General features: G+C 59.0%; 90 protein-coding genes and 11 pseudogenes (2 of these 101 cut by a window edge). 41 read left to right on the forward strand and 60 right to left on the reverse strand.

Annotated features, from left to right (window positions below; genetic code table 11):
- A protein-coding gene (locus AAFG13_RS37680; RefSeq protein ID WP_342710053.1) for a glycoside hydrolase family 18 protein crosses the window boundary here: on the forward strand, window positions 1-1,060 show its 3' portion. The gene continues 128 nt to the left of window position 1, outside the view; only the last 1,060 of its 1,188 coding nucleotides appear in the window; its start codon lies beyond the left edge, outside the window; the stop codon is at window positions 1,058-1,060.
- Between the two features lie 422 nt (window positions 1,061-1,482).
- On the opposite strand, the gene AAFG13_RS37685 is transcribed toward AAFG13_RS37680, so the two are convergent.
- From AAFG13_RS37685 to AAFG13_RS37710, 6 genes are all read right to left on the reverse strand, one after another.
- Window positions 1,483-1,647, reverse strand: coding sequence for a hypothetical protein (locus AAFG13_RS37685; protein ID WP_342710054.1), 165 nt, complete (start codon window positions 1,645-1,647; stop codon window positions 1,483-1,485).
- Window positions 1,647-2,600 carry a methyltransferase domain-containing protein gene (locus AAFG13_RS37690; protein WP_342710055.1) on the reverse strand — a complete coding sequence of 318 codons (954 nt, stop codon included), beginning with the start codon at window positions 2,598-2,600 and terminating at the stop codon, window positions 1,647-1,649. The genes AAFG13_RS37685 and AAFG13_RS37690 overlap by 1 nt, the downstream gene beginning before the upstream one ends.
- A gap of 8 nt (window positions 2,601-2,608) precedes the next feature.
- The gene (locus AAFG13_RS37695) at window positions 2,609-2,833 is read right to left on the reverse strand and encodes a hypothetical protein (RefSeq protein ID WP_342710056.1); all 225 of its coding nucleotides are present in this window, start codon (window positions 2,831-2,833) and stop codon (window positions 2,609-2,611) included.
- Window positions 2,834-2,877: 44 nt separating this feature from the next.
- Window positions 2,878-3,951, reverse strand: coding sequence for a radical SAM protein (locus AAFG13_RS37700; RefSeq protein WP_342710057.1), 1,074 nt, complete (start codon window positions 3,949-3,951; stop codon window positions 2,878-2,880).
- A 797-nt stretch (window positions 3,952-4,748) separates the two neighbouring features.
- Window positions 4,749-4,958 (reverse strand): hypothetical protein, encoded by a 210-nt coding sequence (locus AAFG13_RS37705; RefSeq protein ID WP_342710058.1) that lies wholly within the window; start codon window positions 4,956-4,958, stop codon window positions 4,749-4,751.
- A 422-nt stretch (window positions 4,959-5,380) separates the two neighbouring features.
- Window positions 5,381-5,515 carry a hypothetical protein gene (locus AAFG13_RS37710; protein ID WP_342710059.1) on the reverse strand — a complete coding sequence of 45 codons (135 nt, stop codon included), beginning with the start codon at window positions 5,513-5,515 and terminating at the stop codon, window positions 5,381-5,383.
- A 72-nt stretch (window positions 5,516-5,587) separates the two neighbouring features.
- On the opposite strand from AAFG13_RS37710, the gene AAFG13_RS37715 reads away from it, so the two are divergent.
- Window positions 5,588-6,397 (forward strand): restriction endonuclease, encoded by an 810-nt coding sequence (locus AAFG13_RS37715; protein WP_342710060.1) that lies wholly within the window; start codon window positions 5,588-5,590, stop codon window positions 6,395-6,397.
- 784 nt (window positions 6,398-7,181) lie between these two features.
- Here AAFG13_RS37715 and AAFG13_RS37720 read toward each other — a convergent pair.
- From AAFG13_RS37720 to AAFG13_RS37730, 3 genes and pseudogenes are all read right to left on the reverse strand, one after another.
- Window positions 7,182-7,599, reverse strand: a pseudogene (locus AAFG13_RS37720) (PIN domain-containing protein).
- Window positions 7,596-7,850, reverse strand: coding sequence for a plasmid stabilization protein (locus AAFG13_RS37725; protein ID WP_342710061.1), 255 nt, complete (start codon window positions 7,848-7,850; stop codon window positions 7,596-7,598). Before AAFG13_RS37725 ends, AAFG13_RS37720 begins: the two are co-directional and overlap by 4 nt.
- A gap of 252 nt (window positions 7,851-8,102) precedes the next feature.
- Window positions 8,103-8,636 (reverse strand): hypothetical protein, encoded by a 534-nt coding sequence (locus AAFG13_RS37730; RefSeq protein ID WP_342710062.1) that lies wholly within the window; start codon window positions 8,634-8,636, stop codon window positions 8,103-8,105.
- A 343-nt stretch (window positions 8,637-8,979) separates the two neighbouring features.
- Between AAFG13_RS37730 and AAFG13_RS37735 the strand changes: the two genes are divergently transcribed.
- The 5 genes from AAFG13_RS37735 to AAFG13_RS37755 all read left to right on the forward strand — a co-directional run bounded on the left by AAFG13_RS37735 (window position 8,980) and on the right by AAFG13_RS37755 (window position 14,204).
- Window positions 8,980-10,638: an acyltransferase family protein gene (locus AAFG13_RS37735; protein ID WP_342710063.1), complete on the forward strand. Its 1,659-nt coding sequence runs from the start codon at window positions 8,980-8,982 to the stop codon at window positions 10,636-10,638.
- A 192-nt stretch (window positions 10,639-10,830) separates the two neighbouring features.
- Window positions 10,831-11,037 carry a cold-shock protein gene (locus tag AAFG13_RS37740; protein ID WP_342710064.1) on the forward strand — a complete coding sequence of 69 codons (207 nt, stop codon included), beginning with the start codon at window positions 10,831-10,833 and terminating at the stop codon, window positions 11,035-11,037.
- 645 nt (window positions 11,038-11,682) lie between these two features.
- On the forward strand, window positions 11,683-12,099 hold the full coding sequence (locus tag AAFG13_RS37745; RefSeq protein ID WP_342710065.1) for a hypothetical protein: 417 nt from the start codon (window positions 11,683-11,685) through the stop codon (window positions 12,097-12,099).
- A 490-nt stretch (window positions 12,100-12,589) separates the two neighbouring features.
- Window positions 12,590-12,778 carry a hypothetical protein gene (locus AAFG13_RS37750; RefSeq protein ID WP_342710066.1) on the forward strand — a complete coding sequence of 63 codons (189 nt, stop codon included), beginning with the start codon at window positions 12,590-12,592 and terminating at the stop codon, window positions 12,776-12,778.
- Window positions 12,779-13,325: 547 nt separating this feature from the next.
- Window positions 13,326-14,204, forward strand: coding sequence for a LysR substrate-binding domain-containing protein (locus tag AAFG13_RS37755; RefSeq protein ID WP_342710067.1), 879 nt, complete (start codon window positions 13,326-13,328; stop codon window positions 14,202-14,204).
- A gap of 369 nt (window positions 14,205-14,573) precedes the next feature.
- Here the strand turns inward: AAFG13_RS37755 and AAFG13_RS37760 are convergent, their stop codons facing one another.
- From AAFG13_RS37760 to AAFG13_RS37780, 5 genes are all read right to left on the reverse strand, one after another.
- Window positions 14,574-14,969 carry a DUF3088 domain-containing protein gene (locus AAFG13_RS37760; protein ID WP_342710068.1) on the reverse strand — a complete coding sequence of 132 codons (396 nt, stop codon included), beginning with the start codon at window positions 14,967-14,969 and terminating at the stop codon, window positions 14,574-14,576.
- Window positions 14,938-16,116: an MFS transporter gene (locus tag AAFG13_RS37765; protein ID WP_342710069.1), complete on the reverse strand. Its 1,179-nt coding sequence runs from the start codon at window positions 16,114-16,116 to the stop codon at window positions 14,938-14,940. The genes AAFG13_RS37760 and AAFG13_RS37765 overlap by 32 nt, the downstream gene beginning before the upstream one ends.
- Entirely contained in the window at window positions 16,113-16,733 is a 621-nt protein-coding gene (locus AAFG13_RS37770; RefSeq protein ID WP_342710070.1) for a hypothetical protein, read from the reverse strand. Before AAFG13_RS37770 ends, AAFG13_RS37765 begins: the two co-directional genes overlap by 4 nt.
- A gap of 72 nt (window positions 16,734-16,805) precedes the next feature.
- Window positions 16,806-19,043, reverse strand: coding sequence for a tetratricopeptide repeat protein (locus tag AAFG13_RS37775; protein ID WP_342710071.1), 2,238 nt, complete (start codon window positions 19,041-19,043; stop codon window positions 16,806-16,808).
- Window positions 19,044-20,527: 1,484 nt separating this feature from the next.
- On the reverse strand, window positions 20,528-22,252 hold the full coding sequence (locus AAFG13_RS37780) for an outer membrane beta-barrel protein (RefSeq protein ID WP_342710072.1): 1,725 nt from the start codon (window positions 22,250-22,252) through the stop codon (window positions 20,528-20,530).
- Window positions 22,253-22,778: 526 nt separating this feature from the next.
- On the opposite strand from AAFG13_RS37780, the pseudogene AAFG13_RS37785 reads away from it, so the two are divergent.
- Window positions 22,779-23,837: pseudogene (locus AAFG13_RS37785) on the forward strand (IS3 family transposase); the annotation flags it as partial.
- Window positions 23,838-24,240: 403 nt separating this feature from the next.
- Complete coding sequence (locus AAFG13_RS37790) at window positions 24,241-25,434, forward strand: hypothetical protein (protein ID WP_342710073.1); 1,194 nt, start codon at window positions 24,241-24,243, stop codon at window positions 25,432-25,434.
- Here the strand turns inward: AAFG13_RS37790 and AAFG13_RS37795 are convergent.
- Window positions 25,412-25,653: pseudogene (locus AAFG13_RS37795) on the reverse strand (transposase); the annotation flags it as partial. The gene AAFG13_RS37790 and the pseudogene AAFG13_RS37795 overlap by 23 nt on opposite strands.
- Between AAFG13_RS37795 and AAFG13_RS37800 the strand changes: the two are divergent.
- On the forward strand, window positions 25,555-25,755 hold the full coding sequence (locus AAFG13_RS37800; RefSeq protein WP_342713582.1) for a hypothetical protein: 201 nt from the start codon (window positions 25,555-25,557) through the stop codon (window positions 25,753-25,755). The pseudogene AAFG13_RS37795 and the gene AAFG13_RS37800 overlap by 99 nt on opposite strands.
- A gap of 214 nt (window positions 25,756-25,969) precedes the next feature.
- Window positions 25,970-27,019, forward strand: a pseudogene (locus AAFG13_RS37805) (IS5 family transposase); the annotation flags it as partial.
- A gap of 312 nt (window positions 27,020-27,331) precedes the next feature.
- On the opposite strand, the gene AAFG13_RS37810 reads toward AAFG13_RS37805, so the two are convergent.
- Entirely contained in the window at window positions 27,332-27,583 is a 252-nt protein-coding gene (locus AAFG13_RS37810) for a hypothetical protein (protein WP_342710074.1), read from the reverse strand.
- A gap of 537 nt (window positions 27,584-28,120) precedes the next feature.
- On the opposite strand from AAFG13_RS37810, the gene AAFG13_RS37815 reads away from it, so the two are divergent.
- Both AAFG13_RS37815 and AAFG13_RS37820 read left to right on the forward strand, forming a co-directional pair.
- Window positions 28,121-28,396, forward strand: a complete 276-nt coding sequence (locus AAFG13_RS37815) for a helix-turn-helix transcriptional regulator (protein ID WP_342710075.1) — start codon at window positions 28,121-28,123, stop codon at window positions 28,394-28,396.
- Window positions 28,396-29,757 carry a type II toxin-antitoxin system HipA family toxin gene (locus AAFG13_RS37820; protein ID WP_342710076.1) on the forward strand — a complete coding sequence of 454 codons (1,362 nt, stop codon included), beginning with the start codon at window positions 28,396-28,398 and terminating at the stop codon, window positions 29,755-29,757. The genes AAFG13_RS37815 and AAFG13_RS37820 overlap by 1 nt, the downstream gene beginning before the upstream one ends.
- A gap of 219 nt (window positions 29,758-29,976) precedes the next feature.
- Here AAFG13_RS37820 and sbmA read toward each other — a convergent pair whose 3' ends face one another.
- The 3 genes and pseudogenes from sbmA to AAFG13_RS37835 all read right to left on the reverse strand — a co-directional run bounded on the left by sbmA (window position 29,977) and on the right by AAFG13_RS37835 (window position 32,391).
- Window positions 29,977-31,203, reverse strand: a complete 1,227-nt coding sequence (gene sbmA, locus AAFG13_RS37825) for a peptide antibiotic transporter SbmA (protein ID WP_342713489.1) — start codon at window positions 31,201-31,203, stop codon at window positions 29,977-29,979.
- A 66-nt stretch (window positions 31,204-31,269) separates the two neighbouring features.
- Window positions 31,270-31,568 (reverse strand): annotated as a pseudogene (locus AAFG13_RS37830) (DDE-type integrase/transposase/recombinase); the annotation flags it as partial.
- A 328-nt stretch (window positions 31,569-31,896) separates the two neighbouring features.
- On the reverse strand, window positions 31,897-32,391 hold the full coding sequence (locus AAFG13_RS37835) for a GNAT family N-acetyltransferase (RefSeq protein WP_342713490.1): 495 nt from the start codon (window positions 32,389-32,391) through the stop codon (window positions 31,897-31,899).
- Window positions 32,392-34,104: 1,713 nt separating this feature from the next.
- Here AAFG13_RS37835 and AAFG13_RS37840 point away from each other — a divergent pair.
- Window positions 34,105-37,095, forward strand: coding sequence for a Ulp1 family isopeptidase (locus AAFG13_RS37840; protein WP_342710077.1), 2,991 nt, complete (start codon window positions 34,105-34,107; stop codon window positions 37,093-37,095).
- Between the two features lie 161 nt (window positions 37,096-37,256).
- On the opposite strand, the gene AAFG13_RS37845 is transcribed toward AAFG13_RS37840, so the two are convergent.
- The 11 genes and pseudogenes from AAFG13_RS37845 to AAFG13_RS37895 all read right to left on the reverse strand — a co-directional run bounded on the left by AAFG13_RS37845 (window position 37,257) and on the right by AAFG13_RS37895 (window position 42,502).
- Window positions 37,257-37,496: a hypothetical protein gene (locus tag AAFG13_RS37845; protein ID WP_342710078.1), complete on the reverse strand. Its 240-nt coding sequence runs from the start codon at window positions 37,494-37,496 to the stop codon at window positions 37,257-37,259.
- Window positions 37,493-37,612, reverse strand: a pseudogene (locus tag AAFG13_RS37850) (transposase domain-containing protein); the annotation flags it as partial. The pseudogene AAFG13_RS37850 and the gene AAFG13_RS37845, both read right to left, overlap by 4 nt.
- 86 nt (window positions 37,613-37,698) lie before the next feature.
- Window positions 37,699-37,872 carry a transposase domain-containing protein gene (locus AAFG13_RS37855; RefSeq protein ID WP_342713491.1) on the reverse strand — a complete coding sequence of 58 codons (174 nt, stop codon included), beginning with the start codon at window positions 37,870-37,872 and terminating at the stop codon, window positions 37,699-37,701.
- Between the two features lie 72 nt (window positions 37,873-37,944).
- A pseudogene (locus AAFG13_RS37860) lies at window positions 37,945-38,112 on the reverse strand (transposase); the annotation flags it as partial.
- Window positions 38,043-38,384, reverse strand: a complete 342-nt coding sequence (locus AAFG13_RS37865; protein WP_342713492.1) for a transposase — start codon at window positions 38,382-38,384, stop codon at window positions 38,043-38,045. The pseudogene AAFG13_RS37860 and the gene AAFG13_RS37865, both read right to left, overlap by 70 nt.
- Window positions 38,266-38,721, reverse strand: a complete 456-nt coding sequence (locus AAFG13_RS37870) for a transposase (RefSeq protein ID WP_342710079.1) — start codon at window positions 38,719-38,721, stop codon at window positions 38,266-38,268. The genes AAFG13_RS37865 and AAFG13_RS37870 overlap by 119 nt, the downstream gene beginning before the upstream one ends.
- Window positions 38,684-39,355, reverse strand: coding sequence for a hypothetical protein (locus AAFG13_RS37875; protein WP_342710080.1), 672 nt, complete (start codon window positions 39,353-39,355; stop codon window positions 38,684-38,686). Before AAFG13_RS37875 ends, AAFG13_RS37870 begins: the two co-directional genes overlap by 38 nt.
- A gap of 45 nt (window positions 39,356-39,400) precedes the next feature.
- The gene (gene tnpB, locus AAFG13_RS37880; RefSeq protein WP_342710081.1) at window positions 39,401-39,748 is read right to left on the reverse strand and encodes an IS66 family insertion sequence element accessory protein TnpB; all 348 of its coding nucleotides are present in this window, start codon (window positions 39,746-39,748) and stop codon (window positions 39,401-39,403) included.
- The gene (locus AAFG13_RS37885; protein WP_342710082.1) at window positions 39,745-40,146 is read right to left on the reverse strand and encodes a transposase; all 402 of its coding nucleotides are present in this window, start codon (window positions 40,144-40,146) and stop codon (window positions 39,745-39,747) included. The genes tnpB and AAFG13_RS37885 overlap by 4 nt, the downstream gene beginning before the upstream one ends.
- A gap of 245 nt (window positions 40,147-40,391) precedes the next feature.
- A complete protein-coding gene (locus AAFG13_RS37890) occupies window positions 40,392-40,733 on the reverse strand; it encodes a hypothetical protein (protein ID WP_342710083.1) in 342 nt (113 codons plus the stop codon).
- Between the two features lie 899 nt (window positions 40,734-41,632).
- Window positions 41,633-42,502 carry a LysR family transcriptional regulator gene (locus tag AAFG13_RS37895; protein WP_342710084.1) on the reverse strand — a complete coding sequence of 290 codons (870 nt, stop codon included), beginning with the start codon at window positions 42,500-42,502 and terminating at the stop codon, window positions 41,633-41,635.
- A gap of 387 nt (window positions 42,503-42,889) precedes the next feature.
- On the opposite strand from AAFG13_RS37895, the gene AAFG13_RS37900 reads away from it, so the two are divergent.
- Both AAFG13_RS37900 and AAFG13_RS37905 read left to right on the forward strand, forming a co-directional pair.
- Window positions 42,890-43,189, forward strand: coding sequence for a hypothetical protein (locus AAFG13_RS37900; protein WP_342710085.1), 300 nt, complete (start codon window positions 42,890-42,892; stop codon window positions 43,187-43,189).
- Window positions 43,186-43,392, forward strand: coding sequence for a DUF2971 domain-containing protein (locus AAFG13_RS37905; protein WP_342710086.1), 207 nt, complete (start codon window positions 43,186-43,188; stop codon window positions 43,390-43,392). Before AAFG13_RS37900 ends, AAFG13_RS37905 begins: the two co-directional genes overlap by 4 nt.
- Here the strand turns inward: AAFG13_RS37905 and AAFG13_RS37910 are convergent.
- Window positions 43,382-43,723, reverse strand: a complete 342-nt coding sequence (locus AAFG13_RS37910) for an Lrp/AsnC family transcriptional regulator (RefSeq protein ID WP_342710087.1) — start codon at window positions 43,721-43,723, stop codon at window positions 43,382-43,384. The genes AAFG13_RS37905 and AAFG13_RS37910 overlap by 11 nt on opposite strands.
- Window positions 43,724-43,930: 207 nt before the next feature.
- Here AAFG13_RS37910 and AAFG13_RS37915 point away from each other — a divergent pair, with 207 nt between their 5' ends.
- The 4 genes from AAFG13_RS37915 to AAFG13_RS37930 all read left to right on the forward strand — a co-directional run bounded on the left by AAFG13_RS37915 (window position 43,931) and on the right by AAFG13_RS37930 (window position 49,713).
- Window positions 43,931-44,653, forward strand: coding sequence for an aspartate/glutamate racemase family protein (locus AAFG13_RS37915; protein WP_342710088.1), 723 nt, complete (start codon window positions 43,931-43,933; stop codon window positions 44,651-44,653).
- 144 nt (window positions 44,654-44,797) lie between these two features.
- A complete protein-coding gene (locus AAFG13_RS37920) occupies window positions 44,798-45,154 on the forward strand; it encodes a hypothetical protein (protein WP_342710089.1) in 357 nt (118 codons plus the stop codon).
- Between the two features lie 2,003 nt (window positions 45,155-47,157).
- Window positions 47,158-48,450: a glycosyl hydrolase family 28 protein gene (locus AAFG13_RS37925; protein ID WP_342710090.1), complete on the forward strand. Its 1,293-nt coding sequence runs from the start codon at window positions 47,158-47,160 to the stop codon at window positions 48,448-48,450.
- Window positions 48,451-48,726: 276 nt separating this feature from the next.
- Window positions 48,727-49,713 carry a pectinesterase family protein gene (locus AAFG13_RS37930; RefSeq protein WP_342710091.1) on the forward strand — a complete coding sequence of 329 codons (987 nt, stop codon included), beginning with the start codon at window positions 48,727-48,729 and terminating at the stop codon, window positions 49,711-49,713.
- A 187-nt stretch (window positions 49,714-49,900) separates the two neighbouring features.
- On the opposite strand, the gene AAFG13_RS37935 is transcribed toward AAFG13_RS37930, so the two are convergent.
- Both AAFG13_RS37935 and AAFG13_RS37940 read right to left on the reverse strand, forming a co-directional pair.
- The gene (locus AAFG13_RS37935; protein ID WP_342710092.1) at window positions 49,901-51,997 is read right to left on the reverse strand and encodes a prolyl oligopeptidase family serine peptidase; all 2,097 of its coding nucleotides are present in this window, start codon (window positions 51,995-51,997) and stop codon (window positions 49,901-49,903) included.
- Window positions 51,998-52,387: 390 nt separating this feature from the next.
- Window positions 52,388-53,842, reverse strand: coding sequence for a carbohydrate porin (locus AAFG13_RS37940; RefSeq protein ID WP_342710093.1), 1,455 nt, complete (start codon window positions 53,840-53,842; stop codon window positions 52,388-52,390).
- A gap of 1,278 nt (window positions 53,843-55,120) precedes the next feature.
- On the opposite strand from AAFG13_RS37940, the gene AAFG13_RS37945 reads away from it, so the two are divergent.
- The gene (locus tag AAFG13_RS37945) at window positions 55,121-55,639 is read left to right on the forward strand and encodes a hypothetical protein (RefSeq protein ID WP_342710094.1); all 519 of its coding nucleotides are present in this window, start codon (window positions 55,121-55,123) and stop codon (window positions 55,637-55,639) included.
- Window positions 55,640-55,897: 258 nt separating this feature from the next.
- On the opposite strand, the gene hemN is transcribed toward AAFG13_RS37945, so the two are convergent.
- Window positions 55,898-57,232: an oxygen-independent coproporphyrinogen III oxidase gene (gene hemN, locus AAFG13_RS37950; RefSeq protein ID WP_342710095.1), complete on the reverse strand. Its 1,335-nt coding sequence runs from the start codon at window positions 57,230-57,232 to the stop codon at window positions 55,898-55,900.
- A 2,031-nt stretch (window positions 57,233-59,263) separates the two neighbouring features.
- Between hemN and AAFG13_RS37955 the strand changes: the two genes are divergently transcribed.
- Entirely contained in the window at window positions 59,264-59,989 is a 726-nt protein-coding gene (locus AAFG13_RS37955; RefSeq protein ID WP_342713494.1) for a LuxR family transcriptional regulator, read from the forward strand.
- A 372-nt stretch (window positions 59,990-60,361) separates the two neighbouring features.
- Here the strand turns inward: AAFG13_RS37955 and AAFG13_RS37960 are convergent, their stop codons facing one another.
- The 4 genes and pseudogenes from AAFG13_RS37960 to AAFG13_RS37975 all read right to left on the reverse strand — a co-directional run bounded on the left by AAFG13_RS37960 (window position 60,362) and on the right by AAFG13_RS37975 (window position 65,951).
- Window positions 60,362-61,087, reverse strand: a complete 726-nt coding sequence (locus AAFG13_RS37960) for an outer membrane beta-barrel protein (protein WP_342710096.1) — start codon at window positions 61,085-61,087, stop codon at window positions 60,362-60,364.
- A 784-nt stretch (window positions 61,088-61,871) separates the two neighbouring features.
- Complete coding sequence (locus tag AAFG13_RS37965; protein ID WP_342710097.1) at window positions 61,872-62,117, reverse strand: hypothetical protein; 246 nt, start codon at window positions 62,115-62,117, stop codon at window positions 61,872-61,874.
- A gap of 922 nt (window positions 62,118-63,039) precedes the next feature.
- Window positions 63,040-63,174 (reverse strand): annotated as a pseudogene (locus AAFG13_RS37970) (transposase); the annotation flags it as partial.
- Window positions 63,175-63,221: 47 nt separating this feature from the next.
- Window positions 63,222-65,951, reverse strand: coding sequence for a DUF5695 domain-containing protein (locus AAFG13_RS37975; protein WP_342710098.1), 2,730 nt, complete (start codon window positions 65,949-65,951; stop codon window positions 63,222-63,224).
- Window positions 65,952-66,077: 126 nt separating this feature from the next.
- Here AAFG13_RS37975 and AAFG13_RS37980 point away from each other — a divergent pair, with 126 nt between their 5' ends.
- Both AAFG13_RS37980 and AAFG13_RS37985 read left to right on the forward strand, forming a co-directional pair.
- Window positions 66,078-66,203, forward strand: a complete 126-nt coding sequence (locus tag AAFG13_RS37980; RefSeq protein WP_342713496.1) for a hypothetical protein — start codon at window positions 66,078-66,080, stop codon at window positions 66,201-66,203.
- A gap of 11 nt (window positions 66,204-66,214) precedes the next feature.
- Window positions 66,215-66,586 carry a hypothetical protein gene (locus AAFG13_RS37985; protein ID WP_342710099.1) on the forward strand — a complete coding sequence of 124 codons (372 nt, stop codon included), beginning with the start codon at window positions 66,215-66,217 and terminating at the stop codon, window positions 66,584-66,586.
- Between the two features lie 51 nt (window positions 66,587-66,637).
- Here the strand turns inward: AAFG13_RS37985 and AAFG13_RS37990 are convergent.
- From AAFG13_RS37990 to nodD1, 9 genes and pseudogenes are all read right to left on the reverse strand, one after another.
- A pseudogene (locus AAFG13_RS37990) lies at window positions 66,638-66,691 on the reverse strand (hypothetical protein); the annotation flags it as partial.
- A gap of 567 nt (window positions 66,692-67,258) precedes the next feature.
- The gene (locus AAFG13_RS37995; protein ID WP_342710100.1) at window positions 67,259-67,633 is read right to left on the reverse strand and encodes a NolY; all 375 of its coding nucleotides are present in this window, start codon (window positions 67,631-67,633) and stop codon (window positions 67,259-67,261) included.
- A gap of 722 nt (window positions 67,634-68,355) precedes the next feature.
- Window positions 68,356-68,592, reverse strand: a complete 237-nt coding sequence (locus AAFG13_RS38000) for a hypothetical protein (RefSeq protein WP_342710101.1) — start codon at window positions 68,590-68,592, stop codon at window positions 68,356-68,358.
- A gap of 157 nt (window positions 68,593-68,749) precedes the next feature.
- Window positions 68,750-69,778, reverse strand: coding sequence for an LLM class flavin-dependent oxidoreductase (locus tag AAFG13_RS38005; RefSeq protein WP_342710102.1), 1,029 nt, complete (start codon window positions 69,776-69,778; stop codon window positions 68,750-68,752).
- A 167-nt stretch (window positions 69,779-69,945) separates the two neighbouring features.
- Window positions 69,946-70,203: pseudogene (locus AAFG13_RS38010) on the reverse strand (transposase); the annotation flags it as partial.
- A gap of 1,071 nt (window positions 70,204-71,274) precedes the next feature.
- Window positions 71,275-71,667, reverse strand: coding sequence for an ABC transporter substrate-binding protein (locus tag AAFG13_RS38015; RefSeq protein ID WP_342710103.1), 393 nt, complete (start codon window positions 71,665-71,667; stop codon window positions 71,275-71,277).
- A gap of 355 nt (window positions 71,668-72,022) precedes the next feature.
- Window positions 72,023-72,736 (reverse strand): MerR family transcriptional regulator, encoded by a 714-nt coding sequence (locus AAFG13_RS38020; RefSeq protein ID WP_342713497.1) that lies wholly within the window; start codon window positions 72,734-72,736, stop codon window positions 72,023-72,025.
- A 973-nt stretch (window positions 72,737-73,709) separates the two neighbouring features.
- Window positions 73,710-74,693: a transcriptional regulator NodD2 gene (gene nodD2, locus AAFG13_RS38025; protein ID WP_342710104.1), complete on the reverse strand. Its 984-nt coding sequence runs from the start codon at window positions 74,691-74,693 to the stop codon at window positions 73,710-73,712.
- A 648-nt stretch (window positions 74,694-75,341) separates the two neighbouring features.
- Window positions 75,342-76,286, reverse strand: coding sequence for a transcriptional regulator NodD1 (gene nodD1, locus AAFG13_RS38030; protein ID WP_342710105.1), 945 nt, complete (start codon window positions 76,284-76,286; stop codon window positions 75,342-75,344).
- An 849-nt stretch (window positions 76,287-77,135) separates the two neighbouring features.
- Here nodD1 and AAFG13_RS38035 point away from each other — a divergent pair.
- The 14 genes from AAFG13_RS38035 to AAFG13_RS38100 all read left to right on the forward strand — a co-directional run bounded on the left by AAFG13_RS38035 (window position 77,136) and on the right by AAFG13_RS38100 (window position 94,958).
- The gene (locus AAFG13_RS38035; RefSeq protein WP_342710106.1) at window positions 77,136-77,768 is read left to right on the forward strand and encodes a NodA family N-acyltransferase; all 633 of its coding nucleotides are present in this window, start codon (window positions 77,136-77,138) and stop codon (window positions 77,766-77,768) included.
- Complete coding sequence (gene nodB / locus AAFG13_RS38040) at window positions 77,765-78,424, forward strand: chitooligosaccharide deacetylase NodB (RefSeq protein WP_342710107.1); 660 nt, start codon at window positions 77,765-77,767, stop codon at window positions 78,422-78,424. Before AAFG13_RS38035 ends, nodB begins: the two co-directional genes overlap by 4 nt.
- Before the next feature lie 16 nt (window positions 78,425-78,440).
- Window positions 78,441-79,817 carry a chitooligosaccharide synthase NodC gene (nodC, locus tag AAFG13_RS38045; protein WP_342710108.1) on the forward strand — a complete coding sequence of 459 codons (1,377 nt, stop codon included), beginning with the start codon at window positions 78,441-78,443 and terminating at the stop codon, window positions 79,815-79,817.
- A gap of 12 nt (window positions 79,818-79,829) precedes the next feature.
- The gene (gene nodS / locus AAFG13_RS38050) at window positions 79,830-80,459 is read left to right on the forward strand and encodes a nodulation methyltransferase NodS (protein ID WP_342710109.1); all 630 of its coding nucleotides are present in this window, start codon (window positions 79,830-79,832) and stop codon (window positions 80,457-80,459) included.
- 14 nt (window positions 80,460-80,473) lie between these two features.
- On the forward strand, window positions 80,474-82,183 hold the full coding sequence (gene nodU, locus AAFG13_RS38055; protein WP_342710110.1) for a nodulation protein NodU: 1,710 nt from the start codon (window positions 80,474-80,476) through the stop codon (window positions 82,181-82,183).
- 1 nt (window position 82,184) lies between these two features.
- Window positions 82,185-83,105, forward strand: a complete 921-nt coding sequence (nodI, locus tag AAFG13_RS38060; RefSeq protein ID WP_342710111.1) for a nodulation factor ABC transporter ATP-binding protein NodI — start codon at window positions 82,185-82,187, stop codon at window positions 83,103-83,105.
- 3 nt (window positions 83,106-83,108) lie between these two features.
- The gene (locus AAFG13_RS38065) at window positions 83,109-83,897 is read left to right on the forward strand and encodes an ABC transporter permease (RefSeq protein ID WP_342710112.1); all 789 of its coding nucleotides are present in this window, start codon (window positions 83,109-83,111) and stop codon (window positions 83,895-83,897) included.
- Between the two features lie 313 nt (window positions 83,898-84,210).
- Window positions 84,211-86,226 (forward strand): carbamoyltransferase, encoded by a 2,016-nt coding sequence (locus AAFG13_RS38070; protein ID WP_342713498.1) that lies wholly within the window; start codon window positions 84,211-84,213, stop codon window positions 86,224-86,226.
- 181 nt (window positions 86,227-86,407) lie between these two features.
- Entirely contained in the window at window positions 86,408-87,520 is a 1,113-nt protein-coding gene (locus AAFG13_RS38075; RefSeq protein WP_342710114.1) for a nodulation protein NodZ, read from the forward strand.
- Between the two features lie 844 nt (window positions 87,521-88,364).
- On the forward strand, window positions 88,365-89,201 hold the full coding sequence (locus AAFG13_RS38080) for an SDR family oxidoreductase (protein WP_342710116.1): 837 nt from the start codon (window positions 88,365-88,367) through the stop codon (window positions 89,199-89,201).
- Between the two features lie 183 nt (window positions 89,202-89,384).
- The gene (gene nifA / locus AAFG13_RS38085; RefSeq protein WP_342710117.1) at window positions 89,385-91,208 is read left to right on the forward strand and encodes a nif-specific transcriptional activator NifA; all 1,824 of its coding nucleotides are present in this window, start codon (window positions 89,385-89,387) and stop codon (window positions 91,206-91,208) included.
- A gap of 867 nt (window positions 91,209-92,075) precedes the next feature.
- Complete coding sequence (locus AAFG13_RS38090) at window positions 92,076-92,918, forward strand: electron transfer flavoprotein subunit beta/FixA family protein (protein ID WP_342710118.1); 843 nt, start codon at window positions 92,076-92,078, stop codon at window positions 92,916-92,918.
- A 147-nt stretch (window positions 92,919-93,065) separates the two neighbouring features.
- A complete protein-coding gene (locus AAFG13_RS38095) occupies window positions 93,066-94,274 on the forward strand; it encodes a GFA family protein (protein WP_342710119.1) in 1,209 nt (402 codons plus the stop codon).
- Window positions 94,275-94,280: 6 nt separating this feature from the next.
- Window positions 94,281-94,958, forward strand: coding sequence for a 2OG-Fe(II) oxygenase (locus AAFG13_RS38100; protein ID WP_342710120.1), 678 nt, complete (start codon window positions 94,281-94,283; stop codon window positions 94,956-94,958).
- Window positions 94,959-95,516: 558 nt separating this feature from the next.
- On the opposite strand, the gene AAFG13_RS38105 is transcribed toward AAFG13_RS38100, so the two are convergent.
- From AAFG13_RS38105 to AAFG13_RS38160, 12 genes and pseudogenes are all read right to left on the reverse strand, one after another.
- Window positions 95,517-96,815: a peptide ligase PGM1-related protein gene (locus tag AAFG13_RS38105; RefSeq protein WP_342710121.1), complete on the reverse strand. Its 1,299-nt coding sequence runs from the start codon at window positions 96,813-96,815 to the stop codon at window positions 95,517-95,519.
- A 184-nt stretch (window positions 96,816-96,999) separates the two neighbouring features.
- Entirely contained in the window at window positions 97,000-98,535 is a 1,536-nt protein-coding gene (locus tag AAFG13_RS38110; protein ID WP_342710122.1) for a long-chain fatty acid--CoA ligase, read from the reverse strand.
- Between the two features lie 162 nt (window positions 98,536-98,697).
- Complete coding sequence (locus tag AAFG13_RS38115; protein ID WP_342710123.1) at window positions 98,698-98,961, reverse strand: hypothetical protein; 264 nt, start codon at window positions 98,959-98,961, stop codon at window positions 98,698-98,700.
- Between the two features lie 1,002 nt (window positions 98,962-99,963).
- Window positions 99,964-101,088 (reverse strand): M20 family metallopeptidase, encoded by a 1,125-nt coding sequence (locus AAFG13_RS38120; RefSeq protein WP_342710124.1) that lies wholly within the window; start codon window positions 101,086-101,088, stop codon window positions 99,964-99,966.
- A 477-nt stretch (window positions 101,089-101,565) separates the two neighbouring features.
- Entirely contained in the window at window positions 101,566-102,093 is a 528-nt protein-coding gene (locus tag AAFG13_RS38125) for a flavin reductase family protein (protein WP_342710125.1), read from the reverse strand.
- Between the two features lie 381 nt (window positions 102,094-102,474).
- Complete coding sequence (locus AAFG13_RS38130; RefSeq protein ID WP_342710126.1) at window positions 102,475-102,687, reverse strand: hypothetical protein; 213 nt, start codon at window positions 102,685-102,687, stop codon at window positions 102,475-102,477.
- 254 nt (window positions 102,688-102,941) lie between these two features.
- Window positions 102,942-103,955 (reverse strand): anthranilate phosphoribosyltransferase, encoded by a 1,014-nt coding sequence (gene trpD, locus AAFG13_RS38135; protein ID WP_342710127.1) that lies wholly within the window; start codon window positions 103,953-103,955, stop codon window positions 102,942-102,944.
- Between the two features lie 755 nt (window positions 103,956-104,710).
- Window positions 104,711-106,318, reverse strand: a complete 1,608-nt coding sequence (locus AAFG13_RS38140) for a carboxyl transferase domain-containing protein (RefSeq protein ID WP_342710128.1) — start codon at window positions 106,316-106,318, stop codon at window positions 104,711-104,713.
- 1 nt (window position 106,319) lies between these two features.
- Window positions 106,320-106,823 (reverse strand): acetyl-CoA carboxylase biotin carboxyl carrier protein subunit, encoded by a 504-nt coding sequence (locus AAFG13_RS38145; protein WP_342710129.1) that lies wholly within the window; start codon window positions 106,821-106,823, stop codon window positions 106,320-106,322.
- 1 nt (window position 106,824) lies between these two features.
- The gene (locus tag AAFG13_RS38150; RefSeq protein ID WP_342710130.1) at window positions 106,825-108,294 is read right to left on the reverse strand and encodes a biotin carboxylase N-terminal domain-containing protein; all 1,470 of its coding nucleotides are present in this window, start codon (window positions 108,292-108,294) and stop codon (window positions 106,825-106,827) included.
- A gap of 2,403 nt (window positions 108,295-110,697) precedes the next feature.
- Window positions 110,698-111,480 (reverse strand): YopT-type cysteine protease domain-containing protein, encoded by a 783-nt coding sequence (locus tag AAFG13_RS38155; protein WP_342710131.1) that lies wholly within the window; start codon window positions 111,478-111,480, stop codon window positions 110,698-110,700.
- 219 nt (window positions 111,481-111,699) lie between these two features.
- Window positions 111,700-111,982 (reverse strand): annotated as a pseudogene (locus AAFG13_RS38160) (IS5/IS1182 family transposase); the annotation flags it as partial.
- A 1,144-nt stretch (window positions 111,983-113,126) separates the two neighbouring features.
- Between AAFG13_RS38160 and AAFG13_RS38165 the strand changes: the two are divergent.
- The 3 genes from AAFG13_RS38165 (at window position 113,127) to AAFG13_RS38175 (ending at window position 115,318) form a co-directional block, all read left to right on the forward strand.
- The gene (locus AAFG13_RS38165; protein WP_342710132.1) at window positions 113,127-113,261 is read left to right on the forward strand and encodes a hypothetical protein; all 135 of its coding nucleotides are present in this window, start codon (window positions 113,127-113,129) and stop codon (window positions 113,259-113,261) included.
- Between the two features lie 178 nt (window positions 113,262-113,439).
- Window positions 113,440-113,610: a hypothetical protein gene (locus AAFG13_RS38170; RefSeq protein ID WP_342710133.1), complete on the forward strand. Its 171-nt coding sequence runs from the start codon at window positions 113,440-113,442 to the stop codon at window positions 113,608-113,610.
- 1,297 nt (window positions 113,611-114,907) lie between these two features.
- Window positions 114,908-115,318, forward strand: coding sequence for a hypothetical protein (locus AAFG13_RS38175; RefSeq protein ID WP_342710134.1), 411 nt, complete (start codon window positions 114,908-114,910; stop codon window positions 115,316-115,318).
- Here the strand turns inward: AAFG13_RS38175 and AAFG13_RS38180 are convergent.
- On the reverse strand, window positions 115,287-115,343 hold the 3' portion of the coding sequence (locus AAFG13_RS38180; protein WP_342710135.1) for a hypothetical protein. It continues 285 nt past the right edge of the window; only the last 57 of its 342 coding nucleotides appear in the window; its start codon lies off the right edge, out of view; it ends in the stop codon at window positions 115,287-115,289. The two genes, AAFG13_RS38175 and AAFG13_RS38180, sit on opposite strands and share 32 nt — an antisense overlap.

Consider the following 115,343-nt stretch of genomic DNA (forward strand, 5'->3'; position numbering starts at 1 on the left):
ACTGACCCACTTGATGTACGCCTTCGGCACGGTTTCGGCGGAAGGGCTGGCTGAACTTGCGGATCGTTGCCTCGACGCAGGAGCCTGTGACGGAACCTCGCCGTCGGGCCCGTTCGGCGGTAATTTCGCCCAACTCGCCGAACTGAAGCGGAACAATCCGGAGCTTCGCATCCTGGTTTCGTTGGGCGGCTGGAGCGGATCGAAATATTTCTCGGTAGCCGCTGCCACGCCGATTTCGCGCGCGCGGCTCGCCCAATCCGTCATCGAGACGTTCCTTCGGCCGTATTTCGGTCTGTTCGATGGTGTGGATGTCGATTGGGAATATCCCGTCTCGGGAGGACGTGACGGTAATCTCGAGCGCCCTGAGGACCGGCATAATTTCACGCTCATGATCGCGGAACTCCGCCGACAGCTCGACAGGTTTTCCGCATCGGAGCGCAGGAAGCTGGAGCTCACCATTGCCGTGTCGGCCGCCCCCGACAAGATCGTCAATCTGGAGGCGGCCGATCTGGCCCGGCTGGTCGACCGGATCCATCTGATGGCCTACGACTATCACGCGGGCTCGGCCTTTGCCGGTTTCAATGCTCCGCTGTTCGCCTGTGCCGGCGATCCAAGTCCCGATCTCAATGTCGATGCGAGCGTGAATGCCTTGGTGCGGGCCGGGGTGCCGCCCGCCAAATTGACGCTGGGGGTCGCCTTCTATGGCCGAGCCGTTGCGGACGTTCCGCCGCAGAACAATGGGCTCTTCCAAATGGGGACGACGGCCAGCGCGGAGTGGGGAGGCAGCGATGGCATCGACTATCGAGATCTCGTGGCCCGGCGACCGGAAGAGCAGGGCTTTCGCCGGTATTGGAGCGACGAGGCCCAAGTGCCGTGGCTCTACGACGCTGAACGGCGAATATGGATCAGCTACGACGATCCGTTCTCGATCGCACGCAAGGCGATGTACGCGCGCGCCCATGCACTCGCCGGGATCATGATTTGGGACCTGTTTGCTGACGACGGCTCGCTGCTCGCAGCACTCCGCACCGGCACCCTTCCATCGCAAAAATCCGAATAGGTGTGCGGTCAGCGCGCCGCGTTAAAGCACGTCATCGGCGCGCCTCGAGCCGGCCGCGATTCTGAGCGGTGCTATGAAATCAGAGCCACGTCAGATTGAAAACGGCTCTGTCGAAAAACCGGCAACAGGCAGCATCGTTCCAAAGGCATGCCGGCAGCAATGCGTGCTTTCTTCGGTGACGCGCACCTAATTTGAGGGACTGGCACGCCAATTTGAGGGACTTGAGGTTAGACTACATTGCCAAAGCCCCTTCTATATTGCGGCTTCTCCAGCGGGGAAGGTGGTCTTGGCTACCAAGCAGACCAAACCCCGTCGATGAAGCCTGACAGGCTGGCGTGTTTGGTGCTCGTCTCCCTCAAAACGAAGGCGGTTGACGAACCTATGAGCCAGGACGCAGAATCTCGGGGCCGGTAGGCGCGGCCTCAGTTCACCGTGTTTTGCCAACTGACACGTTGTCCAAACGCCTGGATCACCGCCAGGCACCGGCCAGCATGGGCACGTTCCCTTGCGATCTTGGTGATGGTGGTGACGTGATCCGCAACGAATTTCGGGCGGTCATGGCGGTCGATGAGAAAACGTTCGAGCATTACTCATCTCGAATGCTCAAGCGCACCGGGGGCGTGAAGTATCGATATTTGCCGGTAAGCGTTTCATTGACGAATTGAAGGCCGTGATCACCATAGATCATATCCTCACGTACGTAGCCGTCCGCTATGGCCTCTCGATTATTGCCGCCAACTGTTTTTCGGTCAGTCGTCACCAGATGGCTGGCTGGCGGCGAGCCGAGTATTTCAATTATGGCAGCGCGTGGTGTGCCAAGTTTCAATGAATTGAACTGTTTGGAAGGAATTATTCCGGCTTCCTTGATGAGCTCAGTTCTCATTCGCGGAAGATCTTCAGATCCAATCGGTCTACGAACCACAACTTTCTCGATGCAGTGTGAATGGATTGGAATGCCAGGGTGCGAGTCCCATTTGATGTAATGATCGGAACGCAAGATCTCCCAGCCCGCTTCTGTATAGATGGCCTCCAGCTCGCCGCGCTGGAACGATTTCTTGTGACCAGATGCCAAAGACTCCTTCGTAATAGGATGGTCTGGTTGATCGAGCGTGTTCGTGAAGCAATGAAATCCCCCAGGGCGCGTTCGATCCATTAAGGTCGTGACGAGCGGCTTCCAGACTCCCCGTTCGGTGAAATGCAATACGCAATGCGCTATAAAGACGTCCAGGTGAGCAGGCGGCTGGAAGCCTTCAACACGAGCGACCCCACTCGTTATGTTCACGCCAAGATCACCTGCGAGCCGGTTCAGTTTGGAGATAGCGGCTTCGGAGATGTCGGTCGCGATCACCTGATGACCAAAATGAGCCAAATAGAGGGCATTGCGGCCTTCCCCGCAACCCAGCTCCACAACCACGCTCTTCGTGCGGAGAGCTGGTGCTATCTCGAAGATTTCGGGGCTGGGACCACCCATACACGATACGTTGGGTTCGGCGTAGCCCTGGTCCCACCAGAATGGTGAATGCTTCGCGACCTCTTGCATACTGCACCTCACGCTGCCTGATATTGCTCTTCGAGAGCCACGATCGTGTCTGAGTAAAACATTCTCGCCACGATGCTAGAATATTTGAATCCTGCGTGAGTCAGTTGATAAGTATCACCGTCGGCCAGGTCGACGAGTTGCAGACATTCGATCGCCTTGAGCTCTTCGCCGAAATCGGCCGTCAGTTCGCGACCGAATACTGAAGCGTAGTTCTTTCTGCTCAGGGCTGACAACGTGAGGCCAAGCAGGACGTAGCGACGCGCGAGGTCGTCCGGCGTCAGTGCGATGCGATCGCCTCAGGATCGAAGGAGCGAGCCGAGAAAGCGCTGATGATCGACGAAGCCGCATTCGAATCGACGGCATAGTCCGAACCATAGTGATATTGCCCGAAATAGCTTCTGGCGCCAGCTCCTAATCCTAGCAGGGGCGTTCCCTCGAAATCCGAGTTCTCCTGCCGGTAGGCTCGGTCGCCGGCGATCTTGGTGAAACGCGTAAAGGATTCCCGGCGGTAACCTTTGGACGCCATCAGAGCAACATTCTGGTCGTAGACCTCATACTTTTCCGCATCAGAGAAGAATAATTCGGGGGTGTGCGCCTTCGAGGTCATGATGTTTGTCATCGGACGAACAACGACGGGGTAAAGGGAGAGTGTCTGTGGCTCGTAGTCGAGCGCGCGGCCAAGCGAAAAGTTCCAGGAGTCGCGGGTTTGACCACGCAGGCCGTAGATCAGATCAAGATTGACGTGGGAAAAACATTTCGTCAGTGCTTTGATTCCTGCTTCTGCAGTCTCGATCGAATATGGTCTACCAGTGTGCGCAAGCTCGCCGGCTAACATGCTTTGGATACCCATGCTCATTCGGTTGACGCCATGCCCCTTCAGGCATTCCAGAAGGTTGTTGTCGAAACTGCCTGGCGCGCTCTCGACCGTAATCTCACATTTCCGGCTTCGTTTTGGAAATGCAGCGTCGAGCGCGGCAAAAAGATCGCTGAATTGATGTTGAGTCAGCAGGGTTGGCGTGCCGCCGCCGAAGTAGATGCTTACAACCTCTCGATCTCCGAAGTATTCGCCATATCGCGCGATGTGCTCTGCCAGCCGAACCACATAAGACTCCCTCGTCGCCGGTGTTTGGCGCGTTGTAAGAAAGAGGGTGCAGTAGGTGCAGCGATAGCGGCAGAACGGGATATGGATATAGATGTTGATTTGCTTAGAACGCCTAGCCTGCCCGATGACGTCAGTTATGCGCAGTGGCTGCGGAAAAGCCCGATAAGCGCGCTTGGAAGGATAACCATAGACGTAGGTCGGCAACTCCTTTTTCGCTATGTTTGCCCGAAGAAAATCCACACAATCCATGACCTAACTCGTTGATTGCCAAAGCCGGCGAATGCCTGAACGTCGTCTTTTGCCGAACGCCACTAGTTCATGCCTTGTGATCAACAGTTTCCATGGAAGCTGCCAATCCGCACTCGGTCGCGGCGTTTTCATACTTGTGCTCTTCAGGCCTAGCTGTGCGGCTTATGCGTAAAAAGCCGGATGCTCGCGGAGATAGCTAGCTACATCGGCTGCCACGCTGCGAAGTCCGCCAACGGCCCCTGTGAACAGCCAAGGCCTGCTTTCCCGAAGTGCAGATGCATCTTCAGCGATTCCTTCACACAGTACGCCGACATATCAGTCTTCATTGTTGTCTTCCCCACAGTGATCGGATCAATCATCGATGCCGGTCGGCAGCTGCTGCCGCCGGGACCCGACGGCACTCAAGAGTCGTGCCAAGTACGTGGGAGAAGGCCCGAAAAGCCGTCCTGCATTTTATTCAACAACTTAACTGCGAGGGCTCGGGCCTTTCAGTCGAACATCATGTGTCGCGGACGTGACGAACCGGGGAATTGGAGCAACGAAGTTATGTCGGAACGGCTGCAACCGGAAATGAGTGCTGGTCTTGTCACGGGGCGAGTAATGTTGTTTTGCAGATATTGTTAGCGCGCCGCACGGTTTCCGGAGTGGGGCGCTCTGCCCCACGCGTTTGATTAACTCTCGAAGGACTTGCTCCTCATGGCCCAGACGCGACTTGCCGGGCTTCTTCGATGCTCAATCCGTGGCATTTCGGAAATGTGCCAATTGCATCGTGGATGGGTATTGCGAGTCCCAATGCCTCACGTTCGATGAAGCGGGCTTGATAGTTTCCGCATGCGCCAATCTTCTGCGTCGTACTTTTCCACCGGCAACTGCAATCTTTTGGCCCGTTCGTCGCGGTCCCTCTTTCGAAACTCCCGCTCGCTGCGCTCGAACTTGGCTAGTTCGTCATTCACGGCTCGCGTGAACTCAGCGTGCGAGGCGCTGGCGCTTCGGATGCGGTCGGACATATTCATCTCCTGACAATTTGGTCAGAAACGTAAACCGAAATACCGCGAATGACTCCAATCTTACACCATCTTGAAAACGCGGCGAAATAGCAACAAATTGGGTGAAATCACTGCGAACGAGGCTCTTTCCCATTTTCGCAGCGTTGGGCCACGATTGCTACCGTTACGGTGCCACGGCTGCGAACGAACCGGACACCGCGGGCCGCTTACCCTCACTTCTCAGGCCAGCGGCAATTTGGACACCAGGTGAGCCAGCGTGGCTTGCCGGGGACTCCTGCGAGGGAGCCCAAATCCGCAACGTACTATACACGGTCTTGCTTGTTTGAGGTACGACGAGACAATGGCTATGGCGGAGCGAAGATTCCGAGCTTCTTGAAGTTTCTTAGTTCTATTCTAGCGAGCGGTTTAAACTGGACGCTTGGTCATTTGCAGGCGATTTCCGGGTCATCCAGATCGCGCGGCTCTTCTCTATTGCCTTCCTTCGAGTTTACGAACTTCATGCTGACGCGCGGTGGAACTGCGAAGTCAATATCAAGAAATGCCGTGCCCAATTTCATGTTGCTCTGAATACGCTTGGCGGTCGCCGCACTGGATGGCTTAGCGAATCTCGCGCTGTCATCGGGAGTGATTTGAGCTCGACAGCAAAATTCAAGGAATTGAATTCACTCGTTAATTCGCGAGCGACAATCGTTGCGATTGCAAAGAACGTTTCGGAGGCTGTGTCAAACTACCGGAACTCTGATCTGCCGTTGTCGATGAAGATCGCTCTTCCCGCGACGTTGGCCGCCATCCCGTTGGTCGGAGGACACGCCGCCGGAGTTGCAGCGTTTGGCGGCGCTGTCGGTGTACCGGTGCTGTTGCTGATTTTTCTCGGTACAGCAGGCATTACGTCCATCATCGAAGCCGTCGTTACAAACCCGGACGCGCGGCCCCACATTGCCGAAATCATTGACGCCATAGTCCAAGATGAGCGCTTGCGTCGAGCTAGCGCTCAAATGAAGGCTGCGATGAGAGAGCAGCCCATGGATCCCACCCGGTTCGCAGTTCCTCCCGAAGAGTCGGCTCTTCGTGCTTATCTGCTCAGCATGGACCCTTTTCACTTCGAGCGTCACACGATGAGCTTTTTCGACGCGGCGGGCTTCGAGGCCTGGGCGACGCGGAACTCAAATGACTTCGGCGTCGATGGCTTCGCCGTTCACCCTGATGGTTTGATTATCGTTCAATGCAAGCGGAACTCCTCCGCAAACCGGGTGGGGCGGCCGACTATCCAACAGTTCAAGGGCGTGATTGAAGAGCAGGGCGCACTTCGGGGCTACGTTGTCTCCACGTCTACGTTTACCGAGGAGGCGAAAGAATCTGCTGTGCTGTCGGAAAAAATCGTTTTGGTAGATATCGACGGTCTCGTGCGATGGCACGCCGAAGCCCCGACGTTTTTGTAAACAAGAGTCTGACGGACCCCGCTTGGCCACTCAATAAGTCGTTGAGAAGAAGTCTTCTTCCCGGGTTTTGGCGTATTTGCACCCCCGCTACCAAGCGGTCTCCCAGCCAGGGAACCTCGCAAGAACGGTGCGCCTAACAGTTCCTGCAATCGGCCTTTGATCTCGACATCGAATGCACCTTTTGCGCCGAGCTCATCATGCACCACGAACGCCGGCGTAGAGGGGCAATCAGCTCGGGACGCTTGGATGGCCTTTCATCGTCGAGTGCCGATCCGAGAGCCTCAACGTCTGCCAGATAGTTCCGGATCGCGGCGGGATGGAGGGCAATTGTTCTGCCCTGATCGTCGGCAGCAGCAAGCTGTTCTTCTGCTCTTCGACCGATTGCCCTTCAGTGTCCAAGGCGTTCAGGCGAGGTCTGAGGGAGCTGGTCTGCGCGCCTTGCTTGGCCGATTTAGCCGATACTGGCTTGGAGCCGGACAAGATGTAAGACCGTCGTTCTCAGGCCACGGCCTTGAGGGACTGAGTGCTGTAGCCCCATGGCAGTAGCGATACCGTGTCTTTCCTCACACCACATAGGGGATCTCTCGGCGGAGCCCGCATGTTCGTTAGGCAAAATGGTTCGCGGCATAATGCCGGCCAATCGCTTTAAGCGGCTTTAATATACCGCGATCAAGCCTCAATCAGAGGGCGATTGCATGCCTTACTACGCGCGAGGCGCCGGCGGAAGGGGGTGGTTTTTATCCAGATCCGGTTTTGCCGTCACGGTACGCGCACGCTCAACACCCTATCGGTTGGCCGCGGTCCAGGGATCGATCATCGTCAGAGCGGCGGCATTGAACGCACTTGTGTCGCGCGATGCCACGGCAAATCCGTGCGCGGCGGCGATTGCGGCGATATAGCCAGCGGCGTGGGGAAGTCCTTTCCGGCCGCGCGCGCTTCGAGTTCGGCATAGCGCGCGCCGCGGTGGTATCGAAGGGCAGGATGCGGGCCATGAACCGGTCCGGCACGCAGTCGAGCGCAGCTCCCAGCCTGTCGTTGCGCTTGCCGCGCGGCAGCGCGCCGATGCCGAACAATAGTTCGGCGATGGTGACGCTGGAGAGAAACAGCGTCTCGGCCGCCTGGGCGTCGAGCCAGTCACGGACCGATGGATGCGGTTCGGGCTTCATCGCCTCGGAGACCACACTGGTATCGAGTAGGATCATTCGAAGCGCATCGGCTCAGCGGCACGCGCGTCGCGGCCATGTTCAAGTGCATCGACATCGGCATTGGTGAGGCCGATCTTCCGGCTCATCTCCGAAAGGGCGGTGCCGAGCTGTAGCCGGCCATCGGGACGCACGGCGGCCTCCAGAATGGCGCGCATTTCCGCTTCCGCGCTGCGATTGTGCTGCGCCGCGCGGACTTTCAGGGCGCGATGCGCCTCCTCGGAAAGGTTGCGGATGGTGACAGCGGCCATGATGGCGTCCTCCGGAGACTGACTACGGTGCTATCAAAGTCGAATTTCTGATAGCATTTTTCAAGAGGAGGCGCTCACGGGGCGGCGGTAGGTCCGTGGGGCGAAGTTATTTCCGAAGCCAGCCGCCATCTTTCCCTGAAGACACCGCATAGAGGAGCCACGTGGTATTGTTCGCCCACTGCCGCGCGAACGAGAAAAGGCGCTTTGCCCTCCTTCCGTAACATCGGGTGACTGAGGGCCTATGCGCGGAATTCAGAAACCTCTTGCGACGTATAGCAGTGATGCGAGCGGCGACGTTCTTAGCCGCTGCTCTCGTTTATCTTGCGCGCAGTGAGCGACGGTTGCGGATTGCCGCTGGGGCGCCGGACCGTTGCAGAACAGTTCGCGGCAAGGCTTGGCGCTCACCCACGGCCAGCCCGCATGGCCGCCGCGGGCCGTATCGGCGCAAAATCTCGTCCCTTCGATGTCGTTCGCGAAATGCGCCTTCCATGAAGGATACGCACGCTCGTCGTCGGTTCCGACCTGGGAATCGGGACGATCGAGGGAAGCTGCGCGATCGAGAACGACGACGAGCCGCTTGAAGCGGTCCATGCAATCAGGGGCGAACGCTGCGCATCGCTGTTCTCGTAACGATTTTTCAGTTTCGAGCTTGGCCGGCCGGCTTCCCACAACGTCCGAATGAACTGGCGCGGCGCAATCGCCCATCCGTTGCCTGGCCTCCGGTTTCGCATGGAGGGAAATTACGTGGCTAACGACCGACCATTCAGGAATATTTCTAAGACGCAATGCATGGCTCCCCGAATATGTCGCTCATCGATTAGAGGGCCCGCGCCTTGCGTTAGAGGTGATCGAGCACGGACCTGACCGACGATACCGCGTCACCTACCAGAAGGCAGAGGTTCAGTTTCAACCGACCGTTCGTTAAGCTGCGCAGGCGCATCGAGCGCGTTTAACAACCGAAGGAGTTAAGCGGAGCGCCGCCGGATGTGACGCGCCATGCGATTTCTGCGCTCTTTGCTTCTCCTCTGCTCTCCTTCTTGAAACGACAGTTTTAGGCTGTGGTTGGACTGCTCTTATTCCCATCGACCGCCAAATTGATACCCACTGCCGCGACTGACGAGCGATATCGATGGTGAAGCAGATACCCGCGTTGACCGGCATCCGGTTTATCGCAGCAGCGGCGGTAGCAGTGTCTCACGGCGGTAGCTTGTTCTTGGAGGGAACGAGCCTGACACTCGATATCAGTATCGGGACACTAGGCCTCTTCGGAATGTCCGTCTTCTTCACGCTGAGCGGGTTTGTTATTCAATACAACTATGGCACCTCGATTGCCGACAGCCCGCGGAAGGCGATCCCGCAATTTCTCGTGGCGCGCATAGCGCGAATCTATCCGCTCTTTGTTGTTCTGTTCCTTGTTGAACTCTTGACCGGTCCGATGGTCTGGCCGTGGCTTCTTGGAACGCCGAGGGCGGCGGAGGGATTTTCCTCGCACATTGTCCCTTTTCAGCTTGGAATGATTCAGACCTGGTTCTTCGCGAACGTAGCTGGTGTCGCGCCCGTCTGGCAGTATGAGCCGATCGGCATCGTCAGTTGGTCAGTGAGTACCGAATGGTTCTTCTATCTCGCTTTTCCGTTTCTTTGTCCGCTACTTGCGCGGATCCGAACTGTGCCCGCTGCGATCCTGTGCGCGATTGGAGCCATCACAATCGAGTTGGGTCTCGACGCTGCGGTGTTAATGCTTCAGAGTCGGATCAACCTGTTTGCGCTTCATGCCTATGGGACGGAGGCGGCGCTGCCGAACTGGAAAAACAGTCTCATCCTTTGGATCGTCTACTTCGCGCCGTTTTGCAGGGTATGGGAATTTGTCCTCGGCTGTTGTTTGGCGAAACTCCATGAACTGTGGCTGGCTCAGGATTTTAGACCACCTCGCGCTCTGCTTGATACCGCCGTAGTGATCGGTGTCGTCGCGATGGCCTGGGTTTTCTGGTTTACCGCCCATAAACCGCCGTTTGGGGCCTCAATGAGCTTGTTCGATATTGCCCGCAACAATATCGCGCTGGCGGCGCCGGTCGCGCTCATTCTTATCGCGGCAGCTCAGCCCGTCAGCAGTGCAGGACGGTTGTTGTCGGCAAGGTGGCTTGTCTTCCTGGGAGAAGCAAGCTTTGCCCTTTATCTCGTGCATCTCATCATCTATCAGCGCTTTCCGGTGGTGCGTTGGGAAACCGGTAGCGAACTGTTCGGCCATCTCGCTGCGCTCGCACTGGCTTTCACGCTAGCGACTTGCATCGCTATCCTGCTGCATTTCGGTTTCGAGGTGCCCGCAAGAAAGCTCATTCGTGGATGCTTTCAAGCGGCCTCGCCAAAACAGCGCGGGCAGCTGGTTCGATGGGGTGGTGTGGGCTTTGTCACCCTGATCGTCGCGGCCGCCACGTATGCGCTGCGAGCTGAAACCCGTGATGCCGTAACGCAGCCAGGTATTTCAGTGGTTGCCGGCACGTATGGCGGCAACTGCCGTTGGGTCTCAGCCCGCGGCAATGCCACGCGTGCGCTTGCCGCAGCCTGTGGTGGTCAGGACGAATGTACATTCAAAGTAAGTGCGGACCAGCTTGGTGATCCTGCTCCGGGCTGCGCGAAGGAGTTCATGGCCGCGTGGTTCTGCAGGGGTGACCAAGCGATCCGCTCCAGCACGGTTCTCGATGAGCGCGGCATTGTCTCTACTCTGCAACTTTCCTGCAACCGGTTAAGTACGCCGAATGACACCAGGCCAAAACACCGTCCAGGCCCTTAACGCCTCAAAGCGAAGTATCCTCGAAGCTAAGGCCTCGCGGCCCGCACCCAGCGGCGCTCGCGTCAGCCTCGCGGCAAAAGAAGTCGTGGACGTCAGATATCCGCAGCCAGGCCGTGGGTCCTCTTGCCGCCGACCTTGATGGCTGCGAGACTTTTCGTTAGATCACAGTCGTTCGTTTATGGAGACGGTGCCGTGGCAATGGGTATTGTAAAATGGTTCAATTCGAACAAAGGGTATGGCTTCATTAGGCCGGAGGATGGAAGTCCTGACGTCTTCGTGCACATTAGCGCCGTCGAAAAGGCCGGCTACACCACTCTCGAAGAGGGAGCCCGGGTGAGCTACGAGCTGAAGACTGGTCGCTCAGGCAAGATGTCAGCCGAAGATCTTCGGGTTGGCTAATCCGATCCGGCCATCTGCATATCCTGGTCCGCGGTTGCACGTGCATTCGGTTTTGCCTGTCGCGGGTGCACGGCGCTTTTGCGCACCACTCTCTCCTTTTGAGCGTTGGGATGTGTGACGGGATGTACTAACAGCCTGGTACAGTCTCGTAAAACCGTCGTTCTACCCGCGCCCCGTAGGAAACCGAGGCTTTTCAGGCGAGGTATGTTGTGGGCATGGCGAGATACTCCTTGTCAGTGGGTTAAGAACGGTCCGAACCGGACACTCATTCTACCCCGTAGGTCAAGGTGCACGCCGCGCAAAGATCGGCGCATGCCGTCGGCCGGTGCTCCCGATCGAATAGTGATGCTGTAGCTGATCAAGGGCGCGCCGAGCTTGGGGCCGCCAGTTAGAGACCATACTGGCCCGGCGGCGCCGCGGCCGGAGCGCAATATCCGCTACCCTGATGCCCGAGGCCTTTCACGCCTCGAGGCAAACGAGCAGGTGCGTTGACCTTGATGCCGCGCGGCGAGGTAAGTCTGGAACGTCAGCGCTCGCGGTTAGCCAATATAGTTGAGGTTAACCGCGCTATGTTATTGACGTTGCGCCCCTATGCTTGATCCATTGCACCGGAAACTGCACACCCGGCCCACCGGAGAGGTGGAAGTGTCCTTCCAGCTGACCGTCCTGAAAGTGCTGGCCGGCCAACCTGCCGGGCGGGCTTCCGTTGCCGACATAAGGCACGCCGTCGAAATCCTGATGAACAGCGGCCGTGACTGGACCGATCGCATGAAGCGGCTGGCCGAACACGCGCCCGACCTGAATATCTTCTCGGCCAGGTTCGTGTTTCGGGATGCTCTTGGCTGGGAAATCACGGAAGAGGGGCGGCAATTCCTCTCTGCGCTCGAAACGGCTGCGGCCATTCGAAGAGAGCCACCTCGATCAACCATCGATCCGCTATCCAGCGAACCCACGGCGCAAGCGGTAACGGATGCGACAAAATCACTTGATGCTCCCCGAAGTCGCCGTCAGAGACCACGCCGTCGCCGCGGGAAGGGCCGATCCAATCAGCGCACAGCATGAAGCAGCGTCGCCGATTCTCATTCGAAGGTGTGCGCGGCACTTCGACCGCGAGTTGAAAAGCAATTATTCCCGCGCAGCATCGAACAAATTTGCATGAATTATTGCTGGGCTCGGACATGACTGTCCTTTCCGGCAGGCAAAAGCTCGCGCGCAATCCCTCGCTGGATAGTGCCGTGATCAGGTCTGGTCACCTGTCACTGTGCTGTGTCGTGCAAGCGTTGCGGTGGATGGCGCAGCATTGAAGGCAGGCTTGCCAATCCTCCGGTCCTGACCGCTTCACCTTTGTCGTTCGGCCGAAAAGACCTCCTCGTGCAATGTTGTCCGGCGAAACGGCGCATGGGCGGGGGGCGCGTTTGTCACTGAGTGAGACGGGCGCTTGCTTCCAAAGTGCCAGGGAATTGCCGGGAAAATACTACGCAATGTAACCTACGTCACACGCCACCCAACCGCATAGCTGGCACTATCCCGCTGCGATCTCAGCAGGAATGCCATGGACGACGAGTTTTGTAGAGAGAGGGCGCAGACGGTGCGGGCACTTGCAGAGCAAGCTGACCCGTTCATCAAGAAGCGCCTGTTAAAGCTGGCCGCTCACTACGAGCGACGCGTCGGAGCGCCGGAAAAGGCCGATCAAGATCGCGCTGATCTGCCGGCACTGGGAGCGCCGATCCGGCCGTCATGATTTCAGAGATCGGGCCTATCCGCACGGCCTGATCTTGGGAGCGTCCCTTTGCGTGGCCTGGCGGCGCAGCGATCCAGTTGCGCTGACGGTCTTTGGTCGGCTGTTCATTCCCTTTCGGGCTCAGCTTGCGGACGCGGCCTTCGGAGTTGCTCACTTCAAAGCGGCCGGGCGTTGAGAATTCCCTACGACCTGGCCACGTGCTCGAATTCGAGATGAGCAATGGCCGCCACCCAATCAAGTGCAGCGAAGTCCCTGCAACGTCAGTCGATGGCCTGGTCTTGCAGACGCTAGGGTTGGCCCAACACTTGCTATTCTCACCTCAAACTCCGTTCAAAGCTCTCGCGCGGTCGCATGCACAATGTCATCTCTGCGAGCCTCCATTTGCAGAGCACAGACATTCGCGGCGGCTGTACATCTCCACGTCGATACGCTCGAGACTAAAGGGGGCAGATCGTCAGTGAAGAATGGCAGGACCGAGAGAGCCGAGCGACCAGCATGCAAGATACCCGTTGAATGGGTCTGGTAAGCAGGGGAACAAGTAAGCGAGATGCGCAAGTTGCCGATTCTAAAAAGCCTTCACCTCTTCGAGGCGGTGAGCGAGTTCCCAAGTTTCTCAAAGGCCGCTGATGGCCTAAACATGACCACGGGTGCGATAAGCTACCAGATGCGTACTCTCGAGGATTGGTTCGGAAAGAGATTGTTCGTCCGTCACAGCGCGGGAGTGCGGCTTACGTCCGATGGCGAACAGCTGAAGCGCCGGTGTGAGAGCGCATTCTCGATGCTTGAGAAGGGGTGTTACGAACTGCGGAGATCTGATGCAGGAAGATCTGTTGTGGTGGGCTGCTCCGCGACATTCCTGTCGCACAGTCTCTTGCCCCGGATTGGTGGATTCCGGCAAGCGAATTCCGATATCGAGTTTGTTTTCAAAACAGACGCAGATCTAAATTCGGTGGCTGTTGGGGCCCTGGACGTATTGTTTGTTTGCGGCGTCTTGAAGCAGCCGATGCCCGTCGATGAGGTGCACGTATCGAACGAGGTGATTGGACCCGTATGCGCGCCGGCTGCACTCGATGCGATGAAAGGCCCAGCAGACATTTTGTCAATTCCTCTACTACATGAATCGCTCAAGTTGGACGCCTGGAACGAATGGGCAAAGGCTACAGCGATATGCTTGCGTGGATCGCGCGATATTGTATTTGATTCGTTTTCGTTGGCTATTGAGGCGGCGAAAGGCGGACTTGGAGCGGCCATATCGCCGGAGGTGCTGGTCAGAAGCAACCTCGAGAAAGGAGAACTTGTGGCTCCGTTCGGCTTCACCCCTGTCAATCGCTCAATCTACATGTTGGTCAGCGAGCATGCACAAACGATCGGCGCAGTTAAGGAGTTCCGGCGCTGGGCAATGGCAGAAATACTTAGCCGAGCATAGCCTGGCACTGCCTCTGACGAAGCGCGACTCGAGAGATTAAAAGGCGCATTCTATTGAGAGTGTGGCTGCTGCTGCATTCGGTGCGATGCCGTCCGCGCATGCTTCCGTATGACAGTGTGCAACTCGCTCACCATTGCCGACTGGCGGCTCACGTTTTTGGTACGGAAAGGACCATCCGAAGTCGTTTCTGCATGTGATGCAAATGTCACGAGATATCGAGCTTGAGTCACGGTGCGGGCACAATGGATTTCCTCGAGCGGCGGACCTGGCGTTTCGGGGCATAGCCGTTTTGTCGTAATCAGCTCTTCTGGTTACGGAATGGTGTGCCTGCACATGTTGACTCCGTAGCAGCTTTCACCAATTAGACCCTTACGGGTGGGGGGCTGGAAATCCGTGGAGCGAAACCAGAAGCTGAAGGATCGCGAACGCATCGTCGACATAGGCGCGCCCCTTCAAGAACCTTGCGACTTGCGGCGCAGAGCTTGCCATTCCGAGAATGAGAACGGGCAGCGACTGATGATCGGCGTCGAGCCTCTCGACAAGCTCGGTTCTTGGCCGCGCCCAAGCCAGCCGGCGCACGTCAAGGTTGGCGCCCCGGCTTGGGAACGCAGATAGCACCCCCTCGATCAGGGCACAGTGCCAGCAGTAGAACTCTTGACCGGGGAAAGCCGGGTCTTCGAAGGGATGTTGTAACAGAAATAGCTGATCCCGTGGCATGGATTGCTTTTGCGATTTATCGATCGATCGTAGGTGACACTTTGACATGTGTGGATCGCACTATGGCGAAGATGGCGACACCGGAGGCGAGAAATGCACTGCCCGCACACATCAGCACGATCAGCCCGAAAGAAAGCTCATCACCCAGAATCGAGAAAAGCAGGCCATTGCCTCCAACGCCGCTGTAGGTGCAACATTGAAACAGGCCCGAAAGGCGGCCGGCCCGATCCGGCGCAACTGACGAAACCATGTGCGTGTGAGCGGCAGCCGCAAATATCTGACCCAACCCCAGCATTGCACTGCTGGACGCGATCACCAGAGGCAGGCTGGCGTCGAGTGACATGGCTACCAAGCATGCCGCAAGCAGCGCTGCCGCGCCGGCTATTGTTGGCAAGGCGCCCAGCCGATCGAAGATGGGCTTAACCGACAGTGCCCCCAGGAGAGCGAAAGCGCCATTGCTCAGGACGATGATCAAAAGAACGCCTCTATCAAGCTCCCCATCTGCCGTGGCACGGATTGCAGGATAGACGTTGATGATGCCCGCACCCAGATTAAGCAGAAAGACCGCAAAGAAGGCGGGATAGAGCGGCGTCAGATCGAAGATAGTTCCGGAGGAAGACGGTCCGGGTGTAGATCGCAGCTTCGCTGAATGTTGATTGATGGCAAAGAGCACCATCAGTGAAAGCAATACCGCCGATATATTGAGCGCGAGAACTCCGGACAGGCGCAGTTGACCGACCAGCATGGTACCCGCGAACATGCCCAATAAATATGTGAGCCAGTCGATATTGGCAAGGTTGCGTAACGCCGCGATCATACTGTCTTCCGATAAAATACGGCGGAAGAAGGAGACTTCGGCCGACAAGTAGACAGGCTGAACCAAACTCAACACGGCGATGGAGGCGTAGGACGAAACAGAGTCAATCTCCGTCGTCGAAGCCATGGCAAGGAGCGCGCAAATTCGAATGCCATTGACGATCATCATGGCGTTCAGCGGGTCGCTTCTGTCGACCAGGGGGGACAGGAAGAGGCTGCCCAGCATGATAGGGACAAAAATGACTGCAACGCCAACTCCCGCAGCGCTCATACTGGATTGAAGGAGGCCAATCAGGATGCCAATTCTGAACGCCCAACCACCGATCTGAATGATGAGATGCGACAGATACACGAGCCGCCGTGTGGTCGGGATGCTCATTGCCAGCCTATCCCGACGGAAGCGCCATTGAATTGAAACATTTCGACTGCGGTCGGGGGCGCAAGCGAGACAATGCCGTCGTGCCGTGTTCTGCGATATCGGTTCGATGAGGCCATGGGCGTCGCGGTCTCTCCAGGCCGCCGACGAGATTGAGATGCTCTGGCTGGCCGCCGTTCGGAAAAAAGGGGATCAGCGCGGAAGTAGCTCGCCAATTCGATCGCGGGAATCTTTGCGTAGCGACCTGGTAGAACGGCACCAGCTCCGGCCAGCCTGCCAACCGATGCGCCGTCTACGACTGTTGGCCCGCTCAATTGCCGCCAGACTGTGCCGTCGATGACGTCATCGCAACAACGATCATTCGGGATACGCAGATCGATCGGTATTGAGGCAATTGCCGCGCTGTTCGAGCCGTGATCGATGTCGTCGCTGGCAAACGACTGTTCGAGACTCCCGTTATCAACCTCTGCGTGGAGGGCGGCCGATCCGAAGAAATCGCAGCACGGGCGGGGGCGAACCCCAATGTCGTCAACCCAATCGCAAACGGAATTGCAGGACTTCAGCGCCGCAGACGGCGTCTGCCAGACATCTTCAATGAAATTCGACGTTGCGGCTCTCATTCGCAGGCACACCGTGTTGCATGATCGCTGACCGGGAGTGACGAGCCACCACCGTTCGGCTCGCAGCTTGCATCATGGGTGTAGGGCACACGTAGGCGTTCTCGCTCTGCGATAATCAAGATCGGCTTGCATCCTCGTCTGGACATGTTCGCGGGTAGAGACATAGTCCGGGTCCCCGCCGATCTCGGCGGCAACCGTGGCGTGGTTAAGCGACAGATCCAGCCAGCCCTCATTGAAATACTCGATCGCCAGATTGTTGTGCGCGAGCGCGTGCCGCGGATTGATTCCAAGGGCGCCAAGATAGTGCGTAATGGCCTCGCTACCCTTGCCAAGTTCGGAATAGGCGAGGCCGAGATTGCTTCGCAAATCGGCGTTGCTGAAATTGATCTCGGAGGCCAGGAGGTAGGATTGTAGAGCGGCTTGCGCCTTGTTTTGCCTCATCAGGATGTTGCCCCGCTCGAAGTAGGAGCGCCATTCGTTCGGCTTGATTGTAAGGGCCCTGTCGAGATCACTCAGCGCGCCAGCCGCGTCCCCCGTTCTGGCGCGCAGTGTTGCCCTGTTGAGATGGGCTTCGTAATAGGGCGGGCATAGCTCTATTGCGCGGGCATATGCCCTTAGAGCCTCGGCTTCACGGCCGGGCACCTTTGAAAGCAAATTTCCCAGGTCGTTTTGATATTCACCATAATAGGGATCGCAAGCGATGGCCTCCCTCAATTGCCTTTCGGCGCGACCCAGATCATGGACGAGTTCATAGACCTGGCTGGTATTATAGATGAGGATCGATTGGTGAAGCCTGAAACGCTTCTCGCCATAGATCTCCAGCATCTTCCCATGTCCTTCTGCGCAAAGGGTGAGGGCTTCGTCATACTTCTCCTGTTTGGCCTTGATGTAAGCATAAGCGTTCTCTGCAAAGACCTTGATGTAATGATACTTCTCGTGATCCTTGAAATCGCGTTCAATGGTCTGGAGGTTACGTACGGCATACTCTTCGGCCACGGTCAGGTTGACCGGCTGCTGATAGCGCCCGTAAGTCATCGATTGGGCATAAAGAACGGTCGGTGTGTATTGGCTCTTGGGGAATGTCTTGTAGAATTGATCGAGATAGGGAACCGACACCCGGCCACATCCGAGGGAATACAGCACAAATGCCGCGCTGATGAATGCCGCGTTCACCGGAGCATCTCCCGACCCATAGGCGCGGAGAGCAGGATCAGCAAAAATCTCGCCGAAATAGCTAAACCATAGATCATACAGCCCTATGCTCTGCAGAATCTCACTCGGTTCTGCGAGCAATTCCAGCCGTTTGCATTTGTCCCGCACAGAGAGCGCATGAAGCATGACGAGCGGCGCCTCGCCGGCGAGATAGCGATCCGTGCAGCTGCGATGGTGCTGCTCGTGCAGATGATCCGCAGTCGCGTGCTCGAAAATTGCATAGTTGCGCTGCGCGATCAGATCAGGGATCGTGCAGTTGGACTCGATGTATGATTCAAGGAGGCCACGCCGCTCACCGCCGGTGAGGCTCGCCAAATAGAGGTCCACAATCGCTAACGGGTCGAGATAGCCAATGACGGGCAATCCCGCCGCCTCACATTTATTCAAAGCCTCCGCGACCAGCGGATTGCCGCCACTCGCCTCATAGATCTGTCGCCGCTTCTCCGGAGCGAGATCCCGACTGAGGATCGGCGCTATCTCCTCCTGACTATATCTGCCGAAATGCAATTCGCTCGCATCGGGAAAATAGAGGCGCTGTTCATAATCGATGAGGATAAATCGAAACAGGCTCGTGCGGCCTTGCAGCCTGACGAAAAGCTTGATCAGATTCTTGGTCGAATTGGACAGGGCGGCGGCCCGATCGATGACGATGATCCGGCTTTCATTGCGTTCTCGGGCACATTGGATCAGAAATTCCGCTAGTCCGACCAACAGTTTGTTTTGGTATTCGTGATGATAAAACCGCGTGCGCTCCTCCTTGCTCGAAGTGTTGGTCAGATCCTTCGGGATGGTAAAGCCGTCGCTGTGCAGAAGAGGAAACAGCCGCTTTAAGGATTGCTGTGCCGCTTCGACCAATTGTGGCCTGTGGTCAGTGGCCCAGCTCAACTCGGCGTCGATGACATCTTGTAAACCCGCGAGATAGCCGCCGGTCCGCCAGTCGCCATCTGCGGTTGATATGAGTGGAGCGGGCCTCTTCAGTGCCGATTTGATCGTCGGCACCGGCGCCATGCCGGGTTCCGTCTTCAAGATCGTGATCGGGCTGACGTCGACAGAGGTCGAGATGGCCGGCGCAATGCGCAGCTGGATCAGATCAACCATGGACCCTCCTGGAGCCATCACAAATGAGGGTGGTCGAAGGACCACTCTCCGATGCTCATCGCTGTGCCTGTCTCAAGGCAGGTTTATTCAAGGCGTGCCGCCGAGGGGCCTAGACCGTACCTTTGTACGGAGTGGTCGTGCGGATGGTCGTCCTGATCTCAGCAATCTTCTTTTTCATCGCGGTCTCCTTCCTTTGGGCACGAGTAACCGGCGAACGCGCGGTCAGTCATGCGGCGCTGAGGATAGAGAATTGCCGCCATGATCCGGAGCGAAAATTCTTCACCGTAGCGGCTAAAAAAATTCGCTGCGCCTTTGGTGATGCGCCACTCTCACCGGGGTCGCGCTGCATGCCATCTACAACGCGGCGATCTTGCAATGCCGGTGGGTGCAGCCGATTGGATGCGCCCCTCGCTGAGTTGAGGGTCGCAAGCCCTGTTCTGGGCAAGCGGATTGTCAACTGGGCCGGCGGCTTGTCGCGTCCGCTCTTGTCGTCGTGCTCGGACTTTCGACTGTCGTCGGCTCGTTCTGGTCACAGCGTGCACCGGCCGCGCCATGTTGCCATTTCGCGGACGACCTCGAACGCGGATTGAACGCCAGCTCCATCCGCTCGCTCCGACCCTCGCCGATTCCGTGCAGGTCGCGCTGCAGCCCGGACAGGTCTAGTCATCGACGTCGACCATAACCTCGGTCCCGGCTGACGTGCCGGCTGCTCCAGGGTTGGCGACGCTCGCGTGCGCGGGCCACCTGGACTTCCGAAGTCTCATCCTGGCCGGGTTCCATACAGGCTGCGACCTGTCGAATGTCAGTGAGGTGCAGCGGCATCTGCTCCCTGTGAAGCGTTTGGGCCGCCGGCCCAACCGATGCCGCCGCAGCTCCTTTACAATCTGATGCCGCCGTCAACACATGACGAGGTTCGCCACATGCAGCGGAGTTCTCTTTCTAGATCGCTGAAGCGGATATTTCTGCGAGCCACGGATGCCGTTCCCGCGTTCTCGCGGACAGCTTCGGTCCAAAACCATGATGTTCGCGCGCTTTATGAGAAAGTTGTTGAGGCTAGCTCGACCAGCAGCTCACGGCGTTTGAAGTCTTTGCGGCGGCGCCTGATCTTCATGACAGCGCTCATTCGGTCATGGCGAAAGATGCGCCCAGATTTCAAGACGGCTGATCCGCTGAGTGCGCTCATGACAGATGTGTCCAACCAGCGACAATTGCGCAACCGCAGCGGGTCAATGCTTGCTGATGTGGGTTTCGTCCTGGATCAACAGTCGACCAGCATTCTGTGCCGTCGAGATGAGCTTTGGTCCGAGCATTGGAGTTGCGCTCGCCTTGTCCATGCCGTTGATCAAGATCCGGTCTTCACTTACGCGAGCCGAGCCGCGCCATAACAACAGTGTCGGCGCCAAACGTTGGCGCCGACGTTGATTGTCACAAGCCGGCTTCAAGATGCCGTCGAAGAGGCTGGAGCCTGGCTGCGGCGAGCCCTTTCAATTGAACTTGTAGGAGGCCTGAATGAATGTTCCCCAGCGCTCCATGCTGTACTTCGCAAGTGCGGTCGGTTCACCGACGCAGCCGCTGCTGCTGCACAAAGAGTCGCTCCGCCTATTGGTCCACATCGCCCAGTAGCGGCCACCGACGCCGACGCTGAAGTTCCTGGTGATGAAGTAGGACAAGACGCCTTCAACCTGGACGCCTCGGCCTCCATTGCCCCGTTGTTCATCAAAGGTCGTCTGGTTGCGCATGAGATGATTGTCACGCCCCTTGAAATCGGTCCAGGGCAGGTAAGCGACGTCAGCGCTCAAACGCCAACGCTCGGTGAGCATGGTTTCGGAGCTTAGGCCGACACGAGGTGCATTCCACTGAGTATTCTGGCTGCCACCGACCGTGTCGTCATTCGGCGCCAGGCATGAATGATTCATCGGGTCAACTATCTCTAAACACCCCCTCGAGTCGGAGCTCTGTTCGTAGTAGGTCCAGCCGATAAATCCCCCGACCTTGTAGTTGGCGGCGTGCAGGAAATCGTAACCGGCATCGGCCGTGTAGTACGTGAACCTCCCGTTTGCCTGGCCTGACTTCGTGTTGAGATAGGGCGGGATGCCCCAATCTTCATTGTTGTGGTTTCCTTTGTCGAAGCGACCGATCCCAACGTTGCTCTTCAGGAACACTCCCCACGGGCTGTCGAGACGACCAAATAGCTCCCCGGAAAGTCCGTCAAGTCCGTCATAAGTGAGCTTCGATACAAGCTTGCTGGGGTCTTGAGGCCAGCCATAGGGCACTGCGCTGCGGTCCCATTGGAACCTTCCCCGGCTGAGCCAGAGCCGTGAGCCGCCTTCGAACGACCAACCGGCCGTGTAAGCAATCGGCGGCACGCCGGCGGGTGCTTTCGCGTACAGCGGTGTATCAGGCCATTGCACCGCCCACGGGTCGGCGCCAAAATGGTAGTTCAACCCGACCTTTGCGATGTGATAGTTGCTGGAGAGGCTGGTTGTGTTCGCCGGAAGAATTGCGAACGGCGGATCTTGCACCGTCGGAGGCGTTGCGACACTCGGCCCGCCGAAATGCAGATAGTCATACTCAGCTTTGACCGACCATGCAGGCGTAAGCGCTTGCTCGACGCCCAGCCCGATGATGCCACCGAGGCGACCATAGTCGAAATGGGTTTTCTCCTGTGGCCAGCCGCCTTCGTAATTGTTGACGACGTCGCCCCGATTGTTTTGCCAGGCCACGCCTCCCTTGAGATAAGCCAGCGTGCGGCCGAGCGCGCCAAACGCGTAACCAACGCGACCGGTCCCGGTGGCAAAGACGTTGGGACCCGCCTTGCAGTTTGCGCTCACGATAAAGCCGGAGGCGGCGAGGCAAGTGTTTGTGCCGTCGGAGACGGCGCCGCTGGCATCGAGTTCGACACCAAACACCCAGCCGTTGTTCTGCCAGTTGTAGCCAATCTGGCCACCTGCGAGGAACACTGGGGTATCGACGACACCACCATAGATTGACGGACCGTAGGGATTGCTGAAGGAGGTGCGGCCGTGCCCACCGCCGACGTGCCCGCCAATATAGCCTCCCGACCAATTCCACACAGCCGGCGGCAGTTTCACTTCTGGCTGAAGATCCGCCGCCTTGGCTGCACCGCTTGCGACGAGTGCAATTGTTGTGGCGCCCCACAAAAGAACTCTCGATCGCATCAAAAATTTGCCTGCACGTTCCCGGTCCACAACCCGGCTCCTTGAGTGATCGCCGCACGGCGGACCGTTCGGGCAAACCAGACACTAACGACAGCGCGCGCTGAGTTCGCCTCGAAGATCACCGCACTGCGATTGGTGATGATGCTTCAGCGAAGCAAGCCGCGTGCCGACGGAATTCGCGTCTTCTGCAGGCATTTCGCAAGAGAGTGTAGCGTCGACTTGCTGACAGTGGTCTCAAGTCTGACAATCGAAACGTGCGATAAGTTCGCCGTCGCGCGGTAAATGTGCGAGACACGATTTGATGCGCGGCATTCCTGTTCGTGCGGGGCCCGCGACGGATCTTTCGGCTTTGTCGATGTGATTTCAACATAGAACATCCTTGTCGCCGCGGCCGCGGCGGTCCGTGGCAATGAGCTGATCGCCCTGCAAAGCTCAGCGCGTTCGAATTATTCGGGTGAGCGCGAGCGTAGGAGCCCGCGCGGCTGAAATGGACCCGGTTTTGGGACCAGAGGCTAAGTTGGAAAAGGGCCGCTCCGTTTGATAGACGGAGGGAATGATGACGAAGAAGACACGACGGAAGATCGACGCGGCGTCGAAGGCAAAGATCGTGCTGGAAGCGGTGCCGAGCAGGCGACGGTGGCCGATCTGGCCCAGCGCTATGAGGCTCCCCCGAACCAGATCCATGCCTGGAAGAAGCAGCAGCTGGACCAGGCGGCCGGGCTTTTGACGCGGGTGTCGGGCGCGAGAGCGAGGAAACGCGCGAACGCGAGATCGAGAAGCTGCACGCCAAGATTGGACAACTGACAGTCGAGTGCGATTTTTTAGCGTGGAGGTCCGGAAGATGAGCACGCCGGACCGTCGAGGAATGCTCGATCGCGCCGACCAGGCCCTGTCGATCCGCCGGCAGTGCATGTTGCTTGGCATCGCCCGTTCCGGGGTCTACCGGCCGCCACAGCCGGCCAACGACAACGACCTTGCCCTGATGCAGCGGATCGACAAGCTGTTCCCCGCCTGGTCATTCCTCGGCTCGCGGCGAATGACCGCGATGCTGAAGGCTGAGGGGCTTCAGGTTAATCGCAAGTGCGTGCAGCGGTTGATGCGCAAGATGGGCATCGCGGCGCTGGGACCGAAGCCGAACACGACAAAGCCGGCGCCGGGGCACAAGATCTATCCCTATCTGCTGCGCAACATGACGATCGACCAGCCGAAACAGGTGTGGGCGGCCGACATCACGTATCTGCCCATCGGGCGCGGCTTTCTCTATCTCGTCGCCATCATCGACTGGGCGAGCCGTGCGGTTCTGGCGTGGCGGTTGTCGAATACGATGGACGTCTCGTTCTGCGTGGCGGCTCTGGAAGAGGCGCTGGCGACGTACGGCACGCCGGAGATTTTCAACACCGACCAGGGCAGCCAATTCACTAGCGTGGCCTTCACCGGCGCGCTGGCGGCCGCAGGGATCAAGATCTCCATGGATGGCCGCGGTCGTTGGCCCTCATGCTTGAGCGACCGCCACAGCCGCTCGATGAAGAACGGCGAGGCCAAGGCAGGGATCGCGAGCTGGATCGCCTTCTACAACGATCGTCGCCATCATCAGTCCCTCGGTTATCGCACGCCGATAGCGGTCTGGCGCGAACGGATGCAGGCCGCGAAGGCTGTCGACATGGTGGACAACGCTGACGCGTTGACCACATGCCCACAGCAACTGCAGCAGACAGAAGCTCTGGCTGCGTGATAAAAAGGGATTAGGAGCGATCGTTTCCAACTAACAAGCCGGTTCAACCGGTCCCGCTCCGCGGGTCCATTTCATCGTCCAGAACACTTCCCAGCTCAGTACACACTTTGTTTTGGGACAATTTCTAAGCCCATGATGCTACTCCACACAACAGAATCTGGTGTGGCAGTCGGGCTGGCCAATTTGGCTCGCTCGTCAGCTTGTCGACAGCTAATCCTAATAGAGCGAGAGCCAGAGCGTGACCCTATCTGCTCAGGATTACGAACCGACTCAAACCGAGAGGGACATGGACCCATTTAACAGCATCAACCCATTCGATCGGGATTTCGCCGCTTACAACGCCGCGGTGCCACAACCGCAACAGCAGCAAGCGGAGTTTGAGCCGTACTTGGACGAAGTGCCGCAGCTTGATACCACTGCCGACGCAGGCGTCGCTGTTTCTCCAGATCGCTACTACTCTCATCTGTTTGACGAAGACCGTAGACTCACCGAGGCACTGGAACTTGGGGCAACCGCGCGCGATCACCAGGCACCGGATCCCGGAGAAGCCGTTCGTCACTTCGACTGGAGCAACGGCTACCAGCCGGCTGCGAACGAACTGAGCGGGAGCACTCCCTCTTCAAGTCACGAGGTCCTCATGGGTGAGGATTACACCGGGGAGTTGAGGCCTGCGAAGAGGCAAAGAACACTAAGCCATACGGAAGGGGATGCCATTGGGCGCCAGCTGAGCGAGTCCGGCAATTCAGTCGCTCCCGTGCTGATGGAACACGCCGGCGCACCGTCGCCTTTCGCCCCGGTGGTCGGTTCGCCGTTGGTCCTTCCTGCGGAAGGCTACGATCAGGCTCTGCTGTGGGCGATGATGGAAGACGCCGGCCCATCGCCGTCTCGCGAGCCAACTGCGCGCCATAACCAAGCGCTGGATTTAGAATCGGTCGTTCGTCCCTTCAATTTCCGGCAGGGCGACCAGCACGCGTCCGCTGCGCTTGACCCTAGCAACGTCCCGCCGAGCCAGGACAGCCGATCCAACAGTTTTATCGTTCACAATGACCGCTACACGGCGCTGTTCGTGCCCGCTGCGGCGATGAGGCGAAGCACCCCACTCAATCCGCCAGGCGCTGCCATTCCTCTCCGATCTCGACCGGAAAACGTTCCGCAGCCCGGCGCGCAGCGAGCGAATCGAGCCTCACTAGCGCTGCTTGGACGGTCGATGGAGCAAGCCGCTCCGGCGTCCGCCATTGCTGAGACGACGCCCCCCGCGGCCCGCGATATTTATGCTGCAACATTCGCCGTTCCCGAGGGCTTTTCGCACGGCACCCAACCCGCCCCGTACACTATGATCTCGAAGCTCGGCCGCTGGGGCCTCTTGCCGGACGCGGCGCAGCCGATAAAGCGCTACGACATTCACGGCGAGCTCTACACCGCGCTCGCAGGGCCGGGAGGACCCAATGACATTCGGCTCATCCATCACCCCGGAGCGTAGACACCGAGGGACACTCCCCGACGCTAGGAGCGTCCAGATAGCTCTGGTACTTGGCGAGGTTGTGGGCGGTACAGATGGGCGCCCACGCGGGTTTCACTTTGCCATGAGGCGAAGCAGGAATTGCCTGAACCTGCGCGCCTGCTTGATCTGTCCGAAGATCGGCGCGACGATTTGCTTCCTGAGCCGATAGCGGCTTCGCCACCTGAGCGCCTGCATGAGGAGATCACCGCCGACTACAACGACATAATTGCCGAGGCGACTCGCGAGAAGATCGAGGCGCGGCGCAAGGCCTGCGCGCGCGATAACGCGGCGCCGGCCTAAGTCTACTCAAACCCCAAAACGAATGTCTGCCGCAGCATCAGTCGCCCGCGAAGATTTCGGAAGCGATTGATACGTCGCGATGATTTAACCTGAGCAAGTATTCGATTTTGCAAGAAAGCCGGGGGTGGGTGTCGGTTTTCTTGCGTTTTGGGATACCGGATTTTGGTGGATCGTGATTCCTTTGACGGCAAGATTCGCTGTTGGAGAACGGGCCGTGAGTCAGCCGCGCGACGATCGCCAGGACGACCTATTTCGGGCTTCTCTGGATGCGATCATCAACCTTCGTCATCCGCTGGTGCGGCTTGCGGCGGAGATTGATTGGGATTTTCTGGCGAAGCGCTTCAGCTCGGTCTGTCGCATCGGGCCGGGCCAGCCGCCGCTGCCAACGAGGTTCGTGGCCGGGCTGTTCATCCTCAAACATATGCACAATCTGTCGGACGAAGCGCTGTGCGACAGGTGGGTAGAGAATCCGTATTTCCAGTATTTCTGCGGCGAAGTGGTGTTCCGGCACGAGCTGCCGTTTGACCGCTCGTCGTTGACCCGCTGGCGCCAGCGATTGGGCGAGGAGCAGATCGCCGCGTTGTTGCAGGAGAGCCTCTCGGTGGCGCATCGGGCCGGGGCGATCGAGACCAAAGATCTCGAGCGGATCGTGGTGGACACCACCGTGCAGGAGAAGGCGATCGCGCATCCGACCGATGCGCGGCTCACCCACCGCGCGATCGAGAAGCTGGTCGACCTGGGCAAACGCGAGGGTGTCGAACTGCGTCAGAGCTATCTGCGCGTAGCCGAGCGTGCCACCATCATGGTGGGGCGCTACACCCATGCCCATCAGTTCAAGCGCGCCCGGCGCGAACTCAAATTCCTGCGAACCCGGCTCGGCCGCGTGATCCGTGATATCAGCCGCAAGATCGAGGGCAATCCCGCGCTCGATGACCGGTTCGGCCCGCTGCTCGATCTCGCGCGGCAGGTCCGCCTTCAAGAGCAGCGCCCGCGCGGGCCCAAGGTCTACTCGCGGCACGCCCCCGAGGTGGAGTGCATCGGCAAAGGCAAGGCCCGAGCGCCATATGAGTTAATGGCATCGACCACGGCCGCTCCCGGCGGCAACATAAAGTCCCCGGCAAGAGAAGGAGCGCAAGCCATGCCCCATACGATTGTCACGATCGGTATCGATCTAGGCAAGAACACATTCCATGTGGTGGGTTTCGATGCCACGGGTGCAATCATCCTACGCAAGAAGCGATCGAGAAATCAGCTTGAGCCGCTATCCTGGCGGATGAATCCGAAACCTGCGTCAGGATTGACGTGCTTGATGATGCCCTGATTCAATCGACGCTCCTGGCGGGATGGCCGCGTCCAGATCACCAAATGATTTGGCATCGCCGATGAACGTGAGTCTGCCACCAGCTTTCGTAGCGAGAGCTTTGCCCTGATATCGCTTGGCGCAATGCCGCGAGCGATCGCTCTGATCCTTGAATGTATCGCTCTTTTACCTGGTCGAACGTCACGATGGGTATGATCAGATTGCAGATGACACGTGTTTCGTCGAAGTTCTCTCTCGTAACTTCGACCTGCTTCGTCAGCCGACCATACCGACCGGACGGCCTGGATCGGTCCTCGATGCGATAGACGAGGGGGGCTCGGCCTCGACCTCTGCGATCGTCGCGACGTCGCGGGCTTCCTCGTTCCTGAGATCGGTGAGAAACGACCCGAGCCGGTCGCGGTTTGCTTCGAACTTAGAGAAAAGGGCGCCTCGGCAGGAAGCGGTCTGCCCGCTGCCGAAGGGGCGTTTGTAACCGTGCGCCGCTATCAGCCCGGTGTTGGCTTTCACGAATCTGCCACAGCACTGGCACGTCATCTCGCCGCCTCGCCTGACGGCTTGGACGACGAAGACGAAATGGCGAAAGCGAAGGAGAATTTCGTCGAAGCCGGGACGAAGTGCTTCGCCGGAGGCGCCGAGGGCGTCCCGGAGCGATTCAAGCGGCTAGGCCGCTGAAACGCGGGCCGACCGCTCGGGGCCGGCGCAGTTTTCAGAGCGCGCTCGGGACAGGTACCATCGACCGCATGCGACATCTTCGGCGCCGTCTACGGGGCGGCGCAGACGACGTCGAAGGCGCGGGCCAGCTCCTCGCATTTACCGGCTCCTGGCGAGCAGATTTTCGAGAAACGGACGCCCTTCCTCTTTATAGTTTCCCGATCGGAAAAAAATAGGCTCGCTTATCGGTCCCGATGGCAAGTGGATTTACCGCTCGGGAAATTTAACTCTTCGCGAGCTAGACTAGTTCCAAGCTCGAATATTCCCGCTCGGGAAATTTTTCTTGAAAACGCTAGTCTGTTTTATTAAATATTCCCGCTCGGGAAAATGGATATGGCTATCACGACGACATCGGAGCTCGGCGAGACCATTCGGAACCGACGCACGTCGCTTGGGCTACGGCAACAGGACCTAGCGCTTGCGGCGAACGTCGGCGTGCGGTTCATCGTCGATATCGAAAATGGCAAGGAAACCAGTCAAGTAGGCCTCGTCCTTCGGCTGCTCGGTGCGCTCGGCATAACGCTGACTGCCCAAATGCATCCGGCGCCGACGGCACGGCCGACGGCCGACGATGCCGAGCCCTTCGACCCAGAGCAATTCCATCCGTGATGAACACGAAGAAATTCGGCGCCGCTGGCGAAACCCTCCAAGTCCGCTTCGGCGACGAGCTCGTCGGACTGCTGCGCCGTCGCTCGGAAGAGATCCAAGACATCGAGTTCGTGTACGATAACGCGTGGATGGCGGATCCGCAGGCGTTCGCCGTCTCCACCCGTATGCCGTTGGCGCAACAGATCCACGATCCGGGCGTCGTGTACCGATGGTTTCTGAATCTGCTGCCGGAAGGACGAACGCTTGCCACCATAGGTACCATCCTCAAGATTGCGGAAGCGGACGTCTTCGCGCTCCTGGAAGAATTGGGAGAGGACCTTCCCGGAGCGCTCGCGGTGTACCGTCCTGCCGACCAGCGCCCGGGCCGCAGGCCGCGGTACCATCGCCTGACGGAAGCAGAGCTCGCCGCGGCGATCCGCCGTCTTCCGGAGAAGCCGCTTCTCGTCGGCGAGGAGGGCATCCACATGTCCTTGGCAGGCGCGCAGGACAAACTTCCCGTCGTCCGATATCCGGACGGTGGCATCGGCCTCGCGCTCGACGGCGCGCCTACGACGCACATCCTCAAACCGGCCAACAAGCGTCTCAACAACGCGGTCGAGAACGAAGCCTTCTGCCTTCGTCTCGCGGCAAAGGTGAAGTTGCCCGTCGCCGAGTGCACCATCGGCAAGGCCGAGGATCTCGATTACCTCCTCGTGAAGAGGTACGACCGCGAACCCCACGGGCGAAGCATCCGGAGAATCCATCAGGAGGACTTTTGCCAGGCGACCGGCCACATCCCTTCGACGAAGTACGAGTCCAATCCGGCGACCAAGTTGCGCGGTCCGACGTTGAAGGACTGCTTCGACGTCCTGAGGAACACGCAGGCCGGCGCGTTCAACGCGACCCGTTTCCTCGACTTCTTCGTATTCAACGTGCTCTGCGGAAACGTCGACGCCCACTCGAAGAACTACTCGTTGCTCCTTCAGCCCGGCGGAGCCGTCTCGATGGCACCCCTCTACGACGTCATGAACGGAGACATCTATCCGGACGTCACGCGCAACATGGCGATGAAGATCGCGGGCAAGAACCGTGGCCACTACATCCACGCGCGGCATTGGAACAGCATGGCTGAGGAGAACAAACTTTCCGCGTCGCAAGTGCGGCGCCGCGTCGGTGACCTGTCTCAAGCCGTTCTCGATGCGCTCCCGTCCGTCGTCGACGAATTGAATGCGCTGAAGGTCTCGCCCGTCTACAAGCAGCTTTCCGACTTCGTCGCGGGTTACTGCCGTGACATGCTGCACAATCTGAAGACCGACGTCGCCGACGAGCCGGCGGATGATCCGGAATCCGATAACGCTGCGCGCCCGCCGGGATTCTCTTGAACGCTGCGCGATCCGAACGCCGATAGCGCGCGCCTGCTGCTGCCGTCAGTTCTTTCCGCGTTGCCATGCTTAGCCACCCCATCTTCGCCCCCGCTCGTTCCCGATCCAAGGGAGCAATTTACGTGAGGCAACGGCTCAGCATCCGGTAACAATTAGGGCGAGGCAATGCGACCTGTTCCGGGGTCGTCACATCCAGAGCAGGGGCTTGGAATGCAGGTATCATCCCAACGACAATGGCTCCGTCTCTGTCTCCGTCTCGATCGAGTGCGGCGGCTCGCCATGGAGCTTGGCCTCAAAGCCCCGCAGCCGCCGATAAATCGAAATCAGTTCGACAATGGTGCTCCATGAGTTGATGAGATACTGAAACGAGGTTCTGACCTGCGTGAACGCATTCAAAATCTGGTTCATCGCGCCAAGCGTAATCTTGCCCGCAATGATCGTGGGTGCGAGCAAGACATAGGGGAAAATGACGTCGGTCTGCAGGTAAACGATGCGGCCCACGTTGAAGTACATGAAGTTCAGATAAAGCCGGAAATAGTTCCTGCGAATGTCGCCAAACAGCGCGCTCAATCCCGGCGGGTCGGCGCGGGCGGGGTCGTCCTCGCCGAGCACGAGTTCCTTGCGATAGGCCGCTTCCACCCGCTGGTTGAAAAACTCGATTCTCGGCAAGCGGATTCCGATCAACGCGAGAACGCCGGTGCCGAGCACCGACCAGATCACTGCTGCAAACACCAGCGGATAGGGAATGGAACCGATCAGAGGTAGTTCTGTGACATTGCTGGATAACCTCACCAGAACAGGCAGGAAAGCCAGGAGCGTGAGCACGGCACTGATGAGGTTGACGCCGAGACCTTCCGTCGTGCTCGCAAAGCGCATGGTGTCTTCCTGAACGCGCTGCGAGGCGCCTTCGATTGCGCGCAGCCGCGGCCAGCTTGCAACATAGAAATCGTTCATCGCCGTCCGCCAGCGGAAGATGTAGTGACTGACGAAGAAACGCGTCATCACACCGACCACGACCGCAACAAGAGCAATGCCGGCAAATGTCCACAACTCGCTGTAGAATTGCTGGACCGTCACTGGCGCCGATTTCGAAAGCGCGGCCTGGACAAGGTCATAGAATGGCCCATACCAGCTGTTGATGGCGACGCTGACCTGGACCTGAAAGTAGGAGGTGAACAATATCAGCGCGGAGCCAAGAATCGACCACGTCGCCCAAGGATGCGGCGCAACCAACATCCAGCTAGCCGCAAATATCGCGGCGCACGCGGCGAAATAGAAGTCGAACCAGAGAGCCGGCGCCGACGCGAACGTCGCCAACCCGACCGGCCTTTGCGGCGCTTCGAATAGATTGCTCGCGAAGCCATACCAGACCAGCATCGCCAGTGCGGTCCAAACGATCGCCGAGAGAAAGAATAGCTTGGGTCGGGGGAAGAACGAGACGAACATGGTCAGCACTGAAGTCCAAGCATCTGTGGCCTCTTGGACTACAGGAGACCGTCGGGCATCGTCAACTTAATCGATCGCCGAGCTGAAGGAGTCGCTTCTCAAAGGTTCGAGATTCGGCGATTGCGCTTGTCGTGGAGATTTCGCGCCGAGTCGCAAAGGCTCGCTCGCGCGAAGCACGACGGAAGTCAGCAGTGGCGGCTCCGGGATAGGGATATGGAAACGGTTCGCAACCTGATCGTGAACTCACAGAAACCGTTGAGCCTGATGGGACGATTTGAAACGCTTCATGATCCGCTCGCGTCGCCGCGCCGGCTGATGAGACTTCTCGGCCGATTGTTGAGAGCTTTGTGCTGGCGATGTTCAACGTGAAAGCCCGTCTTTGCCCTCGCAGCGCCGGCCGCTCCAATTTGTTAACTTGACGGCGCCCTCCTGAGTGTTCCGAAGTCGTTGACCAGATGTATCTCGATCAGCCTGAGGTCTTCCTCACTTAGGCGACCCGGCTTATCGAACAACGTCAGCGGAATGGTCGCTTTCCCGACATCATGGAGCATCGCCGCGAGCAGAAGTCGCCCTACTGGCGAACCAAGACTGCGACCGAAATCTGCGGCGAACACGTAGGCAGTGCTGAAAGGTGGCCCTCGTGACGGTGGCGAACTTTGTGGCTCCATGCGAACAGCGTCTTTTAACGTCGCTCTATTTGGCTGCTCGCAACATTGGCGTGAGCGGCGGCGAAGAACCATGTTGTATTCTAACAATGATCTTGAAGCCGTGGCGTCGATAAAACGGAATGTGCTCGGGATTTGAGCTTTCAAGATAGGCGGTAATGCCCTGCTCATCGCATCGTTGAAGAGCGGATTTCATCAGTAATGTGCCAAGTCCTTGTCCGACCCAGTTCGGATCGGCCGCGATGAGAGGCAGGTACCAGTGCGGCTCGGGCGGATGATGTTCGACCATTTCCTGCCGCAGGAGCGCCATATCTCCGGTGATCTCCGGAGTCAGGGACCGTGCCACTATTTCGTCCAACGCGGAGTCGTCTTGCTGCACGCCAGGCGGCAGCCACAGGGCTGCGGCGCGGATCCCTCCCGTGACGTACGCCGTGCCATGCTCGAATGCTCGTCCACCAGAGGCGTTAACGAACTGAGGCATGCTTCGAAGATATTGCCTTACGTCAGGCCAACTCCAGCGCATCAATGGATCGACGGCAAAGCCGAGCACAATTGTCCAGACGGTGCTTGTTCGAGTGGTTGCATTCGCGCATGTGATATCGCGACTCCGCGAGCATGATGTGGGTTCCGGGTTGTCTTTCTATCTGTCAGAGGTAAACGGCACGACAAAGGGCGCTTAACGAAACAGGATACATTCGGAGCTGCGCCGGATGCGCCGGGGCTCTGTTTCGGGCCCCTCCTAACAAGGCTGCTGCGGAAGATTGGTAGTGACCAGACAAACGAGACGCGGCCGATCGGCAGATTCGTGATATCGGCCGGCTGCAAATGCTTCTGCCCGCTTGTGATCATGTTGCGTAACAGCTCAGGATAGATCCATAGCCCGGCCCCGGCTCGCTCGTGCTCGGCTTCCGGAGCGCTTTTGTTTCCATCGGTGCAATCGCTATGCCATACCGCATATCGAGCGACGCCCCCGGCGACTTACCCATCCGATTGATCCCGTAGCCCCTGGCGAGTGCTCTCAGGCTCTCTTGACTATTTTGTATTGCGCGACGGACTGCCTCCGTCTTTGGCCGGCGGATCCTGCCAGAGCTCGCTCAGACGCCTACGCTGCTCTTTGAGTCTTTGGTTGACCTGAATGCGCAAACGCCGTCGGAGTTGCGCGACGATGCTGCTGCGCCAGCGCAGTCTGCCAGAGTCGTTAAGACATCTACGCTGAATCATTTGTTGATCCCGCCCTCGGCGTCCTCCGGCTGCTGCGATCTTTACGTCGCTCAGCAGGCGATCGGTCGTCACCGCGCTCACCTTCAGAACCGGCCCACCGCTCATCGGCAGAAAGCTTCAATCTGCCGTGCGTTCAAGTGCCGGGAGCGAGAACGGCTCGCGACTAGCCGTTTACTGCAGAGCCGGTCAGAGGCGTCCCATAGCACAATCAGTCAGCGCGAATGGAAGCCCCATAGGTCCGGCTTGGACGCCGCGGCACGGCCGATCCCGATGCCCCGTCCACCGACTGTGGTCGGATCGCGTGCGGTGCAAAGCTCGTCCAGGAGTCGTCCCTTCTCACGCCGCCCGCCCACCCGGTGACGCTCGGCCAGGGCTGATGTGATCTCGCGCTTTGCGCGCATGCTGATCGTCGCCGCCGCAGCCGCCACCGAACTGATCCGGCAGCTCCGCCCCAGGCACACTGGGAAGTTGTCCGGTAACATTTTTAGTGAGGCAATGCGCCCCTCGGCGACACGAGGATTACTCTCTTCTTGGATAGCCGATGAGAGAGCGAATGAAAGAAGAACGAATCGCGGAAGGCTCGTCGTGGATTGGCGAGAACGATCCGGATCAACTGTGGCTTGGCACCCGTGCGTCCACCTGCGGCGCCGCCGGTATGCCGTTTTGCACTAGTTGCTCGCTATCGAACGGAGCGTCTCCCTGGGGCGATAGCGTGAGACTATCGTTTGGGGCACCGCGCAGTGCCTTGTGGCTAAGGACGCGCCCGATGACTAGGCGCGTCCCACAACCCGAGCAATGACGAGTCGTCGGCTCCCATGCCGCCGCAAGACTTCAACGCCCGGGAGGAAGGCGGGTCCTGACACCCCATGAAGCTCCGCGACGATCGAAAGCCGCGGGGCCGTTTCGTTCTGCAGATGTTGCGATGCATTGCCTCACGAGCCACGATCTCGTCAGCTTCTGGAAAGCCTATCCATAATAGGATCAGCTCAATTGATTTCTTGGACGTGAGGCTAGCGTGGACCCGTACAATTCCGATCCATCCAATCCAACAGCTTGGTCCCAGGTGCAGCACGCCGTCTTGGAAGGGGACCAGGGGAGCCATGCCGAGCAAGAGGACTTTGAGCAGCACTTGGCCGAGGCGCGCCCGCCCGATCCGGGTCCTGTCTCCGGTGGCGGCCGCAGCGGCCGCAACTACCATCCCCATCTCTCTGCAGAACATCGGGACATTATCGACAAGGCGATTGCCCAATATGGCGCTCAGAAAAACCCACAACTGAAGACGGTTAAGCGCTATACGCAGGCGCTTCGCCGACTTGGAAATGATCTTGGCGCTCATCGCAAAACGATTGATCTGGGTGACCACCAGTCCCTGGTTCGTCACGTCAAGACTTACTTCCCGAACAACGAAGACATGAAGAAAGGGTTGGGTGTCCTTCGTGCGTATCATGATCCGAGCTATGTAGCTTCTGGCGGACGGCCGCGCACGATCCCTTCAGCGGAAGACGCGCCCCTCTCAGAGCGGCTTAATGCCAGTGGCATGACGTCGGGCAGTGCTGCTCGTCATGATCGTAGTCTTCGCAGATTTTCTAACTCGCTTAATCGTGCGGGCTACTCGATATCTGGGCTAGACCACGCTGCGCGCATCGAATTCGCTCAAAAGTTGTTCCCGAACGACGAACTTCTATTGTTCGCATTAAGCAAGGTTCGCGATGCCGAAAACGTTTCCGGCGCGGGTGCATCTCAGGAGCCCCGCGGTTATGCTGTCCCGCCGCCCGCGTCGCATCTTTATCCCGATGACGCCCGCATCATTGATGGCCTGGAAAAGGCAGAGCTGAGCATGCTCAAACCCGAGGAGACTAGCCGGAAAGAAGTTGTTCAAAATTTGGCCCGCAACCAACGAAGATTCGCCGCTTGGCTCCAAAGGGAGGGGCGCGGGAGCCTAGTGAGCCGACTCACCGGCACCAGTGAGCAGCAAAAGTCGTTCGACGACGATTACAAGGACTTTAAAAAATCCAATCGAAACGCGGACATGGGCTTTGATCGGCTTCGGAACTACCTATGGCCCGTCGAGGCGAATGCTGCGCTGGGCGTCTGCCCTGAACAGGCGGGTGGGGAGCCGCGGCGTGGCGAGTCGAAATCAACGTGGTCGCCGCCGGAAGCGGTGCCAGATGGGTCGTCGGCGTTCTACCGAGGTCTCGACTCCTTCGTTGATCTGCCGTACACCTCGCAGGAAGTGAGAGACGATGCTCAGTCAGCGCCGGTGGGTAGGGCTGCCGCCAGACCGCCGCTCTTCACCGGACTATCGGACGCGCCAGCTCAGTCGCCAGACATTTTCCGCGATCTTCAGTCTTTCGTTGATCTGCCGTACACGCCGCAGCAGATGCGAGACCATGCTCAGTCGGCGCCGGTGAGTGGGGCTGCCGCCAAACCGCCACGCGTGACCCGACCGTCGGACGCGCCAGCTCAGTCGTCAGACATCTACCGCGGTCTCAACTCTTTCGTTGATCTGCCGTACACGCCGCAGCAGATGCGAGACGATGCTCAGTCAGCGGCGGTGGGTGGGGCTGCCGCCAGACCGTCGGTCTTCACCGAACCATCAGAAGTGCCAGCTCAGTCGTCAGACATCTACCGCGGTCTCAACTCTTTCGTTGATCTGCCGTACACGCCGCAGCAGATGCGAGACGATGCTCAGTCAGCGGCGGTGGGTGGGGCTGCCGCCAGACCGTCGGTCTTCACCGAACCATCAGAAGTGCCAGCTCAGTCGTCAGACATCTACCGCGGTCTCAACTCTTTCGTTGATCTGCCGTACACACCGCAGCAGATGCGAGACGATGCTCAGTCAGCGCCGGTGGGTGGGGCTGCCGCCAGACCGCCGCTCTTCACCGAACCATCAGACGCGCCAGCTCAGTCGTCAGACATCTACCGCGATCTCAACTCTTTTGTTGATCTGCCGTACACACCGCAGCAGATGCGAGATGATGCTCAGTCAGCGCCGGTGGGTGGGGCTGCCGCCAGACCGCCGCTCTTCACCGAACCATCAGACGCGCCGGCTCAGCCGTCAGACATCTACGGCGGTCTTGCGTCATTGGTGCATCTGGATGCGCCCACGCCGTCCGAGTTGCGCGACGATGCTCACTTTGCGGCGTCGCCGGCTGTCAGGGCTCGCTCAGACACCTACGGCGATCTTGCGTCATTGGTGCATCTGGATGCGCCCACGCCGTCCGAGTTGCGCGACGATGCTCACTTTGCGGCGTCGCCGGCTGCCAGGGCTCGCTCAGACGCCTACCGCGGTTTTCCATTGGTCGATCTGACTGCGCCCACGCCGTCCGAATCACGTGACGATGCTGATTCTGTACGCCCGTTTCCGAGCACCTCCGCTAATGCTCAGATCGGGGCTTTAGATCCGACAGTCTCGTCTCACGGCCACGGGCTGGTGCTCGATGACACAGAATGGCTGGGCGACCAGCATATCGACAGGGATTACGGGCTCCAGGAGCAGGATTTGCAGAGGAACGATCCGGATCTCGCCGCCCGGACGCGGTTCGTGAATCCCCTCATCGCCCTAAATTATCTGCGCTCTAACGACGATGGCGTCGTGCTAACCGAGTTCCAGCGCATCGTCTATGACGATAATGGTAATGATACAGCCGACTTCCTGTTCCTGCCCGTGATTAATGGCAATCCTGAAGATCCTAATAGCCGCGGCAACCATTGGTCGCTGCTGTTCGTCGATCGCAGCGACCGGGGGCGGCCGGTCGCCTATCACTACGATTCCTACGGCGGACTCAACAACAGAGATGCAGCACATCTCGCAAGAAGGCTGAACCTCCCCCTGGAGCTAGCCGACATGGCCCAGCAGCAGAACACTTATGATTGCGGCGTCTTTGTCGTGGACGGCACGCGGGAGCTGGTTAGGCGATTGGCGCAAGGACGGGAGCCAGACCTGCGGAATCTCAGGGACGTCGGTGCCAATCGGCAGGCACTGCAGATCCGACTCAGGGGCTGATGTCGCCGTGGGCGGATAGCTCAGGCTGGAGCGGCAACGCCGACGGCCTGGGTCTCGGGCACGAAGGACCGGAATCAGGCCGCCGCCCAGCAACACAGCCCGGCGCAGCCATCCGGCGAGCGAAGTCTGGGGAAGGTATCCACTCGGCGTAGGCCGCAGGGTTACCGCCTGAGCGGTCCAGGGTTCTCTTTGTAGAACCTGATCAGCTCGATGAGGTTTTCAATTCCAAAGTCGGTGAACGCTTGGATGCCGTGTTCTCCGACGCCATAGACCCAGATGACGCCGTCCTCGATCTCCATTTCGTTGGCGATGTCCCACAGCCAATCTTCGTCTTCGCCGAGGTGTTTCGCGACGTGGGTGATGGTGGTGACGTGATGGACCTTGTTGACGTGCGTGGTCATGCCGCTCGAGCGGAGAGTGCTGATGCCGGCGTCCAATTCCAGGGCAGAAGTTCGTCCAGCCGACGAGCCGGATGGGCGGCAATGCGGGCGAGGATATCGGCGAGCCAGGCCTGCGGGGTACGCATACACGCATACGACGAAGACCGCCTGATTGACGCATGCGCGCGGGCGTGGCGATCTGCAAGATAGCGTTGGGTGAAGGTCAGGCGGCTTGCTGATCCTGGGTCTTGAGGGTTTGGCGCAGAAGCTTCCATTCCCAGGGCAGCAGTTCGTGCAGGCGCGAAGTGGGAAGATCGGCGATGCGGGCCAGGACGTCGGCGAGCCAGGCCTTGGGATCGACGTCGTTGAGACGACAGGTCGTGATCGCCGTCAGCATGATGGCAGCACGGTCGGCACCATGCTGCCTGCCGGCGAAGGTCCAGTTGCGCCTTCCCAAGGCGATGCCTCTCAATGCGCGCTCAGCACAATTGTTAGTCAGGCAGATCCTGCCGTCGTCGAGGAAGCGGGAGAAGTCGTCCCAGCGCCTGAGCATGTAGTTCATGGGCTTCAGGAGGAGCGCGAGAGGGTTTCTCGCTCTCCGAGCAGCCAGGCGTGCATGTCGTCGAGCAGCGGCTTGCTTCTCTGCTGGCGCACGGCTCGCCGCTCGTCGGCGCTGCGGCCGTTGATGGCGCGCTCGATCTCGAACAACGCGTCAAGGCGTCTGACCGCCTCCAGCGCGATCGGAGAGACCGGTTTGCCCTTGCGGCCTTCCCGGGCGGTTTTCTCGATGTCAGCCAACTCGAAGAAGCCCCGCCGCGCATGGGCGAAGCAGAATGCCGGCGTGATCGGTAGCACCTTCCTCTTCGGGTCGAACAGGGGTTCGAAGCCGCTGTAGCAGTCCGCCTGCAGGATACCTGAAGGCGGCCAGATGCTTCTGGGGATGCGCGCCGCGACGGTCGCCCGAAGCATAGTAAACCGCCGCCGGCGGCGCAGCCCCGGCGAACGGCTGGTCATCCCGCACATACGTCCAGATCCGCCCAGTCGTGCACTTGCCCTTCGCCAGGATGCGGATGGTGGTGTCATCGCCATGTAGGCGCTCGGCCGCGAGCACATGGTGCTCGATCAGCTGGAACAGCGGCATAACGGCGAAGGTTCCGTGGCCGACCTGGTCGGCCAGCGTCGACAGCGGCAGATCGATCCTCTCGGCCTTAAAGCGCACGCTCTGACGGTTGAGCGGGATATGCATGCCGAACTTGTCGAACAGGGTTGTCGCCAGCAGTTGCGGACCGATGAAGCCACGCGGTGTGGCATGGAACGGCGCGGGCGGCTGGCTGATTTTCTCGCAATCGCGGCAGGTGAACTTTTCTCGAACCGTCTCCTATCAGCTTGAACCGGCGCAGGATCTCCTCCAACGTCTCGGTCACATCCTCGCCCAGCTTAGCCAGGCGCGCCCCACCGCAGCAGGCACAGCTCGTCGGAGCCTCGATGACGACGCGCTCGCGTTCGATGTCGTCCGGCCAAGGCTTGCGCACCGGCCGCTTGCGCGTGAAGGCCCGAACGTTTTGTACCTTTGCAGCCGCGGCACGCGCGGCGAGCTCATCCTCACTCGCCATGGTGATGAGCTCTTCGAGCTCCAATTCCAATTGCTCGATCAGTCGCGCCGTGCGCTCGGACCGCGGCCCGTACAGTTCGCGTTTGAGCTTCTCGATCCGCAGCTCGAGATGTGCGATCAGCGCTTCGTTGTCCGACAGCTCCGCCCGCGCGCTGGCGGCATCCGCGACCGCGATATCGCGCTCAACTTGCAACGCCTTGCGCTCGGCCAGCAGCGCCATGTAGGCGCTCGCAAGATCCGCAGGAAGATCGTCCGGCTTCGAGGTCATGAAGCCATTGAATCAGATCGAGCAGAAGATTCAAACCCAAAACGGTTATCCGACCCGCGTCGGACGCTGGGTTTCTTGCGGGGTGCGCCAATCGATTCCGGACAACAGATAGCTCAACTGCGCCGGCGAGATCGTCACCGTTTCACCGCCAATCGATCGCCAGATGAACCTTCCTCGCTCGAGTCTTTTGGTAAAAAGGCATGCTCCCTGGCCATCGTGCCAGATCAGCTTCACAAGATCGCTGCGGCGACCGCGGAAGACAAACAAATGACCGCTGAGCGGGTCTTTCTGCAGCACCTCCTGCACTTGGGGCGCCAACGACGGAAAGCCTCGGCGCATGTCCGTGTAGCCTGTCGCGAGCCACACTCGCGCGCCAGTCGGAACCGGGATCATCGGCGGACCAAAGCGTCGAGAACGCGACGTAGCGCGTCTCCGTCCACATCGCCATCGACCCGGATGCGGTGCCCGCTACCAAGATCAATCGCGATGATGCCTTGGCTCTTCCGTCGACGCACCGCCGTCGCCGTCAACGGCGCTTCGGCCGCCTCCCGCGGTGGCGCAGACGGCCCAATCTCGACTGGAACAAACGGCGCTATGCTCGCTTCGCCGTGCCTGCAAAGCTCCTTGCGCCACCTGAACAGCTGGCTCACATGAAGCCCGGCCACGCGAGCCACCTCGGAAACATTGGTGCCGGGCTCGAGCGACGCTGTAACAAGCCGTTCCTTCTCATCCTGCGACCACCGGCGCCGCCGCTCGACCGATGTGATCACCTCCGCCCTCGAAATCGTCATAGCGCTTCTCCTAGGATTACCCCTAGGACCTGCAGCGTTCGCCTCCGTCAAACAAGGCGGCCTTCCTCGTAGGCGTACCCTCCGTCGTGGTGGCGCAGCCGTGTAAAACTTGTCCCATAACGCATCCTTCGGATCGCGCGACAAGAATGCACCATCAAAGCCTGGGACTAAACACCTAGGGGACGCCGGGACAGCGCAGTGGATAGCCACATCAAGCATCCGGCCGTATAGCCTCCCGGCTCCGATCAATAGTCCGCGACAATTTCGATAGCGCGCCAGCTTTCCGCGACGAGCATCTTCGCTTTCGCCTCATAGTGCTCGCGTGGCGCGGGCAATTGCGTCATTGCGCGGGTGATGGTGGCTTCGTCATCGGCAGCACAGAGCATTCGGCCGGTGAAGCGAGCTTCCGCGGACGGTCCTGCCATCGTGATCAAGATTTGTCTCGGGACTGGCGGTCCCCGCCACACGTGTCCCATGCAACCCATAACAGAAATGATGACAACACACGCGACCTCTACGTCGAGTGCGCGAGCAATCACCGCATGCCCAGCCTCGTGATATGTTGTAATCTCGCGCTCTTCGAACACTTCGATGTGCTGCTCGATATCCGGAGGATGGCGAAGCGCCGGGGCCTGACATTGCTGGGGCGTAGTTTTGGCGAGCGCACCCCGCGTTACGGAAAAGAGCTTCTGTTTTGGAGGCAGCCAACGTGTCAGCCTACTCGCTCAAGCTTTGCAAGCGCGGCAAGTGCGATGCTGGTTGCGATCTTCCCTCGAGACTTTCCTGAGCGCCTCTATGGCATTCTCCAAAGCCCGTTCATGGGTCATGACTTAATCTCAACGGACCACTTACGGAAAAGCGCGCGGGCGGCCGGAGGGACCACGCGCGCTAGTTTGCCACGATGGGGCTTTGCTGTCCCATGGGGGTGCGTAAAGATATGAGCAGCTGGGCCATACATGTCTCAGCAACTGGCGTGCCAAGCAATCGTACTGGATCTCCCCTCAAACAGAGGCAAAACGCTGCGCTTTTCAATCCAGCCGGCAAATAGCTACTTGCGCTCGATTGCGACTTCCCGACATGAATGTCGTCAGCCGGATTTTGCTGAACGAAATCAGACGCGCAGCGCGTAGTGACGTCGCGGCCGCGAGATGAGTAATGATCGGCTCGCCGGGCTCTATGCGGATCCTTTGCAACAGCTCCTTCTTGTCGAGCAGCTTAGCATTGCGGCCTTGGCGCCGAAGTCTTTCAGGTCAGCTTCACGGCTTCAGGAGCGTCAGGTCTTCTGCGCCAACAAGAGTAGTGAATTGCCGCATCGCTAACAGCAGAGCAAGCCACTCCCGATCATCTGGATTCCAACAGATCGTCCGTTGCGTACCGAGACTGTGCGCGGACCCCGAATTCCGACCTGATGTCGATCCCCGGGCCGGGACCCTGGCGCTTAGCGGGCACTGTCCGCAATCGACGCGTCATCGTTTATTCATGCTCTCTACCGAGCGAGCACAGCGGCTTGATGGTGTTTGTCGTCAAACATTCCCCTGACCCTTTGTACAAGCCTGGTCGCAACTTCCTTTCGCAGTCCCGGCCTCGCACAGATGAGAGCCCGGAGATCAGACAGTTGCGGTAAGTAGTACTCCGGGGATTGAATCAAATCATCAGGCACGCAAAACGAAGGCAGTGCAGTCAAACCTATGCCAAGGCGTACAGCTGACAACCTCACCGAGTGGTCAGAGGCGTGAAGAACAACCCTGTAAGCCGATCCCATCCGATTTAGTTGACCAATCATCCAATCGTCGTCCGGAAGGGTCACTATCGGAATAGGGGCGCCCGGACTGAGAACAAATTCGCGCGAGCGAACCCAGGTGGCCGAGAATGCCCGTTGCTCAACGACAGTCTTTGAAAGTTCGGAATCGACATCCGGAGCGAAAATGTAAGCTACGTCTATGTAGCCCTCAATTAAGCCCTTGCGGATCTTGCTGGAACGATCGGCGCATATAAAGAGATCCGAAAAGTCGTCCTTTCCGGCGCGCTCCAAAAGCCTTTGAGCAAAGAGGTTACTGAGGCCAACACGATGAACGGTCGCGTTGCCATGACCAGCAAACCTGAGCACTTGATCGTTGGCCTCGAGTATGATGCGTGCCTGCTGGAGGACGAGTTCGCCGAGGCCGGTGACGGTCGTGCCATTGGGGGTTTTGACGAACAGTTGCCCGCCGATTAGTCCCTGCAATCGCTTAACTTGAGCGGTGACAGCGGGTTGACTAAGCCCGAGCTTGGTTGCGGCTCTTGTTAAGCTGCCCATCTCAGCTATGGCTACAACAGTCCGAATTGACTCAATAGGAAGGTTTAGTGCTCGTAGCATTATTCCGCACAAAATGAATCATGAATTTGAATCGGTTGTATCAGTTTAGTCGCAATACCACACCGCAAGCAAAGCGCTAACCTCAATGTCAGGCAGAGCGGCTATTAGTCCAAAAGGTCTGTACGTAGCGTACGCATCTCAACGTTCTCGCATTTGGATCATCACGCCTCATTCGCCCGAAATGACCGACGACGAACTTGCATCGTCATCTTTATAGACCTCCGCCAAGCCCCGCAGTTTTGAAGAAGAGCTGCAAAGTAGTCGGGCACTGCCCTCTGTTCGGCCTTCTAATGCGCAGCTGCGGGCCGTATGGCCGCGGGCTGTCATCTTCAGTATCGGGGTTTGGTGCCTGCCTTCGCATGCTTTCAAAACCGAGGTACCTGCCAAATGCTAACGCGCCGCAGCCCACAACCGCCGGCAAGTCGCGAACTCCGCCATTCGATCACCAACCGACAGTTGGTCGAAGCTGCAACGATTACCGGCCCGCAGACGATGGAATGGAGAAAAGCACGCCGATTGCGTGGTTCGCCATCTTCTGGGTTCTCGGGCGAGGTCCAGGATGAAACATTGGCTGCTGCACGATTGAGAGGTGTCGCTGAAAAACACGCAAAAAACGCGGTCAAGGAACTCGAGGAAAAGGAAGGCGAGCATAAGGATGCCAGCCGCCCGAGATCGAGTGGAGCTTGATTGAGTCGCAAAGGATCATCGACCGCGTCACGATAGGTCTTTGCTGCTTTACGGAGTTGAACAATTCGCCGGGGATGTCGTGGCACTATGCCAATAACCATACCGGCGTGTGCCTCGAGTTTGATGCTTCACCTGACCTCATCCGCAAGGCCGTCCCGATCACCTATGCCGCGCATCCGCCGGTCTTGAACATCAATGCGTAGCAATCAACTTCTTATAAACGGCGTCATAAACGTCTACACTCGGGATTACGAGGCGGAGAAGGTAGTCAATTTCGCCCGCTAGGCGATAGGCGTCAACGATTTCCGGGATATCGGCGATAGCGCGGTGGAAATCTTCGAGCCACGCCATCGAATGGCGCGACGTCCGCACACCCGCGAACACCGTCATCGGCACGTTGGCCTTGCGCCGGTCAACCAGGGCTACGCGCCGAGAGATCAGACCGCTGTCTTCCATGTTCTTGATGCGCCGCCAGCAGGCGGACACCGAGAGATTGGCCGACTCAGCGAGCTCGGCGACAGGGAACCGATGCATCCGCTTGCAGCTTGCCTAAATCTTTCGGTCGCGATCATCCAGCAACGCTGCATTTCCTTTTCCGGTCGGGCAAGAGCAATGTTTTCTGTCGGAAAGATTTGAAGTTTAATTTGCATTAGCCAAGGATATTGCGTGGAACAACGCGGAGAGTTGCCGCAGAGGGCGCTTTAAGCTTGTGTTGCCTGGAATTGAAATGGAGATCTCAAAGTGCAGCAGACGATCGGGCTCATCGGGGGGATGAGCTGGGAGAGCACGGCCATCTACTACAAGGAAATCAATGAAATCGTGCGCCAGCGTCGCGGTGGCCTGGCCTCCGCCGACATCTTGCTACGCTCGGTAAATTTCGAGGACATTGTCGTCCTGCAGAAAGCGGAACAATGGGAGCAAGCCGCTACTTATCTGGCGAGCATCGGCCGACAGCTGGCCGACGCTGGTGCTGGCTGTATAGTCATTTGCACCAATACGATGCATCTGGTTGCCGACACAGTGGCGGCGGATATAGGTGTGCCGCTCATCCACATTATTGATGTGACCGGGGCGGCCCTCATTGCGGCAAGGGTCAAGCAGCCGCTGTTGCTGGCGACGCGCTACACGATGGAGCAGCCGTTCTATTGTGATCGCCTCCGGCAGCGGTTCGGCCTTTCACCCATCATACCAGATGAGGACGACAGAAGCCGGATCCACAATGTCATTTTTGACGAGCTTTGCTGCGGCGCCGTTTCGGACCAGTCCCGCCAGGCCTTTGTCGACATCATCGCGCGCGGGCGTGCGCGGGGCGCCGATGCAGTCATCCTCGGCTGCACGGAGATTGGTCTTCTGATCGGCCCGGAGCATACAGAAGTGCCGGTGTTTGATTCAACCAAGCTGCACGCCAGGGCGGCAGCTGATTTCGCCGAAGGCAAGCTGTCGGCTGATGCTGTGCTCGGTTAGGGCTTACAGAGACCCGCAGCCGATGATCTCCCCGCCGATCGCCACCGGGTCTAGCCCTGGGCCCCGCTACTGCCGCGCCTCCGCTCTTCCTCATGAAATCAGGCTAACCCCGGATTGCCACGGTCGAGCAAACCGAGCTTTGCCTTGCTGAAGGCGACCGCTCACCACTTTTGCGCATCATCGAGCATCAAGCCTATCGATGGGATGTTTTCACTCGAGATCGAGCTACTCGAACACGGGAAGAGCATTCCGAGCGGCAAGAGTGATATCGGAAAAATCACCGTCTTCAATGATCGCGCGATTGAGCGGCTGTGTTGCGGTGTTGGGCTGTGTCTGTTTGAAGACGTTGATTGTCGGAAGCGCGACAGTAAATGGATCTGTCCAGACAGCGCAGCGAGAGGTGCAGCGCATCTTCTGGAGAACTCGCAGGTGCCGTTGGCACGTCGGTTGCTTGCGGGTAATCCGAGTGCGAGCAGGATGGTCTCGCGGCACGCGATCTGAGGACTCAGATGAAGCTTGTCAGGCCGCCCCAAATCAGTCCCGGCTTGATCAGGCCGCCTCTCTCCAAGGGGCATGCCGCCGTGGAGAGGTTTCTCATCTTCCGAGGACTTTGAGTTGGGCACCGAGACGAGATTGTTGTATCGGCCGTATGGGACGAATGCTGGCAGTCGAAGAGATGCTGCGCACCACATTCCTGCCGCAGCCAGTTCCACATGATCGGTCTGGCAAACGTCGAGCTGGGCCAAGTGCAGCGATCTGCCGCCGGGGGATGCTGCGCGATGTTCTCAAAGTTGACCGCCAGAGACCGGCCCGAGTTCGCTCATAGAAGGCCCAAGAGCTGATGCAGGACAGTTGGGAGCTCGAAGAAGGATTGAGGCGACGAGACGAGCTCAAGGTCCAGCTCCTTGGTGCTCAATCGGATGTAGCCAAGTATAGAGCAGAGTTGGCGGAGCTCGAGCAGAGGCTGCAGCATAAGTATGGTTCAGCGGTCTTTTGTGACACACGTCAGCGCACCTCCGTAGCAAGCGCCGCAGTGCGCAACGCGCGACCACGTAAATCGCGAATTGTGGCGGATCCCATCAGTCCGCGTGCGGATGCCATGGGGGGCACCGGTCGATCACGACGCGTTTGAAGAGAGGCCGAGCGGATCAAGGGAAATGATGACCTCATTGCTGGGCAGATCGTTGACGCATAGCAACGCGTTCGGGGTCCAAGGTCCAAGCTTAAGCAGATTTTCGCTATCTGGCGCCGATGCATCGCAGGCGTAGACGGCGGCTGCCGAATTCGATGATCTCGCCCGGGATTGAACGAACCCGCGCGCGGGAGTGGGGAGCCTGCTGAACTGAGGTGTCCTGTCCGATAGGATGTTGGTCTTTGCACCCCTCTCAAGCCGGGATACCGGATGGGTACGGACGACGTCGGGACGCGCTTGTTCGGTGGGATGGATCGCTTTGTTGAAGCTCAGCTCTTCGGTGTGAAAAACATCCACACCGCCCGCACGCTTGTCTTGATGCCGCGTGCGGCCGGTTGCTGCGTCAGCTTGCGCAAGGTGAATAGCCCCGAGCGAATGCGCTTGCGCGGCCGGTGGGCATTGGCATCCGGCAGAACGCGCTTCTTGCGGCCGCCGATCTTGCCGGGCGATAAGCCCCGGGATCCCGCACCAGATTCTTCCACTTCGTCACACCGGAGGGACTGATCTGTAGCTCCTCTGCAATCGAACGAACTGTCTCGTCCGCGTCAGCCCGCGCCAAAGCTCGTTCGCGAATATCTTCCGAATAGGGGCGCGTCATCCATGCTGGCCCCATACCGCAGCGTGGAGTTTGGATCGGAAATCCTCACTTCTGGGAATCCCGCTTCCAGTCAAAAGCAACAAGCTCCAGCGGCCCATCGCGCGGCGAAGCTCCCGCCAAGGCTGCTGGCCCACCTGGTAGCCGGAGGCGCACGGCGCTTCGAGCCATACCTCGATGGCGCGAGAAGATGTGAGGGTCTGGGAGGACGCGAATGCTCCGGTTCGCCGCCAGCAGCCAGGCAGCGCCGAACAGTGCGCCTGTCGACGCGCCGAGCAAATTGGGCGATCCTGGATGTCAGGCAACCATGCTGGCGTAGGCGACAAATTTCATCTTAGCGCTCAAGTCCCGCAGCCTCTCGATCCGCCCGCAACTGTGCAAGGCCAGGCGACGGCGTGGAACCGCCGGTCTTCGTTCGTCGCGCGGACGCCATGATTTGCACGGCGACGGTGTCGTTGTGACGATGGCGGCCGACCGCGTGGCGCAGGGCCTCACTTAGACTGTTGAGCAGGTGTCAGCGGTCAGCCACCTGCACCGCGTCGGGGCCATATTCGCGCACAGGCACGCTGCTGCCGCGAGCTCACAAGGTCCACGCCTGTGCGTCTTATAAATGTCATCTTGAGCGGGCCAGTGAGACGAGCGGCGGCGATCCAGCCAACGCTCAGTTCCAGACAAGGCATGCGGCAAGGATGCGCGCGGCAAAGCACGAGGAGGTCGATGACAAAGCGTTTTCGCGAATGGGTTTTGTTGTCCATCGTTGCCTCCATGGCCGTTTGTCCCGCCGCCAAAGCGCAAGACCGCCGCGTTGTCGCCGAACCTGTGGCACCCCATACGGTCTGCGACCGCCCCGCGCCGTCTGGCACGAACGATACGGCCAGGCTGCAAGACGCCATCGACCATTGCCCCGGCGGCACTGCGGTCTATCTAGGGCGTGGTGAGTTCCGGTCGGGTCCACTGGAGATGAAGTCAGGCGTGACGTTATGGATTGGACGCGGCGCCACGCTGTTCGCCATGCCTGAACCAGCTCTTTATGACAGGGGCCGGGGACAGTGTGGTCGCATCGCCGGCAAAGGCGACGGTTGCCGGCCGTTCATCCGCTTTTCCAAAACACGCGGCGGCGGCATCTATGGCGACGGCATCATCGATGGCCGGGGTGGCGCACCCATCGCCGGCAGCACCGAGACTTGGTGGCAGCTGGCCCGCCGCGCGCAAGGTGAGGGCGGCAACCAGAACGCCCCGCGTTTGATCCAGATCGACCATGCGCAGGACATCACGTTCCATGGGGTTACGTTGCGCAATGCGCCCAATTTCCACGTGGCGATGAACCGGGTCGAGGGTGCCACGTTCTGGGGCCTCACGATCGATGCACCGGCCGACGCCCGCAACACCGACGGCATCGACCCTGGCGCCAGCCAGGATGTGACCATCACCCACAGCTTTATCCGCACCGGAGACGATAATGTGGCCATCAAAGCCGGCGACAATGGCCCAACCCGGCATATCTCCATCGTCGATAATTATTTCGGCTGGGGACACGGGATGTCGATCGGCAGCGAAGTGAACTCGGGTGCCAGCGACATCCTGGTTCGCGACCTGGCCCTGGACGGCACGACGTCTGGCCTGCGCATCAAGAGCGATGTCAGTCGAGGTGGCCTCGTGGAGCGAGTGACGTATGAGAACGTGTGTCTGCGGGGCAACCGATGGCCGATCGCCTTTGATACAAAATACGATCCACGCGCACAAGGCACGAGAATTCCAGTCTATCGCCAGATCGCTCTGCGCCATGTGCGTGGCGATAACGGCGCGCTGCTGATGCGGGGTGCAGATGAGAGGCATGCCCTTGACGTGACGCTGGAGGATGTTCGATTTTCCGATGCAGCGACTTGGCAGTTGGAAAATGCAAACGTGACCGCGAATCATTCTGACGTGTCACCGCCGCTGCCCGGGCGGGCTGGAGAACAGCTGTCAGGCGGATGGAAAGGATGTGCAAAGGCCTTCCACAATTGGTGATGAGTGACCACAAAACTCCGTGCAAACGTTAGGCGGATGAGCTCCGCCTTGATGCGATTGTGATTTACTGACGTTACGCCTGCGTAGTTTCATAGCGTGTCACGTCCTTGCAAAGCGTTCCGACAGCCTCGTCGCGCGCGGCCGCTCTGGAATTCGCGCGCCAGTTCCCGGTGGGAATGGTCATTGCGTTGACAAGTTTCGTCTGCTGTTTCAGTGCGGTAGGTCATATCGATCGCATCAAGTGTACAGCGAGTCGTATGAAGAGAGTGAGATCAAATGCGAATTATCGCGCTGTCCGCTGCGATTTTGACCGGATGTTGCTGCATCTCGGCGGCTGATGCCCAGATGCTTTTTGTCTCGCATGCTGATGAGACGGCCTACCACTCCGTGCAGGCGGCCATCGATGCATTACCGGCGCAAGGCGGGGATATCCAGATCGCCCCTGGCATCTATCGCGAGAAGGTCAAAGTCGTCAAATCCGGTGTTCATCTCAAAGCTACCGGCAAGAGGCCGGATGATACGGTCGTTGTGTACGGCGACGGCGCAATCAATGTCGGCGGGACCGCTCATTCTGCGACGATGGATGCCTCGGGTGATGACTTCCGGCTCGACAATCTAACGATCCAAAACGACTACGCTCTCAACCCCGCCAATCCAGCTTCGCAGGCCGTGGCGCTGTCCGTTACCGGAGACAGGGACGTTGTCACCCGTGTCCGCCTGCTCGGCGCCCAGGACACGCTGTTCGCCGGTAAGGGGCCGAACGGCCGCATGTCGCGACAGTACTTCTCAGATTGCTACATCGAGGGGCATGTCGATTTCATATTTGGCAATGCCAAGGCCTATTTCCGGCACTGTGAGTTGCACGGCATCGCGAACCAGGCGGTCGTCTATACCGCGCAGAGCAAAGGCACGCCGGACGAGGACAGCGCTTATGTGTTCGATCATTGCAGGCTGACTGCCGACCCTGCCGCGCGTTATGTTGCGCTTGGGCGCGCTTGGCGCTCCTATGCCGCAGTGATCTTTCTGGCAACGAAGATGGATGCGCCGGTCATCGCCGAAGGGTGGCGCGAATGGACTCCCGGCAAGACCAATACGCTGACAACGGCCTACTATGCCGAATACAAATCCTCGGGCATCGGCTCCAATTCGGCGGGTCGCGAGCCTCACTCTCATCAACTGTCTGACAGCGAAGCCGCGAAATGGTCCCTGAGAGCATTCTTCGGTCGTGCCACAGATTGGTTGTCCAGCGCGCCATCAAGATAGGGATTGGAAAAATGTTCAAGAAGAGGGTTTGACGCCATCAGGCCGCTGACAGGAAAGCGGGGATTCGAAGAGCGTCCAGCTGCTTCTGGTCGACCCAGCCGCGACCTTCATGGCTCCTCTGCGCCCTGACATCGCCGTCATCCAACAATCACCCTCGAATTTTTGCGATCACACGGGACTGCGCCCCCTAAGCCTCGCCATCTGACCAGCCGATCTTGCTCTTCAAGAATCGAAAGCCCAGGACCTCGAAGCCGGCGTGTTCTTTGCTGTCTCGGCCATAGCCATGTCCGTCCGCAGCCAGCTCGTAGAAATAGGCTTCATAACCCATCGCCTGGAGCTTCGCTGCCATCTTGCGCGCATGTCCAGGATGAACAAGATCGTCTCGCCGCGTAGTGGCGATCAGGATCGGCGGATATTTTTGTCCGCTTTTGGCGGCGTGATACGCCGAATAGGTCTTGAGCCATTCCCAATCCGCGCGCTTGTCGGGGTCGCCATATTCTTCGATCCAGCTAGCTCCTGCCAGAAGCTTACTATAGCGGCGCATGTCGATCAGCGGGATCGTACAAAACAGCGCGCCGAAGCGTTCCGGATAGCGCGTCAGCATATTGGTGATGAGGATGCCGCCGTTCGATCCGCCTTGGGCCGCGATCCGCTTCGGCTTCGTCACGCCGCGACGCACGAGATCGGCCGCGACGGCCGCGAAGTCGTCATGCGACAATTTCTTGCCGGCGAGCCGGCCGGCATCGTGCCAGCGCGTGCCGAATTCACCGCCGCCCCGTAAATTCGCCTGAACCGTGGTGCCACCCCGCTCCAGCCAAAGCTTGCCAAGCGCTGGGTCGTAGTGTGGCCTCATCGAAATCCCAAAGCCGCCATAGCCGCTCATATGGACCGGCGCATCGCCGCTCTCGCCGGCCGGACCGGTTTGGACATAGGCAATGCGCTCGCCATCGATCGAAATGGCCTCGTGTTGAGTGACCACAAGCCCATCCGGGGTAAAGGTCATTGGCGCCCGCTTGAGCACGGCCGGACTGCCGATGCCATTCTCGACCAGCATCAGCGAAGCTGGCGCGAGCGGATCCTGGCTGATGACGAGCAGGTCGCCATTGCTTTCGGACGGTTCGCTGTCGATGGGCCCGACGTCGACAACCCCGATATCGGGAAGCCCGTGCAGTTGCGTGCGGCGCCACCCATGATCAGAGGGCGTGTAGATCTCGAAGGAGGGCCGTAGCTCGTCGAGAATGCAAAGCACAAGCTTGCCGGCGGTCCAGAAGAACTCTTGCAGGCAGCGGCGCAAGCCCGGTTCAAACAAAACCTCGAACTTGCGGTCGCCTGCTAGGAAATCTGCCAACGAAATAACGATCACCTGATCCGCGGCATAGGTCCGCCCCGCCACAGACCAGGATTTGCGCGGCCCGATCGCAAGCCAGTCGCCATGGGCTTGCAGGCGGATGTCGCCTGGAAGATCGAGCTTCGTCGTGGCGCCCTTTTCATCGCCAACCCACCACAAGGAGTTGAATGTGTCCAGCTGATCGACGAACCACATCCGTGCGGGGACGACGGTGTGGTCGACACCGCAAAGGGCTATGACATGATCGGCTGGAACCTCAAAGATCACCGGAGCTCGATCGGTCCGTGTGCCGCGCCGCCACAGCCGTACCGTGCGCGCATAGCCGCAAGTGGTCGCCATGCCCTGCCCATGAGAGCTCGTCATCACCAGCGTATCCGAATCGAGCCATTCAACGTCGCTCTTCGCTTCCGGTAAGATGAAGCCATCGCGCACAAAGGTCTTCGCATCGTAATCGAACTCACGCAAGGTGGCGGCATCAGCGCCGCCGCGCGATAGGCTCAAAATCGTCCTGCTATGATTCCCGGCCAGCGAGACCGTCGCGTTCAGAAGCCAGTCTTCGCCTTCGCTGACCGCGAGCTGATCGACGTCGAGCAAAACTTCCCATGACGGGTTCGGGGTGCGAAATTCATCCAGTGTAGTTCGTCGCCACAGGCCGCGTGGATTGTCGGCGTCCTTCCAAAGATTGTAGAGATAACCGCCGCGTCGGCTGATGTAGGGGATGTTGTCCTCTCGATCGTAAATCGAGGCCAGCGCGTCCCGATCCCGCTCGAATGCCGCTCCGCCAAACACCTGCAGCGTCTTGCCATTCTGCCGCTCGACAAATTTCAGCGCCCGCGCGCCCTCTACCTGTTCCAACCACAGATAGGGATCATCATCAGGAGCGAGGATGGTCGGCTTTCCAGCCGGTGATCTTCTCGACGCGCTGGCTTTGACCACGCTTCACCCCACTTCTGGCCTTGATACGCACGCCCATCGCCGCATCAAAGCCTCGCATGTCCTCAATTTTGATGAACGACCGTCCGAGTGTACATCCTGACGCTCGGGACAATTCAAGATGATTCCTGCGAGCTGAATGTCGCGCGCACAATCGCAGTAAATCGGCGTTCGGGCTGCTAGGATGCCGCGCAGCCGTGTTCGTCCAAACGACGGAAGCTCGATAAAGAATCTGTCTCTTGTGACGGCAGGCATTATGACGTCCGTCGCGACGGTACCAACATGCGCTGCGGATATCGTTGCGCGGCCGGTCTCGCCAGTCGTCGTCGCGATCGGCAGGCAATTCATCAGAAGCGGGCGTCCCGGGCCGAATTGGTGAGCATTCCCGATGAGTCAGAAGAATATCAACGTAGACACCAGCAGATTGAGGGCATGTTCCGTTTGGGGCGTGTGTGTGACGCTTGCCGGGTTATGAATGTATGACAAACCGACGCTTGCATATATCCCAGGAGCGAGATGCGCGGTATATGTTCCCGTAATTGCTGTGGTATCGCGATGCGCAAGCTGCCCTTTGGCCAAGGCAGCATCCACTGCAAACTTGCTCCAGGCCGTGTTGGTGGCAACGAGAGCAATCAGATCACCGGGCCGACTATCAAAAGGTCCCTTCGCATAAAGACGAAGCTCGTAATACCGGCTGATCCTGTTCAGGTCAGGCGGAGCACCCATGACCGAAAATCCGCCATAGATGCCACGAGATGGCGCCCCCTCAGCGTCACTCTGCGAGAGTTGCTTGTCCGCTGCGATGTAATGAAAATTATTCCCACTCTCCCTTTGCTGATCCGGATCCGCTAAGTTCTTGTAGTGACTGGTGTTGAAGCCGACGCCCGCCCGCAGCCACGTGTCGGGCACGCCGGCAGCGGCCTTGCTCTTGTAGCCAAGTTCATCAACGAAAAGAATGCCCGCGTTGGCTGTACTCCAGTTCAAGCCGGAGGGATTCTCGGCTATCTGCGCATAGGGACCATCTGGACTGATCGAGCGCTGCACAGAGACTTTGTTGTACAAGCGATCATCAAGATTGTACTGCAGGTTGACCGCCGGCGTGGGTGCAGGGTTGGTGCTCATGCCTGCTTGGAACAAGGCAAACATGTTTGATCCTGAGATCCCTCCGAACAATGTGCCGGTGAACTCATTTTGATTCCTGAGATAACCTAGTTTGAATTCGAGTTTCCTGTCGAAGAGAGTTTGATAGTAGGCGAGCGTATTCAGTCCCACTCGATCTGGCCCCGGGGACTTCCACGTCCAGTATTGCTGCTCGGCTCCCACGACAATCTGGCCATCGGGGATGCCAAACCGGCTGAGATCGTAGGTGACGATCATGAAGTTCGCCGTAGCAAACGTCGGATTCTGGCCCATATAGAGCTGGTTGGCGATACTGCTTCTGGATGCATTCGGCAGCTGGTTGTTTGCAAAGATGTTATGTGTCCAGCCGATATAACCGATGCCGACGTCTGCCAGCGCGGATCTGATGCCGTGCCTGTCCTGATCAATCGTGTCGGCAGGGCCAGGTATGTTGAGCCACAACCCTTTTTCACGCAGATTTTCGTACCTTGCGAAGGGCTCGGTCGTCTTTTGCGTTCTTGCCTGTGCGGCCCCATTCGCATTGTCGCGCTTGTCGAGAGACACGCCGGGACCTACTGCTGGCGCCCAGGCTCGAGAGCGGATTGCCTGACCGATCATGCCGATCCGGACCTTTGTCGCTGGATCGGACGCTGTTTGAATTCTTCGTTTGCTGGCCCGATCCGTAGTACCGCTCTTGGGACCAGGTTCGTTAGCGGCTTGTGCCAGCATGGAATTGCCGACCAGACTAGCCGCTAGCGGAAGTGCGATGGCAAGCCCACGTCGTTTCCCGGCTCGTCGAAAGTTGAAAGAAAGTGCCGGTGCAGCCGAGTCGATCCGAGGCGATGTCGTCGCAAGAAAGCAGTCTTGCATAGTGTACTTCGGTCCGTGTCTGCTAGCCATGAATCGACCGCACTCCGCTCTGATTGGCCCAGAGTCGACTCCCAACTGTTTGCGTCAGAGGGCGAGGGGAACGCCCTGCAGCAGGAGATCCCTCGATCCAGCGAGAGCCGCTTAGCCTTGCCAACCCTCGTCACCGGCAGGCGCGAGCATGATCTCGTTGCATCTTGCTTTGTGCATCATGCGAGCGGCGAGCGCTGGCTCGGCGAGATGTTGGCAGCGACCATGCGGAGCCTCGGCGTTCCTCGCCACCACGACGTTGCGAACGACGACCTTGCTTCACTGTGGGGTGGAGGAATCTCGCGGTGCCGCGCACCTTGATCGAAGGCGTCTTTCTCGGCGAAATGGGCAGCTACCAGAAAGCAAGCTTCACCGACCACGAGACGTGGCTTCATGAAGCCTCCTTGGTGTCGTTGTCACGAAAAGACGAGACAATCGATAGGCTCGAAGGCCAGAGAGCCCTGGAGCTTGCGCGCCCCGGCGATCGCACCACAACGTCCATCATGGTTGCCCGGGAGAACACAGAAATTAGCCTTCCAGTTGCCTTGGTGGGGGCGGACGAGCAGTCGGTCAATCCATCGGCTCGGTCGGTCCGGTCAAATCTGTCCTGCATTCGGTCTCCCCCGACGTGCGCGGCGTTCGTTAGTCACGCTTGCCATGCACCCGTCATCTCGATCAATCTGCCGGGATTGGTAGTTGACCATGTGCAATGGTTCGATGAAGTCACGGGTCTCGGCAAAGCCGCAAGGCGGACTCCATTGCGAAGACACTCCGGGAAGCAGTGGCCAGCTCGCATTCGAGCGTCGGCAAGGTAATGGTCCGCAAGGGTCTGATGATAGAAAAATGCTGCGCCATCGCCGACGAAAACGAGAAATATTGCTCGCTGGTAGCGCGATGGTGCTGGTGCCCGCGCAAAGTGTCTCTTTGTGTTGCGGAAAAAAGGCGCCTCACACAGGAGCCGCTTCATCAAGCCAGTCGGTCGGTCACATGATCGGGCGATGCTGCGAGGAATGATATGTCGACGGTCGATGCCCCAGGAATGCGTGAGCGTCACAAGCTCTCGCGTCAACGAAATAAGCGGATCTGAACAGGGATGTTGCGTGAGGGACGATGGAGATGATTGATCAAGCGGCCGCTTCGGATTTGCGGCCGCTCTTGCACAGACCGCCAAGACGCATTCTTTGGGTTTTGGTGCTGCCATTCGTTCTCCTCGGCTCGTGTGCCGCTGGTGCCTATTTCTGGGCCAACTTCGGAGAGTTTGTCGAGACGCCGGTAGCCCGGGACGTCCCTCCAACGATGGGTCTGTCACCGGAGGACAGGGCATCCTTGTTCGAAATAAAGTGGGCACAGCAGAAGGCTGCCGATGAGTTCTCAGAACTCAACCGCCGGTTCGATGCCCAGCGGCAGGACCTCAAAGCGAACTTGGATCAGATCACCGTGCTGAGTTCGCGGATCGATTCCCTCCAGAAGTTAATACTCGCCACCTCTGTCCCTTCCGTCCCTCCCTCGTCGCCAGCCCAAGCTGTTTCGAGCCCAGCCAAGAAACGCGTTGGACGGTCGAAGCCACAGGGACCTGTTTCCGTCGGAGGCGCGCCAGTGATCGCAAACCCGAAGACAGGCGAGCGCTGACGTCTCGGACGGCTACAGGCGTAGCCGAATCCTCAATCGCGCTCGAGCAGGTGGGCCGTCGCTTCGCAAAGCGGTTTGTGGCGGCAAGGCACCCGAGCTTCGGAGGACGCCGGCGTCTCCAAGGGCGCGTTCGCGCGGATCGTCACCATCATTCGAGAGCACTCTGGGGCAGGTGGGGTAGCTGCCCGCGGCGCTTCGTCCGATCACTCGTTCACGAGGAGCGTTGATGATTTTGGAGTGCTCACCTGCCTGGCTTCCTCAATAGGGGGCGCGGTCGATATGAGCGTCGAACGCGGCAGCAACAGCGCGAGTGACAAAACGGTGCTGCTGCCTGACACGGATGAGACCCGCTTCAATGTCCACTATCCCGTCTTCCGCGAGCATTCCCAAGCGGTCAGCGGAATCGAGAACAGCAATCGGATCAAATCCGTGGGCAGCACAGATTGCCGGTAAGTCGGCCTGCAAGTCGCACATCAGACGCTCGATGATTGCTGCCCGGAGGCGATCTTCGGCGGTGAGACAGTAGCCTTTTGAGATTGCCAGACGACCAGCTCCAATGTGTTGGCTATAGGAAGCGGTTGCGATCTCGTTCTGGACGTATCCGTCACGGAGACGGCCGATGGCTGACGGACCGAAGCCGATCACGGTTTTACAGGTATCGGCCGTATAACCCAAGGAGTTGCGGCGCAGCTGACCGGCTGTCTGCGCCAGCGCGAGCTCGTCGTCCGGCAAGGCGAAATGGTCGAGCCCGATTTGGCGGTAGCCGGCGGAGACCAGCGTATCGGCCACGGCCGCGGCCTGCTCGGCGCGGGCAACATTGTCCGGCAGCGCCGCCTCGTCGATCTGGCGCTGACGTTTCATATAGGAGGGAACGTGGGCGTAGCCGAAAACCGCAAGCCGGTCGGGCCGCATGGCCAAGGCCGTCCTCGCGGAGTCCACGCAGGACTGCACTGTCTGATGTGGCAGCCCGAAGAGGAGGTCGAGGTTGATGCGGCTTATTCCATGCTGGCGAAGAGTTTCGACGGCAGAAGCCGTTTGTGCCTCGCTTTGGAGGCGGTTGACCGCCCTTTGAACCAGGGGATCAAAGCTTTGCACGCCGATGCTCGCGCGGCTGGCGCCGGCTGCGCCTAAGGTTTCGGCCATCTCCACTGTGAACGCGCGCGGGTCGATCTCGATGGCGACGGTAGCCGATTTACTGAACGCGAAGCAGCCGCGCAGGAGTTCCATAAGGGCCAGGAAATCGGCCGGCGCGATGGTGGTCGGCGTTCCGCCGCCAAAATGCACGTCGCTCACGGGCAAAGCGCGTGGCACTTGCTCTGCGACCAATCGAATCTCCTCCCGCAGCACCGCCAGAAAATCACGAATCGGCCGCTCGCTGCGAGTGAGGCTCGTGGGAAAGCCGCAATACCAGCAGATCGACCGGCAGAACGGAACATGGAGATAGAGAGATACGGGGTCGTCGGGCGGCAGCCGCCTCAACCATGTCTTGCAAGCCTCGGCGCCGACGCTCCCAGAGAAATCAGGCACGGTTGGGTAGATGGTGTACCAAGGCAGACGAGCATCGCAATATTTGTTCAGGAGTGAGGTCTGCAAGGCTTAACATTCCCATGCTCATACAGCATGAAGTTGACCTATGCTCACTCCTGTGTCTTTGCGTTATGTCAACGCGCCCGCTTTGAAATCTGCCCCCGTTCTCGTTTACCAGGAAGGAATTGCACGGCGATGGTCGTACGCTCTTCGTTGCTGCGTTCTCTACGTCTGTGCTGCCGGTACAGATCAAAAGCGCAATCAGGTCGAACAAATAGCCTTTGTGTACAACTGAAAGCTTCGACAAGCAGTGATGGCGCAGGGGTCGCTGCGCTGTTCGCGAATGGAGGCGTTTTCGATAATGCAGCAGCTTTGCATTCGGATGTTGCGGAGTTCATTCAAGATTCATTCAAGGCAACCCGATCATCAGGAAACAACCCGCGGATTGGACTTGGCCCTTTGGAGTGGAATGACGCTTGGCCCCGGTGGATCTCGCGTCATCAGCAAAAATCCCAGCGCAGCGTCCATCGAAATCCCGTTCCAAGCCTCGTGATGTCACGGACAAGCAGTTGCTTGTTAGATGAAAACGCCAAGTGCGAGATTCTACAACCTGACGCTACGTGCGATTCAAGTCCTTGGGAGCCCGCATGAAAACATTCCGGACCCCAAGTGGGAAAAATGGTTGAGCCTCAATTCCGCCACGCTACTTGTCTCATTGCCGCAAGCATCATCACGGATGTACTGATGATGTTGGGGCGGGCCCGGCGCACTTCCAACCCCGGCGAAGTGCGTCGGGGCGCCTTGGCGGCATCCCGTCCCGTCGCCAAATCCAAGCGCTCACCACGCGGGGCTGGCAGCCATGCGTGCGTGCTGGAAGGTCGTCGCAGCGAAGAGGCGGATACGGGTTGACCATCCAGCTCGCCCCCAGCGGCTGGCGCAAATGGCGCTGTCGCGTTTCCTCCCGGTGTCACGATTGCTTCAATGCGCTTAGTACACGGAAACCGATCGCCATCCTGTCAAGCGCTTGTCTGGACAGTTGATTCTGACGAACCCGACAATTGGTACGACACTTGCTGATCCGATCCATAGGTTCTCTCCCCTCTGGAGTTGCGCATGCTAAGTGTCCTCTGCATCAAGCAGGTCTCGCGACTCCGCGTATCTCCCGTTGCGCCTCTGACGCGACCATTATTTGCCCCGTCGATTCATTCGCGTCGGACCTGCCAGACGGAACGCCTCAGAGGCCGGGCACTGATGCTGGGCGGTTGCCTTCTGCGTCGACTGTTGCGTGTTGCTCATCAATCGCGCCCTCGACGCCGTCGAACGGCGGAGGACCGGCCAAAAGCTAGCGATAGCAATCCGCAAGATTGGGAAGAAAAGTGACGCCCCTGTCATCTTCGCTAGCAAGCCGAGCATCGATGCCGATACCGAGCGGGTGGAGCCTGGCACCTCCAAGCGAGCCCGCATGCTCTAGCTCACCGAGATCGCGAAGTGCAGCGACGAGGGCCCTCTCGTGCTCGCCCTTGAGACCGAACGAAGTTTCCGGCAGGCCGGACCCCGGTCTCGCACAACCTAGTTTGACCTGTGCCGACGTCGTAGCCGCTGGTGCTGTTTGGTTCGCATCGCCAGTGAAGTCTTTGCGACCGCCGGATCGCCTGCGATCAATCGCTCGCGCATGTCGGCCAGACCAGCGATCAAACCTTTCACTGCCTGCATTACCGGGGCAATTAGGCGCCGGAACGGCGTCGAAGGCGCAGACCATCGCCACGGACAACATTGCGGCGATCGTCGATTTCGCCAGTGCGTCATCCGCGAACCGGACAGATCAAATTGAACGGGCATCGGTGCTGTGGTCGCGGCGCGCCGTTCGACCTGGGTCGAAGGATGGCGGCGGCGCCTCGGCCGCTTGACGGCGACGATCACGCCGCCGCGGCTGGCGGCAAGACAACGAATTCGGAAATGTGCAGCATACGAGCGCTCCAGACTTCACGAAGCACAAACCCAAGAGTTCAGGTCATGGAACGGAACGTGGCTCCGCCTGAAACAGGCGCAATCGAACGCCGTGACACCGACTTTGATCGGCGTCCTGAGGCGCCCATCATGGATCTTTTCAGCTTTACTGAATGCGCGAACCAGACGCATTCGCTCAGAGCACTGTTCGAGCTTCTTGTAAGCTGTGCCACCGAGGAGGGGTTCAGTGAAGTTGCTTACGGCGCCCTCAACTTCGTCGAGCCACTTCGGCTGGCGGAGTATCCACCCCCGACTGTGGCTGTGAAGTGGCCGCCAGACTGGTGCGACCGATACTTCAAACGCAAGTACCATACCATTGATCCGGTGGTGCGGCGGACGCCCATGCTGTCGGGGCCGTTTTTGTGGGATCGACTCGCCGATCACTATCAACTTCAACCCGACGAGAGACGCGTACTGGATGAGGCCAGAGAGGCAGGCCTGAAGCATGGCATGAGCGTGCCGCTGTTTGGACCGTTGGGCCGCGTATCTGTGGTGTCGTTTGCATCTCCGTCCGACGATGCTGATCCTCAGGACCGCATCGGTCATCTCAACGCACTGGCGTGGAACTTTCACACCGCCTATGGCGAGATCGCACGCCCCGGCAATAACGGTTGTGAAAAGAAAGTGGCGCTATCGCAGCGCGAGATCACTTGCATGCGCTGGGTGGCAGAGGGAAAATCGTCATGGGAAATCGGGAAGATCCTGCAAATCAGCGAGAATACAGTCAATTTTCATATCAAGAATGCGATGCGAAAGCTGGGCGCGACCAGCCGAATCCAGGCGATCGTTATGGCGATTCGCCTTAACGTTCTTTGAATTCCTCACTCGAATGGAGCAAGCGCCAATTGGGTAAATTATAACTCCCAGCTTCTGGCAAGTCTCGGCATGGCACTATTTACCGAAACAGCAGACACGCCGCTCCGTCGAGACGAGCGATTTGAAACCTCACGCCGCGTCAGGTTGTGGAGCTCCGTAACCTTCAGATGACATGTCGGATCAACTGACGCGGACCGCCAACGTTGGGGCCCGGCGACGTCGTGCCATCCAGCCAGGGATCTCGCTGACGAGCTCGAGCCTGGTGCTTCGGAAAGTGCTGCAGGGATGCCGTTGGGAAGCGGAGCGCTTGAAGAAAGAACCCCGGCCGATGGTCGGGGCTCTCGATTCACCGTCGCAAGCGCGTGGTGATCATTATTTGGCAAACACCGGGCTGAACTTGTAATTGAGCCTTGCCGTGATGAGATCGACGTCCTGGTGGACGCGGTCGGCGCCAACGGCCGTTGGGAAGGTTACGTTGCTGCCCTGGATGAACAAGTGGTCATACTCGACGCCAGCTGACCAGTTCGGCGTGAGGCTGACTTCGACGCCGGCGCCGAGCGCGCCGCCCCAACGCACATCGTTGTTTCTGGCAATCTCGGCCCCAGTCGCCACTGAGTTGATGTGATAGGTGTTGCTGATCACCGCAGCACCGCCCTTCGCGTAAAGCAGCACGGGGTCGAACGCGTAGCCAATGTGGCCGGTCAGCAAGCCGAACGCATCTGTCTTGGTGCCCACCGTGCTTCCTGGGAAGGCGGTGCTGACATTGGAGCCGCTGAAGTCGGCCCAGTTGCCCTGACCTTCGATGCCGTAGACCGTCTTGAAGATCTGCCAACGATAGCCAATCTGGCCGCCGATGGTGCCGCCAGTTGAATTATGGCAGCCCTCGGGAGTGACGCCATTGAAGTCCCAGCAATTATGGCTCGATCCCCAGCCGCCATTGATACCGATATAGTAGCCGGTCCAGTCGTTGATTGGGGCTGCGACCGGCACCGGAGGCGCCTTGACGTTGACGGGCTGCACGGCGAAGTCCGCACCAAGTGCGGGAGCGGCCGCACTGAGTGCGCCGATGCTTGCAGTCAGAATCAGCAAATTCTTCATTGAGTGTCGTTCCTTTCGATGCCCCCCGGCGCCGTGCGTCTTAGCAACATCATCGCGAATTGCTGTAACTGCAGCACAACATTGTTCCGGAAGAAATCGGCTGAAACGCACGCTGCGTCAGCTTGTGAAGCGCGCAACCATCATCATGCGCAGCCTCGACCGAGATAACCGAGAGCTGGATCATGGTGAGCAAAAGGTAAATCCGGATCAACCAACGCTGAATGAAATGACGGTCTTGGATCGGTTAGTGTGTTCGTTCTTAGAAGGCGACCCGTTCCCGGTGGCCTACGAAGCGACCGAGTGGTGCGGCATGTTTTGCTCTCGCGTCACTAATCAGCTTCAAAGCCAAGCTACGCAGCGATGACCGGCGCTCGCTCGCTGTCCAGCGGGTTTCGTCAAATGATGAGCGCTGACAAATCACGCTTCGAGGGGCGATCAAGCGCATCCGTCCAGCAAGACGACCATGCCACCGTTTGCGATCGTGACTGGTGCGGTGATCATCAATCAAATCCGCTAAGGCCTCGAGACCGTTTAGTGCGTAGAGAATAGCGCGCCCGTCTCGCTCGTTATCGCATTGCGCTCGCTTCTAGCTGACTGGTCGCGCAGCGCCACGAGAATTGCGCAGGCTACGGTAGTCGAGGACGTGGTTCGCCTTTCGCGGGCAGAACATTAGCGGAGGAAGACCAGCTCGACCACGATCTATGCGGGTCGGCTTCCTGCTGCGTAAGATCACGAAAAGCCGTAACGAACCGAACTGCTCCCGCCAGTGGAGGTGCGAGCGAGCTTACTGTTTGGTCGATGGCGCCAGTTCGGCGCGCAAATTGCGTATCGCCTCGTTTGCCAGATGCAAGGTATTCCGTTCGCCATTCCTTATCGAGCACTCCAGGAAAGCGCGCAATCGGCTATGAAGGACTGTCTTGAGATTATGCGCCAGGATCGGGTCCTTCTCGACAAAGCGCCACGCTTTGTCAAATGCGACGCTCACGACAGCCTCTGGTACTTGCGCTTTTTCGGATAAGCCCTGATCCATCTCAAAACTCCACTCGACGTCCTGACAAGGAAGTAACTTGTCCAAGGCGAAACCGAGAGCCTGCGATTTGTCGCAGAACGCAAGAGATTCGCGGCCGGCTCGCGTATCGAGCTGCTGCTCTCGGCGCTACAATGAAGTTTATATAGATGCTTGTTGAAGTTCGGATGACCGAATGTCGTGGTGCCAAGCACGATTCGAATAATTCTGAATCGCTTGGATCCGAACATGCGTTGTCGCGTGCGTCTCTGCTCCATTTGCTCGTGTTGCTTGGTGTCGGCCAACACTGGTCGCCCTTCTTCCAAGCAATCGGAAGATCGATCCGTACCAATCGTTGCTACAGCCGTGCATGACGAAGGGGCCATTCGCCGCGCTTTCGCAGCGTCAAGCCAAGGAGCATTCTAACCGCAGTGCTGTCCGTCTTCTATGATGTCGTCCTCCAATCGTGTGGCGTATTCCGGACGCTGCTTGTTTGTTTTGTAACATGTGTCTGCGGCATGCTTCCTCGGTCTGTTGTTCGTCCCGTGGGTATAGGGCCCCGTGCCCTTGGTAGGGCTTTTGCCTCGAGTAAAGCGCGCTAAAGGAGAGGATGACGAGATGCAGGGTAATCGCGACAACGATCTTTGGATTGCTCCGCAGCCTTGACGCTGACTCTTCTCGCCTCGGACCCTAGCGCGGGTGATACGTGCGACGCAACAATTCATGTCTTCTTGAGCCTTGCCCTCCGAAGGGGCGTGTCAAGCTGGCTGGTGCGAAAAGTGAGGAAGAAAGACTATTGTAATGCAATGGTGCGAGGGTTGCGCGTTGGGGTTAGCTCATGCGCGAAATCTGCGTAAGCACTAGTCTAGAGGCGATTCTCCCGCGAGAGCGCGGCCACGGCATTCACTTTTCCCTATTTCAACGATTATTGAATTTGCCGCCGATGCCCACCCGGCACGATCATGTGGATGTGCGGATAATGGGTCATCGCCGAACCCGAGGTATGCAGCACCGCGGTGATGCGGATACGTGCGCCGAGATGCTCGGGATTTGCGGCGATGATCGTCATCGCCTCGGAAGCCGCGTGGAACAGCAGGCCAAAAGTGCCGATCGCACCCATCGGCAACACTAGCGAGCCTGAACCCGCGGTAAGCGCGCCGCAGGCAAGCGGACGACGATCTGGCTATCCGTGATGTCGACGACTTCCTTGCGCTTCCTCCCGTCATCGTACCGCAATTCGAACGTCACTCCCGATGCAGATGGGGCAAAGGGCTCAGGCGTAAGGCTGATCCCCCCCTCCTCCAAATTCAGAATGATCGGTCTATCCGCCCGGAATCGGGCGTCAAGCAGCACCAGGTCCAATCGGAGAGACTGGAGCCGCACGTTGAGCCGTCGCCGCACGCCATCACGTGGCCAGATATGCAGGGTGTGAGCGAACGTCTCCATGATGCCACCGTGACAAACCTGCCCAAAGATGGGATCGTCGGCAACGATCGTCGCGGCAGCGCGGACCGCCCCACAAAATCCCAGGTCGATCTCGCACGAGTAATACCACGTTCCACGGTGATGCGGCTGACCGAGCCATGTGGTCCCGCTCGGCGCCGGCTCGAAGCCGCCACCGGCCGCGCCGTCATTCTCCTCGCCCGGATACCAATAGCCATGACCGGTCGACGCAGGGCCGCTGTTCAGCAACGCCCACGCGCTGAGTTGTGACGCATAGCCGAGACGAAGGAGCGGATGCGGGTCGTCTGCATCGTTCAGCGCATGATCAAGCAGCGCCCAGCCGCCCATCTGCGCCATGTAGGTCAGCGTATAGGCGTCGCCCGCAGTCCCGCGATAATCGCTGCCCAGGTAGTAATAAGCAGGTTCCAGCCAACCACGGCAGAACAGGTTTGCAGCGATCTGACGCTCCGCGAAGGCACGGGCTGCCGCCTTCGAAACCCCCATGGCGACAGGGTCGTCAAGGGCCGAGCGCGCCAGTGCCTGCGTTGATTCGAAGCCTGTGGAATCGAACGGATATTCCGACCCGAACAGGTCCGCCTTCGGATCGACGAAGGCGCGCACCTTACGCGCCCAGTGCGCCTCCAGCGTCGCCGCCTCGCGCATCAAGCCCGCCGTCGTGAGCGCCGAAACCAGTTCGGGGATCACACATTCGTTGTAGAAGCCGGTGCGATAGGCAGACCACATCACCACGCGCATCGGCACCGTGAACATGGCCAGCGCCGTACCGTAGGCGCGTACCAAATAATCTCGCGCGCTCTGGCCGGTGGGTATCGCGGGATGGTCACGCGCGATGCGGTGCATGGCCAAATACATCGCGAAGATGTGCGGATAGTCATAAGGCCGCCAGATATGCAGGCGGCCCTTTGGGCCGGGATCGCTGCTTTCCCGGTTCTGCTTCCAATCGGGTATGCCGTAGAGGCCGTAGGCGTATGCCTCCTGTGTGGTACGTTGCAGCCCGCCCCAGACGAACGTATCGATATACCGGTCCAGCGCCGCCACTTCCGCCGCATCAGGATGCTCGGCATTCTTGGTCGCGAGGTAAGCGGGCTTGCTCAGCCCGGGATCGTCGCACGTCACCTCGTAGATGCGCCAGCCCTTGATCCGGTCGTAATTGTCCGGGCCAAGCAAGACCTGCGTCTCCATGTTCCACTCGCCGAACAAACCGTCGTACCATTTGGACGAGTCACGATGCTGCCGCTTCACGATGAAGGTTGCGCGCTTCTTCATCATCGTCTCGACGGGTTCGGTAGCGAAGAATTCAAGAAAGGTCTGGCGCGCACCCGGCTGGTGCAGGGTCAGCCGGTTCTCGCCCAATCGCGAAAACCGGACCCGCCACAGTCGCCTGCCAGCCCGATCCGGCAACCGTTGCACCACCGTGTCGCCGGTAAATTCCGCTTCGATCCGCTCCACCGGAATGGAGGACGCGAGCGCGATGTCGACATGCAGGTCGTTGGGAACCGTCATGCCCGGGATTACTTCCAGGTCCACCAGACCGGCGTCCGCGATAGCCCTGCGCGCCGCCGAATAATCGGCAACCCACTGGAAGCGGAGACGGTAACGCCGTTCCTCGGCCGGCGACAGGGACAGGGAATGGGTCGGCTGTCGCCAGCGATTCCCGCCCGCCACTGCCTCGCCGGCGGCCGCCCCGCCCAAGATGTAGGCGCACCAGGTCCCACTGGCTTCGGCCGAATCCTTGTGGACATCCCAATATTCCAGTGACGTGTCCGCTTCCGGTAAGAGCATGAGGAAGGGACCGGTGCTGTTGCCGCGAATCCAGAAGATGTGCGATCCATGCCCCGAGACAAAGCTGTGCTTCAAAACAGCCAACGACACCGGTTGCCCTGCCGGAAATTCGGTGTTCATCGGCATGGGCAAATAGAGGTCGCCAACCTCCACGCTCGCCATGCCGTCGTTCCGCAGCATGATCTCCCACGTCAATCCAGCCTCGTCGACTGCGAGGCGGGTCGTCAGAAGGACGCCGGCATCGCGGGCTGCTAGTTCAAGGGCCGCGCTATGCATCGGCTTCGTTGTATCAACGCCGGTTCGAAGCATATGCCACTCGGATCCGGCACGCCGAACTCTAGCGTGAGCCGTCCCCAGCACGGCTCCAGGCAGGACATAATCCGTGTCATACGTATCGTTACGATAACGCAACGAGGTAATGCCGTCTTGTGTGCACCCAACGACGAAGGGAGAGTCAGCCGCCTTCAACACCATGGCAACCTTGCGCTGCGGCCGATTGGGTGTAGGCACCGTAACGCCCCCGAACAACGCGCTACCCAAGAAGCTACTGCCCAACAGCATCGTGCGACGCGTATACGTCCAGACTTTGGATATGCCTTTGGCCTTCGTCATCAACCGTATCCGGTATTGCCCCCATACGGATGATCAAGGCGTGCTGTTTCCCGCCGTAAACGTCAACGCGACAAAGCGACATACGTTCTCAAGTACCGAGCGTTCGGTCGGCAGCGCTTCGTCACCATCGGTCCTCACGGTGCCCCTTGGACACCAGACCTTGCACGCAAGGAGGCCAAGCGGCTTTTGGGCCTGGTTGCCAATGACAAAGACCCGGTCGACGACAAAGCCTCCCCCAGAACCATCCGCTGACAGGTCGTGATGTGGTCCACTGGGGCGAACTGAGGCGCGAACCGCTGTTGTCGTCACAGCGCGGCCCCGGACCGGAATTGCACAAGCTCGTCATCAACAAAATGGGATATTCCGACGCTTGCCGGCTGCTTCGCCACGACGTCGGGCTCGACCGGCTTCTCACCTTGGTCGGCGCGGGCTGGGGTATCCTGCTGGTACTGGAAAGTGCGACTGGAGCTGCCTTTCCTGGTGTCGTCTTCCGCGAGGTGCATGATGCCGAGGGGCCGACACGGTTGATTCGCGCTTATTGGCAGCAGGCCAACGGCAATCCATCGCTGCGTCCGTTCCTCGACCCGCTTCGGAAGCGCCATCCGGATTTCTCGACTGCCCCAGGAGCAGGGTGAGCGACTACGCGTCAGAATCTCGACGTAGCTCTTGATATCCCCAAAGAACGCAGCCAGCAGTTCGATCGTGAGCTCAACCGGCTTGTCCTCTTCAAGGGGCCTCAAGCCTGAGCTTGGTCATGGCGTCCTCCCTTTCCGTGGGGCGCCAGCACGAAATCGCGCGTCACGATAAACCGCACCGGGAAACCTGGCCGAATAGTCAGCGCCGGCTGGATGTTCAACTGGCACTGCACGGACGGCTGGCCGATCGGAGGGTTCGTTGTCGTCTGGCGTGTAGTTCGTTGTGGGCGTGTAAGGCGCAATGCGGCCGCAACTAGGGTGCAACCGTCCGGGGAAAGTCAAGCATTAGACCGGCGATCAACCCGTACCCGTGTTTCACGCTCATGCGTTGCTTCGCGCGGCTCCGCTATCGGCTGCGAGGTTGGCAAAAGTAGCTGTACCATCTCCGACGCAAGATCGTTTAGTACGGCGCTGCCCTTCCGAATCCGGCGGCGATCGGGGACGGCAGCGAAATCGACAAACCAGTGGAATCGGCACGCTCGCGCAATGGTAAGCCCATCCAATCGCGAACCTCGCTGCGGTACTCAGCGCAAGGTCGCAATGCGACTTTCAGTTCAGCAGTGAACGTTCTGTAAGCGCGCCGTCAACCGTAGAAAAGTGCCAGGTGGCATCTCACTCCCTTGCACGCGACAGAATGAGCGTGGCGATCTTCATCTGGTTGGCAGGAGTTCGCAGAGCTGCCGGTAAGGCCGCCACCGCTTGATCGAAAACGCGTCCCAAGACCAGAAGGTCTTCTGGATAATAAACGCCGCGCTCCCGGGACATTCGCGCCGTTCGCCCATCGCCGGTGTGGCCACCGGTTCTCATAGTGCCGAGCTGGCTAAGCTCCAGTTCTGCCGTGATCATTTCGTTTGTGAGCACGTTAAGTAGTCGGACGGTGTCGAGCTGGTTGCCTTGTTCGCCGACCAGGGCGGCAACGATGTCCAGTTGCAGGTCGGTGCGATCCTCGAGGTCCTGTTTGCGTGAATTGGAAGGGTCAAGTTCCACGGTGTTGCTCCAGAGTAATTAAACAGCAGGGTAGGCCGAGTAAGATGTGTGTCTCGTTTTCCGATCCGCGAGGTGGCGGACGCGAAGCTGGAACGAATTGCCGCCGCACAAGCTGTGCGCGTGCGGTCAGTCGAGAGCGGCGCACAGGACGAGACGGCGACGGTCCGGTTGGGGAAGCAGGTGTGGGCGACCGCCGCCGAGCAAGACCGAGCACGCGAGCGGAATGACGATCTCCGATCACACGACGTAGGGGCCGGGCAGTGAGACCGCGAAGCTGGTCTGGTCGCACAGGTCAACAGCAGTGCCTCGTCCTGACCGGAGGACATGTGTCTCGCAATTGGGATAGTCGGTTGGCAGCCAGCACTGCGTCGCCGGCAGGTCGCCACAGCGCCAGTTTGATGGCGCTGCCCAAGCTGTTCAAGGCGACAAGTCCAGGCCACGCTTGCTAAGACCGCCGTTTGCCAGTCCGAGTTCTGGGCAGCGCCACGCATCAACCCCGGCCAATGAGAGTGCGTGAGAACCAATCTTCTGGGGCGCCTCTGGGGTGGTGGCAATTGGGTCGGCGACGACGCGATAGATTGCGCGCCAGACGTTGCGATGGGCCATCTGACTGCAGCGGGGCCGCACGTGCGTCGATTTGAAAGAGTGGGGAGTCTCGTTGGAGATGCAGGCACAAGGGATTTGTGGCCTGCGACTATGCTGAAAGCAAAGAGGATCCATTGTCACACGACATTCGTGAAAGGTGCTTTCCGGAAACCGGCGATCTTGACTATGGGGTATTTGACGAAAACCGGTAAAATCGAAAGTTTTGATGGAATGCATCCAGCTTCCGGATAGCGCGCGCGAGCAGGATCAACCTGCTTTGGATGACGAACAAAACCAAGCCCACACGAATGGTTTCGGTTTGTCATGCCAGCGCTCCCCAAGGCAATCACTTCAGCGCCGATGACATCGGTCAAGCGGCTGACATGATGTGCTTGAGGCGCGGTCCAGTGTCCGTATTGTCGATGGACCTCCCGCAGTGCAGGCAGGGAGTCCAGATCTCCGGCTAATATGCCCTTTGCCGTCGGCAGGACGCTGGCCTCCTGCCGAGGTGCAAAACTCGGATAGATCCTGTCACCCAGACCGAGGGATGATTTCGGATTGAATTGTGGTCGCGGTGTATAGGGAAGTCTCCAACGGCAGGTTCCCGAACGCAAGCTGGCAAAGTAGGTAGTTCGCACCTGCCTGCTCCATCTGATTAAGGAGGAGCTGTCGGACGGAAGCTGGCGTTCCGACGACGCACAATTCGCTCTCAAGGGCTGCATCGAAGGTCAGCGGCAGGTTAGGTGGTGTCGGAATGGCATTCCGCTCGTAAAGGAATTTGAAGTTCTCCAGCCATCGTCGATAGGCAGCTTCGGCGGCGGCATGGGCATCTTGGTCAGACTGCGCGATCACGACCATGCGGAGCAACCCAAGAAATGGCTCTCGCCCGTCCGCGGTTGTATTGTGCGCGCGATGGGAACGGAACGCATCCGTAACGTTTCGGACAGCAGAGGAAGGGCCTGCACACGCCAGATTAGCACCATTCGCAGCGGCCCATTCCGCCGATTCGGCCCGATTGCTCGCGATCCAGGTCGGCGGATGCGGGCGCTGATGAGGCCTCAAAGTTAGAGGTACCTCGCTCATCTCAAAATGGTGTCCGCGATAGGATAGGGTATGGCCCTTCAGCGCAATATTTAGGATTTCGCTGGCTTCCTCATAACGGCCTGGCGCCGCGTCCGCACTGATGCCGAAATAGCCCCATTCGATCGGCTGCGAGCCCCGTCCGATACCGAGCTCAAGCCTGCCGCCGCTCAACTGGTCGAGCATGCAGATCTCTTCGAATGCGCGCAATGGATGATAAAGGTTGAGCAACAGTACCAGCGGACCAAAGCGCAGCTTCTGGGTACGCTGCGCGACGCTTGAAAGAAACAGATTCGGCGACGGCCCTCTGCCATGTGGTGAGCAGTGGTGCTCGGCCAGGTGATAAGCGTAAAAGCCCAGAGAATCGCACGCCTCCGCCAACTTGAGACGATCTTCGTATTGTCGTGCGACATCGCGGCCGTCGTCGTCCAAGTGGTCGAAAATGCCGCAAGTTAGTCTTGAAGGAAGGTCGCTTTTCACTCGATCATCTCCGATTGTGGAACAGGGTCTGGGTGGCTTCATGCCGTCGCGCTCAAATACGTCTCGTTCGTCATAGGCGCTGAGCGTCGTCTCTTTGGGATGCGTGGCTCTGAGCGCGCATGATGTGAGTGGCTCATGACGACCTGCAGTGGCGGTCCCGACCATTACTTTGATAGGAGCTCGCGAAGCGCCGCCACGCCGAGCATGTGCTCGACCAGAAGCATCTTTAGCTTCGCGTTCTCCTCTTCCAGGGCTTTCAACCGCTTGGCCGCAGCAACGTCCATGCCGCCGAACCTGGCCTTCCAATTGTAAATCGCCGCTTCAGAGGTACCGTGCCTGCGAGCTAGATCAGCCGCGTTCGCCCCAGCCTCATGCTCCTTCAGTATCGCGATAATCTGCTGTTCCGTGAATCTTGGTCGCTTCATCTGTCCGCCCTTCTTGGGGCCGGACCTGCACTCCAGCGGGAGGAAATACGCGATGAGAGGTCATCTGCCACATGCGCTGGCCCGAAGCTTGGGTCCGAAGGCGTTGCAGAAAGTCCGAGTTCAGTGAAGTCGACAGCCGCGACTTGCCGCTTTTGCCGGATAGTCCGACGGTTGTCCTCGAAAGCAGAACGATGAAGGATGCGGACGCAGATGGCATGGCTGATCACAGTCATGTTGAAAACGTTCTGGATCTTACGAAGTGACCCGATTGGCGCTTCGCCATGCTCGGCTTGGCGGCTGCGTGCCCCAGGATGAGACGGTCCTCTCGATGTCGGCACTGCCGTTCGAGGGCGGCAGCAAGTGACCATTGCATGAGGCGTCCGGGTACCGGAAATCGGTTTTCTTCGATGTCGAGGTCGACGCAAATCGCGTGGGAAGCAATCCGGCTGGATAGCAGAACGACCAACTGGCGCACCACCGCACAGCGAGCAGGGCATCCAGTGCACCCTGTCCCACACGACATGGTGCTCCTTGGAAGTTGCGGAGTGCCGGTGCAGTTGTCTGCATGCGAGCTCGATAGGACAGAATTGTGCGGCAAATTGAGTTTCACGGCTACTATTGCGAGAACGCGAACGGCCAGCACTTCGTAACATCGCCAAACAAAGCCGGTACCATCCGGCATGGAGGGCTCATTTGAAGAAGAAAGCCGACGACCCAGCGCGGCCAACCATCGAGCTGATCAAAGCAGGCTTGGCAAGGAAGAGTTGCAACGCTGAGAGTTGGTGCAGGTACTATTTGTCTATCATCAGACGTAGTTCCTCCTCCAGCGGATCGGCATCGGGAAGCTCCGCGAGCGCTGCAGCGAGGGCTACAAATGCTCCGAAAGCCGCGAGTACAAGGGCGCACGCGAGTATCGCTGCACCAAGGTCGTGAGAGCGTCGTCTTATCATCTGTGTCACGGGTTGAATTTGGTGAGGCGTTGTGTTCGTGCCGAGTGCTCGATAGCTGCAACGACGCCCTGTTGGCCGTCGTTGCCGCAGATCCGAAAGACGGTCTTAGAGCCACGTTCTGTCAGCTGAGGATTTGCCGAGCCTGGTGACCTTTGAATGATGCCCGCTTTGTCGAAGACGTCGGAGCCCGGAATCGACGAAGCGGAGCACAATGACCGGCGACCCGCCGGGCCTGGTCTGTTGTGAGTTTATTGGCAACTGCGACGGCCTGCCTCGGGTCGCAGGCGCCGTCGGCTATGCTCGATGTCACCTTGGTATCGGCAAGTAGGCCCGAACCGTTCAACGTCTCGACCGCCGCGGCCGCATAATCGCGCATCAGCGCGCCGGACGCATCGCTGCTTCCGCTCATCGGGCGAACCGCAGCAATATGGACGTCGCAGGTGCGCGCGGTCCAGGCGAGTGCGCGGATGAGGTGCGCTGCACTTGCGGCTGAAGCGTGACGCCCACTTAACATTGTAGAGCTCCCAATGCTCACCTGAAGTGAACTGCTAGCCTCTGCGGTCAGACGAGGCTGCAGAGATCGATGCGGTTGCTTCTGCCAAGCCGAGTCATGCGCGCCAGCTTGGCCACACCGCGACCATGGGAGAGCCTACAATTTGACGTTACGTGCGGTTCAAGCCCCTTTGAAGGCCGCGTTCGATGAATGTGTCAGGCGAGGGCCGATCGACGAGGCCAGGGCGGCAAGAGCTGTCCCTGACTCCATAAAGCTGCCGCCGCGCATCGTAGCGGCCAGATCAACCGACACTTCATCGCACTCCCAGCTCGAGAAGGGCCGACCGACAATCCTGTGCGCATCCTCCGTGAGGATGTCAGTACGGCTGATCCTCCAACCCGGCAAGGGCGAGATCGAGATATTGCATGAGGCAGGGATCCCAACCAGCCAGGCTGCGGGGGGCGCTTAACCGTGCAAGTACCTTCAACATCGTCGAAACGCGTGAATCGGCTCCGGCTATCTCGCCGATCAGCAAGCGCGCCGCAATCGCGACAGCCTTTGCCCGCTCGCCGCAAGGATGCTCACCCCTGTCCATACACTCACGCAGCTCATCGCGGATCCGCCGCCACCGCTCCTCGCGTTCTGCTGCCAACTTGCATGTGCATCGGGACGTTGGTCTGCGCGTCTCGACCCGCGACATGGCATCCAAAGTGGCAGGCAGCTCATCTACACTTACCTGGACGTCACCGTCCGTCGTCATGTTGCGCAGACGATCTCGCAACAGGGTCGCACGAGTAACTTGAAGTTCAATCCGCTCCAGATGTTTGCGCAGCAGGTCTGTGAGTGAGGTCGTTCCCTCCATAGCTTTACGAATCTCGAGAAGAGAGAAGCCAAGCTCACGTAGCGCCCGAATCTGATGAACCCGTTGAGCGCTTTCGCGGTCGTACATCCGGTGGCCGCCGTCCGTACGATCTGAGGCGGCCAAAAGGCCCGTGTGCTCGTAGTGATGCAGCGTGCGTACCGTCACTCCGGTCGCCTCCGCCAGTTCGCCAATGCGCCATCGACGCCTTCGTGGTGTAGCTTTGTTCATGTTGTTCAATTTCAAAGCCTACAACCTGACGTCACGTATGATTCAAGCTATTTCAAAGCTCTAGCTGGATCGTCTCTGATTCCAGCGTAAGAGAGGTGACTATCCTCAGAATGGCGCGCGATCAACCCTGACGCGAAATGGTGTCCAACAAGTTCATTAAGCACGCCAGTTGAGCCTCGCTAACCGCCGTACGCTCCAAAATGAGCCTGGCGATCGCCGTTCGATTTTCCAGAGTTCGCATCGATGGCGGTAACGCTGTGACTGTCCCATCAAAAAGGCTTCCCAAGACGGATAGTTCTTCCGGATCAAATACACCGCTGTGTTGCGCCAACGTTCAGCTCCTTGTTTGTCATTGCGCCGGAGTAGCGCACGTCGTCAAGACGTGTGGCCGCGATAGGGCCAGAAGAAGTCAGACCGACGGCGCAGAGCGATGAAGGTCCGATGCGCTTGAAGGTGATGCGATAGGGCAACACAGGTGCGCGACACTCAGCGTCGAAAGCGCACGGGCGATTCTCGTCATCTGCAGAATCGATCGGCGCCGCGCTGGCTGTCCGTCACGGTGCGGCTCCGGCGAAGCCGGATCGGCTCTGCTCGCTGGGAGCCTACTTATTCTGAGAGTTGACGGCGAGCAGCCGTGAGCTGGTCCTGGTATGACTATCGAGGCTGCTGCGCCCGGAGGCTGAACTGCAACGTGCAAAGGTCAGCTTCAGCGAGGCCACGAGCGTGTCGGCCTTCGTCTCTGTGGCTCGGCCCTGTAGAACGAGGCAACGCTCGTTTGAACCAGCGTTCGCACATCGGGCCTGATGCCAATGTGCGAGCGAACGGCGCCATGATGGCCCGTCCATGCAGCCAAAACTGCGGGACGTTTGATCTGGCAGCAACAAGTTAGAGCAGGGCAAGCCCAGATTGCGTGCATCGAGCATCCGTCCGGATACAACGCTCGCGCACCTTGCGAGCGTCCTTGCGACAACGGCTAGACAGATCTAGCGAAGTCTCCGTCAGTATCCGCTTGTTTCGAAGCGCAGATGATCGAGCACTCTTCGCGCGCGGACGCCATGCGTGCTGCCTCCTGCAACAATATCTCTCGCATCCAGGTGCTTTCCGGGTCGCTGTTGTGAAGGACAGGCCATTGGACCGCCTCGGTAAAGGTGGGGAAAGGCTGCGGAAGGTCGGCAATGCGAAGCGGCGTCGTTCTTTGGAAGTGCTTAACGAGCCTCAATGGTATAGTCCCTATGCGGCTTGTGCCTGCAAGCAAGGGCGGGATCATGCTGAAGCTCTGCACTAGAATGTCGATGCGCCGATTGAGGCCGAGACCGAGTAAAAAGGTCTCCTCGATGGCGGCCTTGCGCGTACCTCCAAGCTTAACCGCAACGTGGCCCATTGACATATATCGATCAAATGTAAGCGGCCGTAGTAGCTGGCCGTTCGTGCAGCAGCCAACGCAGACGAGCCTCTCCTCGAACAGGGCCACCCGCGGGTGCGCGCTGGACATGAATAGTTCCGGCAGGATAACAAAATCGAGGTCGCCGCGCCGGAGAAGCTCGTCGTGCTCATCGGCGAGTGCCACCAGTTCGAAGCTGACGGCGGGCGCCTCTCGCGCGACACGCTCCACGACATTTCGGAAGAACACGACTGTCATGGAATCAGAAAGGCCGATCCTGAATCGCCGGTTCGATTGAGCCGGGTCGAACGCCTCCTGCGCGATAATGGAGAGCTGGATCTGCATCAGGGCCTCGCGAACAGGAGCCGCCAGGCCCTCGGCGCGCGAGGTCGGGACAAGTTCCCGGCCTCTCATCGCAAACAGCTCATCACGGAAATAGGACCGCAATCGGCTAACAGCTGCGCTCATGGCCGGTTGACTAAGGTTAATCTTGCGTGCTGCGGCGGTGAGATTGCGCTCAGTCATGAGAGCATCAAGCGCGACGAGGAGATTTAGATCCAAGCCTTTGAAACGCATATCTTCTTATCCGGCGCAAGCGGTTTGCGGTGCATACAATGAGCGACAACGGCTGCGCTTGAAGCAGTCTCATTGGCTCGCCCGAATCGACTCCGTTCCTACCGTGCGATCGCGAAAAGAAGCTCGCGGAATCATCGCTAGAGTGGCGAGAAGGCGATCGGCGGACCACCAGCGGCCGGAAGCCGTCGGCAGCCGCGATGATCGATCTCGCCGCTCCGGCGACACTCGCAACGCGAACTGGACAATAGCATTGTTGGCAGGCGGCCCCGGAGCCTATCCGGCCAGCCGTGGAGTCCGCCAATGCGCCCCGTCGACGTGTCCGCGTAGCGCAGCGTTAGTCACGGCGGCCAATCTACAACCTGACGCAGTGTGGGATTCAAGCGGTTTAATTCGGCTCGCCAGGCGTTATTGTAACCGAAGAAGTACCCCGCGATCGTGCCGGACGCCGCCGCTTGCAGTACAAGCGCGCCAAACCACATCTTGCGAGATCACGACGCTCGCCAATGGCGAATCGCGTCGCAACCCATCGCCGGTTCGCACGGCCCTGTTACAGCATCGCCGTCCGAGACGTGAAATGCCAAAGCGCCCGAGCACGTTGAAGGGGTTGGTAATATATTTGCAACTTGCCGAGAGCGGCTTGTGGGAAACTTAGCTGCGCCTGCGAGTGGGGGGCTCCTGATGCGCAGATGCCATGTTGGATGCTTCCTCCAACAATATCCGACGCATCCAAATGCTCGCCGGATCGGTATTGTGGAGCGCAGGCCACTGCACAGCCTCGGTGAAAGTGGGCAGGGGAAGCGGGGGCTCGACAATCCGCAGAGGCATCTGCTTTTCGAAGTGTCGGGCGAGTCGCAAGGGCATTGTCCCTATACGGCACGTGTCTAACAATATAGGTGGAATCAGGCTAAAGCCCTGCACAACGACTTCAATGCGTCTCTTGAGGCCGTGCTCAAGCAAGAACCATTCTTCGAGGTTCGGTCTCAGTGCCCGTCCGAACTTGGCCGTCACGTGCCCCATCGAAATGTAATTCTCGAATGTAAGCTGTCGTGATAGGTGCTTGTTTGTGCGGCATCCCACGCATACGAGAGTCTCATCGAACAGCGTCGCCTTCGGATGCACGCTCGACATAAACGGTTCCGGCAGAATCAGAAAATCGACTTCGCCGCGTCGGAGCAGTTCATCGGGCTCATCGGAAAATGGCAGCAATTCGAAGCGCACTGCGGGAGCTTCCTGCGCGATACGATCGACGATCCTCCGAAAAAAGACGATTGTCATGAAATCGGAGAGAATGACCCTGAAGCGTCGGCTCGACTGAGTCGGGTCGAACACGTCCGGTGAAATGATCGAGAGTTGGATGTGCAGCAGGGTCTCGCGAACCGGACCCGCGAGCGCCTCCGCGCAAGGTGTCGGGACGAGCTCGCGACCTCTCATCGTAAACAGTTCATCGCGGAAATAGGTGCGCAACCGCGCGATCGCAGCGCTCATAGCGGGCTGGCTGAGGTTAATTTTGCGCGCCGCCGCTGTGAGGTTGCGCTCCGTCATCAGAGCGTCGAGTGCAACGAGAAGGTTTAGATCAAGTCCCTTGAACCGCATGTTGTGAGTCTATCCATCGTGTGGATGTGTTCTATCGAAACAATCGATTTTACCAAATTGCGGAATGTTGGATAGCAAACATCAGTTTGTAGAAAATTGTCAGGCATATCACGATGGCTGCTGGTGGTTACGCGGGTTCCAAGAAGAACTCCTGGACGTGCGGGCACCTGCCGAATCCGCCGAGTGGGGGTGGCTATCGGCGCGCCATGCGACCTGCGTCGCCTCTTCTCGATGCGACGAGGGCTCGATACGAGGCTAGGCGGGCGCTGACAAACCTTCGTATGTGTATTCCATCCCTTTCCATATCGTCGGTTTACCCACGTACACTAGAGGGTGCGGTCAGCCTCGCCATAGTGTCGCGATCAAGCGGCAGGCGCAGATTGCGAATGCCAAATATCTCGGGCGAATGGCCAAACGGCTCGCCTGTCCATCGCATTCAGGGCGCGTCGAAAATGCATAAGACACAAGTTGATCTGGTGCCAATCGGACGCACCTCCGATGGGGTCTCACGCTTCGATGGCCAGCCCTCAGACTGCACAGCGCCGGTAGCGTTGGAGGAGGTGGAACCGCTCCGTGGTGCCGATAGGTTGTGGGCAGTCCAATCGCCCCGTCGGCGTGTCCTGCGATATCTCGGGCGTGGCGTCGGTCGGAGCGACGCGCGCAACCCGTGCGTTGATCTCGCCGCTAGCGAAAGCGTCATTCCGATCGATCTGCTCAGGCGCGGCGCTGGCGAGGGGGCCGAGCTTCGATGTCGCATGTCAGCTCAGTAGCGTTCAGCGGCTCGGCGAATAGCGAGTTGCTCACGTGGACATATCCGCTCCTAACCCCACCGGTGCAGGGAAGCCCGCCATGAATAGTGCCGGAGCCCGGTCTGCGGAAGGTCTCTCTGCGCGCGCTCAAGTGCAGTGGAGCGTTCGCTGGGAAAACCAGCTGCAGCTCGCCGATCATGCCGAGCTCGCCGAGTTTTTCCGTAAGAGCTACGGGCCGACCGGTGCGTTCAATGCGCAGCCATTCGAAGGCAATCGAAGTTGGGCCGGTGCAAGGCCAGAGGTTCGCGTAATTGGTCACGACGATCGCGGGGTGGCTGCTCACGTTGGCCTGCTCCGCCGCTTCATCAAGATTGGGGGAGTTGAGCTACTCGTGGCCGAACTAGGGCTATATGCGGTGCGGCCGGATCTTGAGGGGCTTGGAATCAGCCACTCGATGCGCGTGATGTATCCTGTACTGCAGGAGCTTGGGGTACCGTTCGGCTTTGGTACGGTTCGGCCCGCACTTGAGAAACATCTTACCCGACTGGTCGAAAGACACGGGCTGGCAACCCTCATGTCTGGCATTCGCGTCCGCTCAACGCATCCGGATGTGTATCCCAATTTGTCGCCGATCCGCATCGAAGACGTGGTCGTGGTGGTTTTCCCGGTAGGATGCTCGATAAGCGAGTGGCCAGCCGGGACGTTAATCGATCGGAACGGGCCCGAGCTGTGAAAGAATTCGTCCCCCTATCTGCTGTCCATTGCGACTACGATGACGTGAGCGGAAGTCGCCCCGTCTATCTGACCTTTGACGATGGGCCAAATCCATTTTGCACGCCGCAGGTCCTCGATTTGCTGACGCAGCATCGGGTACCAGCGACGTTCTTCGTGATCGGCATGTACGTGGCCGATCAGCCTGAACTCATTCGACGAATGATCGCGGAGGGGCACGAGGTCGCAAACCACACGATGACGCATCCGGATCTCTCCAGATGCGAAACAGCAGTGGTCCACGATGAAGTGCTAATGGCGAGCAAGGCGATTCGTTCGGCATGCCCGCAGGCGTCGCCCAGGCACATGCGAGCACCCTACGGCATATGGACCAGGGAGGTGCTCGCTACGTCAGCGCGGGCTGGTCTCGCAGCCGTGCACTGGTCCGTCGATCCGAGAGATTGGTCGCGTCCTGGGGTTGATAGGATTGTGAATTCGGTGCTGGCCGCCGTTCGCCCGGGTGCAATTGTGCTGCTGCACGACGGATATCCGCCCGGTGAGGAGAGGCTGGGCACTGATGTCACTCTGCGTGATCAGACGGTGAGGGCGCTGTCATATCTGATTCCGACGTTACAACAGCGCGGATTTGCAATCCGTCCGCTTCCTCAACTTCACTGAATAAAACTGGCACCCTATGGACCTGTTCGCTACAACCAGCGCTGTCGCTGTTTCGTCTTATGCGCTGCTCTCGACTGTCTACAAGAGCGCGCAAGCGCTTTATGCTCAGCCGGTGAATGCGTCATCGCCGGACGACGATCTAGCACAATCCGAGACAGCCCTACCGAGCGTAGACGTCATCGTGCCTTGCTTCAACGAGGACCCAAACACGCTCTTCGAATGCCTCGAGTCGATTGCGAGCCAGGATTACGCTGGAAAGTTGCAGGTCTATGTGGTCGACGACGGATCTGCAAATCGCGACGTTGTCGGGCCTGTACACGACATCTATGCGAACGATCCGAGGTTCAGCATCATCTTGCTGGCCAAGAACGTTGGAAAGCGCAAGGCGCAGATCGCTGCAATACGCAGCTCTTCCGGGGATCTGGTGCTCAACGTCGACTCGGATACGATCCTTGCCGCTGACGTTGTCACGAAGCTTGTGTTGAAGATGCAAGACCCGGAAATCGGCGCGGCCATGGGGCAGTTGATAGCGAGCAACCGCAGCGAAACCTGGCTGACCAGGCTGATCGATATGGAATACTGGTTGGCGTGCAACGAAGAGCGCGCGGCACAGGCTCGTTTCGGTGCTGTCATGTGCTGCTGCGGCCCATGTGCTATGTATCGTCGCTCAGCGCTCGCTTTGCTGCTTGATCAATACGAAGCGCAATACTTTCGTGGCAGGCCAAGCGATTTCGGCGAGGATCGCCATCTAACGATCCTCATGCTCAAGGCCGGGTTTCGAACCGAGTATGTCCCGGATGCAATCGCGGCAACGGTCGTCCCGGACAGCCTTGGGCCATATCTGCGTCAGCAACTCCGCTGGGCACGCAGTACCTTTCGGGACACATTTCTTGGGTTACGCTTGCTGCCAGAGCTCGATGGCTATCTCACGCTGGATGTTATCGGGCAAAATCTCGGCCCGCTGCTTCTCGCTGTTTCAGCACTGGCTGCGCTCACACAGCTGGTAATTGGCGGGTCGGTACCCTGGTGGACGGGGCTGACGATTGCAGCAATGACGATGGTCCGGTGCAGTGTGGCAGCCTTTCGTGCTCGCGACGTGCGGTTTCTCGGCTTCTCGTTCCATACACCGATCAACATCTTTCTCTTACTTCCTTTGAAAGCCTATGCGCTTTGTACATTGAGCAATAGCGACTGGCTGTCGCGCAAGGTCGCCAACGTGCCGGCCGAAGGGGAAAAGCAGGCCGTCACTCCGCACCCGAACGCTGGATTGAGCCCTGCAAGTCAAGGAAGAATCTCTCGCACAATTCGTCAGCCGGGATTTTCGCACCGCCCATCGAGCCTGGCGGCGACGGAGAGTGTTTGCGCTAGCGATCGTTCGACTGCCTACAAATAGGTTGATTGGCTCATGACCTTGGACACAAACCAACAGCTATTAGAGCGCGAGTTGGCTGCCGACGATCCATGGCGCCTCGACAGTAGTTCGTTCGAGCAGGAGCGGTACGCGCAAATGCTCCGGATGTCGCGTTGCAACGGGGATCTTGCGCATACCCTCGAAGTCGGGTGTGCAGCCGGTGCATTCACGGAAATGCTGGCGCCGCATTGCCAACGAGTCACTGTGGTCGATGTCATGCCGCAGGCGATTGAGCGAGCGCGACGACGGACCAGGAAGTGGTCACATATCACGTGGGTGGCCTGCGACATCCAACGGTTCTCGACTGCCGAGCAGTTCGATCTGATCGTCGTTGCGGAGGTTCTCTACTATCTCAAAGATATTGCCGAGATGCACGCGGCTATCCGCAACCTGGTGAGTATGCTTGCGCAAAATGGGACTCTGGTGTTCGGGTCCGCGCGTGATGCCACGTGTCAGCGCTGGGGTCATGCTGCTGGTGCCGAGACGGTGATTGCTCTCTTCAACGAAAGTCTATCGGAGGTCGAGCGTCTGCACTGCCACACCGAGTCGGTCAACGAAGACTGCTTGCTTGTCCGGTTCCGGAAGCCGGGTCGCTCGTCAGAACAATCAAACGTCGGTCATTAGGCCAGGGGGTTCGTATGCGTATCTGCGGCATCAAGTTGACACATGACGGCGCAATTGCTGTCGTCGAGGACGGGCGGCTTGTCTTTTGCACCGAGCAAGAGAAGCGCGGCAGCAATCCACGCTATCAATCCATCGACAATCTCGATGCAGTCGTGCTCGCCTTGGCGGAGCATGGCCTGGAACCGCATGACATTGATCAGTTCGTCATCGACGGCTGGGATGGCGAGATTGAATCGCAGTTCCAGGTGCTCAGCGGGGCGGTGCCGATCGCACTGAAAGGGGCGCCATATGTCGAGCGCCATGCTGAGGGTCTTCTTGATTCTGTCGACGGCTTTGGCCTGATCCTCGGCGGCAAGGTGGTTCCCTATAAGAGTTACCCGCACGTCACGGGCCACGTCGCGTCAGCATACAGCACCAGCCCCTTTGCCATGGCCGGAAAACCCGCGTTTTGTCTGGTATGGGACGGCTGCATCTTTCCACGTCTTTACCATGTCGAACCTCGGGGGGCGCGGCTCATTGGATCCCTGTTTCCGATGATCGGTCACGCCTATGCTGCCGCCGGCCTTCACTTCGGACCGTACAGGCAGCCGAACCGCTCCAGTTGGGATTTGGGCATCGCCGGCAAGCTGATGGCTTACATCGCGCTTGGCTCTGTCGACGAAAGCATCGTGGCAGTGTTTCAGGAGCTCTACGAAAAGCGCTTCGCGGCCGACACGGAGCAGGCTCGTCGCTACCGCGCGGACATCAATAACGCGGAATTGTCTCTTGCGGCCATTCACGACTTCTTCGAGGCAAGCGCACTGCGCCTCAAGGCCAAGCGAGCGGAGGACGTCCTTGCGTCGTTCCATGTGTTCCTGGAACGTCTTCTTGTCAAGGAAATCGCGATGGTTCTGCTGCGGCACTCGTCGCTTCCGGGAGCGCGAAATCTATGTGTAGCCGGTGGTTGCGGTCTCAATATCAAGTGGAATAGCGCACTTCGCGCGACGGGACTGTTCGATGATGTCTGGGTGCCGCCATTTCCGAATGACAGCGGCTCGGCAATCGGTGCTGCCTGCAGTGCGATGGCGGCGCAAAATGGGTTCGCGCCGCTGGAATGGTCGGTCTACAGTGGCCCGGCCCTGGAGGCCAGCGAGATTCCGTCAGAATGGGAGGCCGCGCCGTGTAGTCTGCGTGAGCTGGCGGCCATTCTCGCCGACAACCGGCCGGTAGTCTTTCTTTCCGGGCGCGCCGAGCTTGGGCCGCGGGCGTTGGGCGGCAGAAGCATTCTTGCAGCCGCGACCTCGCCAGCGATGAAGGATCATCTCAACGACATCAAGCGTCGCGAGCACTTCCGGCCGGTCGCGCCGATCTGCCTGGAGGACCGGGCGCCAGAAATCTTCAGCCCAGGTACGCCAGATCCCTACATGCTGTTTGATCACCAGACCCGAGCGGAATGGCGCGACAAGGTCCCCGCTGTCGTCCATCTGGACGGTTCTGCGCGATTGCAGACAATCGCACGCAACTCTCCGCACAAGATCGCCGAGCTCCTCGTCGAATTTGAGCAACTCACGGGCATTCCGCTACTCTGTAACACAAGTGCCAACCTCCATGGACGTGGATTCTTCCCGGATGCCGCCGCAGCCTGCCAATGGGGACGCGTCGAACATGTCTGGTGCGACGGCCTGATCTGGACCAAATCGGTCGTACGCAAGCCAACGTCGGCTGAACGACTTCTGCCTGCCTAAGATGAGCATGTCCACCGCAGCAATCGACCTTGCCGGCGTAAGAAAGGCCTTTGGCGACAAGATCATCGTCAATGAGCTGTCGTTCTCGGTTGCGCGCGGAGAATGCTTCGGCCTGCTCGGGCCCAATGGAGCTGGCAAGAGCACGATTGCGCGTATGCTCCTCGGCTTGATCTCTCCGGACGCAGGCAAGATTACGGTCCTTAATGAGCCTGTGCCTGCACGCGCTCGTGTAGCACGTGTGCGCGTCGGCGTGGTGCCGCAGTTCGATAACCTTGAACTCGAGTTCACGGTACGAGAGAACCTGCTGGTGTTTGGCCGCTACTTCGGCATGAGCGCTCACAAGATCGAGGCAGTCGTGCCGTCGTTGCTTGAGTTCGCGCGCCTCGAAAGCAAGGCTGACATGCGCGTCGCCGAGCTGTCGGGTGGCATGAAACGGCGGTTGACGCTGGCGCGTGCGTTGATCAATGACCCACACCTGCTGGTGATGGACGAGCCGACGACTGGTCTGGATCCACACGCACGCCATCTAATCTGGGAACGCCTGCGAGTTCTGCTTTCCCGTGGCAAGACGATCCTCTTGACCACACACTTCATGGAAGAGGCGGAACGCCTATGCGATCGGCTGTGTGTCCTCGAAGGTGGACGCAAGATCGCTGAAGGCAAACCCGACGCCTTGATCGACGAGCATATCGGCTGCAACGTAATCGAGGTCTATGGCGGTGATCCGCATGAGCTCCGTGAGCTGATCAGGCCTCATGCGCGACACATCGAAACGAGTGGAGAGACACTCTTCTGTTACGCGCCATACCCGGAGCAGATACGCGTGCAACTGCGCGGGCGAGCGGGCCTTCGTATTCTGCAGCGTCCGGCAAATCTCGAAGACGTGTTTTTGCGGCTGACCGGGCGCGAGATGGAGAAGTGAGCGATGGGTGAAGGTTATGCAACGGTGATGCCCGCTAACGCGTACAACTGGATCGCGGTGTGGCGTCGAAACTTCCTAGCATGGAGGAAAGTCGCACTTGCATCGGTTCTCGGCAACCTCGCGGATCCCATAACCAATCTATTTGGCCTTGGCTTTGGCCTCGGGCTGATCGTGGGGCGCGTCGAGGGGACTTCTTACATCGCGTTTCTGGCGGCGGGCATGGTCGCGAGCAGCGCCATGTCAGCTGCGAGCTTTGAAACCTTGTATGCATCCTTTGCGCGCATGGTTTCCGCGCGCACCTGGGAAGCGATTCTGTCCACACAGCTCACGCTTGGCGATATCGTTCTAGGTGAATTGGTGTGGGCGGCCAGTAAGTCCGTTCTGGCCGGAACTGCGATCGGGATTGTTGCTGCCACGCTGGGTTATGCATCCTGGCCGTCGATTGTCTATGCGGTGCCAACCGTCGCCCTTACCGGCCTTGTCTTCGCCAGCCTGGCGATGGTCGTCATATCTCTTGCGCCAAGTTACGACTACTTCGTGTTTTACCAGACGCTCGTCCTGACCCCGATGGTGTTTCTGTGTGGTGCGGTGTTTCCGATGAGCCAACTGCCCGGCTCATTTCAGCACTTCGCCGGTTTGCTGCCGCTCGCACATTCGGTCGACCTCATTCGCCCGGCGATGCTTGAGCGCACAGCTGGCGGCGCTGCCCTGCATGTCGGTGCGCTTTGCATGTACGCGATATTGCCCTTCTTCGTATCGACGGCACTGTTACGGCGCCGCCTGCTGCGTTGACATGAAACCTTGCGAACACGGAGAAACGTCAATCGATGCGGTCGCACGACGCTTTCTGCGATGGCGCGAGGCAACCCACCCACCACGGCAATAGCCGCATGGGTTTAAAAACAGGCTGGTTAGCCGGCTGATCGGTTGATCGGTGCGAGCACCAGCCGCTCAAATGCTGCTCGCCGATCGCTACGCGTTGGGACGGATTTTGCGAGAAATCCTGGTTGTGCTGTCCGGCCTCGCGCAGCCGACGTAGTGCGAGTCCAGACTGCGTAGGTGGAACGGCAGTTGACATTCCTGTCATGATTAAATGGAGAAGGTGATGTTGTGTCTGGGAGTGAGTGGCGGTCTAGACAGAGTCTATGAGAGCTCGCCCGAGTTACCGAATACATTTCTGCACGACGGCGCTGCAGTTCTTGTGCGAGATGGCCGGGTTATCGCTGCCGTCGAAGAGGAGCGCCTCAATCGGGTCAAGCACTCCAATAAGTTCCCCAGCAACGCGATCCAATACTGCCTTTCCACTGCAGGAGTCGAGCTTGACGAGATCGACCGTATCGCGTTCTACGCGACTGAAGCCTACTGCAATACTATGCTCGAGCGCCTGTGTGTTTCCCAGCCCATTCCGTTGGACGCCAGACTGGTGCTGCGGCAGCTGCTGGCACGGGAGTTCGGTGCCGAGGTCGACGCGTCGCGGGTTTCCTTCGTAAATCACCACGAAGCTCATGCCGTGAGCGCGTTTGCCATGTCTGGATTCGAGCAAAGTCTCATTTTTGCGGTCGACGGAGGTGGCGATTTTCTCTCGGGCCTCTTGGCTGTGGGGTCGGGCACCGACATGACGCAACTCGCTAGCTTCCCAGAACATAATTCTCTGGGGCTGTTCTATCTCGAGACGATCCGATATCTCGGCTACGGGTTGTTCGACGAGTACAAGGTGATGGGACTTGCCCCTTACGGTGACCCCGCTCGCTATCGCGAGCTCTTCGCGCAGTTCTACGAGTTGTTGGACAATGGTGGCTATCGCGTCCACCTGGATCGAATCGGTCCGGCCCTGCTCCGCAGCATCGAGATCCGGCGAAAGGGAATGCCATTCACGCAGCAGCATCGGGATGTCAGCGCTTCGCTGCAGGAGGCGTTGGAGCGGATCGTGTTTCACGTCCTGCGGCACCATCGCGAAGCGACCGGCATGACGCGTTTGTGCCTGGCTGGAGGGGTAGCGCACAACTGCACCGTGAACGGTAAGCTGCTCTATTCCGGACTTTTCGACGACATCTTCGTCCAACCCGCGGCACACGACGCCGGTTGCGCACTGGGCGCCGCGCTGATGATGTCTAACGAACTGGGCAAGCCAGCGCCGCGCGAGCGACTACAGGACGTCTATTGGGGACCCGGTCTCGGGAACGAGCGATCCATAGAACAGGAGCTCAATGCATGGTCCGGCCATCTCGATATTCAACGAAGTGATGACATAGCAGGCAGTGCGGCCGACTGGATGGCAAATGGTGCCGTGATCGGTTGGGTTCAGGGCCGCTCTGAGTTCGGGCCGCGTGCGCTTGGCAACCGCAGCATTCTTGCGGACCCTCGGCCGGCCGAAAACAAGGGCCGGATCAACGCGATGGTCAAAAAGCGCGAGGGTTATCGTCCGTTTGCACCATCGGTGCTGGAGGAGGATGCGAGCGAGTTCTTTGAGCTCCCGGACGGCAAGCGGGAGTTTCCCTTCATGAACTTCGTGGTTCGCGTGCGTGAAGCACAGCGTAGCGTGCTCGGTGCGATCACGCACGTTGATGGTACCGCCCGGCTGCAAACAGTGTCGCGCAAGACAAACCCCGCCTATTGGGATGTGATTAATGCGTTCAAGAAGCGAACCGGCATCCCGGTTCTTCTAAATACGTCCTTTAACAACAACGCCGAGCCGATCGTGGAGTCCGTTTCAGACGCGATCGCCACGTTCTTGACGACTGACCTGGACGGACTTGTTGTTGGACCCTTCCTCGTCAAGAAGCGGGCCGCAACACGGCAGGATTGGACTGCACTGAGCGTGTCATTGCCGCCCTATGCATCGCTTCATCGCGTTCGCTCCCACACAGCGGGAGATCGTCAGGAAACAGTCTGCGAGATCCGCACGGGACGTTCGGGCCACGACAGCATGCGTGTCTCACATGAGCTTTTCGAGCTCCTGATGCGGATCGAGGGCGAGGCGCCGCTCGGCTGGCTTCTCGACGCAACCGAACTGGACCAGGCCAGGCGCGAAGACCTCGTGAAGGAACTGCGGCTCGTGTGGGAGCAACGCCGCGTCCGGCTGCATCCGCCACGCGCTGTTTGCGACTGCAATGAAACGTAAGGCGAAACCCAACCTGAACTCATGAGCATGGCTATGTCTACGCATCCATCTGGAGAAGAGGCAGGCCAGCGGGCTCGGTTGCAATCGGAATCCGGCTGAAATCGGTTATGTCGAGGCGTCACCGTTGAATAGAACAGGTCGAAAGCGTTGAGAGAACCCGCCGCAACAGGGATACGCTGCTATGAAGTTCTATCGAAGCAGTTCACCGCCACGGCGAATGGCGACGATGGCATCGGACGAAATCATACGCGAGGCGTCTCTAATGACACCTCATGTCCAACAAGGAGCCTGGAACGAGGCAATGCAGACGTTTAGCGGTTCGAGGAATGATCGGTTCGTTGTTTCCAGGCGACGTACGGGGTTCGGCGACTGCCTGTGGTCGCTCGCTGCAGCCTGGCGTTTTGCACAGCGGACCGGACGGACGCTTGCCATCGACTGGCGGGGGTCTTGTTATCTCGATCAGCCATTCACCAATGCCTTTCCGGTTTTCTTCGAGCCAATCCAAGACATTGCTGGCGTACCGGTGATCTGCGACGACCAGATCAACCAGCGCTCGTTTCCAGGACCATTCTTCCCGGCATGGTGGAACAAGCCGTCCATAGACTGCGTCTATCGGCCGGACGAGCAGATTTTCCGGGAGCGCGACGAACTCGACCACCTGTTCGAAAGCCAGCAGGATAGTGACGCTAGCACCGTTGTGTGCGACGCGTGCTTGATGTGGCGCTGCGATCAGGATGCTGAACGAGAGATCTTTCGGAGCATCAAGCCACGGTCTGAAATTCAGGCTCGGATTGATGCCGTCTACCGGGAGCACTTTGAGCCGTACAGCATGATCGGCATTCATGTTCGGCACGGCAACGGCGAGGATATTATGGGGCATGCTCCTTACTGGGCCGATCCGGAGCGTGCCTTGCGGCAGGTCTGTAATGCCATCGATAAGGCCAGGGCATTGCCACACGCGAAACCTGTGAGGGCTTTCCTGTGCACGGACAGCGCGCTCGTCCTTGAGAAGGTTTCGTCGATATGTCCCGAGGTTTTCACGATCTCAAAACGTTTCCAGGCGCCCGAGGCCGGGCCGTTGCACAGTGCCGCGCTCGGAGCCGATGGAGGCTTTTCCGCCCTCATCGAGATGTATCTCCTTGCGCGGTGCAACACCGTGATTCGTTTCCCCCCGACGAGCGCCTTCACGCGTTATGCGCGCCTCTTTGCGCCACGCGTTATAGAATTCGATTTGAACGATCCGAGCCGATTGATCTTGATTGAAGACACTTCGCAAGAGCTCGTGGCTTTATGAAAGTTGTAACCCGTTTCATCGATCTGATGGCCGCTCTTTGCATCCAGCAGTACTGTCACTATGTTTCCTCGCGGCAATTTTTTGCCCGAACTGACGCTCCGAGGCCTCCTTCCACCGGAGAAGAGAAAGATGCTGCGGCCGGAATGCCTTCCGCTGAAGCTCGACCTCGACAAGAGTGGCCCTAACTGGCTGGGCCGGCGCTAAACGGTGTAATGCATCTTCGTCTTCGCCTGGTGCGGACTCGCAAGTCCCGCTGGCCGATCGCGGATAAAGTCATCGAAAGGGTCTCCGGTGAGCCGGCGAGTTCCGTAGCGCCCGTCGGGCACACTCTCTCACGCGGCCTGGCGCATTCGGAATCGACTATGTCAGGCTAGACATCCAGTGCGCCAGCTCGTGGTCGCGAAATCAATCCGCGGAGCGATGTGCCACCGCTGGACACAACAGGGCAGGGCATCATGAAGTCAGCGCCAGTTGCGGGTAAACCTAACGTGCGAAGCTCGTAACGTCAGGTTTCGATCGCAAATGGGCAGCGACCGCTGGGCGCGGCGCTGTCCTGACCTATCGGTGCTCCGATGAGAGGCGCTGTCGATCCGCTCGCTCCTCCAATTGCGCGATCACGAAGGAGGGCGCAGCCTTGTAGCGTGGTCTTGGCAGTGGGGCGAGCTTGCTCTGGGCATTTTGTAGGTGATGCACCGTTGCTGTCGCAAACACGCCGTGTCTCGAAGCCGCCAAGCGTTTCGCGTGCGCGACATTAGGACGCAAAACCGGAGCCCGTTTGCGTGCATCGTAGTGGCCCAAATCCTGCTACGGCTTCCCCAGCGGCGCTAGAGGAGAGGAGGCGGGCGTGGGTCTCGAACTGCCAAATGACGATCCGGTCGGAGGTCCGCTGTCGGCGGCACACTTGGGTTGTCCCTCTCACGCCGATAAAGTCCGCGTCCATCGGGGAGAAAAAAAGGCGATGTTGCTGACCGGCGCATCGCGCGGAATTGGTCACGCCACTGCCAAACTGTTTTCGGAGGCGGGCTGGCGCATCATTTCTTGCGCGCGCCAACCGTTCGAGGGCGAGCGGTGCCCGTGGGAGTCCGGGAGCGAGGACCATGTCCAGGTCGACCTCAGCAATCATCGAATGCTGCCGCGCGTGGTCACCGAGGTCAAGAGACGCTTGGCGGGCGCACCCTTGCACGCGCTGGTGAACAATGCTGGCGTCTCGCCGAAAACGCCCGATGGTGACCGGCTGACGTCGCTGACGACGTCGACCGAAACCTGGATGAGGGTGTTCCATCTGAATTTGGTGGCCCCGATCCTGCTGGCGCAGGGTCTATTTGACGAGCTGAGGGCCGCGTCAGGATCGATTGTCAACGTGACTTCGATTGCGGGTTCGCGGGTGCACCCGTTTGCCGGCAGCGCCTATGCGACGTCCAAAGCTGCCCTTGCAAGTCTCACGCGGGAAATGGCCCACGACTATGCGCCGCATGGCATTCGCGTGAATGCGATCGCGCCCGGCGAAATCAAGACGGAGATGTTGTCGCCCGATACAGAAGCGCGGCTCGTGCCAAACATCCCGCTGCGCAGAGTGGGAACGCCCGATGAGGTGGCTAAGGTCATTTTTTTCCTATGTTCGGACGCCGCAAGCTACGTCACGGGGGCCGAGGTGCCGATCAATGGTGGGCAACACCTGTGAAACGAGCGGGCCTAACAACGCAGCTGACTTGAGCTGCAGCGGTGGACCTTGCGTTTTACGCTAACGTCGCGCATCCCTTCCGGAAAATGAAAATCAACGCACTGTAAGTTTACCGTCGTGCCATGAAAAGGTGCTACCCTTCTATGTCATCTCGTCAACACGCGGCGCTAGATCGAGAATGACATGCAAAACGAAGCTCGCAAATCCGAACAAGGTGCCAGGGAGGATGATCAAAACAACGGAGACCGCCCCATGCTGCATATCGCTTCCGCACGCGAAAGACCGACCTTACATCCGGAGACGGAGCGCGAGCTCGTGGTCGAGCGGTTGCGCGAGAGCGCTCTGACCGGCATCTTCGAAATATCGAAGATACTCACAACTCCTCGCCGGCTCGAAGTCACGTTGGCCAACGTCGTCGATCTTTTGCAGTCGTTTGTGGAGACGCGACACGGCATCGTCTCACTGTTCGACGATGACGGGATGCCGGACATTACCGTGGGCGCCGGCTGGAGCGAAGGCAGCGACGAGCGCTACCGAATGCACCTGCCGCGGAAAGCCATCGACCAGATCGTCGCGACACAGAGGCCTCTTGTCGCCGAGAACGTGGCAGCCGAGCCGGCATTCGGCGCGGCGGACCTGGAAGTGCTCGGCGCCTCTGATGATGTGCCGGTGTCGTTCATCGGGGTGCCGATTCGCATTGATCCGAAAGTCGTGGGTACGCTGACGGTCGACCGCATCCGTGACGACAGGTCGAGTCTCCGGCTCGATTATGACGCCAGGCTGCTTGCCATGGTCGCCAACCTGGTGGGACAGACAGTGAGGCTGCATCGGTTGTTCGCCTGCGACCGCGAGCGATTGATGGCGGAGAAGGACCGGCTACAAAAGCAATTGTTCGAGCTCAAGCAGCCTGCACGAGAGCGTAAGAAGGTCCACGTCCATGGGATCATTGGCGACAGCCCGGCGCTGCGCGGGCTGCTCGAGAAGATCGCGGTCGTAGCCAAATCGAACAGCACGGTTCTGTTGCGCGGGGAATCGGGTACCGGAAAGGAACTCGTAGCCAAGGCCATTCACGAATCGTCGTCCCGGGCCAAGCGGCCTTTCGTTAAGCTGAATTGCGCGGCGCTCCCCGAGACAGTCCTGGAGTCCGAATTATTTGGTCACGAGAAGGGAGCCTTTACCGGCGCGTTTAGCTCGCGCAAAGGGCGCTTCGAGCTTGCTGACAAGGGGACGCTATTCCTTGACGAGATCGGCGAAATTTCGGCCCCGTTCCAGGCGAAGTTGCTGCGAGTCCTGCAAGAGCAGGAGTTCGAGCGGGTCGGCAGCAACCAGACGATTAAGGTCGATGTCCGTGTCATAGCTGCGACCAACAAGAACCTTGAAGAGGCTGTGGCAAGGAATGAGTTCCGCGCAGACCTGTACTATCGTATCAGCGTCGTTCCCTTGCTGCTGCCAGCGTTGCGGGAAAGGCGCAGTGATATTCCGCTGCTGGCCGGCGAGTTCCTCAGGAATTTCAACAGCGAGAACGGCCGTACGCTGACCTTAGAGGCGAGCGCGATCGATGTGCTGATGAATTGCGGCTTTCCAGGCAATGTCCGCGAACTCGAAAACTGCATCGAGCGCACAGCGACCATGTCCGCCGGACCATCGATCGTGAGAAATGACTTTGCATGCTGCCACGGCCAGTGCCTTTCCGCGATGCTGTGGAAAAGTAGATCGGACGAGATGACAGTCCAACCGGCAGCGCCAGTGCCGGTGCCTGCGAAGTGCATTATCCCACTATCTGGAGCGGCCGCGCCGGTCTCGCCCGTCGGCGGCGACGTGGCCTCGCTGGCGCCTCCCGGCACAGTCCTCGTAAGTGGCGCGAAGGTTGCCGATCGCGAGCGGGTCATTGCGGCCATGGAAAAATCTGGTTGGGTGCAGGCAAAGGCAGCGCGCGTGCTCGGACTGACGCCGCGCCAGATTGGCTACGCGCTGAGGAAATACGGAATCGAGATCAAGCGGTTCTGAACGCAAGGACCATAGCGATCGGAGCTACGGCCATCACAGTTGAGCAAAATGGCTAGGAGGACAGGCTTCGTCGTTCGGGCGTTCGATGCCGTCGCAATCTGAAGGGAATGTTTCGCCTCGGGGGCGGCTTGGCCACGAGCGAAAAGACCCTGATCCGCTTGCGAGCGCCGCTGTCGCAACGCGAGTTCGCTTGGTTCGTCGAGAGAGGAGTTGCTCGTCACGAAATGCAGAGCATCACGCAGGCGCCTATTCGTTCAAGAGCCCTTGGGAATGGTTCAGCCGGTCGACGTCAAGCGAGGCGTCAAGCGCATCCGCCGATCAAGTTCGAAGTGGCCAGCGGCAATTCCCGAAGCGCACCAAGCGCGCTGGCAGCGTCGAAACCAGACGCCGCTACCGTTGAACAACCGAGCGTCACCTTCGCCTTTGGCGTTTTTACGAGATCCTTGAACACGTCTGCTAAGGGATTTCGATCGCGAGCTCGTTAACGCAGCCTCGACCCTGTCTTAATTGTGTCCGCCTAGCCCGCTTCACCATGCCGCCGAACACGGCGGCCATTCGGCTTACGAGGCCAGACGTTTCCGTGGTGATTCCGCCTGCGCTTTGTTCACCATCAACCGGTACGTTGCCCGCTTGTGATGAACGACGGTCATTTGTCGTAAGCTATCTTGGCGTCACTCAGCGCGCGTGCCCACGCAACAGCGCTGTCGCGGCTCCTACGCGTGTCGGTATTCGTTCGTCAGGAATACCAAGCCAGAGGGCGCGTCAGCCTCGTCTAAGCCTCTGTAGTGGCAAGGCGATTTCGAATCGGGGCGGTGGTACGACACTTGCTGCTCTGTTTGCAGCCATCGCAACTTTTGGAGCAACTCCGTGCACAATGTCGTCTGCATCAAACAGGTTCCCGACTCTGCGCAGATCCGCGTGCACCCTGTGACCAATACGATCATGCGTCAGGGCGTGCCGACCATCATCAACCCATATGACCTCTTCGCGCTTGAGGCCGCGCTCGAGCTGCGGGATCGGTTCGGCGGCGAAATAACCGTGCTTACGATGGGGCCGCCCTCGGCGGAAGACTCGTTGCGAAAAGCGCTGACCTTTGGCGCTGATCGCGCCGTACTGCTCACCGATCGCTGCTTTGCGGGCTCCGATACCCTGGCCACAACGTATGCACTGGCAACAGCCATCCGAAAAATTGGTAAGGAGTATGGCCCGCCAAACCTCATCTTTACCGGCAAGCAGACCATCGACGGCGATACCGCGCAGGTTGGACCTGGTATCGCAAAGCGGCTTGGCGTGCTGCAGCTTACCTACGTCGCCAAGGTCAGATCCCTGGATCTCACCGCCCGGACAATCGAAGCGGAGCGACGCTCCGAAGGTGGCGTCCAGGTGCTGCACACGAGGCTGCCATGTCTCATCACCATGCTGGAGGCAACAAACCAGATTCGGCGCGGAGCGATGGCGGATGCCTTGCGTGCCGCGCGCGCGCCGATCGTGAAATGGAGCGCGCACGATGCCGGCGTCGAGGACGTCTCCAAATGCGGTCTTAGGGGCTCGCCGACAGTCGTCAAGCGCGTGTTTGCGCCCTCCGCGCGGGCCGAGAAAGCGGCGTTGGTCGAGGCCACCGAGCAACCAGCGCAGGCGTTGATTGATGCCATATTCAAGCATCAACCGAAGCTCGAAACCGATCTTGCAGCACTAGCCCGTGATACGTGATCTGAATAGCCGTCGCGACGATAAAATGGTGAACGCGACCATAGACCCGTCGACCCAGCGAACTATCGATCTCGCTACTGCCAATAGTGGGCCCAGGCACGAAGTGGCCCCGTCAAGGATCGTTCTCTCCTCATAGCTAGGAATCAAATGAGGTCTTCTCGAGCGTCTCAATTTGCACTGGATCAGCCTTCGCAGATCGTCTGCGAGTATTTGACCGAGCAGGCGCGGGCTCTGTTCGGCCCGCATCCGCTCGCTGCAGAGTTGTCTAAAGACCAACTTGCCAACCTGCTGCCTGAATACTTGGCGATGTCACAGGCGTTCCCGTACCTGCAGGCGGGGTCGCAAAAGCATCTCATATTCGATGCAATGCATCACAATCGCGACCTTCCGAGAGACATTGAACTGACCAGCGTGGTCGGAAATTTCATCTGTTGGGATGAGACGGGTGGTTATGGCCGAGTTCTTCAGGGCGGCAAGGCGGCGCTGCCCGATATTCTGGCCACTGAAAACTTCCACTCAAACCTGCTTAGACAAGATGCATCGCGACTGCTCGGCAGAGCAATACAGCCGCACTACAGCGCCACAACGAAACGGTACCTGCATTCTCTCTTTGCCGGATTGTCATCGAAAGACCCCGTAATGCGTTGCGCCTACATGGTCGCTTTCGAACTGCATGCTGCGGAAATGATCCGGTCGCTGTGGACCACCCTGGTCAAGGCCTTCGATGTGCGTTTCGACGATCTTGTGTACTTCCGCAGTCATGTCGGCGGAGAAGACCCCGCGGAGAAATATCACGGAGAAATGACAACCCGTCTCATTCGCGAACTTGTACCGGCTGGCAGCAATGGTCGCTTTCTGGATGAATTCGATCGAGCCTATCGGCTAAGCTTGCAGTGGTGCCGCGATCTGCTCCGAATTGTCTCACTTGAGGGAGATGGTCGAGCGGAGATCGAACACCAAGGCCGTTGTCATTGCGGTGCTGTCAAGTTCAGTGTCCGAGCGCCGCGACAGCTGTCAGCCGTTCGATGCAATTGCTCGATATGCCAAATGTCTGGATTTCTGCACTTGCTCGTGCCAGGTGACAAGCTCAGCATTGAGTCCGGCGAACAGTGCCTCACCTCGTACCAGTTCAACAAGAACATCGCTCGACACACGTTTTGCCGGAATTGTGGCGTAAAGCCATTCTATAGGCCACGATCGAACCCCTCCGGTTTCAGCGTGAATGTTGGATGCTTGGATAGAAGAACTATCGACAGCATAAGAATAGATGATTTCGATGGCGAGCATTGGGAGCAGGCGTTCCGCTCGATGCGCGAGGATACGAAAGCGTCCCTTGAAGCTCAAACCTTGGAGTGAACCCGAATGGCGCGTGCGGTGAATGATAGATCCGGTCTGCTTTCAGAAGAGGCTCTCACGAAGTACCGCATAGAGTTGTTGGTGAAGGGTACGGTCGTGATCGGCCCGCAGACGTTGTTTACCCAAGATGACTTGGCGAGGATCGATCAGCTGCAGACTGAGATTCCCGAAGAACAGGTACGGGAGGGAGATGCCGGCGACTCGCACAATGTCTTCGTGAAACGCGTAAGGGTAGATCCGCCCGGCCGGCCTCCCAGCAATACGAATGGTACTGCTCCGAGGCAGATCATCGAACTGCTCGAAAAGAAGGACCGCAGCTTCGCGCTGAAAAAGGTCTTGGGAGCATCGTCAGATTATGTGATTCGCCGATGCCAAATACATCGTATGCCTCCCGGCTCCTTTGTTGGTATCCATTTGGATGCGGAGAGCGACCCTGATTTCGAGTACTCCGTGATTGTGCAACTCGCGAGAGAGTTTGAGGGAGGTGAGTTTGTGGTATATCCAAGCACTTACGAACAGCAGGTATTCCGACCGCCATTTGGGGCCGTACTTGTCACCACGTGTAAGGTCCGGCATGAGGTGAAGCCTGTACGCGTTGGGGAGCGACGATCGCTGGTGTACTTCTGTTCAAGACGCAGCGGTGCGAACCGCCGGATCATCGAAGGCTCTACCGGTAGCCTGTGAGGCGGGTTAGCTGGAATGGCCTCCGGATGAGTTGAGGAACGGGTGAACTCTCGGGAGGTGATCGGTGGCTCGGTCCTTGCAGCGGTCCTTGCAGAAGATATCCTGTGGTGATTTCGTCGCTGTGCGATATGGACTGCTCGCGCAGGCTCGGTGACACGTCGTCAGCGAAAGCCGCTCGGAAGAGATGAGGTTGGCACCTTTCACGATCGATGCCGATAGTCCGCGCACTGAACCACTGCCATCGGGCTCTCCAATTTCCACCGAATCGGAGTGACGCTGGGATATTGGTCGAGCGGGAGCCTAGCCCACTCCGCCTTGAGGATCTGGCGATCCGCCGATTGAGCTTTGGAGAGTGAGCTGCTGACAGACGCCGCTCACCTCGGACAGAGGCTTTTGTATCTCCTCGTAGCGCATACTGGTTCACGGTGGGAGTCGGCCTCTAGTGAGACGAAGCACACCTTCACGTCACGTCCCCCAAGTACCGGTCTCAACCACACGTTCAAAAGCAGGGGGAGCGAATGAATGGAGGGAGTTAAGATATGGTCGCTGTGATCTCAGTCAAACCATTGTCAATAGGCGGTGCTGCAGATTGCGGGCTGCGGGCCTATCGCGCGCAATCACGAGGCACTCCACCGTGCCAGCCTCTTGATCAGCGGCAAGCGGGATCACGCCTTCCTTGCGTGTGCCGTCGAACAGAAATCCGTCCTCGACGAAACGATCATGCGCGGCTTGGAGAGAACTTGATCGGACGTTTCTCACGGATAAGATAACGTAGCAACCGGAATAGTCATAGCCCAGCAGGCGGACGGCGATGCTGTGTAACACCGAGCCTCCGCCCCACCGGCCGTTCGCTTCATTGAACAGAAGCCGCCCGTCGCTCGCGAAAATGGCGTCAATGTTGATCATTCCACGATACCCAAGGGTTCGCGCTAGCTGCACAAATCGGTAGGCGTGCGCCTGGGCGGTCAACCATTGCCCATTCATCAGGTCGCTTGGAAGTTCAAGTCCTGTCCAGATGAGAGCCCTTTCAAATCGATCGTTGCTTCGACGCAGACGTATGTTTCCACTGTTGATGAAAACGATTGAACCATCCTGATCGATCTCATACTCGAGATAGAATAAAGACCGAGCCACGTGGTACGATTCCACGACCAACGTCTTGCACGATGCTGTTGTCATCTCAGACCAAAGTGCTTCAGGATCAAACGACGGCCAAGGAATCTGCCTGGTATCTCTTGCCCCGGGTAGTGGACCGCTCTCGTCGCTGGTCAGGACGACATTCCCGACCCCGCCCGCTCCATTGTCTAACTTGACAATCACGTTGCCGGTCTCAGACCTTAGCGAGGTGACCGCCCTAAATAGTTCGCTTGAGTTCGTGGTTACGCATCCATTGGGCAACGGAAGTCCGACACTTGTCGCCAATTGACGGAAGTGGCTCTTGCGGTTCAATAGATCAGGCCCTCGCTGCAGAGCGAAGTCGTCCCCGCTTTGCGGGATGCCCAGCAGGGCCGCCAGGCGCGCGACCCCTTCACTAGAGTAGCAAGGATGTATTCTCCAGGATGATTTCGGGTGAATATGGCTGTTGATTCGTTCAACAACAGTATTGGACAGCAGGGTGCAATCATTAAGGACCCGCGCCTCGCGGGTACCTTCAGGCACAAGCAGCAGGAGGCTCGAGGCATCAAAATCGAGCGTCGTGCCAATCAAGGATAGCAGATCCGTCGGGATGGCTACCGGAGAGACTATAAGGTCACCCTCCTGTGCAAACCAGGCCGAGCGGCAAGCCGAGTTGGCGGCAAGGGAAAGTTGAGCGACTGTTAGATCGCCGCCCGACATTTGAGGCGTACCGGCATTCATGATTAGGATCCGAGGCAACAACGACCTCCCGGGCATTTGGCGCGATCAGACAGGGGCCGCCATGCCAGCAATGATGACGTTGCCGCGGCGCATCGTGTACCGTCCCCGCCCGAAAGTTGATTGTGCGCCGTCTCGATAACACCCGCGGTGTAGCGGAAAAGTACGACCAGCCAATCGGCCATCCTCAATTGCTGTCTCCGTTTGGGCCTGATCGCGTGCCGACTTCCTTCAGCATAAAATGCTGGACCTTGCCCAATGCCGTTTTCGGTAGTTCTTGCGTGAAAATGATTTCGCGCGGTGCCTTGAAACGGGCGAGCTGTGATTGCACATGCGCCATCAGCCCTTCCGCTTCGATCTGGGCCCCCGGTCTCCTGATCACATAAGCGATCGGTACTTCCTCCCAGCGCGGATCGGGGCGACCGACGACGGCGCATTCCGCGACATCCGGATGGCCCATAAGCACACGCTCCACTTCGGCCGGATAGATGTTCTCTCCGCCGGAAATGATCAAGTTCTTCTTGCGGTCGTGGACCCAAAAATATCCATCGGCGTCGCGGCGGCCGATGTCACCAGTGCGATACCAACCATTACTCAAAGCCTCTCGCGTAGCCCCTTGATTGCCCCAATATTCGTAGAAGACGTTGGGCCCACGTACTGCGATCTCGCCTGGTGTACCGGGTGGCAAGTTGCTGCCGGAACCATCGATGATCGCCGCTTCGCAGCAAAGACCGGGCAGGCCGCTTGACCCCTTAGGCACGAGATCTCCGCCGAGCTTCGTATACACAGCGATGGGGCAGGTCTCCGTCGAACCGTAAACCTGTAAGACTGGCACTCCGCGCATGACAAAGCGCTCGACAAGGCGCTGCGGCACCATCGTCGATCCGGTACAGATCGCTTTGAGCGCGGAGAGGTCCGTGCTTTCCCATCGCGGATGGTTGGTCAGGGCCTGCATCATGGCAGGGACCAAGGCTGCCAGCGTGGGCCGATCACGCTCGAACGAATCAAACGTTGCCTCCGGCGTAAAGCGGCTTTGGATGGTTACCGTGGCGCCGTGATGCAAACTCGGAGTCGTCTGGATGTTCAGACCGCCGACGTGGAAGAGCGGCAAAACAGTCAGGGCATGATCGGCCGAGGTGAGGTCATGCATGTGCTGACTCATGACGCCGTTCCACAGCAACGCTTCCTGACGCAACACAGCGCCTTTCGGTCGCCCTGTGGTGCCCGACGTATAGACGATCAGAAGCGGGCAGGTCAGGTCCGCACGTGGATTGCGCCCGTCACCACCGTCTTCGTCTAGCAGATCGTCCAACTTGCTTCCGCCCAGAGGCGCAAAGTCCAACCCGACGAGGGAGGCATCGGGCAGTTGCCTCGTCAGAAGGGGCAAGACTGCATCGAAGGACTGCTCAAGCACGAGCACCTTTGCCCCGGAGTCGGACAAGATGAAAAGCTGCTCGGCGGCCGCAAGGCGCCAATTCAACGGTACGAGGATTGCGCCGAGCCGCGCGCAGGCATAGAGCAGCGCCAGATAATCAGGCCGGTTGAGGCTGAGGATCGCGATCCGGTCTCCTCTCTCGACGCCGAGCTGGCTCTCGAGCGCACGAGAAACCCGCTCGATCCGTCGATTGAAGCCGGCGTAGCTTAGGGTCTGTCCCTCGAAATGGATCGCGGCTTTGTCAGGAGCATACGCCGCGTTGCGCTCAATCAGTGTGCAGAGATCCAATGTATTCTCCGTGTGGCTCGGCTCAGCACAATAGGTTTGTACTGACGCAGTTAAGCCTGAGCTCGCAATTGCTTCGGGAAGCCTCGATCACATGCTTCGGTCGTCCTTTGCACAGGCTATGATCACACGGCCTAAGCAGACCAACGCGGTCCTTGATGGTTGTCATGGGTTGCGAGCAATGGATATTGCCGAAGGACTTTCAGGCACTTGAGTACTTACTCTGTTCTGCTCAACAGCGGTCGCGTGCATCTGCGCGTAGTGATAGGCGCACCACGACGACGGTTTCTTGCCCGGTTTTTGATATACAGGCTCACCGCACATATACGCCGCTCTGGCATCTCCATCTTTGAAGTCGACAATGGCCCGGCATTGGCCTTCAACGTGGTCGATTAACAGGACCTTCTTGACGCAGTCAGGCTCTTTCAACTTGCTGCTCCGCAGTGCCAAGCCATCTCTTCCGATGTCGTGCCGGTCACGTCGGGCGACACTTGCAGCTCAAGCCTTTTGAAAACCTCCGCGGTCGCACGGTCTGTCGCACACTCGCGCGATGAGAAGGCCCTGCCAGCACCGCCAAAGCGGTGTGAACAGAGCGAAATGCTGCTTCGCCAGCCTGATTCCGGTGCGGTGTCGCAGCAGAGCAAGCGTTCGGTTTCAAATTCGCGAAGCAGCGGCGCCCTGCAAAGGCTTGGGATCGAAATCGACGTTGATCTCTTCTGACATCACCGGCTCTCCGGTGACCCGGCTTAGGACAGCCGTATAGCATCGGTCCTGGAATGCCGGGCCATTCACAACGACCTGCGAGCCGTAGCGCCGCGATCATGACGCGCTGCATAGCCGTTTCGACCGACCCGCTGTCGGGGATGAGGATCGCGATCAACCATTGCGGTGTTGTTCTGATCAGGTGAGACATTCGCAATCCTTCACAATCCCGACGGCAGACGAAGATTCGTGCCAATCTGAAGATCGTACAACTTAACGTTACGTCCGATTCAAGCTCTTTTGGCAGCCAGTATGAACATGCCAAAACTCTCAGGTTAGCGGGAAAAGCGCGGCCGAGCAGTGGAGGGTTAACAGCATTCTACGCTTCGATCTGCGTCAGAAAGTCCGTCATCCCATTGAGACTAGCTTCACAGCAGGTGAGTCCGGTGTCGCAAACGCCTGCGCTTTCCGCGATTGAGGTGGTCACCGCCCTCGGAGCCGATTTCGCGCCTGACGTCCGCAGCGCCGTTATGGAATAGTTCAGTCGCAGCTGTCCGCCGCTGACGTGGGAATGCCAAGTGCCGGATCCCACGATCATGGTCGATCAGGTCGGCTTGATGGGAAGGGAGTTTATGACCCTTGCGCCGTTCGAGCAACGAGCTGTCGCGAATGTGCGAGCGGCCGCCTTCGGACGCACGTCGCGGTCGGGGGCTTCCCCTGGTGCTGAGATCATCGCAGCGTCTGATAGAGCCGGTAGAGCAGCCGCGCGCGAGGCTCAATCGATGAGACGTAGAGTTGCTCATAATGCGTATGCGCGCCCTTGCCGTCGACGCCGAGGCCGTCAAGCGTCGCGGTATGCGGGGCGGTGAAATTGCCGTCCGAGCCGCCGCCGCTGAAGACGTCGAGCAGCTTGAAGCCGAGCTCGGCGGCAATTCCCTTAGCGTGCTCGTAAAGCGCGGCGCCAGCGTTGCTCTTCTCATACGGCGGACGGTTCAATTCGCCGCGAACCTTCACTATGACGCCCTTGGTGCGTGATGTGATGCCGAGGACCTTTGGCACCAGCTCGTCGGCGTCAGCCATGGTCGGCACCCGCATGTCGACTTCCGCGTAGGCCTCTTCGGCGATCACGTTCGGCTTGGTGCCACCGCGGACCACGCCAACATTGACGGTGACGCCGCGCTTGGGATTGTTCATCGCCTCCAACCTCTGGATCACATTGGCGAGTTCGCGGATCGCGCTGCAGCCGTCTTCGGGGCGGGCCCCAGCATGCGCCGGCGTGCCGCTGACGAAGACGTCGAAACGCGCAACGCCCTTGCGCCCAGTGACGATCCTGCCGCCGTCGCGCGCGGGCTCGGTCACCAGCACATATTTGGCGCTGCGGCCCTCGGCCTCGATCAACGCCCGCGAGGTCGGACTCCCAATCTCCTCATCCGATACATAGATATGGGTGATACCGAGCGGCGGGCGGATATCGTCGGCGCAAATCTGCCGGAACGCGTGATAGGCCAGGTAGGCGCCGCCCTTCATATCGTAAATACCAGGGCCGAATGCCCTGTCACCCTCGACCTTGAACGGCAAGCGCTCGATGAATCCCATCGGATGAACTGTATCGAGGTGGCTCAGCACCAGAATGCCCGGTACGCCCTGCCCCCAGGACGAGCGCGTGACCAAATGATCGCCGCAGCCGTCACGGCCCGGAACGCGTTCGATGGTGACCGACAGGTCGCGATAGCCCGCCGCGACGAGATCAGCCAGTTTGTTGACCTGATCCGGCCGCTCCGTCGGAGACTCGATCTCGACCCAGCGGCGAATGCCGTCGAGGATCGGAGCTGTTCCAAACGGATTGCCGGACATGGGTGTCTCTGTGAATTTGAGGGCATCGTTCGCACAAGATCGTGATAAGATTCACTTAATCGCATCTTGATCTGGCGCGAAGTTCTTCAGATTCGCCAACTGTTATGCGGCAGGTGTGCCTCTGAAGGTTGATCTTGGAAACTTGGCCTGGCCGCGGCAACGATGCTACGCGCCTGTCGATTGTAAAGGAGCTACCAAGGCTGGTAGGTATCGACGCGATTGCTCAAGCTCAAGGGTCTGTCCTGGTTGGGGCCGTGCTGGTGAGTTGTAGCCGTTTCGATCAAACCTCCGTTGGATATCTGCGCAAATTTCATTCCCGTGGCATCAATCCAGCCGCCTCGCGGGCGCTTGCTGCGACCTTCTCGTAGGCTGCTACTCGGGCCTCGGTCCTTCGGGTAACCAAGCGGAGGTGCCACTCAACAGCGATCAGCGCATCGTCTGTTCTTCTCCGCTAACGACGATTTTCGTAAATCGCGCTCAATCAAGCAGCAAGGTTCGAAGCGCGCCCCTGAAGTTGACCAATGGATTGCCCTGGCCTGCCCGGGTCGCGACAATGCGTCCGATAAAGATGGTATGTGTGCCAACCACCTTATGGTCGTACAAAACGCATTCGAGCGAACAACACGCGTTCGGCAATAGCGGTACATCGAGGACGCCTCGAATCCAGGGCGCGGTATCGAAGCGGTGAACACCTTTGGCACCCTCCTGGCCGCCAAAACGCAGCGCAAGGTCCTCCTGGTCGCTGCGGAGAAGGCTGACTCCAAAACTGCGGCTGGCCAGTATCCCATCATGGGTCTCGGAGCCGGCATTGATGCCAACGAGCAGGCACGGCGGCTCCATGGAGATCGACGTCACAGAACTAACCGTCAGTCCACGTCGTTCCTCGGCGGCTCCGGTCGCCACGATGGCGACGCCGCTCGCCAGATGTCGCATGGCCTGACGGAACTCCGCCGATTGGATAGACGGAATATCCCGAATTGTAGGAGGGAGCTGGTGGTGACTCATGACCCGTCTCTGGAGTTGTACTCCATTTCTAGTGTCTCCTGCGCGCAGTGATGACCTCGATCCCCGACTGGCGAGCACAGGTTGGTACCGGGGACCGCATCGATCTCCCCCAGATCAGCTACAATGATCACCTGACGGCGTGCAATATCTCGCCGCGTCGCGCCGTATCTGGGTGGCCTCAGCAGGAGTGCGAGTTGCCGCCGCCACCCCTTTTCAAACGGGCGCTCCTCAAGAAACCTCCTGGCGCTGAACTGCCACGGCGAAGAGGCGGCCAGTGCTCATGGATTCGTGGCGCGATCGGAGTAGCTGGGCTGGAGCCTTCTTATGTGCCCGTGCGTACAAGGTGATGCCGATTCCGCGACCGGCGGCGCCGGCCAGATGTTATCCGCATGTAACAGCATCGGCACCCTCATGTACTCTCACGAGAAGACGCTTTTTCGCATCGAGAAGATGCTCATCGAGCGTCGCGTGCAGCGCGCCCCGCAGCTCCGGCGGGATCGAGCTATCTGTATCGATCAATTCCCGAAACTTTCGAATGATGTGTTCTATCATGTTAATAGATCCGAGTGTTTCCATAGTCTGCGGGGTCATCATCGATTATCTCCTTTGGAGCTCAGCGCGCACGTCGTCTCGGGCCCTGACCTCAACGGCGTGCCGCAACAGGCTCTCGCCGACGAAGGGCGTTGGCTCTTGCGCCGCGTGCTCGGCGCGAATTGCTTTGCTTCGCGCGCGGGTAGGCGGCGCAGCTTCGCCGAAATCTCGCAGAAGCAATGCACATTCGCGCAAGCAATCTCGCCGCGTTTGTGAGTGTTGATCTTCGGAATCGTGAGACGGGGTCAACTCGGCTGTCATGCGTTGGAAACCGCGATCAGGCGCTTCAGTCGAGCGGCAGCGGCGCCGCGATCAAGCGATTCTTGCCCAAGTGCGACGCCTTCCTGTAGCGTCGAGGCCCGGCCGGCCACGATCAATGCCGCCGCCGCGTTCAAAAGCGCGGCGTCACGCTGTCGACTTGGTGCGCCATCGAGCACGCTTTGCAGCGCGACGGAATTGATATCGGCATCGCCGCTCTCCAGCACGTCGTTGCGGCAGCGCGGGAGGCCGGCCTCTTCCGGCGTCACTTCGAAGGTCCGGACCGTGCCCGCCTCAAGCGCGGCAACAAAGGTTGGGCCGGTGAGGGTCATCTCGTCGAGCCCGTCCGAGCCATGAACCACCCACACCGACTCGGCACCAAGGTTCCTTACCACCTGCGCCAGAGGCTGGACCCACTCACGAGAGGATACCCCGACGATCTGCCGCTTAACCCTAGCCGGATTGGACAGAGGTCCGATTAGATCGAAGATCGTGTGGGTCCCAAGTGCGGTCCGGATCTGACCAATGCGCTGCATCGCTGGATAATGGGCCGACCCAAACATGAAGCCGATGCCGGCTTCGTGCACACAACGAGCAACGGCGTCAGGCTTGAGATCGATCTTCACGCCGAGGCGCGCCAACACATCTGCGGCGCCGGAAGCTGACGCTGCAGCGCCGTTGGCATGCTTGGCGACAGGAACGCCGACCCCGGCGACGATAAAGGAGGCGCATGTCGCCGCGCTGATCGAGCACAACGGGGCGTCGCTGGTGCTAGCGATATCGATGGGGTCGCATGCCGCCTCGAGCCGCGGCATCTTATTCCGCATCGCGGAGGCTGCGCCGGTGACTTCTTCGACCGTTTCGCCGCGGACCCGCATTCCCATCAACAAGCCACCGATCTGCGAGGGGGTCGCGTGGCCCGACATCATGTTGTCAAAGGCTAACGCGGTTTCCTCACGCGTCAGAGTGGCGCCCGTGGCAACTTTTCCAATGATCGATTTAAGCGCTTCCATCGAACTTTACACGGTCCCTGTCCAAACCTGAGGCTCTTCCGTTCAACGGGGGGCTTTCGTTGAAGAGACGTGGCATCGGCTGCATTGATGCAGTGCCCGCCCCGTCCGCACGCGGCAGATGCCTCATTGACGCTTGCGTATCGGTCGGCTTGAGTGTGGGGCCCCCTGGTGAGGCTACAACCTGACGCTACGTGAGGGTCAAGCTCTCCATTTCGTGGAGCGGTCAAGAGAAGATCGTCGGCCGACGAGGACGGTGTCGGCGCGTGGACGCCAGCACGGATGGGACTGTCTCACACCGCCGCTTGCCGCGTCCGCCTCGATCGCGGCGTTTATGCCGATTCACCGTATCCTTCGAAGCCTTTCGGCTCGCGGGCGCCACCGTCGTGGAGCTTTGAAGCAGGCCTCCTCGACCTGCTTCTGGAGTATCGATGCCGGTTAGATCGAAGCGGAACCTCATGCCCTGCCGGAACGTGAATGAAGATGTGCAGACCTCCACGAACAACGGGCTGCCTGTTCTCTCATTGATACCACCGAGAACTCCCTCTCGTTGCAGCGGCAGGCGAGCGCTCGCTTAAACGAGGGAGGGCCACGGCTCAATTTGGAGTCTTGAAGATGCAGCTGACGATCGCGGCACCGCCATCGATACTGCGGGGCGACCACCTTCGAGGCTGGCGGGATCCGTTATCATCATAACTCGACCTCTCAGCTAGCGGAACGAGGTATGTCTTGAGCCATGCATCGTGTTCTGCCCCGCTTCACAGCCGGAACACGCCGTACTGTGGTGCGTCGATCGGCGCATTGAGCGAAGCGCTCAATGCGATTGCCAGGGCGGTTCTGGTGTCGATCGGATCAAGAATGCCGTCGTCCCAGATTTCGGAGGTCGCATAATAGGCGCTCGACCGCTCGCGATACTCGTCAAGGATGGGCTCTCGAATGGCTGCCAATTCGTGTTCCGAGAGGCGTCCGCCCGCGCGGGCCAATTGTCTCGCCTTGACGTGGGTGAGAACACCGGCAGCCTGCTCGGCACCCATCGCAGACATCTGAGAATTCGGCCAGCTGAACACAAACCGGGGATCAAACGCGCGTCCCGACATAGCGTAAGTGCCTGCGCCGTGCGAGCTGTTACAAACAATCGTAAACTTCGGCACGGACGCTCCGGACACGGCCATGATCAGCTTGGCGCCGTCCTTGGTGATCCCACGCCGCTCATATTCGCGGCCAACCATGAAGCCCGTGATGTTCTGCAGGAAGAGCAGGGGCGTTCGGTTCTTGTCGCACAATTGGATGAAATGAGTGCCCTTTAGCGCACTGTCGCCGAACAGCACGCCATTATTGGCAAGGATCCCGATTTGATATCCATGAAGCCGCGCAAAGCCGCACACGAGTGATGTCCCATAGCGCGGCTGGTATTCATGAAATCGGCTGGCATCGACCAGACGAGCGATGACCTCTCGCATGTCGAACTGCGCTCGCGTATCCATTGGAATGATACCGTAGAGTTCCGTCGCACCATAGGCGGGCGGCTCAGGGGCGACTCGATCGATCCAGGTCTTCGCCGGCTGGTGGAAGCGCGCGACGACGTCGCGGGCAATCGCAATCGCATGAATCTCGGAGCTTGCGAAGTAATCACTGCTGCCGGACACGCTGGTATGCATGAGGGCACCCCCAAGCTCTTCGGCGGATACTTGTTCCCCGGTGGCAGCCTTCACGACCGGGGGGCCACCGAGGAAAATCGCCCCTGCACCTTCGACCATAATGTTGTATTCACTAAGCGCTGGGACGTAGGCCCCTGCCGCGGTGCATTGGCCCATCACGATGGCGACCTGCGGCACTCCCATCTTCGAGAGAATGGATTGATTGCGGAGAATTCGACCGGCATGGTAGCGATCAGCAAAGAACTCCGCCTGCAAAGGCAGGAACCCGCCCGCGCAGTCGCACAGATGAACCACCGGCAGACGGTTTTCGATAGCGATATCTAAGGCCCGTACGATCTTCTTGACCGAGAGCGGATACCATGCGCCGCTCTTCACGCTGGCATCGTCGGCGTGAACAATCACCTCCCGACCCGCCACAATGCCGATGCCGACGACCTGCGCAGCGCCTGGCACCTCGCCGTCGTATGCCTTGTTAGCGGCCAGCGTGGAAAGCTCCAGGAATGGGGTTTCCGGATCGAGCAAGGCCGCAAGGCGCTCGCGAACAAACAGTTTATTTTGCCGACGCAGCCGCTCGAGGTCCCGCTCGGGTCGGTCGAAGCGGGCAACGCGCTGGCGTTCCTTCAACTCGGCCGCAAGTTGTCTGTTGTGGAGGTCGTTGCGACGAAACTCCGGTGAGTTCACGTCCGCCACGGAACCGATCCGCTGCATTTCAGCGCCCTTCCGTGGAGAGCGTGACCAGCACAGCGTCGCGCTCGAAGCTCTCGCCTTCCTTGACGTGAATTCGATCGACGATGCCATCCTGAGGTGAGCGTATGATCGTTTCCAGCTTCATGCTTTCAATCAGCATCAGCGCCATTCCCGCCGAGACTTCCTGGCCAGGAGAAACGGTGGTCGTAACAACCACACCAGGCATCGGTGCCCGGGCAACCCGCGGACGTGCCTCATGATTCCCGGAAACGAGCGTTCGCAATGGGTCATTGTGGCGCAATACGCGTGTTCTGCCGCGTATGTGTAGGTGAATCAGCTCGCCCTCGATGGCGAACCGAACCGGCTCGCTCTCGCCCGCAATGGTCAGGATGCCGCTACTGTCGCTGTGACGGGTGAACGCGACGGGGGCGATCACTTGATCACACAGATGGAGGCGGTAGCCCTGCTGGCTGGCTGAAAGCCACAATCTGTGATCTACGCCGTCGACCTCGAATGAGTGATACACGTCAATTCCTCCAGCTGCCGAGTGCCGCGTGAAGCGCGGGCACGGCATCGGCCGACTCGCGGACCGGCCCGGTCAGGAGAGCAGCGCATGCCAGGAACGCAGGCATTCCGGCAGCAAAGTTGCCCGCCGCGAGATGCGGGTTCCCTTCGAGGTATCCCGTATGGAACTGACCGTCGAGAAATGCCTCGTCGGAAAGGATCCGGGCAAGCAAGCTTGCGTTTGTTTCGCACCCAAGGAGAACCAGCTCCCGAACCGCGCGATGGGCTTTCAGAGCAGCTTCTATGCGGCTTGGTGAATGCACGATGATCTTGGCGAGCATGGGATCGAACGCCGGCGTTATGGTCTGGCCTTGCGTGATGCCGCTGTCGATCCGTACGTTATCCGGATACTCGAGAAGAAGTACTTTCCCAGTGGTCGGGACGTAGCCACGTTCCGGAGCTTCCGCGTACAATCTGAGCTCGATTGCATGCCCATTTGAAACAATATCGGACTGCGAAAGCGCAAGTTCGCGACCCGCTGCCGCATAGACCTGTTCGGCGATCAGATCGACGCCGGTGATCATCTCAGTCACTGGATGCTCGACCTGAAGGCGTGTATTCATTTCGAGAAAGTAGAACTCTCTTCCGCTGAAAATGAACTCGACCGTTCCTGCATTTTGATAGTTCGCTGCGCGGGCGATGCCGACTGCGGTCTCGCAAATTCGTGTCCGCAATTCTGGTGATAGCGCCGGCGAGGGAGATTCCTCGATGATCTTCTGGAAACGACGTTGGACCGAACACTCGCGCTCGAAGAGATGGACCAGGTTACCGAAGGAGTCACCCAGCACCTGTACTTCGATGTGTCGCGGGCTTTCGATATATCGTTCGACATAAAGTCGGCCGTCTCCAAAGTGGCGGCGCGCTTCACTGCGTGCCTGCTCAATGGCGACCTCCAATGCATCAAGGTCGCGTACAATCCGCATGCCCTTGCCGCCGCCGCCCCCTGATGGTTTCACGAGCAAAGGAGCTCCAATAGCCCATGCTCTCGAAACGAATGTCGCCGGGTCATCTTCTTCGATGGCGCAGGGCGCGACCGGAAAGCCGTTGCTTTGAACGAAATTGCGGGCGCGGATCTTGTCGCCCATGAGCTCGATGGTTTCTGGAGCGGGTCCGATGAACGCAATACCGGCCTTTGTCACCGCCCTGGCGAATTCCGCATTCTCAGCAAGCAATCCATAACCCGGATGCAGCGCGCCGGCGTTCGCCCTGTGGGCGACCGCGATGATCTGTGCAATGTCCAGATAGCTTGCGATCGGCGTGCGGCCGGTGATCGGTATCGCCAAGTCGGCCATGGAGACGGCGGGGGTCTGCGCGTCGACCTCGTGGTAGGCAATTGCGGAACGAAGTCCAAGCCTGCGTAACGCTTTGATGATTCGTGTGGCTATCTCGCCCCTATTGGCGATCAGAACTGTATCGAAGGGGAATTTGTGCATTTGCCTATCCGGACAAGCGCGCTGGAACCAGAGCGTCCGTCAGTTGTGAGCGACCTTGCTCGTTCATCTATTCTCGCGTGACCGTCCTGCACGTCGGGCTGGGGCGACTTCTGAGCGTGAGGGACGCGAACAGGCCGCCTGGTCCGCGATCCTTCACTTCGCGTCGTTGTTTCTCTTTCCTGTATCTCGAACGGAGAGTACGTGGCGACATTGCTGACTGAGGCTCGCTTGGTTGGATCTGAGACAAGCAGTGATAGCGGCGCGATCTGGTATGTGGCTGTTACAGAGGCGGAACGCGTCCTCCATGCATGCCTCTTTCTCCTCTGTGGTCGGCGCTTGATCGCGCGCGTCAACCCGCCCGGGGATTACAGCAGTCACTGCGACAGCAAGAGCGATGGCGCAGTGGTAGGCCTTGAGCAGCGAAGGCAATTGGAATCGTTGGTTTTGAAGCATGATATTCCTTCAAGTCGGTGGGTCTGCCGTATTGTTCTTCCTGCGCGACGCGCAACATGGCCTGTCAAACGGAAAACAGGCCGAAACTGGTTAAGCGCCGGAGCCGCGAGCCCGCTCTTTCGCTTCTGCGGACCTAGCCACGGCGCTCGTCCTCTGTCGGCACGACGCAATCAGCATCGGTCGTAGTCGGGGCCGAGCCCCAGGCGGACGAGAGGCATTCGCGGCTGAGCTGGCTGAGCAAGTGATCATTTTTGGGCTTCCGGTGATTGTGTGGTCGGGTCTGCCATGCCTAGATGTCGCGAGGCATTGCGTGGGCGTGGCGTGCTTTAAGGTGCCGGGCTCGGCCGACTAACTTGCCAGCCCCCTGATGACGCCATAGCCGGCGCGACGCAGGATCAAGACTTACGGCCCGGGCCAAGGTGTCGCGTGGCGGAGTGATGAGGCAGAAGCGAGGTGCGCTTAAGCCATTGCGAATGATACGCTCGATGGCGGGGAGCGAACCATGGTCGCGCGCGCCTACGTCATGTGTGGTGTAGTCTTGCAACCTGTATTCCACTCGATGTGAAGACGACGGGCGGGATTTCTGAGATGGACCCTTTGCCGGGCGCCCGTTCTCATGCGGATAGTGCGACGGGAGAGCGTCCCGTGCAGATCTCGAAACGCGTAAGTTCGTCCAGCCGACCGGCCTCCGATGAGATGCGGATAACAATGCATTCGGAGGATCCTAGAGTCGTGATTGAGTCTTGCGGAACGAGCCTGGATGCGTGAGACACTCGCAATTCTCGGTACCTGTCGGGAAGCGTCTAGATTGTCGGAGGTGGTCCCCACTTGTGTAGGATCGTACAATCTAACGCCACGTGCGATTCAAGCCTTTTCGTGCGTCGAATCGCCTGAAGGTGTCTGAGGTGTGCGCTATTTCGGATAAGTTTCGGCTGCAAGGTCGCACATCGTGTGTTCTGAACGGCGACGGCTGTGCATGGCGCGGGGCAGCGCAAGCAACGGTCAGCGCCTGCTTTTGGTGTGACGATCGCATTAGGTAACGGAGACCTCCAGCGTTGCTGCTACGTAATTGTACGTAGCGCCGGTGTCGCATTTCTTTGATCTGCGAATTGCATGCTCAGGGCATGAATCCGAAAAGTAAACTCTGCGAGCCCGACCACTGGCGAGGCCGTGCGGAAGCAACGCGAAAGAAAGCGGAAGCGCTCGCTTACGGCAAACCCAGAGATCGGCTTCTTAAGATTGCCATGGAATACGACAAGCTGGCGCGTCGTGCCCAAGAGTGGCAGACGCGCAGAAATTCGGACGATACATGGCCTGATCAGGACTCGTAGGCCGTCGCTGCGCCTCGATCAAGCGCCCGCGGATAGACCGCTACGCAGCTGTTTCGGTGAAGAAAAATGTTTCCCGTGGCTCGGTGCAGGCAAGTCAGCGGCCGCTTGCATGCGACGTTGAGGCGACGCCGTATGGCGAGCCGACCGACGGTTCCTGGGTCGCGCTAGATGGCTTTCAATCGAATCGCAACCGGCATGGAATGCCTGGGTGCTTCTCTAGAGTCAGCCAGTGAGGTCGTGTCCAGGTCGCATTCACTCGATGTGTGGAATGCGTCGATCGAGCTTTACCCGGACTGATGCCGCCGATCCGCTCATCTTGCTATTGTCGGGGGAGGCTGGGCGTGGTGTCCGGCTCCATTGCAAATGAGCGGATACGGCGGCGTGCTCCTGTTGCGATGTCTGATCGCGACACGTACGTCGTTTGGCAACGAGTTGGAAGCCGGCCGCCCCCGCCCGGCGGCCGCACTTCAGGCCTATTCTTTTGGTCAGCTTCTCGAAAGCTGATCCTCCTTTATGTCATCTTGCGCGCGCCACTGAGACAACAGACGTCGACCTAACTATTGATCCGAGGAGGCGCGATCGTGGAAAGCGCCAATCGGCGGCGGTCTGCGACGGCTCATCACATCTTTTGTGTGGTGATTGTCGATATAATCATCCCGTTGGGGTTCCTGTAACGATTGTCCAGGCTTTCGAATAATCCATTCACCTGGTCTGAGCGAACGGTAAACTCTCCATAGTTTGGATCGAACAGCGTGGTCCTTCCCTCCGACGCCGACGTCGCAATTGTGTGCCGGCCACCCCCGGCGAAACGTAAGCTCAGCAAATGCGTCGATCCGTCGCGGGTGATTTTGTCCAGCATGCGCGCGCGGTTCTCAGGTTCATCGAAACTGTATACTTTCTCTCTTCCGGATGGTTGCAGGCCCATTTCCGTCAGCACGGTGTTTTTTGCCTGCATGTTGGCCTGAGAACGTTCTACCCCGTCGCGTCGCAATCCAGCTCTAAGGTCCTCATACTGCTCTTGCCGCTCAGCCGCAGCGCGGTGCCCTTGCGATCCGGGTACTAACGCATTCATTCGGGATGTCGGGCTGTTGTGGAGATTGCGGAGCCATTCTCCAGCCAGCCCAACGCAGATGCCGTTTACATTCGCGTCGGCCAATCCCGCCGTCCTGTAGTCGAATAGGGAGGTGCTCGGCCTCGCCGCAGAGGATGCACCGGGGTTGTCTGGATCCGAGGCGCGTGGCGTGCTAACGCAGCACCCCATTTGGTCGGGCACTCCAGGCGACGGGCTCCTCAGCAGCGCGAGATCCGCAAGCGTTCTCGTAAAGCTGTCGCTGTCGCCTAACTGGCTCAGTGCGTCACTTTGGATAGCGCGTGTGGATGAGTCACTGATTCGATTATCCATGGCGATTCCTGTTTCCCTCGACGTAAGTCTTTTCGCAGTGAGTGCGGGCCGCTTAGGCGCTGCTGCGGATGATACTCAGACGAGCTGACGACAAGCTGACGGGCAGATGTTCCCCAGCTTGACGTCACCGTGGTGCCGCTTAACGAGACCGCCTCATGGCTGGTAGGGCGTCGCCCGTGAAAAGCTCAGCGGGACAACGGCCGCCGCTGCTCGAATGCCCGGCAACGGCTTGGCGTGCAGCACGAACGAGCCGCGGGGGCAGGCCGATTAACGGAAACAATGGAAGTGCCTCGACGCCGAATTCGTAGGGCGCGGCTGCACTGCCGATGCATTCGACCTCGTAGGGGTGGGAAGAAATAAAGCTTCCAGCCGCGCTAGCGCTGCTGTTGCGAACGGATCTCGGCGACCCACCCCAGCAGCAGCGCAAACGCCTCCTCGAGCACTGGCCGACCTTGCGGCGGATGTCGCGGATGATTCGGCCGAGTCGGCTACGCAGGATGCGTCGAAAAACCCTTGGATACCCGACCACCATTTGTCGTGAGCTTCGTTAGTTCGTCGAGGCTATTGCACCTATAAGAAGGCTGCGATGATCCAGCAAACACCGGCCCAAAGCAGCGCACTGAGCAGAAGCGCGGCCAGCGGCCACAGGTTCCCCCTCCTTTGCGCCTGCCAAGATCGGCAATCAGCGCCGCAATGCTTGATCCCGCAGTGCCTTGGTGTGCGCCAGTGCGTCATTCATCACAACCCGCGCCGGTCCACGGAAAAAGGCTAGTGTCTGGATGCTTCGTATCAGTCATAAGTTTGCAGTCTTCTTTTAGAGCTCTGGTGTCGTCATCTTGTTTGTTGCGCGGCAATCATCCAGCTGATGATTTGGCCGCGCTCCTTAGCAGCTGCATCGGTCAGGATCAAACAATAGTCCATTGTGGATTGATGCTTGGATATAGGGCGTCATGCTGGCTCGCGTTTCTCCACCACAGCACTCAGCGTGCCATGGGCGGAGAAGCCCCGTGCCGGTCGACACGAGAAAAATACGTGTCTGTCGGTTCGACGACATGGATGGTTGTGCATAGTCGGATTTGCGACATCGATGTCTGAAAGAACCGGAAGTAGCAGGAAGGGTGAGTGGTATGTTTGCGCCATACCGGCAACAATGCGTTAGGAGTTGCATCGTAATGACGCGGCGATAGATCCGCCAATGGTCTAGTTACATTCAATGCGGCTCTAATCACGTTCTCGGGCCGTTACCCTACAGGGACGCACTGTGATGGCAGGCGATCCGCTAGATGTTGTCTCAGCTCAATCAAGGAGGCAGTACGCCGCGCGTCCGCGGCTCTGATACGAGCCCGTTCGATTTAGCCCTCGTACAACTCATCATGGTCACATAGATGACGCATTGGCCATGTTTCAGACTCGTCGAGCAGAAGGGCGCGAATGATCAAGTACCGCATCGCGAAACAGCATCGCACCAAGACGATATCGCCTTTGCGAAGCGTCACCCGGTGCGGGCGCAACGTGGGTTTGCAAGCCATAATGGAGTGCAGATATCGGAGGCCATCATATGGAGCATGCCAGGATGACGTTAAATCCAATTTCGATGAGTTGACTGGCCCATTCTATATGCTCAAGCACATCTCCGGGAAACCTGAATGGACAGGGGCAATGCGAACTTGGTTTGCAAGTACGAAACTCAAGGGCAGAGTTTCCTATTGCTGACGCGCGCGCTGTTCGGCGATGTGCGGTTAGCGCTTGCTGTCATCAATGAAGCAAAATGCCCGGCGTGAGGCTCGCTCGGTGACGGATGTATCCGTCCGGCTATCATCAGCGTGGAAGTCCAATCGGCGGGTCGAGTCGCATCGAGCAGATCGTGCACGGCCCGCATTCAGGCAATCAGGGACCCGTGAGAGCGTTTCGTCGGAACCTTGAAACACGAAGCGTCGGAAAATAATAGGAGAACAAGTGATGATGGACATCTGCGGTTTTCTCAGCAGATGGTTCGCTGAAGAGTGGTATGGGAACGCTGCGCTGAGGACCGAGCTGACGCCGGTTAACGAGTGGCGAGACAACGTCATCTACGTCGACTTCAAAGCGGTCCGCGAGGCAAAGGAGGGGGCGTGCGAGCGCATATCATAGAAAAGCTGGAGGCCGGCCGCGTACAATACGGCCAGTTCGCCAGCATTCCGGGATCAGGCCCTTGCGGCCTGTTCTTTGTGCAGGGACCTTGCGGGTGTAAGCTGAAGATCAGTGGATTAGTCCGTCCTGGCTGGGAGCATGTAGCTGTCTCGACGCCGCGGCGTTGTCCGAACTGGGAAGAAATGTGCTTTGTCAAAAACCTGTTCTGGGATGAGGAGGATTGTGTAATGCAACTGCATCCGCCACATTCGCAGTATGTTAACAACAGCCGGTATTGCCTGCACCTGTGGAGACCCACTTACCGGGACATTCCAATGCCCCCGCCGAGCTTTGTAGGCATCGTTGGGCTAGGACCATCCGAAGCGGCAATGTTGTTTGCACGGATGGGCGCGACAGCATGACGAGTTGGGTCAACGACATCCGCGCGGAAGATGAGGCCGAGCCGGTGCAGAAACATCGGTGCGGCGCCGCCGGAAGGCAGCGCCACCAGCGGACATGTGCTTCCATCTGTTGACAACGTTCAAGGGTTCAGAAGCGGGAAATCACTGCTGCTGACCCGGAGGCGGTGACAGTGCATTGAGCCGGTTCAAGAGATGTCTCATATGCACCGGTGCGACCGACTCCAATGTGGACGGAACGATAGGATTGGAATTGGTTCTTGGCGGCGTTCAAACCAGTGTTTGCGGAACCGCGCTAAACATGGGTTTGGGCGCAACAACAGCATCTCACCGAGGTCGATGGCCGGCCACCCGCAACTCGCCAAACGGCCAGCGCGGGTGCGACAGCATCTCCAGGCTTATTTGTTCGTCAGTTCGTCGTCAGCTTGCCGCAATATCATTCGCAGCAGGGCGCAAGCGGTTGGCACTCGCTCTGAGGTAACGTACGCTGAAGAGGCAGGCGCACCGCCGTGGATAATCGAGCTAGTGGTCGATCCATACGTGCTAATCAAACTGACGAACGGAGTCGGTCGGCGGATAATAGCAGCCAGCGGCTGACAGCAGGCAATGCCAAGCTCGATCCCGTCCTGGAATGCAAGCGAACCATCTCAAGATGACGACGCCTCATTCCACCAGCTTGGGGCCCGAGACCCAGGTTGATTGACAAGCGCAAAATCCACGACCTCGCCACGCAGACAGCCGCATGTCATCGAAGGATCGTGTCCTTGGCTGGATGCTCGTAGGCAGTTATGCCGATGAGTAGCTCGCCGAAAGCTGGATATTCGACGGCGAAACTAGTCTCAAGAAGTGCTTCCTCGAGACCTGCCGGTTCTTGGAAGACCTCGACTTGACGGTGCGCAATGAGGCGCAGCTCGACGAAGGCTTCCGAAGCCGGTCTTCGCCAAAGTCGGCGCCGGGTTTACGAGGAGACCGGAATCGAAATCCGGGTCGACCAGCAGGAATTCGATACCTTACCGCAACCCTTGCCGCAATCTCTCGTGCTAGGGGCGATCAACTACAAAGCGCCGGCTTCGCCGATCCGGCTTTTGCGGCGCATCAAGCTCGGCCACGCCGCCGGCGGACACGTCGTGCCGCCAGAGAGCGTAGAGATCGTTCATCCGATTCTGACGCGCCGGGAAGAGGGGATCGAAGTGCTGGCTTACGACTACATCGAGGCCTTCGCTGAAGAATCCGGGACGCTGGCCGAGCCTACCCCGCCGTGCGACCGCTATGATGTCGTCACCCTCTGTCGAAATGCTGATCTCGCCTGAGCCGCAACAGATTGCCGCGCTGCTG

It is taken from the genome of Bradyrhizobium sp. B124 (assembly GCF_038967635.1).
Taxonomy (GTDB): Bacteria; Pseudomonadota; Alphaproteobacteria; order Rhizobiales; family Xanthobacteraceae; genus Bradyrhizobium.

What these genes read in the sequence shown, in the direction of transcription:
- AAFG13_RS37955 (WP_342713494.1), top strand. Translation starts at nt 59,264, where the DNA reads ATGGATCTTTTCAGCTTTACTGAATGCGCGAACCAGACGCATTCGCTC.
- AAFG13_RS37770 (WP_342710070.1), bottom strand. Translation starts at nt 16,733, where the DNA reads ATGAGAGCCGCAACGTCGAATTTCATTGAAGATGTCTGGCAGACGCCG.
- AAFG13_RS37960 (WP_342710096.1), bottom strand. Translation starts at nt 61,087, where the DNA reads ATGAAGAATTTGCTGATTCTGACTGCAAGCATCGGCGCACTCAGTGCG.
- AAFG13_RS38140 (WP_342710128.1), bottom strand. Translation starts at nt 106,318, where the DNA reads ATGCAGCGGATCGGTTCCGTGGCGGACGTGAACTCACCGGAGTTTCGT.
- AAFG13_RS37910 (WP_342710087.1), bottom strand. Translation starts at nt 43,723, where the DNA reads ATGCATCGGTTCCCTGTCGCCGAGCTCGCTGAGTCGGCCAATCTCTCG.
- AAFG13_RS37820 (WP_342710076.1), top strand. Translation starts at nt 28,396, where the DNA reads ATGAACACGAAGAAATTCGGCGCCGCTGGCGAAACCCTCCAAGTCCGC.
- AAFG13_RS37685 (WP_342710054.1), bottom strand. Translation starts at nt 1,647, where the DNA reads ATGCTCGAACGTTTTCTCATCGACCGCCATGACCGCCCGAAATTCGTT.
- AAFG13_RS38095 (WP_342710119.1), top strand. Translation starts at nt 93,066, where the DNA reads ATGAGGTCTTCTCGAGCGTCTCAATTTGCACTGGATCAGCCTTCGCAG.
- AAFG13_RS37900 (WP_342710085.1), top strand. Translation starts at nt 42,890, where the DNA reads ATGCTAACGCGCCGCAGCCCACAACCGCCGGCAAGTCGCGAACTCCGC.
- AAFG13_RS37750 (WP_342710066.1), top strand. Translation starts at nt 12,590, where the DNA reads ATGGACGACGAGTTTTGTAGAGAGAGGGCGCAGACGGTGCGGGCACTT.
- AAFG13_RS37735 (WP_342710063.1), top strand. Translation starts at nt 8,980, where the DNA reads ATGGTGAAGCAGATACCCGCGTTGACCGGCATCCGGTTTATCGCAGCA.
- AAFG13_RS38075 (WP_342710114.1), top strand. Translation starts at nt 86,408, where the DNA reads ATGAAGTTCTATCGAAGCAGTTCACCGCCACGGCGAATGGCGACGATG.
- AAFG13_RS38125 (WP_342710125.1), bottom strand. Translation starts at nt 102,093, where the DNA reads ATGAGTCACCACCAGCTCCCTCCTACAATTCGGGATATTCCGTCTATC.
- nodC (WP_342710108.1), top strand. Translation starts at nt 78,441, where the DNA reads ATGGACCTGTTCGCTACAACCAGCGCTGTCGCTGTTTCGTCTTATGCG.
- AAFG13_RS37870 (WP_342710079.1), bottom strand. Translation starts at nt 38,721, where the DNA reads ATGCATATCCCGCTCAACCGTCAGAGCGTGCGCTTTAAGGCCGAGAGG.
- AAFG13_RS38015 (WP_342710103.1), bottom strand. Translation starts at nt 71,667, where the DNA reads ATGTTAAGTGGGCGTCACGCTTCAGCCGCAAGTGCAGCGCACCTCATC.
- nodU (WP_342710110.1), top strand. Translation starts at nt 80,474, where the DNA reads ATGCGTATCTGCGGCATCAAGTTGACACATGACGGCGCAATTGCTGTC.
- AAFG13_RS37690 (WP_342710055.1), bottom strand. Translation starts at nt 2,600, where the DNA reads ATGCAAGAGGTCGCGAAGCATTCACCATTCTGGTGGGACCAGGGCTAC.
- AAFG13_RS37705 (WP_342710058.1), bottom strand. Translation starts at nt 4,958, where the DNA reads ATGTCCGACCGCATCCGAAGCGCCAGCGCCTCGCACGCTGAGTTCACG.
- AAFG13_RS38170 (WP_342710133.1), top strand. Translation starts at nt 113,440, where the DNA reads ATGATGGACATCTGCGGTTTTCTCAGCAGATGGTTCGCTGAAGAGTGG.
- AAFG13_RS38105 (WP_342710121.1), bottom strand. Translation starts at nt 96,815, where the DNA reads ATGAATGCCGGTACGCCTCAAATGTCGGGCGGCGATCTAACAGTCGCT.
- AAFG13_RS37875 (WP_342710080.1), bottom strand. Translation starts at nt 39,355, where the DNA reads ATGACCTCGAAGCCGGACGATCTTCCTGCGGATCTTGCGAGCGCCTAC.
- AAFG13_RS38035 (WP_342710106.1), top strand. Translation starts at nt 77,136, where the DNA reads ATGAATAGTGCCGGAGCCCGGTCTGCGGAAGGTCTCTCTGCGCGCGCT.
- AAFG13_RS37965 (WP_342710097.1), bottom strand. Translation starts at nt 62,117, where the DNA reads ATGGATCAGGGCTTATCCGAAAAAGCGCAAGTACCAGAGGCTGTCGTG.
- AAFG13_RS37975 (WP_342710098.1), bottom strand. Translation starts at nt 65,951, where the DNA reads ATGACGAAGGCCAAAGGCATATCCAAAGTCTGGACGTATACGCGTCGC.
- AAFG13_RS37835 (WP_342713490.1), bottom strand. Translation starts at nt 32,391, where the DNA reads ATGCGCTGGAGTTGGCCTGACGTAAGGCAATATCTTCGAAGCATGCCT.
- AAFG13_RS37855 (WP_342713491.1), bottom strand. Translation starts at nt 37,872, where the DNA reads ATGCTGACGGCGATCACGACCTGTCGTCTCAACGACGTCGATCCCAAG.
- AAFG13_RS37815 (WP_342710075.1), top strand. Translation starts at nt 28,121, where the DNA reads ATGGCTATCACGACGACATCGGAGCTCGGCGAGACCATTCGGAACCGA.
- AAFG13_RS37700 (WP_342710057.1), bottom strand. Translation starts at nt 3,951, where the DNA reads ATGGATTGTGTGGATTTTCTTCGGGCAAACATAGCGAAAAAGGAGTTG.
- AAFG13_RS37940 (WP_342710093.1), bottom strand. Translation starts at nt 53,842, where the DNA reads ATGCTGGCACAAGCCGCTAACGAACCTGGTCCCAAGAGCGGTACTACG.
- sbmA (WP_342713489.1), bottom strand. Translation starts at nt 31,203, where the DNA reads ATGTTCGTCTCGTTCTTCCCCCGACCCAAGCTATTCTTTCTCTCGGCG.
- AAFG13_RS37845 (WP_342710078.1), bottom strand. Translation starts at nt 37,496, where the DNA reads ATGACCACGCACGTCAACAAGGTCCATCACGTCACCACCATCACCCAC.
- trpD (WP_342710127.1), bottom strand. Translation starts at nt 103,955, where the DNA reads ATGGAAGCGCTTAAATCGATCATTGGAAAAGTTGCCACGGGCGCCACT.
- AAFG13_RS37930 (WP_342710091.1), top strand. Translation starts at nt 48,727, where the DNA reads ATGCGAATTATCGCGCTGTCCGCTGCGATTTTGACCGGATGTTGCTGC.
- nodI (WP_342710111.1), top strand. Translation starts at nt 82,185, where the DNA reads ATGAGCATGTCCACCGCAGCAATCGACCTTGCCGGCGTAAGAAAGGCC.
- AAFG13_RS38175 (WP_342710134.1), top strand. Translation starts at nt 114,908, where the DNA reads ATGAGGCGCAGCTCGACGAAGGCTTCCGAAGCCGGTCTTCGCCAAAGT.
- AAFG13_RS38165 (WP_342710132.1), top strand. Translation starts at nt 113,127, where the DNA reads ATGGACAGGGGCAATGCGAACTTGGTTTGCAAGTACGAAACTCAAGGG.
- AAFG13_RS37755 (WP_342710067.1), top strand. Translation starts at nt 13,326, where the DNA reads ATGCGCAAGTTGCCGATTCTAAAAAGCCTTCACCTCTTCGAGGCGGTG.
- nodD2 (WP_342710104.1), bottom strand. Translation starts at nt 74,693, where the DNA reads ATGCGTTTCAAAGGCTTGGATCTAAATCTCCTCGTCGCGCTTGATGCT.
- AAFG13_RS38070 (WP_342713498.1), top strand. Translation starts at nt 84,211, where the DNA reads ATGTTGTGTCTGGGAGTGAGTGGCGGTCTAGACAGAGTCTATGAGAGC.
- AAFG13_RS37895 (WP_342710084.1), bottom strand. Translation starts at nt 42,502, where the DNA reads ATGCTACGAGCACTAAACCTTCCTATTGAGTCAATTCGGACTGTTGTA.
- AAFG13_RS38120 (WP_342710124.1), bottom strand. Translation starts at nt 101,088, where the DNA reads ATGTCCGGCAATCCGTTTGGAACAGCTCCGATCCTCGACGGCATTCGC.
- nodD1 (WP_342710105.1), bottom strand. Translation starts at nt 76,286, where the DNA reads ATGCGGTTCAAGGGACTTGATCTAAACCTTCTCGTTGCACTCGACGCT.
- AAFG13_RS38100 (WP_342710120.1), top strand. Translation starts at nt 94,281, where the DNA reads ATGGCGCGTGCGGTGAATGATAGATCCGGTCTGCTTTCAGAAGAGGCT.
- AAFG13_RS37725 (WP_342710061.1), bottom strand. Translation starts at nt 7,850, where the DNA reads ATGGCCGCTGTCACCATCCGCAACCTTTCCGAGGAGGCGCATCGCGCC.
- AAFG13_RS38155 (WP_342710131.1), bottom strand. Translation starts at nt 111,480, where the DNA reads ATGGATAATCGAATCAGTGACTCATCCACACGCGCTATCCAAAGTGAC.
- AAFG13_RS37775 (WP_342710071.1), bottom strand. Translation starts at nt 19,043, where the DNA reads ATGGTTGATCTGATCCAGCTGCGCATTGCGCCGGCCATCTCGACCTCT.
- AAFG13_RS37790 (WP_342710073.1), top strand. Translation starts at nt 24,241, where the DNA reads ATGGACCCATTTAACAGCATCAACCCATTCGATCGGGATTTCGCCGCT.
- nifA (WP_342710117.1), top strand. Translation starts at nt 89,385, where the DNA reads ATGCAAAACGAAGCTCGCAAATCCGAACAAGGTGCCAGGGAGGATGAT.
- AAFG13_RS38130 (WP_342710126.1), bottom strand. Translation starts at nt 102,687, where the DNA reads ATGATGACCCCGCAGACTATGGAAACACTCGGATCTATTAACATGATA.
- AAFG13_RS38065 (WP_342710112.1), top strand. Translation starts at nt 83,109, where the DNA reads ATGGGTGAAGGTTATGCAACGGTGATGCCCGCTAACGCGTACAACTGG.
- AAFG13_RS37710 (WP_342710059.1), bottom strand. Translation starts at nt 5,515, where the DNA reads ATGAAATTGGGCACGGCATTTCTTGATATTGACTTCGCAGTTCCACCG.
- AAFG13_RS37760 (WP_342710068.1), bottom strand. Translation starts at nt 14,969, where the DNA reads ATGTCAAAGTGTCACCTACGATCGATCGATAAATCGCAAAAGCAATCC.
- AAFG13_RS37945 (WP_342710094.1), top strand. Translation starts at nt 55,121, where the DNA reads ATGGAGATGATTGATCAAGCGGCCGCTTCGGATTTGCGGCCGCTCTTG.
- AAFG13_RS38020 (WP_342713497.1), bottom strand. Translation starts at nt 72,736, where the DNA reads ATGAACAAAGCTACACCACGAAGGCGTCGATGGCGCATTGGCGAACTG.
- AAFG13_RS37885 (WP_342710082.1), bottom strand. Translation starts at nt 40,146, where the DNA reads ATGACGATTTCGAGGGCGGAGGTGATCACATCGGTCGAGCGGCGGCGC.
- AAFG13_RS37925 (WP_342710090.1), top strand. Translation starts at nt 47,158, where the DNA reads ATGACAAAGCGTTTTCGCGAATGGGTTTTGTTGTCCATCGTTGCCTCC.
- AAFG13_RS37765 (WP_342710069.1), bottom strand. Translation starts at nt 16,116, where the DNA reads ATGAGCATCCCGACCACACGGCGGCTCGTGTATCTGTCGCATCTCATC.
- tnpB (WP_342710081.1), bottom strand. Translation starts at nt 39,748, where the DNA reads ATGATCCCGGTTCCGACTGGCGCGCGAGTGTGGCTCGCGACAGGCTAC.
- AAFG13_RS38150 (WP_342710130.1), bottom strand. Translation starts at nt 108,294, where the DNA reads ATGCACAAATTCCCCTTCGATACAGTTCTGATCGCCAATAGGGGCGAG.
- nodS (WP_342710109.1), top strand. Translation starts at nt 79,830, where the DNA reads ATGACCTTGGACACAAACCAACAGCTATTAGAGCGCGAGTTGGCTGCC.